The organism is Hyphomicrobium sp. GJ21 (assembly GCF_001006785.1).
Lineage (GTDB): Bacteria > Pseudomonadota > Alphaproteobacteria > Rhizobiales > Hyphomicrobiaceae > Hyphomicrobium_B.
Window position 1 is genome coordinate 1,695,143 of record NZ_CDHO01000003.1, and the last position, 111,627, is coordinate 1,806,769.

The window sequence follows — 111,627 nt, forward strand, 5'->3', positions numbered from 1 at the left end:
GCAAAACGGTCGGGCGAGAATTCGAGCGCATGGACCAATATAGCGTGCAGCCGACACGATCCAAAAGCGTGCTTATGTGCCGGAGCTAAAGCCCCATCAGCCCCATCAGCCGGTCGACCGCCAGCGTCGGCAGCAGCGTGCCCTCGCGCACCGATGCTTCGATTTTCGGAAGCTCGGACGCGACTTCCGGGTGCGCCTTGAGCGCGCCCATCAGGCGGTCTTCGAGCATGTCGCGCATCCACGACACCGCCTGCGCCTGCCGTCGCGCCTGGAACTGCCCGGTCGCCGACATCTTTTCGCGATGCTCGAGAATTTTCGCCCAGAGGTCTTTCAGTCCGCGATTTTCCTGCCCCGACACCGTCAGCACCGGCGGAAACCACGTCGCGTCGTGTGGCGTGAAAATCTGCAACGCATGCCGGTAATCCGCCGCTGCCCGTTCCGCGCGCCGGACATTGTCGCCGTCGGCCTTGTTGATGGCGATCATGTCGGCAAGCTCGATGATGCCTTTCTTGATGCCTTGCAGGTCGTCGCCGCCGCCCGCGAGCAGAAGCACGAGAAAGAAATCGACCATATCGGAAACGGCGACCTCGGATTGCCCGACGCCTACGGTCTCGACGATGATGACGTCGAAGCCCGCCGCCTCGACGAGCGCCATCGTCTCACGCGTTTTGCGCGTCACCCCGCCGAGCGTGCCGGAGGAGGGCGAAGGACGGATGAATGCATTCCGCTCCTGCGCCAGAGAACTCATGCGCGTCTTGTCGCCGAGGATCGACCCGCCCGACCGCTTCGACGTCGGATCGATCGCCAACACGGCGACGAGATGACCCTCCGCGATCAGATTCATGCCGAACTGGTCGATCGTCGTCGATTTGCCGACGCCGGGCACGCCGGTCACGCCGAGGCGCACGGCTTGTCCTGTTCTCGGCAGAAGCTCCTGCAACACTTGCTGCGCAAGCCGCCCATGCTCGGGATTGGTGCTCTCGACCAGCGTAATCGCGCGGGCAAGCAACGCCCGGTCGCCGGCGGTGATGCCGGCCACGTAATCTGCGACGGGTATGCGGTGGGCTGACAGGGTGGCAGTCGCCATGGCTCGCCTGGATATCCTTTATCTTTCAACGGCCGACCATGGTCAGGAACGGCGCGCGCCGCAAGTCCGGATTTCGTCGCTGAAATCCACGACAATCCTGCTGACACAATTTCACGGCATGCACATCGTGTTGCCCAATGAGCGGCAGGCTCGTAGGATTTCCTGGGGTCAAGGGATCAAAGACGGAAATGCGGGGAGGGAACGCGATGTATTCGCTTGCCAGGCGTTGGCTGCAGCCACGGCGGTCTGTAGCAGCTATTGCGGCGATCATGGCCTGCGGGTTGGTGGCTGCCTGTACCCAAGCGCCAAAACTCGCAAAAGCGCCTGCTGAAACGGATTCCACGAAGACCGCCAGCGTGCGTCCGGCACCCGCGCCGGCCACGGCTGGCTCCCCGGCGCCGACGACTTCGCCCGCTGAAGAAGAGACGCCTGTGGCGTCTGAGGCTCCCGAGGAACCGGCGGGCGGCGCAGCGCCCCCGCCTTATCCGCAGACATCCGATCCGGAAGGCGGGTCTGGCCGGTCATATGAGACGGCCGAACCGGCGCCCGCTCCGCCGCCGCCTGCACCGCGCGCGTCCGCCGCGAGGCCGAGCCCTCCGGCCGTCGCGCCAGAACCGCCCATGCCGACCGCCGCGCCTGGAGCCGCGGCCAACGCCAGCGCCGAAGCCGCCGCCAAGGCCGCAGCTGCCCGCCGCGCCGAAGAGGAGGCGCGAGCCGCCATGGCTCAGCGATACGACAACGCGAAAAAATCCGCGGCAGCCGCACCCGCCGAGGATCCGGCCAAAACCTACGACGTCGTGCCTGTGTTCTATGGCACCGATCGCGCCGTCGAGGCCGATCCGAAACGGCTGCAATTCGGCGCCGAGCGCGGCCACCAGCTGCAACTCGGCAGGGCATTGGTGACGGTGCCGCTGATCCACAAGGTGCCGCACATCGAGCGGCCGGTCGTGATCGAAATCCCGTACTTCAAGGTCAAGGTCTACGAGGAGAAGGAAGACCCGCAGAAGCACTTCACGGTGCAGGAAATCAAAGGCCTGACCGAAGCCCAGATGCTGGCGCTCGTCAAACAGCGGCTTGCGACGTCGTCGACCTTCAAGGACCACGCCTTCGTCTTCGTGCACGGCTTCAACACGTCGTTCGACAACGCACTCTACCGCACGGCGCAGATCGCCTACGATCTGCGCTTTGATGGCGTGCCCTTCCTCTATAGCTGGCCTTCGGGCGGCAAGGTCGCGAGCTACACGTACGATCACGGCAGCGTCGAGCAGGCCGAGCCGAGGCTCGCCGAATTCCTCGACATGGTGATCCAGAAAAGCGGCGCGAAATCCATCAGCCTCATCGCGCATTCGATGGGGAACGAGCTGCTGTTGCGCGTGCTCGAACGCATGAAGACCAAAGTTCCGCGCGGCGTCGTCATCAGCCAGGTCATTCTTGCAGCGCCGGACGTCGATCGCGACAAGTTCAACATTCTGGCGCGTGAGGTCATCAAGTTCGCGAAAGGCGTCACGCTCTATGCAGCCTCGAACGACCGCGCGCTGAGTTATTCGGCACGGTTCTGGGGCGGCGTGCCGCGTGCGGGCGACGTTCCCGCGTCGGGACCGCTGATCATTCCGGGCCTCGATACGATCGACGTCACCGCCGTCTCCACCGACGCGCTGGGACTCAACCATTCAGGCTACGCTGAAAATCCCGCTCTGCTCAACGATGTGAAAGCGCTCGTCGCATCCGGACTTCGTCCGCCCGACAAGCGCTTCAAGAGCATCCTGGCCGTTGACTCGGCCGCGGGCAAATATTGGCGGTTCCAGGCGGAAACGGCGGCAGTGCCCTAGCCGCCGGCAAGGAAGCCGGCAGCAAAATTCGCCGCAAATCCTCCGACGGTGGCGCGCATGGCGCCGCCGCGTCGCGGGTTTGAGCAAATCTCGTAAGACTTCCTTTACGCGCGTACGGCACACTTCTTTCGAGTTTGTTCAGTATTCGAAGGTCCGTCATGCGTTCCGCGTTTGCAAAGCCGCTTGCGTCGGCTGCTGCTGTTCTTTTTGCTTTGGCGTCGGCCAACTGTGCGCTCGCCGAGGACGTTCAATTCGACGACGAAGAAACCGACGGCACGCAGATCGTTGCCGCTGGCGCCGCGCCCGACCAGCTTCCGGCAAAAAATCTCAATTCAGTTCCGCTCGATGGATTCACCGTTCAAGCCGGAACGGGATCCAGCATGCTCGTCCGCCAACTGAGCGCGGCGCGGCCCAACGAAGATCTGGTGATCTGTGTCGCCGGCTGCTTCAGCGGTCGCGACCGCGTCGTCTACGCCCAACCGATCGATCGTAAGGCGCGCGCCAATATGGCTTCCGCGGCAGCCACCGGGGCGTCGGACGGAACCAGCGGTTCCAGCCCGCACGGATTGCGTGGCACCCGCTAAAAGCGGCCAAAAATAGGCATTCGAAGCGCTCGCGGCGAACGCGATTGCCGTTTCCGTCGTGAACAAAATTTCACGACGGATCAACGGCGCTGCGTCGTTCCTGATCCGACGGCCAGCGAAACTTGCTCCCCTTCGATCTTTCGAGCTGGCCGAAGGAGATGACCCCATGAATAAACTTTCGCGCGGTGCTTGGCTTGCGATTGCGGCCGTAGCCGCTGTTCCGGCGACCGTTGCCATTGCCAAGTCCGTCGATCGTCCAGGCGGCTGGCACAGCATGACACCGGAAACGCGGACCCGCCTTGAGGAAGGTCGCATCGCAATGGCGAAGGCGGCTCTGCAGCTCAATGCGGATCAGGAAAAACTTTGGGCGCCCGTTGAATCGTCCGTCCGCGATGCGTTCAAGGCCCGCGAGGCAAAGCGTGCCGAATGGGCGAAGAAGCGCGAGGAACGCCGGGCTGACAAATCGGAAGGCCCATCCAAACGCCCCGATCTTGCGGAACGTTACGAGCAGATGAGCAACAATCTCGCTGAACGCGCCGACCGCTTCAAGACGTTCTCAACCGCATTCAAGCCTTTCTACGCGTCCTTGAGTGACGAGCAGAAAGATGTGTTGCGTCCGCTGATGCGCCAGTTGTCGCCGGGCTTCGGTCACGGCGGCGGTCGCGGACCGCACTGGGCCTTCGGCGGCGGCTGGGGTCCGGGCGGTCCGGGACACCACGGGCATCACGGCTGGCACGGCGGTCCTGACGGTAAGGGCGGTCCCGGCATGCAGAACGACGCGCCCGACAACGACGGCGGTCCCGCGCCGGCTGAGCCCGACGACAAAGGCTGATCGTTCAACGTCGCTTGCGAATTTGAATAGCCGGGCTTCAAGGCCCGGCTATATTTTTACGGGACGCCAGCTTTTATAAGCGATGCGCTGCGCGCAAGTCGCCCGCCGGACGAACGTCAAAGCTTCCGCAGCTTGAAAATCGCGCTACCGGCTTCACCGGAGAGGCGCACGCTCTGCGTACGTCCTGAAACCGTGATGCGGATCGAACCGCCGGTATTGTACTGCTGATTGAAGAAGCTGCCCGTGTAGCTGTTGGCGCCGGATCTATAGAGCGTCGCCGACTGATCGACTTTCGCGGATGGCGTCGCGCACGTCGCCGACATCGCGTAGCTCGATGCCCCCGTCTTCGCAAAGTGGGCGCGGCACCGGGCCCTTTCCTTCGATCCCGATGAAAAGGAGATCGAGCCATTGCCGCTCCAAGAGCCGGTCAGCGACGCAGGTTCTGCGTTTGCGCTGCTGACGTTCACGCCCATTACGCCAACGGTTAGGGCAAATCCTCCGGCGGCGACGGCGCGTAGCATTTGCGAAACGGCAGTGCGAACCATGTCGAACTCCTATGAACAGAAACCGTCGTGTCCAATACGGCTATCTTAGCGAGTCTTGCGATGAGTGTGCAGGTGGGGTTCGAAAACTGTTTCGTCAATTCCGATTGAGTGAACCAAGAGTTTCCGGTCATGTGCGGATTTTTGCTAAAGCCTTCGCTTGTCAACGTTGACCTCCGGCGCCCGGTTGCCGTCGAACTCGACGCATGTCGTAAAGCCCGGTCTGTGACGCGGCCATGACGGCAGCAAGCGGCCTGGCTATGCGTCCCACGGTGCAGCCGCCTTGCCCGCCGCCGAATTCCGTGCTCAGCAGAACGGCCATGAAAACATTGCCCGAAGCCTTTCGCCCTTTCGACGCGCGCATGCTCCATGTCGGCGACGGTCACTGGATCTATGTCGAGGAAGTCGGCCTCAGAGGCGGCCGCCCTATTGCGTTTCTGCACGGAGGACCGGGAAGCGGCTCTCAGCATTTGCACCGCACGCTGTTCGACCCGGCGCGTGACCATATCTTCCTGATCGATCAACGCGGCGCCGGCCGCAGCCATCCCTATCTCTCGCGCGACGCCAACACGACCGCTCATCTCGTCAGCGATCTCGAAGCCATCCGCGAACATTTCGATATCGCCAAATGGCTGCTGGTCGGCGGCTCCTGGGGCTCGACGCTGGCGCTCGCCTACGCCGAAAAACACCCTGAACGCGTCGCGGGACTTGTTCTACGCGCCATTTTCCTGGGCACCGCGGAAGAAGTCGAATGGGCGTTTCTCGAAGGGCCGAAAATATTCCGGCCCGAGCTTTACGCCGACTTCCGCGATTGGCTTCCGCCCGCCGAGCGCTCCGATCCGCTTCAGGCCTACGTGAACCGTCTCTGCAATCCAGATCCCAACGTGCATACGGTTCCGGCGCTGCGTTGGTTCGCTTACGAACGCGCGTTATCCGAAATCGCAGCCAAGCCAGGAAAACTTCCGGCAGAAGTCGATGCCGCGTCGCGCCTGCCGCCGACGCCGTTCGTCGAAGCGCATTACATCCAGAATAATTTCTTCCTCGAGCCCGGTCAGCTTCTGCGCGAAGCACGAAATCTTGCAGGCATTCCGGGGCGCATCGTGCAGGGCCGCTACGACTTGCTTTGTCCGCCGCGAACGGCGCACGCATTGGCGTCTGCGTGGCCGGACGCGCGTCTCGAATTTATCGAAACGGCCGGCCACGCCATGAGCGACCCGGGCGTCATGGACGCCATGCGCCACGCGATTTCAGAGATCGCTTGAGGTGAGCTGCTACTCGACGATGAGTTCGCTGACCATCGTCGGCTGATGCTTGGAGCAGATGATCTGGAAAACGCCGGGCTTGTCGGCAACGAAGCTGACGTCGGTCACTTCCCCTCGTTTGAGCGTGAACGATTTGTCGTAGCCCTCGATCGTCGTCGGATGCTCGGAGCCATTGAGGCCGACAAACCGTAACGTCACCTCGTCTCCTGCTTTGACGTGATACTGCGGCGCGCTCCAGAGATAGGCCGAGATCTGCCAGCGGCCGTCGTCACCGGGCTTTTTGAGTTGCAGCCCGCCGCCCTCGGGGAGCGCAGCGGCCGGAAAAGGCTCCTTGGCGACGTCGGCGGTGCCCTTTGGTTCCACTGCCGCAATCGTGAAAACCCGCTTCGAGCCGGCGGCAGCGGCGGTCACGCCCGCATAGCCAACAACCGCCGCAGCCAGCGGCAAAAAGAGGTGTCGCATCATCATCGTAGTCTTCCCCTTTACCAATTCGATATTCCGCGTCTGACCGACACAGCACGCCTTAAATCGGCTCTTGAGCCTTGACTTCAAGGCCGAACATCGCCACTAGCAGGCCATTGCTCTTCGATGGCGCTCGGGTCCTCGTGCCACTCCAAGCGGCTCAACTGCCGCGCTCGACCCTGCATTGAGAACAATCTTTTATAGCAAAGGCCACACCCCGAAAGCGCCGGTGTGGGCCATGGGACGACCCGCACGCAAGGACGTAGCGGTCTCGAAGCCCTTGGGAAACACTTCACTTTGACAGTTGAAAATTTCGAGGCGTTCGGATTTGCCGAGCCTCTTTCGCGTGCCCTGACGCAGTGCGGGTACGTAACGCCGACGCCTATCCAGGTGCAGGCGTTGCCGCCGCAGCTCGAGGGTCGCGACCTTCTCGGCATGGCTGAAACAGGTTCAGGAAAGACCGCAACATTCGTCCTTCCGATCCTGAACAAGATCGCCTCACAAAACAGCGAACCGGCACCGAAGCAGGTGTTGGCGCTCGTGCTGGCGCCGACGCGCGAGCTTGCGATTCAGATCGACCAGGAAGTCGCGAGCCTGGCGCGCAACATGCGCATCCGCCGTGCCGTCGTGCTCGGCGGCGTCAGCAAGGGACCGCAGATCAACGCGCTGAAACGCGGCGTGCACGTGCTCGTCGCGACGCCCGGCCGTCTGCTCGATCTCATCAATATGCGGACCTGCGATCTGTCGCGCGTTGAAACGCTCGTGCTCGACGAAGCCGACCGCATGTTCGACATGGGCTTCATTCGCGACATCAAGAAGATCGTCGCGATGCTTCCTGAAGCCCGGCGCACGGCGCTCTTCTCCGCGACCATGCCGGTCGAGATCAAGAAGTTCGCTTATGACATTCTGAAGGAACCGTATCGCGTCGACCTCTCGTCGAAATCGATCGTCGTCGATCGCATCGATCAGAAGGTCATGATCGTGCGCACGCCGGAAAAGCAAAGCCGGCTGCATACGATCCTCGCTGACGAAGCCTGCAAGCGCGTCATCGTTTTCACGCGCACGAAGCGTGGCGCGGACCGTGTCGCCGACCGCCTTGGCATGGCCGGCATCAGTGCTTCGGCATTCCACGGCAATAAGGCGCAGAACGCACGCCAGCGTGCATTGAACGACTTCATGATGGGGCACATTCGCGTGCTCGTCGCGACCGATATCGCAGCGCGCGGCATCGACGTTTCGAACATCACGCATGTCGTCAATTTCGATATGCCGCTCGATCCGGAAACCTACGTGCATCGCGTCGGCCGCACGGCGCGCAAGGGCAACAGCGGCGTCGCGATCTCGCTCTGTGATCCGTCCGAGCGCCAGGAAATCACAGCCATCGAGCGCATGATGAAGCAGAAGCTCGAGGTCATCGCCGACGTCGGTGGCGAAGTGCTGCCGATGCCGGAGCGGCGTCAGCATCACCGCGCCCAGAACGGACCGCGGCGTGACGGTGAACGTCACCACGAGCACGGCGACCGCCGCCGCGAAGGACGCGAAGGCGGCCAGCGCGGCGAACGTCACGCCCGCCCGCATCGCAATGGCGACGAGCGTGCCAACGCATCGCCGGCACGCAACGGTGAGAACCGTCGTCCGTATGAGCCGCTCGGGATTACGGCCGAAGGCGACGCCATGTTCGGCGTCGGCGAACGTCGCGAAGCGCGAGGCGGTGAACATCGCCCCAATCGCGGTCCCAATCGCGGTCAGGGCGATCGCCCGCATCGCGGTGAGCGCGGTGAACATCGCGGCGACGGCCATCGCTCTCACGCCGGGCATCGCTCGCGCGACGGCGAGCCTGCGCGCCAGGCAGCGGCATCGCGGACGAACCACGAGCACGGCGATCGTCGCAGCGAACGTGGACACGCGCCGGAACGGCAAAACGAGAGGCACCCCGGCGAGCATCGTTCGGCCGAGCATCGCACGAGCGAACATCGCGCAGGCGAGCATCGCCACGGCGAGCGTGGTCAGAATGAGCGCGGTGACCGCCGCCCGTCCTGGGGCAAATCCGACGCACCGAAGTTCATGAAGCCGCGCCGCGACGACGGCGGTCGTGGCCGTCAGAGCCGCAACCCGGCTTCGTGATCGCTTCCTGAAACTTCGATAAAATAAAAATGGCCGGGTTCGCCCGGCCATTTTCGTATCTATTCCGCCGCTGCTTTGTCGGCGTAGCCGAGCTGAGCGTTGAGCTTTTCGACGAGATCCGCCGCAGCCTCTGGGATGTTCGTGCCGGGGCCGAACACCGCTTTCGCGCCAGCCGCGTAAAGCGCGTCGTAATCGGCGGGGGGAATGACGCCGCCGACGACGATCATGATGTCGCCGCGCCCTTCCTTGTCGAGCGCCGCCTTGAGTTCCGGCACCAGCGTCAGATGGCCTGCCGTCATCGTCGAAACGCCGACGACGTGCACGTCGTTTTCGACGGCCTGCCGTGCCGCTTCATCGGCGGTCGCAAACAGCGGCCCGATGTCGACGTCGAAGCCCAGGTCCGCGAACGCCGACGCGATGACCTTCTGCCCTCGGTCGTGGCCGTCCTGGCCGAGCTTGGCGATCAGAATGCGCGGACGGCGGCCATCGTTCTTGTCGAACGCCTCGACGAGGGTCTTCACCCGATCGACGCTCGGATTCATCGCCGCTTCCTTCTTATAGACGCCGCTGATGGCGCGAATTTCGGCTTTGTGCCGCGTGAAGACTTTTTCGAGCGCGTAGGAAATTTCGCCGACCGTCGCTTTCTGGCGCGCAGCCTTGACGGCAAGGTCGAGCAGGTTGGCGTTGCCCTTCGCGCCTTCGGTCAGGGCATTGAGAGCGGCCTGCACGTCGGACTCGTTGCGCTCTTCCCGAAGCCGTTTCAGCTTCGCGAGCTGCGCCTCGCGCACGGCCTGGTTGTCGACCTTGAGGAAGTTGATTTCCTTGTCGCCCTTGATCTGGAACTTATTGACGCCGGTGATCGTCTGCCGCCCGGAATCGATGCGGGCCTGCGTGCGTGCGGCGGCTTCCTCGATACGAAGCTTCGGAATTCCAGCCGCGATGGCCTTCGCCATGCCGCCTTGCTCCTCGACTTCCTCGATGTGCAACAGCGCCTTTTTTGCGAGATCGTAGGTCAGGCGCTCGACATAGTGGCTGCCGCCCCACGGATCGATCGTCCGCGTCGTGCCCGATTCCTGCTGCAGCAGAAGCTGCGTGTTGCGGGCGATACGCGCCGAGAAATCCGTCGGCAACGCGATCGCTTCGTCGAGACCGTTCGTGTGCAGCGACTGCGTATGACCCTGCGTCGCCGCCATGGCTTCGAGGCACGTGCGCGTCGCGTTGTTGAAAATGTCCTGTGCCGTCAGCGACCAGCCGGACGTCTGCGAATGCGTTCTGAGCGACAGGGACTTGTCGCTCTTCGGCTTGAACTCTTCCTTGATCAGCTTCGCCCAGAGCAGGCGCGCGGCGCGCATCTTGGCGATTTCCATGAAGTAGTTCATGCCGATCGCCCAGAAGAACGACAGGCGCGGCGCGAACGCGTCGATATCCAATCCGCCGGCAACGCCCGCGCGTGCATACTCGATGCCGTCCGCGATCGTATAGCCGAGTTCGAGGTCGGCCGTCGCACCGGCTTCCTGCATGTGGTAGCCGGAAATCGAGATCGAGTTGAACTTCGGCATCTTCGCGCTGGTGTAGGCGAAAATATCCGAGACGATCCGCATCGAAGGTGCGGGCGGATAGATGTAGGTGTTGCGCACCATGAACTCTTTCAGAATGTCGTTCTGAATGGTTCCAGCGAGCTTCTCCGGCGGCACGCCCTGTTCCTCGCCCGCCACGATGAACAGCGCGAGGATCGGCAGCACGGCGCCGTTCATCGTCATCGACACCGTCATGTCCTGCAGCGGAATGCCGTCGAACAGCACGCGCATGTCGAAGATGGAATCGATCGCGACGCCCGCCATGCCGACGTCGCCCTTGACGCGCGGATGATCGGAGTCATAGCCGCGGTGGGTCGCGAGATCGAAGGCGATCGACAGGCCCTTCTGGCCTGCCGCGATATTGCGCCGATAGAAGGCGTTTGAATCTTCCGCCGTCGAGAAGCCTGCATACTGGCGGATGGTCCACGGCTGCAGCGCGTACATCGCCGGGTAGGGTCCGCGCAGGAAGGGGACGATGCCCGGCAGCGTGTCGATGAAATCAAGCCCCGCCGTGTCGGCGCCGGTGAAAACCGGTTTGACCGGAATGCCCTCGGGCGTCTCCCAGACCGGCGCCTCGGGCGCGGCCGAACCCTGGCCAGCTTGGTTCGCGGCCGGCGCTTCGAAAGACACGTCTGCAAAATTCGGAATAACAGTCATCAGGCGCGATTAATCCGGTGAAATGATACGTCGCGGCAACGGTAATGGAACGCGGCCGCAACGACAATCGCCGTGCGACATCGAATTCGTATAGGGGACGGCGATTGCGCCAAAAAATGCCTGCGTTTTCAGGCATAGGCCCGAGCCCGCCACAAACGCCCGCATGATGGGCCGCCCAAGCCGAATGTCCCCAGGGGTAAGATATGCAACGCAAGGTCGCGAACGAGACCCGCAAGGACGGCGCGGCCGCCAGTGCGGCACGCCTCTGGGCGCCGCTGGCGCGCTTCATCACTTGGGAAAGCCATCTGGGCGAGCGTGCCGAGGCGAGAGGACCCGCCGCGCATTTCGCCTACGAGTTCGTCCGCTTCGGCGTTAAGCAAGCTTGGGCCTGCCTGTTCGGCGCGCTGATGCTGGCGCTCCTCGTCGCGACATTCCTTTTCTATCCCAAGGGCGCGGCGCTCGCGCGCTACGATTTCCTCGTCATTGCCGCCGTGACCATTCAAGTCCTGATGCTGACCTTCCGCCTCGAGACGATCGAGGAAGCCAAGGTCATCCTGATTTTCCACGTCGTCGGCACGATCATGGAGATCTTCAAGACCTCGGTCGGATCATGGATCTATCCGGAGCCAAGCCTGCTGCGGATCGGCGGCGTTCCGCTGTTTACAGGCTTCATGTATGCAGCGATCGGCTCATATATCGCGCGCTGCTGGCGACTGTTCGATTTCCGCTTCACGCGCCATCCGCCCGTGTGGGCGCTGGGACTGTTGAGCGCCGCGATCTACATTAACTTCTTCGCGCATCACTATACGTGGGACGTGCGCCCGGTTCTGTTCGCTGCCGCATTGCTCCTGATCGGACCCTGTACGATCTACTATAAAATCTGGAAGACGCACCGGCACATGCCGCTGTTGCTTGGACTCGTGCTGGTCGCGCTGTTCATCTGGTTCGCGGAGAACATCGGCACGTTTACCGCGGCATGGGCCTATCCGCATCAGAAGCACGGCTGGCAGATCGTCGGCATCGGCAAGCTCGGATCGTGGTTTCTGCTGATGCTGATTTCCTACACGCTGGTCGCCGCCATCAACCGGCCGCAGCCGATGCCGCCACGCGATGATCAGGATACGGAATTTTTACCTCGATAGCCGAGCGGCAGGGCGTTTTTCGCGCGATTGCGGTAGAGTGCACAGGTTGAGGCGCGGGCCCGGAGCGCGACTATCATGACGAACGCGGTTTATTTCGTTGTATTCGGATTTGCCGTGGCTGCGTTCAGCGGAGTGGCCATGTGTCTGCCCGGCGACGAACCGACGTCAGACCTACTCGCGTCGCAAGCTCGAGATCAGGGCTTTGCGTGCAGCCACGCGAAAAGCGCCGAGCGCGAAGTCAACGCTTCACGGCCGAACGAAGCCGTCTGGATTCTGAAATGCGAGAATGACACCTATCGCATGATCGTCATTCCCGACATGGCCGCCAAAATCGAAAAGCTCCAGAAGTAACGCTCTGAGGCAGGCTCTCCTCGGAACCTCCCATCGCTGCCTCAACAGGGCCGCGCTGGCGGCCGGCTCCCCGCAGGGGAGTCGCCAGCGCCAATCAAAGACACCCGCGCTGGCGGCCGGCTCCGCGCAGCGGAGTCGCCAGCGCCACCTCTATGAAATTTCACTCCCCTGCTTCCCCAAGGCCGCGCTGGCGGCCGGCTCCCCGCAGGGGAGTCGCCAGCGCCATCTAAAGAGTCACCCAAGGAACAGCGACCCCGCCTGACTTCGCGCATTCTCTCCTCAAGACGACGGCCAATAGAGAGGAGAGGTCACCATGTCGTGCATCATCGCAGCGTCCGCCACAGCCGCAGTGACGACGGCGGCTACCGTCGCCCTCGCGACGCTCCCCGACGCGCAGTCTCTCCTCGCACCGCTGCTCGACGGTAACGAATACGCGCTGTCGACCGTATCCATTCTCGCATCCGCTCCGATCCTCGCCGTCATGACGGTTCTGGCGGTGTCCGGCCGCGAATAGTTTCTTCACGCATCGTTTCCCTCCCCCGTGCCGGGGCCAGCTCTCCTCACCCCCCGAGAGCTGGTCAATTTTTTTGTGCCGCGATCACTGCGATGCGTGACGCTGATTGTCATCGCCGCGAGAAAAACTAAGCCTTTCTCTCGCCTTGTTGAGCGGCAATTTTTGTTTCGGGGAGCGGGAACCGAAAGCGAGTTTTCGCCAATCGTTGAGTTCAGATGATCGCGCGTGGTGGAGTTCGCGCAAGGACCTGTAGTCCGTTTGTATTGCGTCGGGGGATGCGTTTTGAGATTGAATGCTGTTGCGCTCGTTTTCGTCGGGCTTGCTTCTGTGACGTTTCCGATTCATGCGGAACAGAAGTACACGCCGCAAGCTCAGCCTGTGCTGACCGGTTCTGGTATGCACTCGGCGATCAGGCTTCCAGATTACGTACCGGTGCTGAATTACGATCAGTTCCTGCTCGCGTCTCGCGGCGACAACTTCGGCAATGACGATGAACTTTCGTCCGCGACGCGCTCAGCGGCAGAAGCCTTGAGCGCCAAGTTCGCGGCGCCTCTGGAAGGCTCGCACGTCGCCGCTGCGCCGGACCCGCAGAACGCCGACAGTCTTGACGTATCGTCAGACCCGAAACAGCTCATTAAAGTTGCGGAACTCGTGCCGTCGCCGGATTTGACAGACCCGGCTAAGGTCGCGCGCGCTGCGATCCGCGCGGAAACGCAACGCGTGGAAATTCCGCGATCGGTCGCGCGCAATTCCGAGCGTGCGAGCCGCCGCGAGCGTGCTTCTCATTCACGCGTTGCGAGACGTGGCAACGCGCGTCAGCAGCGCAATCGCGTCGCGACGACCGAACCTCAGCAGAAATCGACCGGGATCAGCGCTACGCTCGACCGGCTCGTCGGCTTCGGATCCTTCACGCCGGATCATCGCCTAACGCCCTGACGGCGATCCGGGTGAGACGTCAGGTGTTCCGTGAATGCGAAAAACCGAAGCGTAATACCCGCGCGCCAACGCATGGTAGATCGGCTCACGGCTGATAAGCCGCGAAATACCCGCTGCAAAAAGCGATGTCGCCATCAACGGAATGACCATGTTCTTGTCGCTCGTCATTTCCATCACGATGACGACGGCGGTTAGTGGAGATTGAACGACACCGGCAAAATATCCAACCGTCATCAGCAACATGATTACGCGCGGATCGGCGAACGTGAAGATCGGCGTGATCATCGAGCCAATCCCCGCACCCACGGCGAGCGACGGTGAAAAGAGCCCGCCGGGAATGCCGCTTGCAGAAGACAGCAGCGTCGAAACCAGCTTCGCCAATCCGAACCACCACGGGATGGCTTGCCCATCAACCAGCGATGCGCGCGTTTCAGCATAACCGTTCCCGGAAGCATATCCGGCCGTTGCGATACTCAAGATCGCGACGAGCAAGCCGCAAAGCGCTGCAAATATGATCGGTTGCCGTTTGATGACGGCGACGATGCCGAACGGCTTGCGCAGCAGGGACACCAACGCGACGCTGAAAAGCCCGCCGAGCACGCCGCCGAAGAGTGCGCAGATCGGAACCGCGCCCCAATCCTGCATGCGCACGATGTCCGCATCGACCCGGCCGAAATAATCGTAATTGCCGAGGATCGCCCAACTGACCGCACCGGCGATGACGACGGAACCGATGACGATGTCGTTGATGCGCCCGGCGAATGCTTTCGCCAGTTCTTCGATCGCGAAAAGAATTCCGGCGATGGGTGCGTTGAACGCTGCTGCAATTCCGGCTGCCGACCCGGCGAGAACGAAGCCGTTCCGGCGGCCGAGGCCCGCGACTGTCGCCACGGCAAACATGACGGATGCACCGACTTGAACGGTCGGACCCTCGCGGCCGACCGACGCGCCCGCAGCGAGCGCCAGCGCTGTCATCACGATTTTTGCGACAGTCGTCTGCCAGCCGAGCAATGCGCGAACATGAAGCTGGTCCGAACTCTTGCGCGCCGCGATCACTTGCGGAATGCCGCTGCCGGCCGCCGCCGGAAACCAGCGCATCGTCACGTACGCCAAGACCGCGAAGCAGGCCGGGGTCATGACGAGCGGCAGCATCGGGTAGGTCGTGAGGATGTAGCTGTAAAGATCCTGTGCGCGGTTCGCGATTCCGGCGAATCCGACGGCGGCCAGGCCGACGAGCAATGCACCCGAGATGAAGACGGCACGGCGCATCCAGACGCGGCGCGACAGGCTCACATACCGATACCGGCGCATGCTACCGCGCAAGCGGCGTGTGCGCGACAGTTTCCGCACGCCCATCTTCGGCTTGTCGTCTGGAGTTTCGTCCGCCATCGTCGCGTCACCGCATATTTGGTTGCCGCATTCGCGATGTGGCGGACCTCATTTATCGCAGGCGTTCTTGCAGCCCTTTGAGCGTCGCGACGGCGTCGGCGCCGGCGAACAGGAACTGATCCACGCCCGCAGCCTTGAGTGCGGCTTCCGCGTCGCCCGGCCGCCCAGCCATCAGAACGAGCTTCGCACCGGCCTTTTTCAAAGCTTCCGCAGTCGGCTGTGCGAGCGCCGCATTGACGGCATCGGATGAGCAGATGCACGCAGCCGTCGCACCCGATGCCTTGAAGGCGGCGGCAGCGTCTTCCGGCGTTTTATAGCCGTCGCTGATCAACGCCGTGATGCCGCCCGCGGCGAGATAGTTTTTGATCCACGTCGTGCGAATGTTGTGATCGGCGATCTCGCCGAGGCTCGCCGCAAAGATCTTAAATCCGCCATGCGCATCCGCCGCATCGCGCAAGGCTTCGAACGCTTCGCCGAGCCGATGTGGCTTCAGCGGCTTGACCTCGACAGCCGCCTTATCGGACTGCGCTGCCACTGTTGGCCAAGCCTCAGCGTGAACGCCGTCGTCGCCGAGAAGCGGGAACGCGCTGACGCCCGTCAATTCCTGCCGCAACGTCGCGATGTCTTTCGCGCGCGCATCCGCAGTCTTTGCGATGATCTCTTGAATGTACCCGGAGGTGAGCGCCGCGGCCATGCCACCACGGCCTTCGATGTCCTGGAAAATGGCCCAGGCTTTTTTCGCCATGTCCTCGGTCAAATTCTCGACGTACCACGAGCCGCCGGCCGGATCGGTGACACGGCCGAGATGGCTTTCCTCCTGGCAGACGATCTGGATGTTGCGCGCGACGCGACGCGCGAATGCATCTGGTTTGCCGAGCGCGAACGTGAACGGCAGAACAACGATCGCATCGGCGCCGCCGAGCGCCGCGCCCGTGCACGCAATCGTCGTGCGTAGAATGTTGGTCCACGGGTCGCGCTTCGCCATCATGCGATAGGACGTCGGACAATTGATCGTCACGCTTGCGGCCGCGTCGCCCGCACCGCAGGCGTCGGCAACACGCCAGATGAGACGGCGTGCGGCGCGGAGTTTCGCGATGGTCGAGAATTCGTCGATGTCGGCTGCAAGCGATACGTTGATCTTCGGCAGCGCCTCAGCCGGCGTCAGCCCGCCTTTCTCGGCCGCGCGAAGATACGCGACGAGCGTCGAGAGCATGACGGCCAGTTCCTGCGCTTCGCTCGCACCGGCGACGTGAGCGACAACGCCGTCCGCGGTCATCGCTTGCACGCGCGGGCTTGCCGCCGTGATCTTCATCAGCGCGACGGCGCGCGCGAGCGACGTGTCGAGCGATTCGGACAGGCGTCCGGTCATCGCCAGCGTGCCGATCGGATCGGCGCCGAACGAACCCTGCCGCTCGGCGGCTTTGACGCCACGCGCATCCCAGACGCCGGTCAGCGCCAGCGCCGCATCGAAGAACGCGTCGCCCGCGACGAGCACGATCGGGCAGACATCCAACAACACACCGTCGAGCGCTGCGCCGAGCGCTTCCTTCGTCGCCGCGAGCCCGTTGCCGAAGCCGAATTGCAGGCCGATCGACGTCACGCCGCCGTCCAGATCTTCAAGGATGGCCGTATTGGCGGCTTTGGGGTCGCTTTCGATGTGGAACGTCCGGATGTCCCAGCCGCCGCTAACCGCCTTCGTGCCGCGCGTGAACGGCGCCTGACCAGGCAGCGCTTCCTCGGCGCCCGCAAGCGCGTCGGCGCGCGTGTAGAGCGGATCGATCTTCAGCCCGTCGGCCGTCCGCCGGACGAGCCGCTTCTCGAAATCGGCACCTTTGAGCGCCTTATCGACGAGCGCGCGCCATTGTTCGACCTTGGCGGCGGGAAATCCTTCCGCAAGGTGCGTTTCGTTCGTCTCGGAGGGCGAGCGGCTCATTCGATCGGGCTCCTGGAGCGCGGTGGACTAGGGCGAAAATATTCGCCCCGGTATACCCGGTCGAGGGCCTCGCGCGAGCCCGAATTTCGGCCCCCGGCGTGGCCCAATTGCCGCGCGCGCAAGGATCGTTAAATTTAAGGGGCCGTTTCAGCTGCCTGCGGCGGCGCAGGTTTGCGTCGCCCCGGCCTCCATGCCATCAGGAGACGTTCGCCCAAGACCCGAGTCGGGCACGTGAAGCGCGAGGAGATCATATGACCAAAACGCCCGGCGCCTCAGGAGCCGAGAACGCCGTCGCCGATCCTCGGGATTACGTGCAGGATGGCCTGATTCTGATTGGCTGCAGCCATGCGGGGCGTGAACTGGTCCCCGAATGCATCGAACTCGCGCTCGCCAACCGCCACGGCCTCGTCACCGGCGCCACCGGCACCGGCAAGACGGTGACGCTGCAGGTGCTGGCCGAAGGATTTTCGGCGGCCGGCGTTCCGGTGTTTGCCGCCGACATCAAGGGCGATCTGTCCGGCATCGCGGCCAAAGGCAACCCGTCGCCGAAGCTCCTCGCGCGCGCCGAAGAAATCGGACTGAAGAACTACGGCAACACGTCATTTCCGGTGGCGTTCTGGGACATCTTCGGCGTCGACGGTCATCCCGTGCGCGCCACCGTCCAGGAGATGGGACCGCTGCTGCTGTCGCGTCTGATGGAGCTGACCGAGCCGCAGGAAGGCGTGCTGAACATCGCCTTCCGCTGGGCGGCCGACGAACGCGAAGCGGGCGATGATCGGATGTCGATCCTCGACCTCAAGGATCTCCGCTCCGTCATCGACGAAATGGGCAAGCGCGCCGCGACGCTGCGCAGCAAGTACGGCCACGTCGCGCCGGCGACCGTCGGCGTCATCCAGCGCCGCCTGCTGGTGCTCGAAGAACAGGCCGCCGACAAATTCTTCGGCGAGCCCGCGCTCGACATCATGGATTTCCTGAAGGTCGATGCCGACGGCCGCGGTATCGTCAACGTGCTCGCCGCCGAAAAACTGATGGATACGCCGCGCCTTTACGCGACGTTCCTGCTGTGGTTGCTCACGGAGCTGTTCGAAAAGCTGCCCGAGGTCGGCGACCTCGATAAGCCGAAGCTCGTCTTCCTGTTCGACGAAGCGCATCTGTTGTTCAACGATGCGCCGAAGGCGGTGCTCGAGCAGGTCGAGCGCGTCACGCGCCTCATTCGGTCGAAGGGCGTTGGCGTCTATTACGTGACGCAAAGCCCGGGCGACGTCCCGGATCGCGTGTCGGCGCAGCTCGGAAATCGCATCCAGCACGCGCTCCGCGCCTTTACCCCGAGAGAGCAGAAAGCCATTCGCGCCGCCGCGCAGACGTTCCGTCCCAACCCCGAGATCGACACCGAGCGCGCGATCCAGGAGCTGAAAGTCGGCGAAGCCCTCGTCTCGCTCCTGCATGACAAGGGTGAGCCCTCGATGGTGCAGCGGACGCTCATTCGTCCGCCGATGTCGCGCGTCGGCCCGCTCACGGCTGAGGAACGCAAAGACTTGATCGCCAAGGACAAGGAAAACTGGAAAAAATACGGCCAGGAACTGACACGCGAATCGGCCTACGAGCGGCTGCAGTCGCGCAATACGGTGAGCGGCCAGATCAAGGAACGGCTGTCGAAATTCTCGAATCTTTTCGGGCTGAAACGATAAACCTTTCGGTTGCGTTGAAAGTTACGCCCGGAGTCGCTAGCTTTTCGACAGATTCGCCGTCGCAACGCTTGCCGTGCCTGAAATTATAGCGACGAGGCGTGGGTTGACCGACGAGGAGAGCAGCACATGGGCTATTTCCGCTTCCGCAAGACATTCAGCATTCTGCCTGGCGTGCGCGTCAATCTCAGCAAGACCGGCGTCAGCTCCAGCATCGGCGGTCATGGTGCGACGGTAAACGTCGGCAAGAACGGGCCGATGGTGACGCTCGGCATTCCCGGCACCGGCCTCAGCTACCGCACGCCGGTCGGTCTCGCGCTGGTGCTCATTTTGCTGGCGGTCGCAGCCGTCGCGGGCCTTGCGTATCTCTTCGCTCCCGAAACGGTCCGCACGCTCCTGCACTGGTGGCAGCCGCGATGGTTCTGAGCGTTGCCGTCCTTACGGTGCTGACTGTACTGAGCTTTGCCAGCCGGAACTAGCAGCCACTTTATTCGCGCTCGCATTGCTCGCTTGGGGCTTAGCCAAGGACGGCACTGCGCCGAGTTCGGGAATTCGCGCCTTCGCAGGCGCGTTGGATTGATAACGGACTCCAACTGGCGCCTGTCCCGGCGGCGATTTCAGCCAGATGTTCCGGCGGCCTTCCCGGATGCCTTCCTCGTAAAGGGCCGCCTGATACTTCGGATCGTAAATCTGGGTCGTCTTGAAGTCGAACGATGCCGGAACCGACATGAAGTTGAAGTCCGCACCCGCGTCGAGCGCGATCCGATAGATATGATACAGCTCGCCCTGGTTCTGGCTCTTGATCAGCGTCGAAATCGCCCGTGACGCGATTTGTAGGGTCGTCGCCTTGACGACTTCCTGCTCAGGCGATGCCTTGCCATTCTTGATGATGAAAAATCTGCGGATCGGCGGCGTGGGATAAAGGGCATCGAACGCCTGCAGCGGCGCTTCCGCGGGCAGCACGAAAACCTCGCGTGTCGTGCCGCCGTCGACGTGCAGTTCGTCGTACATCTTGCCGTCCGCCTCGACCTCGATCTTGACGGGTGGAAATGCCGCCGGAATAGCAGCCGACGCCAGGATCACGCTGCGGAACAACTCGATCGCGCGCGGCGATCTGCTGAGCGCGATTTCGCCCATGTTCCAGACCACGGGCCGCTGCGCGTCGAGATTCGTCGTCAGAACCATCAGGATACGGCCGCGTCTGTACTGCGCGGCGATGCGGTCGAGAAATTCGCGATCGACGTAATGCGCGATCAGTTCCTGCAGCGGCGTCGTATCGGCGAGCGCCGGGCCGCCGAACAGCGCCGGCAGCAGTTGCGTGGTGATGACCTCGTTCTGTTTGTACTGTGTCCAGATCACCTTCAGCTTTTCGTCTTCCGACGGTCCGAGGTAGGCGAACGGCGCGATGATCGCGCCAGCGCTGACGCCGGTGACGATCTCAAATTCTGGACGGTCGCCGCGCTTGCTCCATCCCGCAAGAACGCCCGCGCCGAAAGCTCCGTCGGAACCGCCGCCCGAAAGTGCGAGCGTTTCGATCAAAGGACGTCCGTCGATGCGCTTGGCGCTGCGGGCAATCGGCGGCATGTGCGCCGTGCGGCGCTTGATTTCCGCAATCGGATTTTTGGGAACTTCATCCGCCCAGAAACGCACGCCGTGCATGTTGGGGATTTCGGCTTCCAGTGCGAGCCTGGCGTCGCTGATGCCGTTACGCGGAATGGTCGCCGCGCAGCCCGTCAGGCAAAGCGAGAACGCCAACACCACGCCGACACAGAGCCTCGCCCTGTACACTGAATACCCCCGGACCCGAAAAACCCTCTAATAGCGCAAATGTTTTAAGGCACCCTCAAGGCCGGGGCAACGCGCGAGTGCTGCAGCGATTACAACCTCTTGGCGCTGTGGCGTTCCGACGACTGTTGAAGGCCGCTTTAGCGTCAGGAAGACGAAAAGAGCGGCAAACCGCGCGTTTCGATCGCGTTTCGCGTGTACGTGTACGCTCCGCGCATGATCTCGGAGTGACGCCGCCAGTCGAGCGCGCCCATTCCCGGAGGGGTAGGGGGCACGAGAAGCCAGTCGTCGGACGTCAGATGCCGTTCGAAATGCCCGCGATTGGCCATCAGGCTCCGGACAAGGACGGTCGCGGCCGAAGGCGCGTGCGGCGTCCTGCCAGTGCTCCGTGGGTTCAGAAGCTGCCAGATCAGCTCTCTGCGCTTCGGAAGCGACGCGTAGTCGACCGGGAACTGCTGCCGGTCACCCGTGTCAAAACTCACGACGACGTTCGGCCCGCGCTTCAGGCGGTGCATCGTATCGATCGGCACGTTGGCAATCACCGACCCGTCGACGAGCATTCTCCCATCGTCGGTGTAAAAGGGCGGCAGCAGGCCGGGAATGGCTGCACTCGCGCGAATGGCCTGCCAGAGGCTGCCCCGGCGATGAACTTCCGGTTCGTAGGCCGTCAGATCGGCCGAGACGGCGAAATAGGGCTTCCATAAATCCTCGATGCGGACGGTGCCGTATTCCTTTTCGAGGTGATGATCGAAGTGCGCATGATCGAGCAGGCTGTAGCGAGGCACCGTATAGCGCGCCATCGCGCGGCCTTCGATGAACATGCGATGCACGCCTGCGTCGATGGCCAGGGGATCGGCATCTTGCGCGATCGCCGCCGCCATCGCCGCGCCGCCCGACGTTCCGCCGATGAGATCGAAACTGACGCCGGCTTCACGAAACGCTTGGTAGATACCAACGTGCGCCGCGCAGTACGCGCCGCCGCCGCAGGCAACAAAGCCTAAGGCTTCGCCAACGATGAACCGCCAGAGGCGCGCCATGTCTTCGCTGTCGTCGAGCGCAACATGGTGGTGCATGGCGGGCTCGCGCCCAACGAGCCAATGCCGCGTACCTTGCACGATCCCTTTGCGGCGATGAACGATAGCCATTCGCCGCGAGTGGGGAGCGTGCAGGGTCAGCGCGAGCGCTTCCAGCGCGCCGAGCGGCACGGCGCATCCGATCGGATCATCCGATGCCGCCGCGACGAGCAGCAATTCGTCGGCCTGGCGAATGCATTTCTCGCTCCACGGTGTCGGTTCGCGATCGGCGATGAAAACGACTGTAGAATAGCGGGTTTCGAGTTCGTTCAACGCCGCCGTCAGATCCTCATCGTCGCGTGGATCGCGTCCCAGCACATCGCGCAGCGTCTCGCGTGTTGCGATGAACGTGCCGGGTCGTGCACCTGCGATGCCCGTAAAATAGCGCAGGAATTGGGGAGCGATTGGCACATCCGCGCATCCGACGACAGCAAGCGTTCGAGGCCGCGGGCGCGGAGCATTAACGCCGATGTCGCGACGGAGATCGGCATGCAGTCGCGTTTGCACAGCGAGACGCTCTGCGAGCGTCGCGGTGAGCGCGGCCCAGATCGCAGGCGACGTCTCGGATATCGAATTGAAGTCATCGCGTGTCAGTCGCACGACGACGCCATCGCGGATCGCTCGAACGGTCGCCGTTCGCGCACCGCCGATAAAAAATGCGATCTCGCCGATCGTCGATCCGCGCGTGATTTCTGCGACCGGTTCGTCATGCCCGTCGATCTCGACGGCAAATCGGCCTGATACGACGACATGCAGTGCGTCGGCGATTTCGCCTTGCCGGACGACGCAGTCGCCATGCCTCACCGACACGGGCTGCAGCCGCTCCTCGAGCGAACGCAAAACGTTCGGAGGCAAATTCCGAAACGTGGTGACGTTCGAAAGGGAGAAGGGCTTAAACGACATCGGGGCGCCGCATGGCAGACCTTTTGAGCCTTATACCATACCGGCGCCCCGGAAATCGTGAGAAGCAAATGAGAACGCGAGGGAAGTTAACCCGCCAGCGCTTCGACGTGCTCCCAATTCACGAGATTGTCGAACCACGCTTCGAGGTATTTCGGACGCGCATTACGATAATCGATGTAATAGCTGTGCTCCCAGACATCGACGCCGAGGATCGGCTTCGCGCCGTGCATTAGCGGATTCTCGCCATTGGGAGTCTTCTGAACGTCGAGTTTTCCGTCTTTGATAACAAGCCAGGCCCAGCCCGATCCGAATTGGCCTTTGCCGGCCTCGATAAAATCGTTGCGAACCTTGTCGAAACCGCCATAGCCGTCGACCAGCTTTTCAATCTTGCCGGGAAGCTTTTTGCCGCCACCACCCTTCTTCATCCACTGCCAGAAGTGCAAGTGGTTCCAATGCTGGCCGACGTTGTTGATGATGCCTGCATTCTTATCGGCATACGCATTCTTGCAGATATCTTCGAGAGACTGGCCCTCATATTTGGAGCCGGCCAAAAGCTTGTTGCCGTTATCGACGTACGCGAGGTGGTGCTTGTCGTGGTGAAATTCGAGCGTTTCGGCGGACATGAACGGCGTCAGGGCGTCATAAGCATACGGAAGATCGGGAAGTTTCAGTGTCATGAAAGGCCACTCATCCATTGGGTTAAAGGTAGCGCGACGCAGGAAAGTAGCTTTTGAGCGGAGTCAACACAAGCTAGCGATAACGCCTGCAACCGCCCTCGGGTTCCACGGATCGAAATTTTTTCCGATCGCAGGTTCATATAGTCGCTGGTCGGTCGTTTTTCAGGATTCAGGCAATGGATTTGCGCGCATCGCCGAGCGCGGAACGAACGCAACGCTGTTTAATTCCGATTTTAGAAATTGGATCTTATGAAGCAATAAAGCTTGCCCGCATTATCAAATGCTGCGACCTAGTAATGCCGGTTCTGATGTTTAAATTGCTAAGCACCATCAATTGCCGATAATTCATTGCTGTCCCGGAAGTCCGTATAATATGTATATTGACTTTGCTGCGAGCGTATGAGTTTTCTGCGCGACTTTTCAGACTCCACCATTGGCGGTGGATTTACCAGAGGTTTTGTTTTGTGATGCGAAAGGTAAAAAAAATGGCCGCCGTCAATGTCGACAAGCTTTCACTGAAAGAGCTTATTGATCTTGATGGAAGAGTGAAAAAAGCTCTGGCGGCGGCGCGCGATCGCGAGCGGATGGAGATAAAGAAGCGGGTCGCAGATCTCGCAGAGACCCATGGTTTCTCTGTTGCGGAATTGTTCGGCGGAGCCCGCGGTCGCGGACCCGGAAAAACAAAGTCAGTAGGCGTCGCAAAATACGCCAACCCCGAAAACAAACTCGATACCTGGACCGGCCGCGGACGCAAACCCAATTGGGTCGTCGAACGGCTGAAAAAGGGTGCCAAGCTCGCCGACTTCGAGATCTGACCGAGCGTCGCATGAGCGGACCGCCGATCTTCAGAAGGTCGGCGGTCGCTGCCATCACTTCTATATTATCTCTATAGAACAAAGCCGTCAGCCGTCTGAATATTTGCGAGCTGCGGCGAAGTTTCCAAAAAATTATCATTTGCTGGCCACGTTGCGGCCAAGCTGAGGGCAGATGCGCTGAGCGCCTGCGCGAACAGCCCTTTGAGCGGACGCTAACCCTCCGCCACGTCGCCCGCCCGAATTTAGCACTCGATCCTTGACAGTGCTAGCAAGCGCTTCCATATAACCAGCGCGCAGTCACGGGGCGTCGCCAGACGGGTTCACACGCTGGATTCGTCCTGCATGCAACTCCTCGTCGCTGCAAGCATACATAGAATCATCAAGCAAAATCATGAGGTTAGACCCATGGCGTTCCGTCCTCTCCACGACCGCGTGGTCGTGAAACGTATTGAGGAAGAAGCAAAGACTGCAGGCGGGATCATCATCCCCGATACCGCCAAGGAAAAGCCCCAGCAGGGCGAGATCGTTGCCGTCGGTCCGGGTGCCCGTGACGAGTCTGGCAAGGTCAACGCCCTCGACGTCAAGGTTGGCGACCGCGTTCTGTTCGGCAAGTGGTCGGGCAGCGAAGTGAAGATCGACGGCGAGGACCTCCTCATCATGAAGGAGAGCGACATCCTCGGAATTCTCGAAGTGACGGCCAAGAAGAAAGCCGCCGCTTAATTTCCTTCCCCCTCCGAAGCATCAGTTAAATTCAGGAGTTGCTTAGATGGCAGCTAAAGACGTCAAATTTGCTCAGGACGCACGTGAGCGCATGCTCCGTGGCGTCGACATCCTCGCCAACGCGGTGAAGGTCACCCTCGGTCCTAAGGGCCGCAACGTCGTCATCGAAAAGTCGTTCGGCGCCCCGCGCATCACGAAGGACGGCGTGACGGTCGCGAAGGAAATCGAACTCGAAGACAAGTTCGAGAACATGGGCGCGCAGATGCTGCGCGAAGTCGCCTCCAAGACGGCTGACCTCGCTGGCGACGGCACCACGACGGCGACCGTTCTTGCTCAGGCGATCGTTCGCGAAGGCGCGAAGTCGGTTGCGGCCGGCTCGAACCCGATGGACCTGAAGCGCGGCATCGACCTCGCAGTCCAGAAGATCATCGACGATCTCAAGACGAACTCGAAGAAAGTCACGAAGGACCAGATCGCCCAGGTCGGCACGATCTCGGCCAACGGCGACGAAGTCGTCGGCAAGAAGATCGCCGAAGCGATGGACAAGGTCGGTTCGGAAGGCGTCATCACGGTCGAGGAATCGAAGACCCTCGATTTCGAACTCGATGTCGTCGAAGGCATGCAGTTCGATCGCGGCTATCTCTCGCCGTACTTCATCACCAACGCCGACAAGATGATCGCTGAACTCGAGAGCCCTTACATTCTCATTCACGAGAAGAAGCTTTCGGGCCTCCAGGCGATGCTTCCGGTTCTGGAAGCCGTCGTTCAGTCGGGCAAGCCGCTCCTCATCATCGCTGAAGACGTCGAAGGCGAAGCGCTCGCAACGCTCGTCGTCAACAAGCTGCGCGGCGGCCTCAAGGTTGCAGCCGTCAAGGCTCCGGGCTTCGGCGATCGCCGTAAGGCCATGCTCGAGGACATCGCTGTCCTGACGGGCGGCACGGTGATCTCGGAAGATCTCGGCATCAAGCTCGAGACCGTGACGCTCGACATGCTCGGCCGTTCCAAGAAGGTGACGATCGACAAGGAAAACACCACGATCGTCGACGGTTCGGGCAAGAAGGCCGACATCGAAGCACGCGTGAAGCAGATCAAGGCGCAGATCGAGGAAACGACCTCGGACTACGACCGTGAGAAGCTGCAGGAGCGTCTTGCGAAGCTCGCCGGCGGCGTCGCCGTTATCAAGGTTGGCGGCGCGACGGAAGTCGAAGTCAAAGAGCGCAAGGACCGCGTCGACGACGCGCTGCACGCAACCCGCGCAGCCGTTGAAGAAGGCATCGTTCCGGGCGGTGGCGTTGCCCTGCTCCGCGCTGCGAAGTCGCTCGACAGCCTGAAGCCCGAGAACGACGACCAGAAGGTCGGCATCAACATCGTCCGCAAGGCGCTGCAGGCTCCGGCCCGCCAGATCTCTGCGAACGCTGGTGAGGACGGTTCGGTCATCGTCGGCAAGATCCTCGAGAACTCGAAGTACGCGTTCGGCTACAATGCGCAGTCGCACGAGTACGGCGATCTCTACGCCCAGGGCGTCATCGACCCGACGAAGGTCGTGCGTTGCGCACTGCAGGACGCAGCCTCGGTCTCGGGCCTTCTGATCACGACGGAAGCCATGATCGCCGACGTGCCGAAGAAGGACGCTGGCCATTCGCACGGCGCGCCTGGCGGCGGCATGGGCGGCATGGGCGGAATGGACTTCTAATTTGATTGCGCCGGGCGACTCCCCTTCGGGGAGCCGGCCGCCCGGCGCGTCGATCCTCGCCTACGCAATATTTTCGCGCCTTCCGGCCGGCTCTTCGGAGAAGAGTCGGAAGGCGCAAAGCAAAAAAAGCCCCGCAGTCGCTGCGGGGCTTTTCTATTTTAAGATCTATTGGACGACGAATTCGTTCGTCGAGGGAAGAGGCCCTTTGCCCCAATAAGAGGTCGCGTTCGCACGATCGAACGTCGCGCCGTCGCCCTTGGCTTGATAGAGCGAGACCCAAAGCGGACTGCCTTGCTTCACGTCACCCGAAATCGGGATTTTCACGTCGCGATGGTCGCCCGCGGTGAGCGCTATCGATCCCAACACCTTATTGTCGGGTTTGCCGTGCTGATCGCTTCCGTACACGACGGCGAAGCCATTCTGCGGCGCGTAGGCGTAGGTGAGCTTTACGTTCGAACCGTCGAGCTTTTGGTTGAAGACAATGACGGATGCGGGAGCGATGGTCGCGTTGCTCCCCTGTTCCTGCATCGCGAAGGCGGGCGCGGCCAGACTCGCAAGTCCACAGGCAAGCGCAAACACGGAAACACTCAAACGTGTCGACATAACAGGCTCCTTGTCTCCTGAGGCATCTCCCATTGAGACTGCCGATACGTTCGACTTGGGCGTGCCTGAGGCGCGTTCAATCGACGCCGTTGCTGAACTTTCCTCACGATCGCGAGAGTTTTTGTGAGCGCTGCGGATCGACAGGCGGCCTCCGCTCGTCACGACCGCAATTTATAGCTGTGTACAGTTCGCCGCACCTGTTCGGTTTAGTAAATAATTCCTGTACATTTATTCTTGCGCATTACTGCAAAATTCGAAGACGAGCATCCGCATGAACAGTCATGCGCTGATGAAGGGGCGACTTTTTCTCTAAATCCAAGAAGAAAGGGAAGACTAGATGTCGGAAGATATTCTGTCCAAGCTCAAGGAGTTACATCAGGGCGTTCAAGCGCGCATTGAGGCCACCTCGGACTGGAAGGCGATGAAAGCCGTCGAACGTGCGATCGGCGATCTGTCAGCCGCTCTGGCACCCGCGGAAGCTGCAATAGTCGAAGAGCAAGCGCCCGAGCAGGCCATTGCTGCGGCGGAAGCAGAAGCTCCCGCAGTCGAGGAGGCTGCGCCGCCTGCAGAGGAAGCGACGGCGGAAGCTGCTCCCGAAACCACCGTTGAAGAACCCGAAGCGGCCGCCGCAGAAGCAAAAGCCGAAGAAGCACCTGCGGAAGCCACAGCGGAAGCGGCGGCAGAGGAGACAGCATCCGAACAAGCAGCAGCTGACGAACCAGCGGTGGACGCGACCGCAGCGGATTCGGCGCCTGCTGAAGTTGCTGCGGAGGCAGCTGACGCCGAAGCGGTTTCCGATGCGGCTGCTGCTGAAACCGAGGCCGATCTGGTGTCCGAACCTGCTGCGGACGACACGGCATCTGCCGACTCGGCTGAAGCTGCTCCGATAGAGGCAGCGTCAGAGGAGGCAACGTCAACCGACGATGCACCAGCAGAAGCTTCAGCCGAAGCCGAAGCGCCAGTATCGGCGGAGCCCGCATCGGAAGCTGCACCGGAATCCGAGGCTGCTCCCGCCGAAGAGGCAGCGGCGGAATCGGATCAGCCTGCGGCCGAGCATTCGGCAGATGCCGACGCACCAGCCGTGTCCGAAATTCCTGCCGAGGACAAGGCTCTCGTCGCTGAGATCGTCGCCAATGGCGCCGGCACTCTGAAACCGGACGCACCCGCAGCAAATCCTTGATGCGCCGCATCTCGTCCTGACGCATCCGCTAGGAGCACGCAGAAAGCCCCATCCCGCGGGGCTTTCTTTCATGTCCATCGCGATTCATCGATCACATTTTATTTTCGGGACTTTTCAATCGCGGCTCTAGGAGCCAACCTAAAAGCACTCCGGGACGTCAACCAGAGAGAGGCAAAGCGATGGATGCCGTCGAAATTCAAGCGCACGCGCGACAGCTCTATGAAGCTCATGGCGCAAAAGCATTGGCTGAAGCTGCCCACAGAGTTCGTGAATTCGAAGAGCGCGGCGATAAGCGTCTCGTCGATGACTGGCGGAGAATTCAGTCGGCGCTGCAATTGATGCGCGGTCCGCACGTCAGCTGACGGATGCCACGCGTCGAATTCTTCAGCGACTGATCTTTGCCATCGCCGCGTAGCCGAACCGGCCTTGATGGAACGAGGATACTAAGCCGTGCCTCTCGGCCACGGCGCGCACGACGTCCTGTAAGTTTCTACGCGGCGTCACGCTGAAGTGCGCGAGCCACGCAAGCATCGCCTTGCGCGCGACGTTCGGCATCTCGTCCATCGTTCCGAAGTCGACGACGTGCAACGCGCCGCCCGGCGCAAGCGTTGCGGCTGCCCGATCGAGCACAGCTTGCCACGCGGGAATCATCGACACCGCATACGAAATAAAAATTCGATCGAACGACGAAAGGCCGAACAGTGCCTGCGGATCGAACGCCGTCGCGTCGGCTTGTGCAACTTTGATCCGGTTGCTCTCGCCGCTTTTCGCGATCGAGGCGCGCGCGGTTTTCAGCATCTCCTCCGAGACGTCGAGCCCGAAGAAGCGCGCGTTCTGATAACGCCGCGCCGCGCAGATCAGATTGCGCGCCGTCCCGCAGCCGACTTCGAGCACGGTTCCGTTCGCGGGCGGCATTAGGTCGGCGATCATCTGATCGCGTCCCAGAAGATAATGCCGCCGCGTCAGATCATAAATGAAGCGCTGGTGCCGATAGATGACATCCATGGCGCCGGCAGCGGTGTCCGACATCGGCGCTCCGTCAGTCGCGTTTCAGATAAAGGTGGAAACCGCCGTAGATCGCCGAGCGATCCTTCGCGTGAATGTCAGCGGAGCGCGCCGCATCGTACGTCCAGCGCTCGAGCAGCGCACTCGAAACGCGTCCCGGAAGAATGCTCGGCTCGCCAGCGGTGCGGAAAATGACCCGCGCACCCGGACGCGACGTGCGCGTGATCTCGCGCCACAGCGCGTTGAGCGTCGCATCGTCCATCCAGTCTTGCGCGTCGAGCAGGATATAGCGATCGAGGCTTTCGGCGGGTTCGTTCGACAGAAAGCGGATCATGTTGTCATGGACGACGGTCACGCGGTTCGTGCGCGTCTTGACTGCCAGGAAGTTTGCCTTGTCGAGATAAGGCGGGCAGGGGCCTTGTCCTTGCGGAGCGTAACGCCGCCCAAACGCCTGCCAGGCGAAATAATTGTCCTTGAGATCGAAGCCCGTCGCGAGGCGCTGGGCACGTTCCTTCAGAACCTCCGACATCGGCCGCGCGCCGTTGTCCGACAGCGCATCGTACTGCACGGGCGGGATGCCGAGCCCGAACAGAGAAGCCCGGTTGGACGTGATCCAGCGCAGCAGCGGATGGTCGAACGCCGGCCCGATCTCGCGATCGAAAATCTCGCGCTGCTCGTCGATCGTTTGTGCGTCTAGAATGCGCTTCGGATTGGCTCCGAGCATGCGCGCCATGACGTGTCCGCTCGTGATGAAGCGGCCGAGCAGTCCATAGCGGTAGAAATTGCGCGCGAACCGCGAGATCCGCCGCCGTCCGCTGATGTCGCGGCCGTCCCAATAGGCGCGCGTCTCGGCATCGAGATGCTGCGCGATCAGATCGCGATAGAGATGCACGTTACGGCGATCGTCGGCGGAGCCGAAAAAGCGATAGAACGTTGCGTGGTTCGGAAGGTGCTGGGCGGCGGCGAGCTTCAGCTTCAAAAGCGCGATATGCGTCTCGTTGAGATCGATCGCGATGATGCGAGCCGGGTTTCCAGTCAGATAGCTCATCACGTTGCAGCCGCCGGACGCGATCGTCATCACGCGGCTTTGCGGCGTGAATTCCAGCGCTTCCATGTCCGCGCGTGGGTCTTCCCAGATCTGCGGATAGACCATCGAGCGAAAAGCGAATGTGAAGGTTCGTTCGAGAAAGCCTGCCGCGCTCAACGCGCGGTTATGGTGCACAGCCTCGCTGAGCAGGTCGACGCTGGTCGGTTCGAAGACTTTCGCGGATACGTTCACACACGATCTCCCTGATCGCCGCTTTCGCTACGGCGTTTGAATTCTTAAGCGGCTTCGATCAGCCAACGCCCTGACGCGGCCTGCGTCGCGCGCTGACCGATGTGCTCTTTCCATCGGATGATTTCGAATTGGCCGTCGAAGCGCTCGCCGATCGCGGTGCAGCTTTCGACCCAATCCCCGCAATTGAGATAATGAATGCCGTCGATCATGCGATTGTTGGCATGATGGATGTGGCCGCAGATGAGGCCATCGGCCTCTCGGCGCCGCGCTTCGGAAGCGAGCGCATCCTCGAATTCGCCGATGAAGTTGACGGCGCTTTTGACCTTGAGTTTCAGGAACGCCGACAGCGACCAATGCCCAAGGCCCAGCATGCGCCGCGCGTAATTCAACGGCACGTTCAAGGCCAGCGCCGCATCGTAGGAACGGTCGCCGAGGAACGCGAGCCAGCGTGCGTAACGCACCACGACATCGAATTCATCGCCGTGCAGAACGAGGTAGCGCTTGCCGTTGGCGCCTTCGTGAATGGCGTCGCGGCGAAGTTCGACGCCGCCGAAGTTCATGCCCGCGTAGTCGCGCAGCCCGTCGTCGTGATTACCGGGAATGAAGACGACGCGCGTTCCCTTGCGCGCCTTGCGCAGAAGCTTTTGCAGAACGTCGTTGTGACTTTGCGGCCAGTGCGGTCCGCGACGGACTTTCCAGAAGTCGACGATGTCGCCGACGAGGTAAAGCTGCTCGCTTTCGACGTAGCGTAGAAAATCGAGAAGGGCTGGCGCTTGCGAATTGCGCATTCCGAGATGGACATCGGAAAGGAATACGGCGCGGTAATTCAGTTCCCCGGATGCGGTCGCGGCGCTCAAGTTCGGCCCCCAATCGCCAAGCTTTTCATGCCAAGCGAAGGACGGGATTCATGTTACACGCGTATGACGGCAGCCTGCGACGCGTCGCGAGGGCAGCGGTTAATTTCGCTCAGATGTGGCGGCGCGACTTAAAATTCAATGCGCTGGAAAATGTGTTCCCAGACGAACAGGAGCGCCGTGTCGACTACGCCAACCATCAGAAATGCGAGAGAGATCGGGTAGGTCGACGATTCAGGCAGACCGAGTTCAGTTCCTCGGGTGGCGACGGCGAGAGCCGCAGTGAGACTGAAAAGTGCGAGAATTGCGAAAACGACTTGAACGAATTTTAGCGAGCGAGCACGTTCGTGACGAAAATTATCCATCCGGGCATTCCCCTCGACGCGATACAAACGAAACCCCGGGGTGGGACCATAAACACGGTGCTGAGCAGTTTGAAGTAAAATTTAATGCTTTGTTAATGAACTTCGTTTGTCGCGAAAGCTTCAAACTTTTCTAATTGCAAGGCGCGATCGGTCGGAAAAGCCGCCGCAATCCACCACGCCTCGAACGCCCTCAGTATTTCGCCGACGGCCGGGCCCGCTGGTATCCCGAGAGCGAGAACGTCGCTGCCGCTGAAGGGCAACTTTGGCGGGCTCCAGCGGTCCGCCAGAAGCGCGCGCTTGCGCCAGGCAGCCTCAGTGGCGGAAGCATTCGATCGCGCCCACGCGACGACCACGGCCCGTCTAAAGGCCTCCGTGCCGAGACGGTAGAGCGCGGCACAGGCAGCGGCTTCGGGCTGCGCGGGATCGAGACCCGGATCGACGCTTGCCGCGGACCGGAGTGCAGACGCTTCGTTATTGGAAAGGCGGAGCCTCCGCGCCAGCCCATCGACATCGCCCGGGCCTGAAACGGCGAGCGCCGCCAGTCCGCAGATCACGTCCGGCGGTTGACCGAGGCCGGCCTCGATTGCCTGCAGCCGCGCCAGCCGCTCGGGATGCAAGGTGCCGGGAAGCACGAGCGCCAGAATTCCGCTCTCGTGCATAGTCCGAACGACCTCAGCGGCGTAGGGCGCCGCGAGCAGCTTCAGGAACTCCGAGCGAACGCGTTCGGCGGCGAGCTTGCTCAGGCCTTGCTTGAGCTTGATCGCGGCCGCCAGACCGTCGGCGTCGAGGTGGCCTTTGCCGTATTCGGCGCTGAAGCGAAAGAACCGCAGGATGCGCAGGTAGTCTTCACGAATGCGTGCTTCGCCATCGCCGATGAAGCGCACGCGCCGCCTGCGAAGGTCGGCAATCCCGCCCATCGGATCGTAGATCGTCCCATCCGGCCCGCAATAAAGCGCGTTGATCGTAAAGTCCCGTCGCTGCGCATCCTCGTCCCACGACTGGGTGAATGCGACGGTCGCATGGCGTCCGTCGGTTTCGATATCGCGCCGAAGCGTCGTGACCTCAAATCCAACGCCCTCGGAAACGAGCGTCACCGTGCCGTGCTCGATGCCTGTCGGATGCGCGCCGAGACCCGCGCGACGCGCAAGCTCGATGACGGCCTCCGGAACAGCCGGCGTTGCAAGATCGACGTCGATGACTGGGCGATCGATCAGCGTATTGCGAATGGCGCCGCCGACAACGCGAACCTCCGCCTGCGCCGCATCAAATGCCGCGAAAACGTTGCGAAGAGGTTTGGCGTCGAGCCATCCTGCAATGAGGCGCGGACCGGTCGCGGTGAGCTGCGTCATGACTCAAGGTTTTTCGGGTTGCGGTTCCTGCGCGCGAATTGTTCGGTCGGGTTCGAGATTTTTATCGTGCATCGATTGCGGAACATAGACGTCATTCGGCGCATTGGAGGTCCGCGTTGAGAACGCCACGAGCGTCGTCAGCATGAGCGCAGCGCCCGCGATGAACAGCTTGAGCAGCGGCGCATTGCTTATGATTTCGCCGAGGCCTTTCCATTCATCGTCCCGGAATGCCACCCACGCGATGTAGAACAGCGTCGGCAGCAGAAAGAAAAAGATGTTCTCGAAAACGATGCGGATCATGCGCTGAACAGTCTCCGATAAAGCGCGCGGATGATTCCGGCGGTCGCGCCCCAGATATAGCGTTCGCCGTAGGGCATGGCATAGAACCTCCGCTCGTTGCCGCGCCAGGTTCGGCTGTCGATTTTATGGTTGGCTTCGTTCATCAGAAACTGAAACGGCACTTCGAAAATGTCGGCGACTTCCGCCGGATCTGGAACGAGATGAAATCCCGGTCGCACCAGCGCGACGGACGGCGTGATGATGAAACCCGTGCCCGTGCGATACGTCGGGAGATATCCGAGAGGCTCGATGAACGATCCGTCGAGCGCGATTTCTTCCCGCGCCTCTCTAACCGCGGCGGCCATCGGACTCGCATCGTCGGTCTCGACCTTTCCTCCTGGGAAAGCGATCTGCCCGGCATGAGAGGAAAGATGCCCCGTCCGCTCCGTCAGGATAACGCTCAGCGGCGCGTGCGCGACGATCGGAATGAGCACGGCCGCATGCCGGACGTCGGAGGAAAAAATTCCGGCATCCGGATTGAGATCGTCATCGCCAGACGCGTGCGTTCCATTAATCAACGGCGGCTCCGCCAGCAGACGCGCACGGGCGAGCTTTTCGAAAACTTCGGCGTTTAGGTCCGTTGACGTCACATTCGGGGCGGAAAGAGAGGACATTTTACGAATTGTAACCATATGTCTGGCGTGATCCGCGGCTGGCCGGTTACCGCTGAATCACGATACCTTCTCGAACGTACCGCAAACAGAAGCCCGTCTGTCAGGAAAATTGGAACCGCGTGGCAACGAATGGTGTGACAGGGGCGCTTCGGGCGCTGGCTTTCTCGGCAGCCCTCGCAGCCGTTTGGCTCGCTGCGAGCGTTGCGCCGGTCAACGCTGCCTCGACGATCGATTTCCTTGCGGCACTCTCCGATTCCGAAATGGACGAGTTTCGGGCGTGGAAGGACGCGCGCAACGTCTTTAACGATCGGACCGACGCTTATTGGGACGCCGTCGAAGCGAAGCGGCAGGGGCGGCGCAAGAAGCGCACCGCGAAGATCCCGTTCGAGCCAACCGACTACGTGATGAGCTTGCCGCCGAAGTATACCGGTCCAACGCTCTCGGCGGAGCTTGCGAAAAAATACTACAGCTTCGTCGAGCGTCAGAAGACGGCGGAGCCTGCGCAGCAGCGCGAGCTTGCAACTGTCGCCGATTATCTGGAAGCCGCCAAGCGGGTCTACAACTTTACGCCCGAGCGCGTCAGCGAACGCGAATTCAAGCAGCGCTACGCCGAGGAGGCGCACGCCCTAGGATTGTCCAAGGAACAGGTCGTGCGCGTCTATGCGCTGGAGACGGGCGGCAACGGCACCTACGACATGCAATCGGGCATTCACCCGATCAAGAAGACGGGACGCGCGATCTCGAGCGCGCTCGGCTATGCGCAGCTTCTCGACGCAAACTCGATCAACGAGCTTGCGCGCAGCGGCGAAACGTTCATCGCGCTGCTGAACCGGAAATTGCGCGATCCCGAAAATACGCCGGAGCGAACGGCCACGCTGAAACGCAAGCTCGCCGTTCTGAAGCGCATGTACGCCAACGTGAAGCGTCTGCCGTTTGAATGGAGCGTGCAGCAGCGCTACGCCAAGACGGACAACGGCATGGGCATTCACACCCTGAACATCGACGCCGATATCGGTCCGATGCTTCAGGCGATGAAGCTTAGGACACTGAAGGACACAGCCGCGAAGCAAGGCCGCCGATCTCTGACCGGCGCCGAACTCGAGCTGATGAACCTCGCAGGCCCGATGACGGGCCTCGAAATGATGGAAGAGCCGGGCGCCTCTGCGCCGACGACGAACTTCTTCGCCCGGCGCGCTTATTACGTGAACAAAATGGTCAATGGTTTGACCGGCGCCGAGCTGCAGGTCGAGCTTGACCGCCGCATGACGCAGTCGATCACGAGGCCGGGCGCGCAGGAATTCGCCGATGCGTTCGATCGCCTTTACGCGCGACGCAGCACGGCGGAGCGCTGAACTCCGCCGCGGGCTTTAGTGGCCTGACGTTACGCTTCGGTTTCCGCGCGCTCCAGATATGGATAGTCCGTGTAGCCTTTCGGGCCTTGTGCGTAGAATGTTGCGGGATCTGGAGCATTCAGCGGCGCGCTGAGCTTGAAGCGCCCCGGCAGGTCGGGATTGGCAATGAACAGCTGCCCGAATGCGACGGCATCCGCACGACCGGAAGTGATCGCGGCTTCCGCTGTTTCCTTCGTGAACTTTTCGTTCGCGATGAAAACGCCACCGAAAATCTTCTTGAGTTGCGGGCCGATCGAGTCCGCCCCTTCGTGTTCGCGCGCGCAGAGAAACGCAATTCCGCGTTGGCCGGTCTGCTCGGCGACGTAGCCGAAGGTCGCGAGCGGATTGCTGTCGCCCATCGTGTGCGCGTCGCCGCGCGGAGCGAGATGCAATCCGACGCGATCCGCGCCCCAAACGTCGATGCAGGCATCGACGACTTCGAGCAGCAGCCGTGCGCGATTTTCGATGGGGCCGCCGTAAGAATCGGTGCGCAGGTTGGTGCTGTCCTGCAAAAACTGGTCGAGCAGATAGCCGTTGGCGCCATGAACTTCGACGCCGTCGAAGCCTGCGCGCTTCGCGTTCTCCGCGCCGCGCCGGTATTCGGCAACGACGCCCGGAATTTCGCTAAGCTCCAGCGCGCGCGGAACGACATAATCGGTTTTGGGGCGGATCAGGCTGACGTGCCCCTGCGGCGCGATCGCGCTTGGCGCTACCGGCAGTGCGCCGTCGAGATAGCTCGGATGCGAAACGCGTCCGACATGCCAGAGCTGCAGAAGCATCGTGCCGCCTGCCGCGTGCACCGCGTCGGTGATGCGCTTCCAACCAGCGACCTGCTCATCCGACCAGATGCCGGGCGTATCGGGATAACCGACGCCCATCGGAGTGACCGACGTCGCCTCGGACAGGATCAGACCCGCCGCCGCGCGCTGAACGTAATAATCGCGCATCAAATCGTTCGGCACGCGCCCTTCGCTTGCGCGGCAGCGCGTCAGCGGCGCAAGAACGATACGATTTCTAAGCGTGAGGGCACCGGCGCGAAGCGGATCAAAGAGCGTTGTCATTTGGAAATCCCGGATTGGCTAGGAAGGATGGCGAATGCGAGCATTGAAATCTGGTGCCGAGTAAGATGTGGTCCCCCGACCAAGGCGGCAACTGTGGCGATGCAGCGCCCCATCATTATGAGATTGCTGCGTTTCGGCCAGCGCAATGCTCACGCGACGTTCGCGGAAGCATTTCTGTCCTTCGCATCGTCATCCGCTGAGAATGCCACGGCGGATAGGAGGCTCGGCGGCCGGTAGTATATTTCCTTTACGGTGCCGCCGCGAGATTCACGCACTGTTTGGCCGAAACGCGCCAGCGCGCTCTTATGGATCGTTTCATTGAGAGACACGAGTTCGGGAGCGAGCCTGCTCGTCCGCCATGTCCTGAGCCATCGCCGCCGCCCCTTGGCGATGGCGCGGAGATCCTGGCCGACGAGACGCATGTAAGGCACCAGCCGCGAAAATGCGTAGACCCAGCCCGATGCTGAATGGTGCTGCAGCCCGAGCGGATCGGGCGCCGTCGAGCGCTTCAACTGACGCATGTCGATCGCGAGGCCGGTCAAGGCGCTGACGCGCTCCGCCATCCAGAGCAGCGCGATGTCCGACAGCTCACTCTCTGGCCAGCCGCCGCCGATATCAGCGTGCGTTCCCGAGAACCAGGCTTGCTCGACGTGCTGATGCGCTGCGAGCGTCGCGCCTTCGGGCAGAGTGAAGAACGTCGGACGGAACGGCCCGCGCGTTTCGTCGATCGAGAGAGCATGAAGCGCGACGTCGATCGTGTCGTGTAAACGCATATCGTGAAACGAGAGACGCCTGCTGATGCGTGACGCGCCAGAGAACGGATTTCCGATGTTGCCGACGGTATCCCACACGCCGACGCATCGGATGCGAACGGGATAGTGGCAAACGGCACTCAAGCGCGCCAACGTATCGACGTCGCGTTTATGTTCGGATTGGCGATAGAGTTTCCACGCCTCGTCGAATGAAAAATCGCTTTGCGCCGGCGCGATGCCGAACAGCGTCACGAAACTCGCAAGGCTGCGCGCTTCGAAAGCACCGCGCGAAAATCCGAAGAGATAGATTTCGTCTCCCGGCTCGTAGACGTCGCGCAGGAATTGATACGCGAGCTTGATGCGCGCGCCGACTTCGACGCCGATGGCACCCCTGAGAAACGCGAAGTGCAGGTTTTCCGTCGTCGCGATGCCCGCGATATAACGCACGAGCTGGCGCACGCCTTTGCGGTCTCTCGGCAGAATGGCGTTATGAAGCTTCGCGACGTTCGTCTGCGGAGACGGGCCGCCACCTTCGTTCCAGGTGCCGTCGAGCGAGCAGACAAGACGTTTCATTCTGCCTCCCCGGCAAAGGCCGTTTCCGGCGCACGCAAGACACGACGGGGTATGCACACCCACGCGCCGCCACTTCACGTCCAGGCGACGAGCTATTCTAGGCAGCGTTATAAGGCTCTGGCGTTGGCGGTCCAGAATGGCCGGACCGGCGCTCGGGTTGTGGCACGCGCGGCTGGCCAAATGGCAACAGGAAGAGGGGTTGCCTGAGAGGAAACCCTGCGCCTACGGCCACTTCACGACGGGGGGCATGGACGAGAGAATGCTTTCGACATTGCCGCCGGTTTTCAGCCCGAACATCGTGCCGCGGTCATACAGAAGATTGTATTCGACGTAGCGTCCGCGCCGGATGAGCTGCTCTTCGCGCTGCTCCTCCGAATAGGGCATCGAATAGTTCCCGCGAACCAGCATCGGATAGACATTGGCGAACGCCTTGCCGACATCCTGCGTGAACGCGAAAGCGGCGTCCCAACCGCCGTCCGCCTCGGCAGGCGTGAGGTGATCGTAGAAAATGCCGCCGATGCCACGCGCCTCGTTACGGTGCGGCAGAAAGAAATACTCGTCGCACCACTCTTTGAGCTTTTGATAGTCGGCGACGGAATGCGGCGCGCAGGCGCCATACATCGCGGCGTGAAACGCCATCGTGTCGGCGTCCGACTGCGTGCGGCGTTTGTCGAGCACGGGCGTGAGGTCAGCGCCGCCGCCGAACCACCATTTCGACGTGACGATCATGCGCGTGTTCATGTGAACCGCAGGCACGTTCGGGTTTCTGGGATGCACGATGAGCGAAATGCCCGATGCCCAGAACGAGGGCGATTCCTCGGCACCCGGAATCTGCTTGCGGAACTCGGGCGAGAATTCGCCGTAGACTGTCGAGGTGTGAACGCCCGCCTTCTCGAACACGCGGCCGTGCAGCATGCTCATGACGCCGCCGCCGCCGTCGTTTCCGGCCGCATCCTTACGCGGCCACGGCGTCGCGACGAACCGGCCCGGAGCATCGCCGCCATGCGGAGCGGTTTCCGGCAACCCGGCTTCGAGTTTCTCGAATGCGGCGACGATATCGTCGCGAAGGCGTTCGAACCAGGCGCGAGCCTGCGCTTTGTGCTGTTCCAAGGCGGTATCGGATGCGTTCATCAGCTATTCTGCATAAGGTCTTGTTTTTGACTGAAAGGACCCTTAGCCCTAACGGGCATCCACGATCAACATCCGGTCGCCGCCGCCAGTCGGATTTCCGTACTTGCGACGACGCGCCGCTTTTGCGCTTGCGATAGACACCATGTTTCGCCGCCTCCTGCATTGGGGAGAAACCCGCATCAAGCCGTTCGACGAGCGCGAAGTCACGCGCCCGCCGGATACGCTGTGGGCGTTCTACTGGTTCTTCATCAAGCCGCTGTGGCCATTCTTCGTGCTCCTGCTGATCGCGGGCTGCTTGGGCTCGACGATCGAAGTAGCGCTGATGGGATTCGTCGGCGCCATCGTCGACAGAATGCGCACGCATTCCGATCCCGCGACCTTCGTCTCGACCTACGGCTGGATGCTGGCGCTGATGGCCTTCGTCGCGCTGATCCTGCGGCCGCTGGTCTCGACCGCGCACGACTTCATCAAGAACCAGATGATCTCGGCGGGAACGACGTCGCGCATCCGCTGGCAGACACACCGCTACGTGCTGCGTCAGAGCCTCGGCTTCTTCCAGAACGATTTCGCGGGCCGCGTCGCCAACAAGATCATGCAGACCGGCACGTCTCTGCGCGAAAGCGTCGTGCAGTTGATCGACGCGCTTTGGTACGCATCGGTGCAGTTCATCGGCTCGGCGCTGCTGTTCGCGGCCTCCGATTGGCGCTTGACGATCCCGCTCATCATCTGGCTTGCCGCTTATATCGTGGCGCTGCGTTACTTCGTGCCGCGCATCAAGGAGCGCTCGACGAAATCGTCCGAAGCGCGCTCGATGCTCGTCGGCCGCATCGTCGACAGCTACACGAACATCATGACTGTGAAGCTCTTCGCGCACGCCGAACGCGAGGATACCTACGCGCGCGAAGCTCTGACCGAGCAGATGCAGGCGTGGCAGGCTTCGCTGCGTCTGATCACCGGCATGGAGCTTGTGCTCTATACGCTGAACGGCATCCTGCTCGTCGCGACGACCGGCGCGGCCATCGTGCTCTGGACGATGGGCCATGTGACCGTCGGCGATATCGCCGTCGTCAGCGGCTTGGTCATCCGCATCGTCACGATGTCCGGTTGGGTCATGTGGACCATTGCCGACGTGTTCGAGAACATCGGCGTCGTGCATGAGGGCATGGAAACGATCTCGCTGCCGAACCTGTTGCAGGACACGCCGGATGCGAAGCCGCTCGCGGTTCCGCATGGCGAAATCCGCCTCGATCATATCCACTTCCACTACGGAGCTGGTCGCGCCGCGTCCGAGGATGCGCCCCCGCGCGTCATCGAGGATCTGTCGTTGACGGTGAAGCCCGGCGAAAAGGTCGGCCTCGTCGGCCGGTCCGGCGCGGGCAAGTCGACGCTCGTCAATCTGCTGCTGCGCTTCTACGACCTTGAAGGCGGCCGCATCCTGATCGACGGCCAGGATATCGCGCATGTCACGCAGGACAGCCTGCGCGCCGAAATCGGCATGGTGACGCAAGACACCTCGCTGCTGCATCGTTCGGTGCGCGACAACATCCTGTATGGCCGCCCGAATGCGTCAGACGCTGAAGTCATTGCGGCCGCACGGCAAGCCGAAGCGCACGACTTCATCGCCCATCTCGAGGACATGAAGGGCCGCAAGGGTTACGATGCGCACGTCGGCGAGCGCGGTGTGAAACTCTCCGGCGGTCAGCGCCAGCGCATCGCCATCGCGCGCGTGCTGCTGAAGGATGCGCCGATCCTTATTCTCGATGAAGCGACCAGCGCGCTCGACTCCGAGGTTGAATCGGAAATCCAGGCGAGCCTCGAAAAGCTGATGCGCGGCAAGACGGTCATCGCGATTGCGCATCGTCTATCGACGATTGCGGCGATGGACCGGCTGATCGTGATGGAGGAAGGCCGCATCATCGAGGAAGGCACGCACGCCGAGCTGTTGCTCCGCGACGGACTTTATTCTCAGCTGTGGCAGCGGCAGTCGGGCGGCTTCCTGGCGCGCGAGGCGGCCGAGTAAACGCAACGAAGGCTAGCGGCCGTTGCGCCGCTGGCCGGCGAGCGGCTGCGGCTTGCGGGCGGCGAGCGCCGCAAGTTCGACGACCGCATGACGGAAGTTGAAGAAGCGCGGCACCTCGGCCCTGTATTCGGCATAGGCGCGTCCGTAGCGCGCTTCGAGCCACGGTTCTTCCGCCACCGCCATCAGCGCATAGACGAGCACGAGCGTCGCCGCGAGCGCTGTCGTTTCGGGCGACCAGGCCGCAAGCCCGAGCGCACCGAACGCCACGATGGCCGTCGCGTACTGCGGATTGCGCGTCCAGCGATAGAAGCCCTCCGTGTTGAGCCCGCTGGCCTGGCAATAGGTGGCGTCCCAGCCAAGAACCCAAAGCGCATAAAGGTAAGCTGCGAACGCGACGATGGAGATTACCAGCAACGCCAATCGCAGGATCGCTGTCGGTGCAACCGCCGACAGCGCCAGCAGCCGCTCGATGCAGAGGACGAGCACGACGACATTCAACGTGCGGAAGAGGGCCCAGAACGCAAAGCTCTTGAGCGAGCCGGCCGGCGGCGCTGGCCAAATCCGCCAAGCACTTTGATCGTTCTGCGCGGCAATGCCGGCGACGAGTCCCGCAATCAGCAGGAATGCGGCAATGCCGCCGGCAACGGCGAGATAATTATTGAGAAGCATGCTGCGCGGAAACTTGGTTGGGAATGGCTTGCCCAAAAGTGCCGGACTCGCATGTCACGTCTGCGACAGGAATTTAATTCCGAGTCAGGGACTCGGGAATTGATTGGTCTGTCGCAACGCCTCGCCGAGAACGATAGCCGCGCTCACCGCCACGTTGAGCGATCTCAGGCCTGGCCGCATCGGGATCGTAATCCGCGCATCGGTTTGTGCATGAACGCTCTCCGGGCATCCCGCGCTTTCGCGGCCGAGCATCAGAATATCATTAGGTTCAAAGGCAAAATGGATGTGCGGCGTCTCGGCGTGCGCACTCAATAAAACAAGCCGGCCGGCATCGGCGCGCCGCTCCGATAATGCGCGTCGATCCATGAATTCGGAAAAACTTATATGCCGCTTCAGGTCGACATGATCCAGATAGTCGAGGGCGGAGCGCTTGAGCGCTCTGTCGCTCATGTCGAATCCGGTGGGGCCGATAACGTCCACCGGAACGCCGAGGCATGCGCAGAGACGAAGAATCGTGCCGGTATTCTGCGCGATGTCCGGTTGATAGAGCGCCAAGCGCATTTATAGAAATCCCGCGATAATTGTGAATTGAGCTACCGAGATTGAGAGTTTTATCACGATGCGCCAAATTGCCCCTTACACTGTTGCTCGGCCGAGCTTGAGAGCGGGACAAAACGCTGTCAGAACGACCGCAAGGGATGAAGTAGACTGGGGTTTGATGCGGACGGTTGTGAGCGGGGGACGCAAGTCTCGCCGCCTGCCCATGTATCTTGCCGCCAGTATCGCCCAATCGCTTCGAACTGGAGGCATCCGTGACCACTGACGCAGTAGAACCAAATCGCCGCGATTTTATGGTGGTTGCGGGCAATGCGTTCGCCGCTGTCGGCGCCGCTTCTCTGCTTTGGCCTTTCATCCAACAGATGAACCCCGACGCCAGCACCAAGGCCCTGTCGTCTGTCGACGTTGACCTGTCGCCCGTGAAAGAGGGACAGGCCATCACAGTGCTGTGGCGCGGCAAACCGATCTTCATCCGTAACCGGACGAAAACCGAAGTCGAAGCCGCCGTGAACGTCGACGTGAAGACGCTTCCCGACAGCCTCGCGCGCAACGAAGCTCTTCCTGCTGACGATCCTGCGACGGACGCCAACCGCACCGTGAAGGGCCATGAGAACTGGATCGTTCTCGTCGGCATCTGCACGCATCTCGGCTGTATTCCGAAGGGGCAGGCGATGGGAGACGAGCGTGGCGAATACGGCGGCTGGTTCTGCCCGTGCCACGGCTCCGTTTACGACACGTCCGGCCGTATCCGGAAAGGTCCCGCGCCCAGAAACCTCGAGGTGCCGCCCTACACTTTCTCGGCGGACACGAAAATTAAGATCGGCTAGGGAGCAGAATAATGAGCGGTCACAATTCGACCTATGAGCCGACCTCGCGCTGGGGCAAATGGTTCGACGAGCGCCTCCCAATCGGGCGCATGATGCACGGCCAGTTCGTGGACTTCCCGACGCCGCGCAATCTCAACTATCTCTGGACGTTCGGCGGCATCCTGACGTTCTGCCTCATTGCGCAGATCGTCACCGGCGTCATTCTCGCGATGCACTATCAGCCGAGCGCCACGGGCGCCTTCGACTCGATCGAGCACATCCGTCGCGACGTGAACTACGGCTGGATGATCCGGAACTTCCACGCCGTCGGCGCGTCGATGTTCTTCCTCGCGGTCTTCATTCACATTTTCCGCGGTCTCTACTACGGGTCCTACAAGGCGCCGCGCGAAGTGCTTTGGGTGCTGGGCGTCGTGATCATGCTTCTCATGATGGCGACGGGCTTCATGGGCTACACCCTGCCTTGGGGCCAGATGAGCTTCTGGGGCGTGACCGTCATCACCAACCTGTTCTCGGCTCTCGATACGATTATTCCGGGTCTCGGAACGGCCATTGTTGAATGGTTGTGGGGCGGCTTCTCGGTTTCGGGCGTGACGCTCAACCGCTTTTTCTCGCTTCATTATCTGCTGCCGTTCGTGCTGACGGGCGTCGTCGGCCTGCACCTTTGGGCGCTGCACGTCGTCGGTCAGAACAACCCGACCGGTATCGATCTGAAGCAGCCGAGCGATTCCGTTCCGATGCACCCCTACGCAACCTCGAAGGATGCGGTCGGCCTTTTCGCCTTCCTCATTATCTTCGCTTGGTTCGTGTTCTTCGTGCCGGACTACCTTGGCCACGCCGACAACTACGTCGAGGCCAACCCGCTGGTGACGCCGCCGCACATCGTGCCTGAATGGTACTTCCTGCCGTTCTATGCGATCCTGCGCGCCTTCACGAGCTCGTTCCTCGGAATTCCGCTCGGCCAGTTCGCCAAGCTGATGGGTGTCATCGCGATGTTCGCGGCCGTGCTGATCATCGCCTTCGCGCCGTGGCTCGACACGTCGCGCGTGCGCTCGGCGAAGTATCGGCCGATCTTCAAATGGTTCTTCTGGCTCTTCCTGTTCACCTGCGTGGCACTCGGCTACCTCGGCTCCAAACCGGCCGAAGGTGTGTACGTCACGTGGGCGCAGATCTTCACCGTCTATTACTTCCTGTTCTTCCTCGTCATCATGCCGGTCGTCGGCCTGATCGAGACGCCTAGGAAGTTGCCGCGTTCGATAACCGAATCCGTGCTCGGCGGCAGTTCGTCATTGCCTGAGGGCGCCGCAGCCGCCCCTGAAAAACGCTGAGAGGAGCGAGACAAATGAAAAGACGTTTCTCTCACGCTCTTGCCGGTGCCATCGCCGCACTCGTTGTGGTCCCGGCTGTCGCGCATAGCGCAGAAGGTGGTCACCCGGAGATCGCTCGCCAGTCGTGGGCATTCTCGGGCTTCACCGGCCAGTTTGACCGTGCCCAGCTGCAGCGCGGCTTCCAAGTCTACAAGGAAGTCTGCTCGGCCTGTCACGGTCTGAAGCGGGTCGCGTTCCGCAACCTCGTCCAGCCCGGCGGCCCGGAGTTCCCGGAAGCCTCCGTCAAGGCCTTGGCCGCTGCGTGGCCGAACCAGATTACGGACGGCCCGAACGACGAAGGCAAGATGTTCGAGCGTCCGCCGCTGCTGTCGGACACGATCCACGGGCCGTTCAAGAACGATCAGGAAGCCCGCGCCGCCCAGAACGGCGCGCTGCCGCCGGATCTTTCGCTCATCGCCCGCGCCCGTGGCATCGAGCGCAACCCTGCCTGGTACGTTCATCCGTTCCTGATGCTCGGCGATATCTTCAAGAGCTATCAGGAAGCCGGCGCCGACTACCTCGTCGCGCTGCTGACGGAATACACGGACGCGCCTGCGAGCTTCCAGCTTGCGGACGGCAAGTATTACAACAAGGCCTTCGCGGGTCATCAGATCAGCATGCCGCCGCCGCTGTCGGAAGGCGTCGTGACCTATCAGGACGGCACGCCCGGCACGGTTGAGAACTATGCCCATGACGTCGCGGCCTTCCTGTCGTGGACGGCGGACCCGCATTTCGATCAGCGCAAGCAGATCGGCTGGCAGGTCATCCTGTACCTGATCATCACGACGATCCTTCTCTACATCGGCAAGAAGCGCATCTGGGCGGCGATCAAGCACTGACCCGGCGGCCCGCCGATGGAACGTGATTACGAAAAGGCCTCGCTTGCGGGGCCTTTTTTATTGTAAGTGGCGCCCGGAGTATCGATGGGAGAGAGGACTATGACGCAATCCGTTCTCGGCATCGTCGGCGGCAGCGGCTTCTACAACTTGCCGGGTCTGGCGCACGCGGAATGGCGGCGCATCGAGAGCCCCTGGGGCGCGCCTTCCGATGACATCCTCTTCGCCGACATCGATGGGCTGCCCATCCGCTTCCTGCCGCGTCACGGCCGGGGGCATAAGCTGTCGCCGAGCGACATCGACTACCGCGCCAACGTCGACGCCTTGAAGCGCGCCGGCGTCACCGATCTGGTTTCGGTCTCCGCGTGCGGCTCGCTGAAGAAAAAATACAAGCCCGGCGATTTCGTGCTCCCCGACCAGTTCATCGATCGCACCTTCGCCCGCGAGAAATCGTTCTTCGGCAAGGGCTGCGTCGCACACGTCGCGATGGGCGACCCGACGAGCCCCCTCCTGCACAAGGCGCTCGAGAAAGCCGCCAAGTCGGAAAATATCAAAGTCCACCACGGTGGCACCTATCTCGCAATGGAAGGTCCGCAGTTCTCGACGCGCGCCGAAAGCAATCTCTACCGCTCATGGAATTGCGACGTCATCGGCATGACGAACATGCCGGAAGCCAAGCTCGCTCGCGAAGCCGAGATCTGTTACGCGAGCGTCGCGATGGTGACGGATTACGACTGCTGGCACGATGATCACGCCCACGTCGACGTCGCGGCGATCATCGAAGTGATGAAGGAAAACACCGGCAAGGCGCAGCGGCTGGTGGCCCGTCTCGCTCGCGACTTCCCGCGCGAGCATCCGGCATGCCCGATCGGCTCGGACCGCTCGCTCGAAGTCGCGATCATCACGCCTCCGGAAGCGCGCGACCCCGAGCTTCTGAAGAAGCTCGACGCCGTCGCCGGGCGTGTCCTCGCGAACGCCTAGAGCGCTTCTGGAAAAGTCGGAACCGGTTTTCCGATACGAAGCACGACACGACAAAGCCCCAGAGCCGATCCGCGATTCAACGGAAAGCAAAAAGCGGAAAGGCTCTAGTTGAAGCCGATCAGTATCTTCATCTTGATGAGCTGCGGGAACGCCAGTTCCAGGCCCGCGCCGACGAACCAAAGGATGACGCCGAGGAGCAGCACACCTGGCACGGCCGCGATCGCAGCTTTCAGGAAGAACGTGACGAGGCGTGCGAACGGCACGTCGAACGCACGGACGGTGGCAGCGACAGGGACGTTGCCGATACATGGCTCGGTTTCGGCGGCGCGATAGATCTGCGGCTGCGGGCGGGAATAGTCGTCGTCGATACCGGTCGAGAGTGTGGGCGCTGCCGCACGCTCGCGCGCGGCGCGTTCCCGAGCTTCGCGGGCGCGGGCTTCCTTTTCACGACGGAGCGTCCGGGGAAGATCGTCAGTGTCGTCCGAGAACGAGCCGAAGTCGGGGCCGGCCATCGCGGGCGAGCCTTGTGCTGCCATCTCGTTGTACCTCAGCAAACTATTATTTAGCCACGTCACGGAACAATCGTCCGCTCTGGGCTACGCTGCTTCTACCTAGACGCCAGCGATATTGCTATTTTGCGCCGTCAATTGGGCGGGAGTGCAGCACGTGCAAGACCTTGAAGATCTGATCCGGACCATCCCCGATTATCCGAAACCCGGAATTATGTTTCGGGATATCACCACGCTCCTCGCCGATCCCAAAGGCTTGAAGAAAGCCATCAAGCACATGGCGAAACCCTTCGAGAAGGAAAAGATCGAAGCTGTCGCGGGCATCGAAGCGCGCGGCTTTATTCTCGGAGGCGCGATTGCCGATCGCCTCGAATGCGGCTTCATTCCGATCCGCAAGAAGGGCAAGCTGCCGTGGAAGACCATCGGGCAGGAATATACGCTCGAATACGGCGTGGACGTCATCGAGGTGCATGAGGACGCGATTGCCGAAGGTACGCGTGTGCTCATCGTTGACGACCTGATCGCAACCGGCGGTACGGCGGAAGCCGCCGCGAAACTCGTGCAGCGCTCCGGCGGGAAAATCATCGGCGCGACCTTTATCGTCGATCTGCCGGATCTCGGCGGCATGAAACGATTGTCGGACCTCGGCGTCGAGAGTCATGCACTCGTCTCGTTCGGAGGTCATTAGTCACGGCTGTGTCCCTGTCCGGCGATCAACTGAAGACAGCGCTAGCCACCCTCGCCGCGTGGCGTTCGGAACCGGACGCTCCGTGCCGCTGCCCAGTGTGCGGAGTATCGGGTCTCGCAATCGCCGACCGCTCCGCGCGTCCCTATGCGGAATGGTACGTGCTGACGTGTGAAAGCTGCGGCCTCGACGAAACCGTGCACATCCCGATGGCGGGGGTTCCGGAGACGTGATCGCCAAGCCCGCAGATGAGATCGTTCTGCTGCCCGGTCTCGACGGCACCGGAGACCTGTTCGATCGTCTGGCGGCCAGCCTTGCGGACGAATTCACGGTAAATGTCATGCGCTATCCGAATGATCCAAGTCTCGGATATGCCGGATACGCAGAGCTGGCGCGCAAGCTGATCGGTAAACGCCGCGTCTTTCTTCTCGGCGAGTCCTTTTCCGGCCCCGTTGCCGTGCGCGTCGCGGCTCAGCTCGGACCGCAGATCAAGGGCGTAATCCTGGCGGCGACGTTCCTGCGAACACCCTTGCCTGCTTGGTTCATGCGCCGGGCATCGCACACCGAACCCGAGGCGACGCCAAAGAGGATCAGGGATGCGATATTGATGGGTTCCTATGGCGACGACGAACTGAGAAACAAGGTTGACGAAATTGTTCGCGGCCTGTCGCGTCCCGTTCGCGCGGCGCGCCTGCGTGCCATCGCGGAGGTCGACGTGAGAGAAGACTTCGCCAGGCTCCGCTGCCCGGTCCTCGTCCTGCACGGACGCAAGGATTGGTTGGTTTCGATCACGCCCATGCAGAAAGCCGCGTGCGATAAAGGCGGAGTACGCATCGTCGCGTTTTCCGCCGCGCATATGCTGCTGCAGACGCGTGCCGCCGAGGCTGCAATGGAAATATCCGCTTTCGCGAAATCGAAGACGTTATGGGAGGCGCAGAATGAAAATTGACGGCGTCGCATCGCGTACCATCTGGCTTAAGCCCGACGGCTGGTCGGTCGGCATTCTCGATCAAACGATGCTGCCGCATACCGTTGTTCGAAAAACTTTGCGAACGCCGGAAGACGCAGCCCTCGCGATCAAGACTATGCAGGTTCGCGGTGCGCCCCTGATAGGTGTCACGGCGGCGTACGGAGTGGCGCTCGCGATGCGTGCCGATCCGTCAGACGCGTCGCTCAAGCACGCGCTCGCGTTTCTTGCCGAGCAGCGGCCGACCGCGGTGAACCTGCGCTGGGCGTTGAACGATCTGCAAGCGACGCTCGTCTCGCTCCCGCCAAAGTCACGCGCAGCCGCTGCTTATGCGCGTGCCGCCGAGATCGCGGACGACGACGTCGAGACGTGCCGGCGCATCGGCGTCAACGGCCTGCGCCTGATCCAGGAACTCGCCAATGAGCGGCCGGGCGAACCCGTCAACATCCTCACGCATTGCAACGCCGGTTGGCTCGCGTGCGTCGATTGGGGAACGGCGACGTCTCCGATTTATCAGGCGCATGATGCCGGAATTCCCGTGCATGTCTGGGTCGATGAAACGCGGCCGCGCTGCCAGGGATCGGCATTGACCGCATTCGAACTGGCACAGCACGGCGTGCCCTACACGCTGATCGCGGACAACGCGGGCGGACATTTCATGCAGCGCGATTGCGTCGACATGGTCATCGTCGGCACCGACCGCGTCACCGCATGCGGCGATGTCGCCAACAAGATCGGCACCTATCTGAAGGCGCTCGCAGCCCACGACAACGGCGTACCGTTCTACGTCGCGTTGCCCTATTCGACGATCGACTGGAGCATCGAGCGCGGCGCCGACATCCCGATCGAGGAACGCGGCGCCGACGAAGTTCTGCGCGTGCAAGGCCGTCTTCCCGACGGCGCCGTCGCATCCGTCGCGATATCCGCCGATGGAACGCCCGCACGCAATCCGGCATTTGACGTAACGCCCGCCAAGCTCGTGACGGCGTTCATCACCGAGCGCGGCGTCTGCGAAGCCTCGCGCGATGGCCTGCTGTCGCTCTATCCGGAAAAGAAAAGTTGCGCCGCATGAGCAAAGGCAAGTCCAGGCGTCCGAGTGAAAAAAGCCTGAGGAAGGCAGTGCTCGACACGGCGCTCGCGATGAGTTCCTCTGGCCTTTCGCCGGGACGATCCGGAAACGTGTCCTGCCGCTTCGATGATGGCATGCTGATCACACCCTCCGGTGTGCGTTATGACGGCATAGATCCCGACGACATCGTTTTCGTTTCAGCCGACGGCAGCGTTCCCGACGATCGCCAGACCCCGTCGACCGAATGGCATTTTCATCTGGCGGCCTATCGCGCGCGTCCCGATCGCTTCGCCGTCGTCCACACGCACTCGATGCACGCGACAGTTCTCGCCTGCGCGCACCGCGCGATCCCGGCATTTCACTACATGGTCGGCGTTGCGGGCGGGAAAGACATTCCGTGCGTTCCTTACGCCACCTTCGGCACCGCGGAGCTGGCGCGTCACGTCGCGACCGGATTGCAAGACCGCGACGCGTGCCTGATGGCGAACCACGGACAGATCGCGATCGGCCCGACGCTCGGCCATGCGCTGGAGCTTGCCGCCGAAGTCGAGGCACTGTCCGAGCAATACTACAAGGTGCTGACCCTCGGCCCCGCGAACATCTTGAACGACGACGAGATGGCGCTGCTGCTCGACAAGTTCAAAACCTACGGCCGCAACGTCGCCGAAAAGTAATTCGCCGTAGGCGTCATGCTGATCAACTCGATCAGCTCCGCTTATCATAATAAGATTTTGTTATCAGAAACGCTGAGCAAACGGATTGGTCTTTAAAATCTTTCTGATGTTTGGTCGCCCTCGTTGGAAATTCGAGGATGACGTTACCAATGACAGACACGACCAAGCTCACGACGTCCGCTGGCGCGCCCGTCGCCGATAATCAGAACTCTCTGTCCGCCGGCGCACGCGGCCCGTTGCTGCTTCAGGATTATCAGCTGCTCGAAAAGCTCGCGCACCAGAACCGTGAGCGCATTCCCGAGCGCGTTGTTCATGCCAAAGGCTGGGGGGCGTTCGGCACGCTCACCGTGACGCAGGATATCTCGAAGTATACGCACGCCAAGCTGTTCGATGCGATCGGCAAGAAGACCGACCTCCTGATCCGCTTCTCGACCGTTGCCGGTGAACTCGGCGCCGCCGACGCGGAACGCGACGTGCGCGGTTTCTCGATCAAGTTTTACACCTCCGAAGGTAACTGGGATCTCGTCGGCAATAACACGCCGGTCTTCTTCGTGCGCGACCCGTTGAAGTTCCCGGACTTCATCCACACGCAGAAGCGACACCCGAAAACCAACCTTCGCTCGCCGACGGCGATGTGGGACTTCTGGTCATTGTCGCCGGAAAGCCTGCATCAGGTGACGATCCTGTTTTCCGATCGCGGCTGCCCGACCGGCGTCCGCCATATGAACGGCTATGGCTCGCACACGTACTCATTCCTGAACGCTGCCGGCGAGCGCTACTGGGTGAAGTTCCACTTCAAGACCCTGCAGGGCCATCAGCATCACACGAATGCCGAAGCCGCGGAGCTCATCGGCAAAACGCGCGAGAGCTATCAGGAAGATCTCTTCGGCTCGATCGAGAAGGGAGACTTCCCGAAGTGGCGCATGTTCGTGCAGATCATGCCGGAAGCGGACGCCGACAAAACGTCCTACAATCCGTTTGACCTGACGAAAGTCTGGCCGCACGCCGATTATCCGTTGATCGAAGTCGGCATCGTCGAACTGAACCGCAACGCGGACAACTATTTCGCCGAGATCGAGCAGGCCGCGTTCTCGCCGTCGAACATCATTCCCGGCATCGGCTTTTCGCCGGACAAGATGCTTCAGGCGCGCATTTTCTCGTATGCGGATGCGCACCGTCATCGCCTCGGTACGCATTACGAGGCATTGCCCGTCAACGCTCCGAAGTGCCCCGTGCATCATTATCATAAGGACGGCGCGATGCGGTTCTTCCGCAACGACACCGGCAATCCCGACGCCTACTACGAGCCGAATTCGTTTGGTGGGCCGAAGGAAACGCCTGCGTACAAGGAGCCGCCGCTCAAGATCTCGGGCGATGCCGACCGCTACAATCATCGTCTCGGCAACGACGACTACACGCAGCCTGGCAACCTGTTCCGCCTGTTGACGCCGGATGGCCGCGAACGCCTGATGGACAACATCGCAGCCGCGATGCAGGGCGTGCCGGCGTTCATCATCGAGCGCCAGGTCGCGCGCTTCGCGAAATGTGATCCGGCATACGGTGCGGGCGTCGCGAAGCGTATGGGCGTGTCAGTGCCGTCGGCGCGAGCCGAAGCGGCCGAGTAACGCGCCGCTGGTTTCGCGAGCAAAATAAGCCGAACTTGAGTTGTCGCCTCGGCCCCAAGCCGGGGCGACCGCTTTTTAGTGAGTGCGATGCTGCGAAACTTCCGATGCCGTTGCGCGTTGCTCCGACGAAGTTCGATGGAATCTTCAAGGAGACAAGCGATGCCCCGAGGCGATAAATCCTCATACACCGCAAAGCAAAAACGCAAAGCCGAACACATCGAGGAAGGCTACGAGAAGCGCGGCATCGGCCAGAGCGAAGCCGAACGCCGGGCCTGGGCGACCGTGAACAAGGAAAGCGGCGGCGGCAACAAGAGCGGTTCGGGTCGCGGAAAAAAGGACACGAACGTCTCGTCGAAACGCGGCGGTAAAATCGGCGGCAAGGCGGCAGCGTCTCGCCCGGCCGCAGCCCGCAGCGCCTCCGCACGTAAGGCCGCCGCGACGCGCAAACGCCGCGCCGCGCGGTAGATCCGCGAGTAGCTACTCGGCAGTTCTGAAATACGGCTCGACCTTGCCCTTGAGCTTCAAGGTCATGGGTCGGCCGGCGCGGTCCTTGGCGTTCCCAGCCGCGACACGAACCCACCCTTCGCTGACGCAGTATTCTTCGACGTTCGTCTTCTCGACGTCGTTGAAGCGGATGCCGATGTCGCGTTTCAAAAGCTCCTCATCGTAGAAGGGGCTTTTCGGGTCGTTGGACAGGCGATCGGGCAGCGTGTCGGTCATGGCCGATTATCCTAGGAAGTATCTTAGTTTGCGAACCTGAAGTGCATGACGTCGCCATCCTGGACGACATACTCTTTGCCTTCCAGCCGCATTTTTCCCGCTTCCTTGGCCCCCGCTTCGCCGTTACCGGAAACATAGTCGGCGTAGGCGATCGTTTCCGCGCGGATGAAGCCTTTTTCGAAATCGGTATGAATGACGCCTGCGGCCTGCGGACCTTTGGTTCCGCGTGTGATCGTCCAGGCGCGCGCTTCCTTCGGCCCGACGGTGAAATACGTCACGAGATCGAGCAGCGAATAGCCCGCGCGGATCAGTCGATTGAGGCCCGGTTCGTCGAGACCCATTTCCGCAAGGAACGCATCGCGATCTTCTGGAGCAAGCCCCGCGAACTCGCTTTCGATCTTCGCGGAGATGATGACGACGGCCGCGCCTTCGGCCTTCGCGCGCTCTTCAACTTGCTTCGAATAAGCGTTGCCGTGGGCCGCCGCGCTTTCCTCGACGTTGCAGACGTAAACGACCGGCTTCGAGGTCAGCAGCTGCAGCGCGCGAAAAGCTGGCATTTCTTCCGGCGTCATGGCGGCGAGGCGCGCAGGCCTGCCCTCGCGGAGCAGCAGCAGCGGCTTCTCCATGACGGCGAATTGCGCCTTCGCTTCCTTGTCGCCGGTCTTCGCCTTTTTCTCGATTTGCGAGACACGCTTTTCGAGGCTTTCGAGATCGGCGAGCATCAGCTCTGTTTCGACGACGTCGGCATCGGCCAGCGGATCGATGCGATTTTCAACGTGCGTGATGTCGTCGTCGACGAAGCAGCGCAGCACGTAGGCGACGGCGTCGACCTCGCGGATGTGCGAAAGGAATTTATTGCCGAGACCTTCGCCCTTCGATGCGCCGCGCACGAGGCCCGCGATATCGACGAAGGTCAAGCGCGTCGGAATGATCTCTTTGCTGCCCGCGATCTTGGCGAGCGTTTCCAACCGCGCGTCGGGAACGGCGACTTCGCCGACGTTCGGCTCGATCGTGCAAAACGGATAGTTCGCAGCTTCCGCCGCAGCCGTCTGCGTCAGCGCATTGAAGAGGGTCGACTTGCCGACGTTCGGCAGGCCGACGATACCGCATTTAAAGCCCATAGTTCGGAGAATTCCGCCCGAGTGAGTTGCGAGGTGATGGAAGGTGATGGCCGTGGGTTAAGCGAGACGCGCCGCCTTGTGAAGCGAAATCGGCCGCGCGTGCGGCCCTTTGGCTCACTTCTTGTACTTGGCGAACGCAAACGTCGAATAACGGTCGGGGCTCGGCAGGTTGATTGTGTCCGACATTGCGTCCGCGAGCGCCTCGGAAATGTGCGTGCCGTCGTCCGCCTTCCGCACCGCGATGACGATGAACGGCCGCTGCCAGCTCGTATCCGCGTCTTCGCACTCGAGGCAGGGCTCGATGTAGCGGCCGAGGTTCAGCGTCCACATCGGAACGTCTCCGCCGAGCGCTTCGCGCACCCATTGCGCGATCCGTTCGGCTCGCAACCCGCCACGCTGTTCCTCGCGCTCGACCGCGCCTTCCTGACTGGCAAGACCGACCGCGATCAGCCCGCGAGCCGAGCCGAGACCTTGCCGAAGCTGCGGCGCTAGCACTTCCGTTTGAATGTCGTCCGGCGACAGGCGGCGATCGAATTTCTCGAGTTCCGTCGTCGAGCCGCGAACCCAGCCATAGTCTTTGGTCAGCACGACGACGTCGAACAGCGCGCGCCGCCCGGCCCGGTCGGCGCCTTCGACCGGAAACACCAGCGTGCGTTCGTTCCACCGCTTCGCGATGATCCGCTTCACGCCGCTCTTGTCTTTGGTGTTCGAACGATACGCATCCCACGCGACGTTGCCGAAAACGCCAAGCGTGAACAGCAGCGCCAGTGCGCCGATCGCAAGATTGAGGCGGCTGCCGAGAGGCGACGCGAGCCAGCCCGGACGGGCTTCCGCTTGGTAATCGGTCATCGGCAAACCTCAACGCTCGAACTTGTGCCCCGGCGAAACGCGTTACGCGTCGCCATCTCCCGACTTTCGCGCACCGAGCCATTTTTTCAGGTTCTCGGCAAGCGCCGATTGCCGTTTGGAGGAGCGTTCTCCGGACGGGTGTGACGTGGACGCCGGTTTTTTGACGGGCGGCCGAGCCTCATCCTCGGATGCGTCCTTGGTTTTCTTGGGCGCAGGCTCGGCATAAAGCGATTTCGCGACGTCGCTCAGGAAGCGTGAGTCATCGCCTTTCGCGAGATAGGGCGCGGCGTCCGAAACGGCGTCGAGAAGATCCGACAGCCACCCGCGTTCCGATTTCGCGAAATCGTTGAGCACGTAATGGACGACGGCATCCTTGGCGCCCGGATGGCCGATGCCGAGACGCACGCGCTTGTAATCATTTTCGAGGTGCGCCGAGATCGAGCGCAGGCCGTTGTGACCCGCGTTGCCGCCGCCCGCTTTCACCTTCACCTTGCCCGGCGCAAGATCGAGTTCGTCGTGGAAGACGTAGACGTCGGATATGGGGATCCTGAGAAAGCGCTGCGCTTCGCCGACCGAGCGGCCGCTTTCGTTCATGTACGTTTCGGGCTTCAGCAGCAGAACGCGGTCCGTGCCGATCGTGCCTTCCGAAACAAGTCCTTGGAATTTCTTCCGCCAAGGCGCGAAGCCGTGACGCTCTGCGATGCGGTCGAGCGCCAGAAAGCCGATGTTGTGACGGTTGGCGCTGTACTTTTCACCGGGGTTACCGAGGCCGACGAAGAGCTTCATTTTTGCTTGCGCCTTCCGACTCGCCTCCGGCGACGGAGCTGGCGGCCGGCTCCCTGAAGGGGCGTCGCCAGATACAACTAAAAACAAGGCCCGGCGACCGCCCTCGAGAGGGAGTCGCCGAGCCCAAGTTTATCTTACTTCTTCGCGGCAGGTTTTGCGGCAGCAGGCTTAGCAGCGGCCGGAGCCGCGCCCTTCGCTGCAGGAGCAGCGGCCTTGCCGGCAGCGGCCGGAGCCGCACCCTTCGCATCGGCAGGAGCAGCAGCGTCAGACGCCGACGACGCGGAGTCGTCATCGCCCTTCAGCGCGCCTGCGATCGTTGCGATCGTGAAATCGCGGTTCTTGATCACCGGCGTCACGCCTTCCGGCATGTTGACGGTCGAAATGTGGATCGAGCGTCCGATCTCGAGGCCTTCGAGGTTGATCTCGAAGAAGCGCGGAATCTTGTCGTACGGTGCAAAGACTTCCACGTCGTGGCGCACGATGTTGAGCACACCGCCGCGCTTCAAGCCGGGCGAGAGCGTCTCGTTCACGAAGTGCATCGGAATCGAAACCCGAATGACGCCGTCTTTGCCGACGCGCTGGAAATCGACATGCAACGGCGTGTCGCGAACGGGATCGACCTGCACGTCGCGAGCAAGCACGATGTGCTTCGTGCCTTCGACATCGAGTTCGATCGCAGTCGAGGTGAAGTGGCCACGCAGGACCTGCTTCCACAGCTCGTTGTATTCGAGGTTGATCGTTTCCGGGGTTTCTTGGTTGCCGTAAATGACGGCAGGTACATTTCCATCGCGGCGAGCTTGGCGTGCGGCCCCCTTGCCTGCACGCGGGCGCGCCGTAGCCTTGAGCGTGATGAGCTCAGACATGGCATCGTCTCCGAGTGTTATGCTCTCTCCGCCTATCGGAAAGAGCCAAAAGCCGCGAACCGGCCTCCAAGGGTGCCGTGCGGCGTCTCAGGAATGTCTTCATGAGATGGCGGGTGTATAACCGGGCTTGGCGGCACGCGCAATGCTTGCCGGCCGGGTCCCTGCGTCAGCCTTTACTTCGAGCAGACTGGAAAGTTACCCCGGAAATCAGCATATTAGTCTGGCGCCGTAGAAAATGTGGACGATTCGTCCGGCAGGCCGAGGTCTGGAGATGCCGCAAAGTATGGTCCGAAAGCCTTCCAAGCGCCGGAGTGCGGCCGATCAGGACAAGATTATCGTCGAAGCCCTGCGCGACGTCGGCCGCCCGCTCAGCGCCTATGAGTTGATCGAAAAGGTCCGCGTCAAAGGCGTCAGCGCCCCGCCGACTGTTTATAGGGCTCTACAACGCTTGATCGACGACGGCCTCGCGCACCGGCTCGAAAGCCTGAACGCTTTCGTCGCTTGCGAGCACCCGCACCACCAGGGCAAGGCCGTGTTCGCCATCTGTGACGCCTGCGGGACGGTTAAGGAATTCGACAGCCCTGCCGCGGTCAAAAGCCTTCAGAGCTGGGCGGGCAAGAACGACTTCAAGGTTCGTTCGATGACGATGGAATTGCGCGGCCGTTGCGCGGCTTGCGCGTCAGGCGGCATCGACTGAGCGCCGCCCGTTCCGCGCGTTTCCACCTAGCCCTACATGTCGAGCACGATGCGATAGCGCGCCTTGCCGTCGAGCAGGTGCTGCATCGCGTCGTTCACCTTTGCCAGCGGGAAGTGTTCCGTCTGCGGCAAGATGTTGTGACGCGCAGCAAAGTTCAGCATCTGCGCGGTCGTCGTCGGCGCACCGTTAGGCGAACCTGAAACGCTCCGCTGCGTCATGATGATGTCGAATGCGTGCACCGGAATGGGTTCCAGAACCGCGCCGACGAAATGCAGCCGGCCTTTCGGCCTGAGCGTCGCCAGCATGGCGCGCCAGTCGAGCGGCACGTTGACGGTCACGATCAGCAGATCGAGCGTGCCCGCCGCTTTCTTGATCGCGTCTTCATTGCGCGAGTTGACGATGTTATGCGCTCCGAAACCGCGCGCTTCATCGGCTTTGGAATCGTTGGAGGTGAAAGCGGTCACTTCGCAGCCCCACGCCTTGGCAAACTGCAAAGCGAGGTGCCCGAGACCGCCGATGCCGACAACGCCGACACGATCCGTCGGACGCACGTCAAAGGCGCGGAAAGGCGTGAACACGGTGACGCCGCCGCACATCAGAGGTCCCGCATCTCGGGCGCTGAGCCCATCCGGAATGGGAGCCGCCCAAGGCCACTGCACGCGGACGCGATCGGCGAAGCCTCCGTGGCGGCCAACGATGGTCGCCTGACCTTGTGGACAAAGATTGCCGTCGCCTGAAACGCACTGCTCGCAGTGCATGCAGTTGCCGGATGCCCAGCCGATGCCGACGCGCTGGCCGACCGTCAGTCCTTTGGCGTTCGAGCCGAGAGCGACGACCTTGCCGATCACCTCGTGTCCCGGAACGATCGGATATGTCGTGATGCCCCACTCGTTGCTCATCATCGACGCATCGGAATGGCAGATGCCGCAATGCTCGACAGCAACCTCGACGTCGTCGGCGCCGAGAGGGCCCGGATCGTATTCGAACGGTTCGAGAGGACGGTTCGCCGCTGTCGCGGCCCAGCCTTTGATTGTCATATATCGATCCTCATTTCACGACTTGCGATTGGGATGATTGCGGCGCGCGAGGGTTATCAATTTAATCCGCTTGGCGCCGGTCTTTTTGCAAAATGGTCTGCGAGATTCAGTAATCGATCTCGATGCTCAGTTTCAATGTCGTGGCAGGCGTGTCTTTATTGAGACCGAAGAGCAGCCCCGTGCCGATCGTTGTCTCGACGTTGCGCTCCGCCGCTTCTTTTATATTGCTGGACGATGCGTCGTCATCGTCATCATCACCAAATGTCCAATAAAAAACGGGTCCAAGGCGATACTGATTGAATTTTCCGAAAATACGTTGCGCTTCGCCGATGTTGTCGCCGCTGATGCGTTCGATCCCGCCATACGATTCCAGCGCCAAGGCATGTTCTTTCGAAGACCGGTACATGACGCGCGCGGCGTAACCGAAATCGATCTTGTGCTTGTCCTCGGGTTCGCCTCCGAAATACTGAATGACGGTTGGATTGAGCGACGCGCTCCACGCGCCCTGCTGCCATTCGAAGATCGGCCCGATTGTCAGCGTCGATGCTTCATCCGAATGCGCCGACTGTTCCCACTGGACGAGAAAGCCCGCGCCGATCCCATCGCCTTTTCTGGGAATGACAGTCCAGATGGTTTCCGCGCCGTATCCGTCGAATTCCAGCGGCCCCATACGCTGCGCATCGCTGAACGATTTCGGATCGTCGATCCGACCCTGTTCGAATTCGACGCCGAGGCGCATTTTCAAGAACGACGTCAGCCCAACCTCGATCTCCAGCCCCTCGCGTTGCCGAGTAATCGTATTCGGGTCTGCGATGACACCGGAGCCATCCGGCAGGACGCGGCGTCTCGGATTGCCCGACGAAAAATCGTTCTGGCTCTGGATCTCGATGGCGCCCGGTACAGACTCGAGGTTCTTGATTTCAAATTGGTCGAGAGACGGACCGGCGACAGCAGCAGTCGCGCCCGCGCTCGCGGCGATCGAAACTGCGAGCGCGATAAGGCGTCCGATCAAACTGCGCGCCGAGTCCCGATGCACGCTTCCCCCGCGGGAATTGAATCCCCGTCATTTTTGCTGGGAAAGCTATGGCATAGGGAATTTTTCCCGACCATCACAAATGCAGGCGGGGCAGCGATTTCTGATCAGGCAGCGTGATTTGGGGATCAGTAGAAGAGGCTTGAGACGCTCTCTTCGCGGCTCGTGCGCAGAATCGCCTCGCCGATCAGTGGTGCGATCGAAATGACGCGAATGTTCTTGGCGGCTCTGACGGCTTCCGTCGGCAGGATCGAGTCCGTAATGACCAGCGATTTCAAGCGCGAGTTCTGAATTCGGCTGACCGCGCCGCCCGACAGCACGCCATGCGAGATGTAAGCCGATACTTCCGTTGCGCCGTTCTTCAGCAACGCTTCGGCGGCATTCACCAGCGTGCCGCCGGAATCGACGATGTCGTCGATCAGAATGCAGCGCTTACCATCGACGTCGCCGATGACGTTCATGACTTCGCTCTCGCCCGGACGTTCGCGGCGCTTGTCGCAAATCGCGATCGGAGCGCCGATGCGCTTGGCGAGCGCGCGCGCTCTGACGACGCCGCCGACGTCCGGCGATACGACGACGATGTCTTCCGTGCTTCCGAAATTCTCTTCAATGTCGCGCGTCATGACGGGCGCGGCGAAGAGGTTGTCGGTCGGGATGTCGAAGAAGCCCTGGATCTGGCCAGCGTGCAGATCGAGCGTCAGCACGCGCTGGGCGCCGGCGCGCTCAATGAGGTTGGCGACGAGCTTAGCTGAAATTGGCGTGCGCGGACCGGGTTTGCGATCCTGGCGCGCATAACCGAAGTAGGGAATGACCGCTGTGATGCGCCGCGCCGACGAACGCTTCAGCGCGTCCATCAGGATCAGCAGCTCCATCATGTTGTCGTTGGCGGGAAACGACGTCGATTGGATGACGAACACGTCCTGGCCGCGGACGTTCTCCTGAATTTCGACGAACACTTCCATGTCCGCGAAGCGCTTCACCTGCCCCTTGGCCATCGGCAGCTTCAGGTACGCGCAGATCGCATCTGCTAATGGCCGATTGCTGTTGCCCGCGACGATCTTCACGCCCAGCTTTCCTCGACCTGCCAAGCTCCGGGCGTCATCACCTTTAATGTCGAAAGGCATGTGCACTCCAGAGCCGTTGTTACGGGGCGGCTTGTAGCAATTGGGCCCGGACGATTCAACCGTCCGAGCCCTGATTTATGACGAGATGTTGTCACGCCACCCAGTTGCTTAATTTATGCTTTTATCCGGCAGCAACTTGATGATGCCCTGTGCGGCGGCGGCGGCAGCGGCATCTGCCGTTTTGCCCCAGGCGCCGTCGAGCGAGCCTTGCGGCACTTCGTTCTTCTGCGAAACCGTGCCGAGCTTCTTGCCCGATGGATCGAGCACGTTCCAGTCGATCTGGATCGGCTGCTTGCCGTCTTTGGTTGCCCCGAGCGCGACCTTGCCTTCGACCTTGTAGGAGCGGGCATCAGGCGTGTTGGCGAGGCTCAGCCCATGCTTCGAAAGCTCGCGCTGGATCGCCATGGTCAACGAGCTTCCGCCATCGCCAGGCGCACCCGTGACGGCCGGAACGATGGCCGTGACCGGACCCGACGTCGCGATGCTTCCCGTCGTCGGCGACGGCTGTTGCGTGGATGCCGTTTCGTACGCCGCTCTCGGCGCGGCCGGCACCGCGGCCTGCGGCGCGCCTGCGGCCGGCGTGTTCGACGCGACGATGGCGCCGGCACCCGGCAGCCAGCTTGCAATCTGCTTCGCGGTCTTGTCGGAGATGGCTTGGATGACAGGCGGCGTCACGGCAGCCCACGGATCTTTGCCCGCGCCCGCGACGACTTCCTCACCCGTGATGCGATGGACGCGTTTGCCCGTCTGATCGGTCACGTCCCAGATGTAGGAAATCTTCGCTTTCGTCTTTTCGCGCGCCGCAACGATGTAGCCGCGCAGCACATACTCGCCCGTGGCATCGGTCGACGCCGCGACCGTCAGGCCGTTACGTCCGATCGCGGAGGAGAGCTCTGTCTGCAGATCGCGCGCGACGTTGTCGGGCGAGCCGATGATCGGAGCGATCTGAATTTTCGCCGTTCGAGACGAGACGGGCGTCGCCGCGCTCGGCTGTGTCAGCGAAGCCTGTGGCGCTGAATCGCCGCCGCCAAGGATGCTCGGTGTCGACGAGCAGCCGCCGAGTCCGAGAGCGAGAACCGACGCGCAGAGCGCCGATTTAATCGAAACAAGATATCTTCCGCGCGCGCGCGTCCGAGCAGAGCATAAGGTCGCCACGTGACGTCCCCCCTTGACCAACCGCAACTTCCCGGCGGCCGGAATTACTATACCCCGCGGCCTGAACTCCCTCAGATACTACCGGACTGACATAACCCCTCTAGATCAGCCCGCCTCTGCCCGTCCAGACGTCAGCCCAGCGAAAGTGTGATCAGCCCGCGAAACACGGGCGTCAAGTCGGACTCCGCTGTGGATTATGCGATTAAGCCACGACGATGGCGGAGATTTGACGGCCGTAATCGGGCTCTTTGAGCTTCGTTTTGCGCCGATAGCTGAAGAAAAGCGATTCGTTCTCGGCAGTGCAGGTCGCGAGCGTCATGGCCTCCGCGATCCGCGCCTCATGAAGCCGTCGCAACACAAAGCCGGAGAGATCGAAGTGCGGGCGTCCCGTCGCGCTCGGCCGCGAAAAGAACCGCTGGTTTGCCGGATCGGCTTTCAGAAACTCGGCTTCGAACTCCGGCCCGACCTCGTAGGCGTCTTGTCCGATGCATGGTCCGACCGCGCCGCGGATGCGGTCGCGCCGGGCGCCCAGACGCTCCATCTCCTGGATCGCGCTTTCGACGATGCCACCGAGAGCGCCACGCCAGCCCGCATGCGCGGCGGCCACGACCCCCGCCTCGGCGTCTGCGAGCAGCACCGGCGCGCAGTCCGCCGTCAGTACGCCGATGACAAGTCCCGGCGTCGCGGAGACCACGGCGTCGGCGTGCGGAAGTGCATCGCGTGCGGGAAAGCTCGTGACCTCGCGCGCCGTCGTGCCGTGCTCCTGATAGAGCGTGACGACTGCGCCGCCCGAGCCTCCAAGATGATCCGCTATGCGGCGCCGGTTTTCGAGCACCAAGGCGGGCTCGTCATTCGATCCGAGGCCGCAGTTGAGGCTCGCGTAGATACCCTGCGATACGCCGCCCTGCCGCGTGAAAAATCCGTGCCGTATGCCCGGCAGCGCACTGAGGTTTTCCGCAACGAGAGGCGAAAGCATGAGGTGCGCGGCTCCTTCAGATTTGTTGTGGCGCGCCGCTGGCGACTTTCGACGCGCGGAATCCCGGGAGCGGCGGCAGATCCGGAGACCGCGCCGCGAGCACCTTGAAGCGCGATCCCATGCCGTTCGGCGCAAGAAGACGCGCGACGCCCGCCTCGATCTCGCCCGCCCGCTGCGGATTGGCCGACATCAGCCGAGACGCGCGTTCGACGATGCCGACCGCGCCGAGAAATTCGGCCTGCGTCACCGGCCCATCGAGTGCCAGTCCGGCGCGATGCAGCGTCGACGCAAGATCGTAGAAATTGACGTGCACTGTGAGATCGGCCTCGCCCGGCGACGCGAGCGGCGATTCATATTTGTGCTCGCGGACGGCTTGCAGCGTATCGCCCGCGGCGGCGGCGGTGTGCCCATAATCGATCAGCAGCATCACGACTGGCCCGCGCTGCATCAGGCTTTGCAGGGCGTCTGCCAGCCGGTCGAGCCGTTGCGTTTCGACGACGGCGCCGACCTGCGCATCGGGCAGCAAAGCATCGAAGGCCTCGTGGGGGCAGTCGCCGTCGATCGCGGTGAATTCGAGCTGCCCTGAAGCATTCAAACCCACGCCTCGAATGCGCCAGCCGTCGAGCGTCTTGACCCACTGCGCGACCGGCCAGGAATCGAGGAACTCGTTCGCAACGATGATCGCGGGCGGTGAAAACTCGTCGAGCTTGGCGCCCCACGTCGCGCGGCTGCGGAAATCCGCGAGCGTCGTCGCCTGAAGTTGCGAAAGCGTCTGGCTCGCTTCGATCAGATAGGGATGCACGGCCTCGGTAAATCCCGGCACGACACGGGCAGCGCGCAACGCGTCACGCATCATGGTCCCGCGCCCCGGTCCGTATTCGGCGAGCGTGATGGAGCCCGGTGCTCCGAACACAGTCTGCCAGACGACACCCGTCCACACCCCGATCAGCTCGCCGAAAACCTGGCTGATGTCGGCGGCCGTGATGAAGTCGCCCGATGCGCCGAAAACCCGCTGCCTGCGATAATAGCCGAACGGCTCGTCCCAAAGACATCGCGCCATATACGCCTGGACCGTCATCGGACCATCGCGCTGGATGCTTTCCTTGATCAGCCGCCCGAGCGGCGTATCGCGGTGCGTGCTCGGATCGTCGCTCAAGCGGACACCTTTGCTGGAGCCTCCGGTTGCCGCGCCGACCAGACCATGTAGAGGCCGAGCAGCAGCATCGGCAGACAATAGACCTGACCCGCCGTAAACGGACCGATATTCAGAATATGATCGGGCTCCGGTTCGCGGAAGAATTCGCACGTCGCACGCGCGATGGCGTACCAGATGAGCCAGATGCCGGTGACGAGCCCCGGCCGTTTCAGCGCCAGCAGGCGATGCGTCGCGAAGCGGATGATGATCCACATCACGAGGCCTTCGAGCGCTGCCTCATAAAGTTGGCTCGGATGGCGCGGATCGGGTCCGCCATTCGGAAACACCATGCCGACGGCCGCCGTCGTCGTGCGTCCCCAGTGCTCGGCATTGATGAAGTTCGCGATGCGGCCAAAGAACAGCCCGATTGGAACAGCTGCACAGCACAGGTCCATCACGGATCGTGCGGAAACCTTGAATACGCGCGAAAAGAGCAGAATGAAAAGTCCGGCCGCGATCAGCGCGCCGTGGAAGCTCATGCCGCCCTTCCAGACTTTCACGATCTCCGCCGGGTTCGCGAAATAGAAATCGGGATCGTAGAGCAGCACCTGTCCGAGGCGGCCGCCGATGATCACAGCACCGGTCATGTACAGAAGCAGATCGTCGACGCGCTCGAGCGTCATGGGCGGCTTGTCTGCAAACCAAAGCCTCGGCGTTGAAATCAGGCGGCGAATATACAGCCAGCCGAGCACAAGGCCCGCGAGATACGCGATGCCGTACCACTTGATCGAGATCGGCCCATACTCGATCGCGATCGGATCGATGTTCGGATACGTCAGAAGGGCGAGGGGTGTCATCGATGCTCCAAAATCAGGTCCGGCCCTTCATGAACAAGCCCGCCGAGGTTGTTTGGGAAGGCAGGGTTAATGTCAAGCACGGCCCAGGCCCTGCGGCCGCCACGGATATCCGCTCTCTTGCGGTCCGCACCCGCAATGGCCATAGTCGATGCGAGCCCTGAAGTCTTTGAGACCCGATATGACCCAGACGACCAACAAACTGTTCGACGACTTTGCCAAGCTGATGACGGAAGCCGCAGGCGCGGCAGAGGGCGTCCGGCGCGAGACGGAAACCGTGATCAGGGGGCAGGCCGAGAAGTTTCTTCGCGACATGAATGTCGTGACGCGTGAGGATTTCGAGGCCGTGCGCGAAATGGCGCAAAAGGCGCGTCAGGAGAACGAAGCGCTCGCCGCCCGCATCGCCGCGCTCGAAGCCGCGATCGCCAAGCCGAAGACGGTCTGACGCATCCCGCCGGGACGCACCCACCAGACGGCGCTCCGCTGCATCCACAGATTAGACGGCGTTTTCTACAGTTCGCTGCGCGACACGCATTGCAGACGCGCATATGCCCGCGCTTCGCCACTTTCACCGTGGACAAGGTTCGCGCGCCAAAGGCGTCAGCTTGCGACTCGTCGAGGCGTCTGGTTTTGTCCGGCGCAGCGAAAAACGGCGAATTTGCTGATTTGACAGGGCCGTTTCGCAAAAACCAATTCGTCTCGCGGCAGACTGGAGATCGATACACATGGCAGTTGCGGAACAGAAAACTGACCGCGTCCTGAATCCGATCGATCTCATCGAGCAGCTTGCGAACGGCCATGATTGGCCACACGACCGCGCCAGCGACGAAGAAATGACTCTCATCGTTGCCGGGACATGGGCCGACTATCACATCTCGATCAACTGGCGCGAAGACCTCGAGGCCTTGCATCTCGCCTGCGCCTTTGACTTCCGGGTTCCGGAAAATCGCCTGACGGAAATGTACCGGCTCGTCGCGCAGATCAACGAGCAGCTTTGGCTCGGCCACTTCGATCTCTGGACGCGGGAAGGCCTCGTCATGTTCCGCCACGCGCTGCTGCTCAACGGCGCGGTCGCGACGGTCGCCCAGTGCGAGGCCATGCTGAAAGCTGCGCTGGAAGGCTGCGAGCGCTATTACCAGGCCTTCCAGTTCGTCGTTTGGGCGGGTAAGGAGAGCCGTGAAGCCCTGGTTTCGACGATGTTCGAGACGCAGGGACAGGCTTAATCCGGGCGTTTCTCGCCCAAGGTATATCGCGTCATGTCCTTTAAACTGGATGGCCCGGTCGTGCTCGCCGGCGCCGGCAAGATGGGCGCCGCGCTGCTCGCGGGCTGGATCGCACGCGGGCTTCAGCCTCGCGACGTCATCGTTCAGGAACCCAACCTCGCAGGCGACGCGGCGAAGCTTCACCGCAAGCACTGCTTCGACGTTGTGATGTACCTCCAAGCCCTGCCGACGTCACCTTCGGTGATCGTCGTCGCGGTCAAGCCGCAGGCGATGGATTCGGTCTTTCCCGAGCTTGCTAAAAGCGCTGGGCCGGCGACGGTCGTGATGTCGATCGCGGCAGGCAAGTCGATCGCCAGCTTCGAGCGCCATCTGCCATCGGGAACGGCCGTCGTCCGCGCCATGCCGAACACGCCGGCAGCCATCGGTCGCGGTATCACGGGAGCCGTTGGCAACGCCCACGTCACCGAAGCGCAGAAGGATCTCTGCGCAAGCCTGCTGAGCGCGGCGGGCGAGGTGGTCTGGCTGAACGATGAAGCGTTGATCGATGCCGTGACCGCCGTCTCCGGATCAGGTCCGGCTTACGTCTTCCTGCTCGCCGAAACCTTGGCCCGCGCGGGCGAGGCGGCTGGTCTCGACGCCGCGACGTCGATGCAACTCGCACGCGCGACCGTTTCGGGCGCTGGCGAACTACTGCATCGCTCTCAATCCGATCCGGCTACGCTCCGGCAAAACGTGACCTCGCCCGGCGGCACGACGGCCGCGGCTTTGTCGGTCTTGATGCGGGAGAAGGGCGGTCTGCAGGACTTGCTGACCGAAGCCGTGCTGGCTGCAAAAAAACGAGGCCGCGAACTCGGAAGCTGACGGGGCTGGGTAGTCCGTCAAATTCCATGTTCGCGGCCGATTTCTCCCGAATGGGCTGGCGACCCACGGCGATCGGGATTTCGGATCCGGAGACTGAAGGCTTGGAGGACACCTTGCCGAAGTCGAAGAAACGCCAGAACCGATATGCTGATGGTGTAATATCATAACATAACGGTCAACTCACAAGGCTGTGTTCCAGCCAGTGAAGAAACTTAACGCTTTGAGTTATTTGGGTTATTACTGTGGAAGCGAGATGATCGCGCGCAGTCCGCCCATCGAGCTCTGTCCAAGTGCAATTTCACCGCCGTGGCTTTTCGCGATGTCACGCGCGATGGCGAGCCCAAGGCCGCTGTTGCCTTCATCCTGATTGCGCGCGTGGTCGAGCCGGTAGAACGGCCGGAACACGTTCTCGCGCTCCGACTCCGGAATGCCGGGACCATTGTCGTCGACCTCGATCCGCACCCACTGCCCCTCGGGCGCGACGCGGATGATGATGTGATCGCCGAACCGTGCGGCGTTGGTGACGAGGTTCGTGATCGCGCGCTTCAGGGCCTGTCGCTTCAGCGGCAGCACGATATCGCCCTTGCTCTTGCGCACCTTGAGATCGATCGTCGCCGCGTAGATCGAAGCTTCGTCGACGATCTCCTGCAGCAGCTCTGGCAGATCCGTCGGCTTCGCCTCCTCGCCGCCGTCGCCCTTCGAGAAGGCGAGGTAATCTTCGAGCATGTGCTGCATCTCGTTGACGTCGGTCGAGAGCGCCCGCGTTTCCGGCGTATCTTCGAGCAGCGCGAGTTCCAGCTTGAATCGCGTCAACACTGTCCTGAGGTCGTGACTGACGCCGGCCAGCATGGTCGTGCGCTGTTCGACGTGCTGCTTGATGCGGTCGCGCATCTGTAGAAACGCGACGGCGGCCTGCCGGACTTCGCGTGCGCCGCGCGGCTTGAAGTCTTCTGAGATCGCGCGGCCCTTGCCGAATGCGTCGGCCGCATCGGCGAGACGCAGAATCGGACGGATCTGGTTGCGAAGAAACAGGATCGCGACGGTCAGCAGAATGACCGACGATCCGACCATCCACAGCAGGAAGATATGCGAGTTCGAAGCATACGTCTGGCTGCGCGTCGCGACGAAGCGCAGGATGGCGTCGTCGCGCTTGACGCGGATTTCGACGTTCTGGGATTCCCCGACGGTATCGATCCAGAACGGCAGCTGCACATGCTTTCGAAGCTCATTTGAAAGCGCCTTATCGAGCAGACGGAAAAACGGTTTCGGTCCAGGCGGCGGCAGATCCCCCGGCGGCAGGACTTCCATTTTGAGGTTCAGCCTGTCGCGCGCGAGATCGACGATTTTCTGCGCGTTGTCGGCTTTCGGCAGGTCGCTGTAGACATCGATCAAGGCCGCGATATCGCGCGCCGTCGCCTCCGAAAGACGTCGCGTCACCGCCTGCCAATGGCGTTCCATGAACGCGAACGCGATGACGCCTTCGAGCACGACGATCGGCGTGATGATGATGAGCAGCGCTCGCGCATAAAGCCCTTTCGGCAGCATCTCACCGGCAAGGTTGGTGAGACGCAGGACATGCGGATGCTCGCGGATGCGCCGGTAGAGCGACAGGTCCTTTTGGGAGTCGGGCGTCGTTTCGTTGATAACCGCCATCGCCGTTTCGATTTGCCTATGCTTTGGAGACGACGAAGCTCATCACGCGTCAATCGGTATAAAGAATATAGCCCTTGCCGCGGACCGTTTGCAGATAGACCGGGTTCGATGGATCGGCCTCGATCTTCCGACGAAGACGGTTGATTTGCACGTCGATCGCGCGCTCGCTGCCCGTGCTGTCGTCGCTCGAAAGCTCGTGCCTCGGAACGGCGACGCCGATGCGCTGCGCAAACAGTCGCAACAGGTCCCGCTCGCGCTCGGTCAGCTTGATCGTATCGTCGTCGCGCCGGAGTTCGCCGCGCGTGGTATTGAAAACGCAGCCGCCCATGCGGATCTCGTCGCGCGTCGCGGTCGGCGTCTGGCCGCGCCGAAGAATATTCCGCAGTCGAAGCAGCAGCTCGCGCGGTTCGAACGGCTTCGAGACATAGTCGTCGACGCCGGCTTCGAGACCCGAGATGCGATCCTCGGCATCGGCGAGCGCCGTCAGCATGCAGATCGGGACGGGGCGGGTCGCCTTCAGATCGCGTGCGAGCGTCAATCCGCATTCGCCGGGCATCATCACGTCGAGCAGCACCAGGTCGAACGAAAGCCCGCGCATGAACGAACGCGCTGCGGCGGCATCCTGAGCTTCGGTGACGCGGAACCCGTTACTCTTCAGAAAACGTCCGAGCAAGGCTCTGATCTTCTGGTCGTCGTCGACGACGAGAATGTGGGGAGCATTATCAGCAAGCAGTTCGGCGCGATCCTGCACAACTGCACCTCTCATTCGTGGCTTTCGGTTTCCCCCGCGATGTCGGCGTGCGGGCCCTTGATCAAAACTTCAACGAGCGGGCGATCCTTTTCGGTAATCATAGCGAAAAGGAACTTGCGCGCGAGTTGATCCGCTCCGGGACCAAGCGTCGCGAGCGCTTCGGCAACGCGTTTGACCTGAATTTGTGTCAGTTTATCGGTCAAGCGCGTGCCTTTCGCCGATAGATAAAGCCGCCGCTCCCTCCGATCCTCGCTGCCGGCGCGCTGAATGACGAAGCCTTCATCGACAAGCTGCTTCAGAACGCGCGCCAGCGACTGCTTGGTGATCTTCAGAATATCCAGCAATTCCGCGACTTTCAGGCCCGGATTGCGATGAATGAAATGCAGCACCCGATGATGCGCCCGCCCGAAGCCATACTGTTCCAGCATCGTGTCCGGGTCGCGAGTGAAATCGCGGTAGGCGAAGTAGAACAATTCCACGCAGGAAATGATCTCGGGGTCGATGCCTTGCGCCCCGCCGTCAGGGGCGGCGCCGGCCGAGCCCTGGGCTTTTGCGCGACGAGCAGCTATGCCTTCAGAATTTATGTCAGTCATGTTGACTTATTGGTCCCAATCGTATTCTGTTTCAAGCCAAATCGCGGGATAGCAGCAGGTCTTGTGCCCTTGCGAGCGACGCGCCCAAGGACTAAGCGTCTTCCAAACGATCGGGCAGCCGCCGCACGCCACGAGGCCGCGGAACAGACGATAGCGCCGCGATTTCGCCAAACGATAATAACCAGCGAAGGACTCTGACGGGCATGGCCGACCTCGTTCCTTATCACGATCGCGATGGGCTGATCTGGATGGATGGGGCTCTGCTCCCCTGGCGCGACGTCAAGGTCCACGTCCTGACCCATGCCCTGCATTACGCCAGCGCGGTCTTCGAAGGCGAGCGTTGCTACGAGGGTGAAATCTTCAAGCTCACCGAGCATTCCGAGCGCCTCGTCGAAAGCGCCAAGATCCTGGATTTCGACATTCCCTATTCGGTCGCCGAAATCGATCAGGCCTGCCGCGATACCGTCGCAGCCAACAAGCTGTCCGATTGCTACGTCCGGCCGCTCGCTTGGCGCGGCAGCGAGCAGATGGGCGTTTCCGCCCGACAGACCAAGATTCATCTGATGGTCGCGGCCTGGAATTGGGGATCGTATTTCCCGATGGAGCAGCGCCTCAAAGGCATCCGCATTACGCATGCGCAATACCGTCGCCCCGACCCGGCTTGCGCGCCCGCGAAAGCCAAAGCCGCCGGTCTTTACATGATCTGCACGATCGAGAAGCACCGCGCCGAGCGTGCGGGATATTCCGACGCGCTGATGCTGGATTACCGCGGCCGCGTTGCCGAGTGCACCGGCGCCAACGTCTTCCTGATCAAGGACGGCGTCATCCACACGCCTGAGCCGGACTGCTTCCTCGACGGCATCACGCGCCGCACCGTCATCGACCTCGCGAAGGCGCGGGGCATCGAGGTCATCACGCGCGCCATCATGCCCGAGGAGCTTGGCAGCTTCACCGAATGCTTCATCACCGGCACGGCGGCCGAAATCACGCCGGTGTCCGAGATCGGCGAGCATCACTACAAGCCGGGCAAGATCACCGAAACGTTGCTCAACGATTACATGGAACTTGTGAAACCGAAGAAGCGCGTAGCAGCCGAGTAACCACGCGCCCGTTTTCACCCGTCGCCATCTTGCGCCGTCGCTCATATGGGCCGATGCTCGGTCCATGTGCGCAACGGGCGGTGCTCGGATGTCGAAAGTCCTGTCTGCTGTAGTGCTCGCCTTCGCGGCCGTCTCGTTCGGCGGTGGAGGCTTGCGCGCCCAGGAAGGCCCGGGCGGCGCCATCAATCCCAACCGCGACTGCCAGACAATTCTTGCATGCAACTTCCGCAAGGGCGGAAGCTGGCGCGGCTGCGTCTCATCCTATTCCTGTCGCAAGTGCGAATTCGTCCCCGCACCGTGTTCGATTGTCGGTGGAAAGAAACGCCGGCTCTGCCGTCAGCTCCAGTGTGATTGGAACGGCACGTAAGCTTCAGGAATAAAACGCTGGAAGCCTAGTTGCGATCTCGCAGGATCAACGGCGCACACACGATGGCGAGGAACGCCACAATCGTGACGCCGATAATAGCGGTCGTGAGAGCCGAGAGCGGACCGCTGATCCACATCGCGACGGCATTGATCAGTACGCACCATACCGCTGCAGGCACGATCGACGCGACGGCAAGCCCGATCAGTTGTGCACGGCTGACCTGCTGCCGTTTCTCCGGCGCAAATCTCGCAACAGCACTTGTCACGACGGCTCGCATTTTCGCGTGTGCTCCATTTGCAGCCAGTGCCCGATCCCCGATCAGCTTGAGTTTTTTTAACTAAGCTAGGAACGCGCAATAAACCGCCGGTTAAAACTCACGAACAAATTGTACGAGACGTTGTCTCTATTGAAAAAAATCCAACAAACTTGTCTCTACTTTGGGTTTAACGCTCTCCGATGGTGATTGTTTCCAATTCGGAGGCGAATCACCAAGCAAACCTAACGCAGATTCTGGAATTCATCAGCTTGGGTACAATTAATGATCCCCGACTTTTTTGACGTCGCGATAATCGGCGCGGGTCACAATGGTTTGACCAGCGCGGCCTATCTCGCTGGCGCGGGATTGCGAGTCGTCGTTCTTGAGAGCAATGGCGTCGTGGGCGGCGCCGCCGTGACCGAGGAATTTGCTCCGGGGTTTTCCAACTCCGTTGCCTCCTACACCGTCAGCCTTCTCAATCCAAAAGTCATCGCCGATCTCGATCTGCATCGGCATGGCCTCGAGATCATCGAACGGCCTGCCGCGAATTTCTGGCCTGTTGACGACAGACGGTCGCTGCTTGTGCCGTACGATCCAGTCGCGCGCCGCAATGCATTCGCGTCTTTCTCATCGAAGGATGCAGACCGGCTCGAGTCCTACGATAACGAACTCACACGCGCGGTCGACGTCTTGCGCGATCTCATCACACGCACGCCGCCGAACGCTGGCGGCGGCATTCTCGAATTGATCAAGGCCGGAACAATCGGCCGTCGTGTTCTCAATCTGTCGCTTGCCGATCAACGTCTCCTGCTCGAATTGTTTACGGCAAGCGCTGCCGATTTCCTCGATCGCCGCTTCGAGAATGAAACCGTTAAAGCCGCGTTCGCTTTCGACGGCATCGTCGGCGCCTATGCCGCGCCATCGACGCCGGGCACGGCCTACGTGCTGCTGCATCACTGCTTCGGTGAGGTGAACGGCAAGCCCGGACGTTGGGGTCACGCAAAGGGTGGCATGGGCGCCATCACGCAGGCGATGGCGCGGGCGGCGCAATCGCGCGGCGCAGTCATTCGCGTCAATGCGCCAGTCGAACGCGTGCTTGTCGAAAGAGGACGTGCGGCGGGACTCGTGCTGAAGTCAGGCGAGATCGTGAAAGCGCGCGCGGTCGCGGCCAATATCGGACCGAAACTTCTCTTCCGCGATCTCATCGCAGCCGGCGATGTCGATCCGGAAACGCGCGAAAAGTTTCTCGCAATCAAGACAGGATCTGGAACGTTCAGGATGAACGTCGCCCTTTCGGAACTTCCGGATTTCACGAGCAGGCCAGGGAAAGATTTGGGTCCGCATCATGGCTCCGGCATCGTCATCGGTCCGACGCTTTCCTATCTCGAACGTGCCTATCTCGACGCGCGCACGGATGGCTGGTCGCGCGAGCCGGTCGTCGAAATGCTGATATCGTCAACGTTCGATCCATCGCTCGCGCCGGCCGGACGCCACGTCGCAAGCCTCTTCGTGCAGCATGTCGCGCCGAAGCTGCCCGACGGCCGAAGCTGGTCGAATGCGCACGAGAGAGAAGCCTTCGCCGATCTCGTCATCGAGACAGTGACGCGCCACGCACCGAATTTCAGATCTTCCGTCGTGGCCCGCCAGGTGCTCTCACCTCTCGATCTCGAACAACGCTTCGGCCTCGTCGATGGCGATATCTTTCATGGACAGCTCGGCCTCGGGCAGCTCTTTTCCGCGCGCCCCGTTCTGGGCTATGGCAATTACCGGATGCCGCTGCCGGGCCTTTATCTGTGCGGCTCCGGCGCACATCCGGGAGGCGGCGTCACTGGCGTGCCCGGCATGAACGCCGCGCGGGAGATCGTCAAAGACATGAAGCGCTGGCGCTCGAAGAGGTGACGAGATGCACGTTGCGACGTGTGTGATTGCGAGTGTCGGCGGTTCCGATGCTGACGGCCTGACGGTCGCTGCGGCGGTCGAGGGGGCGTAGCGTGCGCATTACACCGGCGCTGGAGATCGACGAAGCCGAGATCGAGGAACGCTTCATCCGCGCCTCGGGACCCGGCGGACAGAACGTCAACAAGGTTTCGACCGCAGTCGAATTGCGCTTCAATTTCGCGGCCAACCGCTCGATACCGGATTTCGCGCGCGGCAAGCTGAAGCGTCTCGCCGGGCGTCGCCTGACGACCGAAGGCATCCTCGTCATCCAGGCCGATCGTTTTCGAAGCCAGGATCAGAACCGGTCCGATGCGCGTGCGCGTCTGCAGGAACTGATCGTCGAGGCGCTCGAACGTCCCAAGCCGCGCATTAAGACCAAGCCGTCACGCGGCGCGCGCGAGGAGCGCGTCAATTCGAAAACCGCGCGCGGCAAGGTCAAGAAAATGCGCAGCCGCAAAGTCGATTTCGACTGAGCGGGCAGATCACCTGCAGCGCCGCTTGATGCCTGTTGTTTTTGAGAAACCTGGTAGCGGGAGGCGGACTTGAACCGCCGACCTGCGGATTATGAGACCGCCGCTCTAACCACCTGAGCTATCCCGCCACACTGTCCGTCATGCGGACATCGAGCGCCCGTCTATAGGGAGCGTAATATCATCCTGTCAACCGGCGCTTCGCGCGCCGGCGACCGAAGTTGAAGTGATCAAACCATCTTTCCGGATTCGGAGCGATCCGCGCCGTTTACTCAGCCGCAACCGGCTGCTCGGCAGCCGACGTCAGCTTGCGGAAGCGCATCATCGTGAACAAGCCCAGCGGACGCAGGGACTTGCGATCCACCAGCTCGAGGTCGTCGCACACCATCACGCGCGACACGTCGAACACCGAATGCCAGCCGACGAGATCGGCGAACGGTGCCATTTGCCGCTCGACCCAGCCGCGGACGCCTTGCTCCTGGCTGAAGTGGTTGACGAGCATGACTTCGCCGCCCGGCTTCGTCACGCGTGCGAGTTCCAGCATGACCTGCCGGGGGTCGGGCACGACGGTGATGACATACATCGCGACGACGGAATCGAACGAATTGTCTGGGAAGCGAAGGCTGCCCGCGTCCATCTCGTACAGACCCGAGACGTTGACGAGCTGCTCGTTCTTGACGCGCTCACGCGCCTTTTCGAGCATCTCCGGCGCGAGGTCGATACCGACGATGTCGAGATGCTTCTTGTAGGAGGGAAGCGACAAGCCGGTTCCGACGCCGACTTCGAGCACCCGGCCCGAGCCGCTGTTGATGATCTCGACCGCATGGCGGCGACCGGCCGTCGACACGGCACCGAACGTGTAATCGTAAACCGGCGCCCAGCGGCGATAGGCATCGCGAACGGCGCCCTCATCGAGTTGAACGGCTTTTGGCTCGAACCGCCTTTTCGCAACTCCGGCTTGAGCGCCCGCTGCGCGCCGAAAATCCGATCCGTTATCGCCCACCGCCTTCTCCATCACTGTGTAACGCGCGTCCCGACTATCTCGGCGCCTCGGCCAGAGTATGGCTTTGTGCGCGATAGTCCCCTTGATTTGCAGCTTTCACCGTCTTTGCGATCCAACCGCCGCCGAGCACGCGGGCTCCAGGCTCCTGGCTGGCATAAAACACGCAGGCTTGCCCGGTCGCAATACCTTCTTCCCCGTCGTGCAGCTCGACTTTGCCGCCCGTCCCGCCATCGGCTGTCACCAGCGCGGCACGAAGCTTTTGCGAGGAGCGCATGCGCACGAAGAGTTCCAATCCGTTCCCGGCGCTTTCCGCGAACGAATTTTCTCCGAGCCAGTTGACGTCGCGCAAGATCAGTCCAGTTGTCGTCAGCGCCGAGCGCGGCCCGACCACGACTTCATTTTTCGCTGCATCCAGCCGCACGACGTACAGCGGCTCTGCCGCCGGGATCTTGATGCCGCGCCGCTGACCGACCGTGTAATGGACGATGCCTTCGTGCCGCCCGAGCACGCGCCCATCGAGATGAACGATGTTGCCGGCGTCGAGCGCATTCGGCTTCAGGCGTTCGATGACGTCCGTATAGCGGCCTGTCGGAACGAAGCAGATATCCTGGCTGTCGGACTTGTCGGCGACCGGCAGATTGAACGAGCGCGCGAGGTCGCGAACCTCGGACTTTTCCAGCGAGCCGACCGGAAACCACAGCGCCGCAAGCTGCGCCTTCGTGATGCCGAACAGGAAATAGCTCTGATCGCGATCCGTATCGACGGCGCGCGCAAGCTCTGGTCCGTGCTCGGTATCGCGTCGCTGCACATAGTGCCCCGTAACCAGCACCTCGGCGCCGAGATCCTTTGCAGTTTCCAGCAAGTCGCGGAATTTGATTTCGTTATTGCAGGTCACGCACGGGATCGGCGTCTCACCGTGCACGTAACTCTCGGCGAACGACTCGATCACCTTCTGAGCGAAGCGGGCCTCATAATCGAGGACGTAATGCGGGATGCCGAGAGCATCGGCAACACGACGGGCGTCGTGGATGTCCTGGCCCGCGCAGCAGCTGCCCTTGCGCCCGGTGGCGCTTCCATGATCGTAAAGCTGCAGCGTCACGCCGATGACATCATGCCCGGCTGCCTTCATGATCGCAGCCGCAACCGAACTGTCGACACCACCGGACATGGCGACGACGACGCGCTTCTTGGCACTCGGAACAGTGGCTGGCGTCTTAAAATCGGTCATCTGAGGCGGCAAAAACCCTAAACTGCTGACAAACGGCAATGCCAAGCTGCAGCCAGGATCATCCCCCGGCGCGGGCGGGCATTAAAAGACCAAATGTATTCAGCGAGTTATCTTGGTCTTGGCGGCAAAACTCGTCGGATTTTGCCACACGCTCTAATTCCTTAGTTCATTAAATGGGTGTCCCGCAAGTCGGCGGCAAGCATTTAACCAGACTGGCCCGGTATTCGCTGTGAGCCGTCGAGGTTAGCGGCGTGACTCGATCCGGAACGGTGAGGAACGCGCCGAAGTTTAACCACGTTGAATTGGCACGTCTATTTAAGCACTGTTCACTCAAGGGCTTAGTGCTAATTTAATGGCAACCCGCTATAAGTATCCCCTGTGGTCAGAGAGTGTGTATCGAGTATCATGACCGAACAACAGATGAGAGCGCGCGGGCGCTACGTGATCGGACCCGATGGGTCTCCGCTCACGGTCGCCGATCTTCCCCCGCGGGACACCAAGCGATGGGTGATCCGTCGCAAAGCCGAAGTCGTCGCCGCCGTGCGCGGTGGCCTTCTCAGCATTGAGGAGGCATGCGAGCGATATACGTTGACCGTCGACGAATTCCTGTCGTGGCAGCGTTCCATCGACAAGCATGGGCTTCCGGGTCTGCGCGCCACGCGCTTGCAGGACTATCGAGAGTAGTCGCGACGAGCGATCGATGATGCGAGGGGCCGATCCGTCGGCAGCTCCGCATACTCGCGCCGGCAGGTCCGCTGCTGTTTCAGCTATGGGCTTGCGGTCGCTTTGGCTTGCGCCGGAGCAGCGATCGCTTTTGATTTTGCGCTGTCTTTCGGCTTCGCCCCAGGCTTCTTGCTCGTTTTGGCTTTCGCCGCCGGCGCTGCGTCAGCGACCGGCTGCGGCGCCGATGGCGTCCAGCCCGCGACGGCCGACGACGGACTGCATCCGCTCTCGCCTTTGGTCCAGCGCGTAATGTCCCCGGTCATGGCGGACGCGAAGGCGTCCGTCATTTTCATGTTTTCAACCCTGACGGTTGCGGACGTGTCGCCGGTCGGATCGATGTCGACGCGGTAGGCTTTCGGGCCGCGTGGATTGGCCTGCGTCGGATCGCGACGATGGATGACGATCTCCGCCTTGCCACCGCGTGATGGCGGCGCTGCCGTCGCGTGATAGACGTAGTCCGGCTTTAACGGTCCGCCGACCGCAAACCAGCATTTCATCGCTCCCGTCGCGACGCGCGAATAGATGTCCGTCGCCGATCCGCCCTGGCCGCCGATCTGATCGACGACGGTACCCGTTTCCTGCGCAGCCCCCGGTGCCGACGCCGGTCGCGGTGGAGCTCCCTCAGCCGAGGCAGCTTCCACTGACGGTGCGCTCGGCAGGCCGAGCGTCGGCAATTGTGGTGCGCTTCCGGCGCATCCCGAAAGAAGCACGCCGGTGATGAGTGCAAGCAGCGCCTTGGATAAGCAACTGTCCGCCATTGTGCTCCGCTGGATGACGCGCACGAGAGGCCCTGTTGAGGGATCGACCAAGAACCCCTTTGCCCGGCAAGCGGCCATCCGGCAAGAGGGTTACCCACCGGCCAAACGGCGCGATCAGAAATGGACACAAGAAAAAGACGGCGCCTTTCGGGCGCCGCCTGCATTCGCTCGTGTCTGTGATTTGCCGGATACGGATGATTCGCTGGCCGTCTAGCGGAGCGCGCTCAATCCGAAAGGTCTTTCCCGGCGCCCGCGCGGATCGTGCTGACCCTCGATCTGCTGGCTGGCGCGGGAAAACTGTTCCAGCGTATCGTCGCGTTCGCGGACGGCAGCTGCAAGCTTCTCGCGCAGACCTTCCGTCGATTGCCGGAGGTTGTCGCGGCGAAGCGCTGCAGCCTTGGCGAATGTCGAATACGAAAAATGTCCCCGGTCGCGAACGCCGGTGCGGTCTTCCTCGAGTTGGATTTGCCGCTCCAGATCGGACGCCATCTGATCGAATTCGCGAATGATTCTTTCGAGATCCTCGACCTTCCTCGATTTCTCCTCGACCTCGCGACGCTTGAGGAGAATGGTCGTTTCACGTGATTTCATCGTTCGATACCCTGCACACATTCGAACTTACGTGGCCGATCAATCAAAAAACGTGCCAAAGGCGCGAAAAGATTTCGTGGCCGAAGCAACATGAACATCAGCGGTAATCGCGACACGTTAACCGCGTTGCATCGCCTCGTTGCTACTTCAATACTAGACATAACATGTTACGCTTAAGTTGCGGTAAAGCAACGCGTAACCTTTTCTGACGTACCGTCCCGTTCAGGGGCAGATTTTCGCCATAAGCAATCTAGGGGCTGGCTGCGAATTCTGTTAGCTCTTGATTCGAACCGAATGCGGGTCGCAAGGCGGTCGAGAAACAAGCTGGAAGGGTGGGCGCCCGGACGGCAGGTTTCCGCGGCGGGATCTGTTAGACGGTCGAGAGGGGCGCAGTTCTAATATTTTGACATTTTGACGGGCCGTCTTTGGCGCGAACGGGCACCTGTGTCCGTGAAGCAAGATCGATGTCCCGTCCGCGAAGGCCAAAAGCGGTCTGGCTATGCCGTTAATACGCGGCAGAGCCCATTCTGCAGAAATGGCTAACGCGGAATTAGGGTTTGTTAACCTCTCGTCGCTAACTTCCTAACGATCGCTTAGCTCGAACTGTAGTGCGTTTCTTTGGGCGAACAAGCAGACATGGCGCGGAGTCATTGGATAGGGCACCAGAGGAACGGTCATGAGGGTTCTACTCATAGAAGACGACAGCGCTACGGCGCAAAGCATCGAGCTGATGCTTCAATCTGAAGGTTTTAACGTTTACACGACCGACCTCGGAGAAGAGGGTGTCGATCTCGGTAAGCTTTACGACTACGATATTATTCTTCTCGATTTGAATTTGCCGGACATGAGCGGCTATGAGGTTCTGAAGACACTCCGTGTCTCGAAAGTCTCAACGCCGATCCTGATCCTGTCGGGCCTCGCCGGCATCGACGACAAGGTTCGCGGCCTCGGCTTCGGCGCCGATGACTACATGACGAAGCCGTTCCACAAGGACGAACTCGTCGCCCGCATCCAGGCGATTGTCCGCCGTTCGAAGGGCCATGCCCAGTCGATCATCGAAACGGGCGATCTGCGCGTCAACCTCGACACCAAGACGGTCGACGTCAACGGTCAGCGCGTGCATCTGACGGGCAAGGAATACCAGATGCTGGAGCTCCTCTCGCTCCGCAAGGGTACCACGCTCACGAAAGAGATGTTCCTCAACCATCTCTACGGCGGCATGGACGAGCCTGAACTGAAGATCATCGACGTGTTCATCTGCAAGCTGCGCAAGAAACTGCAGACGGCAACCGGCGGCAAGCACTACATCGAGACGGTCTGGGGACGTGGCTACGTGCTGCGCGATCCGGGGCACGAAGGTTCGGAAGCCGCATAAAACCGCGCGCTCGCCTTCTCCAAAACTCTATCCACGCGTACAGGGGCCATGATGGCCCCTGTGGTGTTTTTGGATGCCGCTAAATTCGGCGTCTCGCCTCCGCGAACGAATCCTATTTCAGGGGCGCCTCGGATTCTGACGGCGTTGCGCCAAATCGATAATTGATCGAGAGCCGCCCCGTCTGAATATTCGGATCGAACTTCGTCGACACGATCTCGTTGATCTCAGGCAGATCGTTTGGAAGCAGTTTCACCGTCTCGCTGCCGAGGTCGATGTAGCGATACTCAGCCTTGAGCGACAGTGAGTCGTTCAGGCGCGTTTCGATACCGCCACCGATGAACCCGCCGCTCAAGCGCCGCCCGGAAATGAGCGTCGTTCCGCCGCCTCCGACAGTCTCGCCGTCGACGCTGATGCCGAACGAGACGTTCGTGTCATCCGCTTCGACGTTGGCGTAACCACCGCTGAGGAACAGCAGCGTATCAGGACGCGCCAGATAGCCGATGCGGCCGCCCACCATCAGCATGTTCTTCAGCTGCGTTTTGGTGCCGCCGCGAAGTTCCGCATCTTCGTCGATCGCCAATGACAGACTGTTGGTCTGCTTCAGATGCGAATAGTCGGCGTCGCCGAACGCACCGATCACGAAGCGCGGGCTGATCTGGTAATCGTAACCGGCCGTGGCGAACAGAATGCCGCCGTCATGCCCGAACGGAATCCCCGCGCTGAAAATGGAGCCGGGATCGGACGAACGATCGCTGAGTTCCAGCGTGTTCTTGGCGACGCCATAACCGCCGCCGACGCCGAGGTAGGCGCCGGTCCAGCTGCTGGTGACCGGCGGAATCGAATTGTCCGGCGCATCCGACTTGCCGTCGCCGAAGCGGTAGTTCAGCGAAATTCTGCCTGTTTGGATCTGCGGCTTGATCGATCCGGTGATGAACTCGTCCGCGCCGGAACCCGGCAGAATGTCGAGACGCTCGGCCTGCAGCGACGTGTAGCGATACTCGGCCTTGATGCTGAAGCCGTTCGAGATCAGCGTTTCGACGCCGCCGCCGAGGAAGTAGCCGTCAAAGCTTCCCACTCCCGCAAGCGTGCCGCCGCCCGAGCCACCGCCGATATTGAGGTTGGCTTTGATGTCGCTTGATTCGGCGTGTGCGTATCCGAATGTCGAAAAGAACATCGTCGTCGGAGCGACGAGATAGCCGATGCGTCCGCCGATCGAGAGCTGATTCTCGATCTTGAATTTGATGTTTGCATCGATTTCGCCGAGCTCGCTGCCGGCGCCGATGTTCGTGCTGATGTCGGAGAAGTCGTAGTCGATGAAAGCGCCGACAACCAACGGTCCGAACAGGACATGATCATAGCCGGCGCTGAGCGTTGCAAAGCCGCCCGATCCGCCGAAGCCGTTGATGCCGATGTTCGCGTCGATGAATGACGAGATCGCGGGTCCGGTGCCCAGGTTGAGATCGTTCTTCGTCATGCCGTAGCCGCCGCCTACGCCGAGCGAAATACCTTCCCAGTCATTGGCGGAAGCCGGAGTGGCAATAGCCGAAGCCGACACCGCGGCGCTTGATGCAACAAGCAACCCTGCGAATATTTTTTTCATCGGAACCCCGCCATTAAGAATTTGGTTATGCTCAATCAGTGCTCTGATATTCTCGATTCGGCTCGGGTGCACGACCTCTCGAAAGAGATTCTCCTGTACGTGGTTTTCTATTCACATCAGCCGTTTGGCCGGGTCAGACGATCCGCTATGACAAGTTGGGTCATGTGAGCTTGCGGTGAAGCGGAGCAATGCTCTAAGACCGCAGCTTGCCCGCAGGAGCATTCAATGAGCGACGCGACGACCCCGCCTCAATCACCGCTTAAGGCCGCGATCGTGCGCGTGACGCCGTTCGAGCAGAACTGCACGCTGATCTGGAACGAGGCGTCGAAGCGCGGCGCCGTGGTCGATCCGGGCGGCGATCTCGACCGCATCTTCCGTGGCATCGATGAAGCCGAAATCGAGGTCGAAAAGATTCTGCTGACTCATGGACATATCGACCACGCGGGCGCCGCGGACGAGCTGCGCCGGGAGCTTGGCGTCAAGATCGAAGGGCCGCATAAGGCCGACGCGCTCCTGCTCGACAACCTCGAGAAGCAGGGCGAGATGTACGGCATTCCCGACGTGCGCAACGTCAAGCCCGACCGCTGGCTCGATGACGGCGACGTTGTCACCGTAGCCGGTCACACGTTCAATATTTTCCATTGCCCGGGTCACTCGCCGGGATCGGTCGTGTTCTTCGACGCGGCGCAACGGTTTGCGCTCGTTGGCGATGTCCTCTTTCGCGGCTCGATCGGCCGGACGGATTTTCCCTACGGCGACCACGATGCGCTGATTGCGGCAATCAAGACGAAGCTTTTGCCGCTCGGCGACGATATCGCCTTCATCTGCGGCCACGGGCCCCCAGGCCAATTCGGGCAGGAACGACTGACGAATCCGTTTCTGGTCTGAACTGCGGTAGACCGCAGAGGGCTACCGGGAACCAGTGTTCCCGGTAAGAAGCACTGCAAAACAAAGACCTAGAGCCGATCCGAGGTTCCGCGCTTCAACGGAAAGCGGAGAGCCTCTAGAACGACCATTCCCAGTGCAGGCATCCGAACACACCGCATTCGCGTGCCAGCGTGCCGTATCCGCCGTTCGACAGTGTGTTGGTACCGTCGCCGAAAATGTCGACGGTCTGCACGCGCAGGGTTTCTTCGCAGCTCCGGCGGCAATCGACCCAACCGCCGCGAGGCAGCTTAACCTGCCAGCCGTATCGGCCAGGCCGCACGACGCTTTGCACCGAACCGTTGCCATAGTGGCTGCGCGCCGTGATGACTTCGCCCGGCTCGTAGTTCGAGCGCAGCCGGCGCGCCAGCGCATCGGCCGGAGTCGGCATCGAGGCAACCGCGAGCAATGCACCGATCACCGGGAGGGCAGCCCAAAGTCTGGAGCGCATGTTCTCGTATCCTTTTTCGGCGAACCGCCGGGCTGCTTGTGATGAACTCAGCGCGACATGGAAATGTTGATGCCCTTGAGAGACGGGCCACTGGTCAGCACGGCGACCGAATGTGAGCCGCGGCCGACGGTCACCATCATGGAGCCGGCGATACCCCCACTGATCGCCAGGTTGAGCCGGTTCGCCGAGGCGCGCCCCGTCACCGATCCCGACTGATTATACGTCCGCTCTTCCCAGTTGCCGCTCACCGCGCCGCCGGCATCGACCAGATTGGCGCGCAGTTCCACCTTCGCCGAAGCGTTGGCGCAGCGGATCGAGATCCCGAGATTATGCGGGCCGCCCGTGTTCGTATAATAGCCCTTGCAGCGAAGGCTTTCCGTCTTGCCGCCATCGAACTTCGCGACCCCTGAGCCGCTCCACGTGCCGACGAGTTCAGGAAATGGACCGTCTGCAGCATAAACATTCGGCGTGAACGACAGAGCGCCGCCCATTGCCGCCGTCGCAGCAAGCGCGCCAAGATAACGGGAAAAACGCCCGAAATAGTGCTGATGGCGAGACACGAAGCCCTTCCTTCCTGCGTATCGCGAAACGGCGCGCATTATTGTCTGACGCCCCCGATTTGGCGAGCCATATGGACAAAGTTGAACGAGATGCGCCGGAGTGTTGCCCTCGAACGACAGTCCAATACTGCGCCGTACGCGCGAACGTTCTAAGGCCGCTTTCCGTTCCGGTGCTTATGAGGAGAACATACGCGTCGCGCAAGGCCCTTGCCTCGGCTCCACAGTACGGGAGTTCGTCTTGCTCCCGGCACATCTGAGCAGAATTGAACTCGCGATATCTCCGCAATACGGCCCACAAACTGTCGAGATCGGCGATCAGTTTTCTCTCGTCGCCACTGGATCGCTGAACGCATGAAGGCTCGGCTGAGAGGCGACGGGGTTCTCGAAAGATCGGGCAAGCGCGGGGGTGCTTGAAGCCGGAGAGGCTTGACGAGGGAGTCGAAAAATCAATGCGTCAATCGTATCGCGTCGCCGTGTATGTCACGGTTGCAGCTGTTTCCAGTTTGATCGCCAGCCAGAACCAAGCCGCGCCGCCCGCCGACCCGTTGGCAGGCCTCGCAGGGCGCTGGGTCGGTATGGCGACGATGACGTCGGCGTCCGGACCGGCCTCGAACTTCAAATGCATCGTCACCTATGTCGCCCGCAAAGGCGCGCCGGGGATGCGTCAGACCTTGCGTTGCGAGGACGGCGCGACGAATTTCAAGCTTCACGCCGCAACCGACTTGACGGTCGAGGGCGAAAAACTGACTGGCGCCTGGAAGGACAAGATCAACGACATCGGCGGCACGGTCGATGGCACGATCACGCCGACAGGATTCGACGTGCAACTTTCCGGACAGTTCTTCGCGGCGCATATGGCCGTTGCAGGGCAGGGCTGCGACCAGTCCGTCAGAGTGCTGCCGCAGAACTCCGACGTCTTCGTTGAGCTGGCCGCGAACCTGAAGAAGTGCTGATCCGCGCGCCGCGCGACATCCTTTAAAACGGCTCGGTGACGCGCGTCACGGTCGGCGCGCTGCCCGAGTTCGGATCGTACCGGAAATCCAGGATGAGATTATATGCATCCTCGGGCCAGGGATCGGGGTAGCTGCCTTGTGCCGCCCCGAGCAACGCCGCGATAGCGGGCAGCTTGCCGTGATGCCAGCAGATAACGACCGTCTTCCCCTTGTATTCGGGATTTGAGAAAATCTCGTCGACGAGATCCTCGAACTCATCATTCTCGTAGTCGTGCTGAACTTTGAGGCCGAGAGCATTCGCGAGCGGAGCAACCGTTTCCCGCGGACGGTTCGAGTGTTTCGAATGCGACGTCGCGATGATGTAGTCCGGCTTTCCCAGCGTCTCCGGGATGTAGGTTGCGAGACGCTCGGCGCGAGCCATCCCGGCCTCCGACAAGTCCTCGTTATTCGGATCGTCGGTCTTATCCGCATGACGCATCAGGATGATGCGGCTCGGGCCACCGTTCGCATGCTCGAGCGGGGCAAAATTGGCGCCCGACTCCCGTGTTCGCCAACACAACGTGCAACCGCCCTTCAATGCCGGCACACCCGCAGTCAGGGCAACGACCAAACTTGCGTCGGCGATCGCAGCATCGGGAGACGCCGCACACGCGAGGAATACCGCGATCAGTGAGAAGCAGCCGAGCATGATGCGACGTGACGTCAAAAGCGTTGTCATGAACGTCTCCTCCGATGGGAACGGATAACGCGCGGAACGCCACTTCCGCCGCACAACAGCCCTTGCTGAAAATATTAATAAGACCTTAACGCTCACGCGATAAAGAAGCACTCATGCCGGCGCGATTTGCGCGGCCTTATATATCGGAACGCGCGATCCTATTTTTCCGGCACGCGCCTGGGTAGCTTTTCCAGACGCGCATGTGTTTCGATCGGGAATGCGGCAGAGCGATGAAGCGCGCGGCGCCAGATGCTGAGCTGCTGAGACAGCTCGCGGATATACCCGAGGTCGGGCTAAGCGGCTTTGCCGTGCGCGAAGGCTTGGCCGGAACGGGTGTAACGGTCCTCAAAGGACGCGACTACTTCGGCAGTTGGCGGGCAACCCAGCACGGCGAACTGGTCTGGACTTTCGCCGACTTGTCCGAAGAAGGCAGGACCGTCGCAACGGTGGACGACGCGCTCCGCTACACGCTGCTTTTGATTTTGGCGAGCGTTGCGAAATCTCACAACAGCTCGCCAAGATTTACGCGGACGGGCTGAGCGCGTTGTTGCTCAGGCAGCAAGAACGGCGCGCTCGTGCTTGCCCTCTTCGACTTCTTCGATGATCTTCGCGACGAACGCTTCGAGATCTCCGGGATTTCGGCTCGTAACGATGCCCTGATCGGCGACCACTGGTTCATCGAGCCAATTCGCGCCGGCATTGATCATGTCGGTCTTGATCGAGTCATACGACGTCGCGCGCCGGCCGCGAACGGCATTCGCTTCGATTAACAGCCACGGCGCATGGCAGATCGCAGCCACGACTTTACCTTCCGCGAGGAAGGCTTTGATCAATGCCAACGCTTCTGGATTTTTCCGCAGCGTGTCGGGATTCATTTGTCCGCCGGGAAGCACGATCGCGTCATAAAGCGACGTCGATGCGTCGGACAATTCCACGTCGACCGGCACGGGATCTCCCCAATCGTGATCTCGCCAGCCCATGATGGATTGCTTTTCCTTTCGCTCCTTTGGCGCCGCGACGTGAACCAGTTGCGCGACCGCCTTGAGCCTTTCGCGCGGCACCTCCAGCTCCGATTGTTCGAAACCATCCGTCGCGAGAATGAGAATTTTGGCGTTCTTGATTTTTGGCACAGGATGCTCCTGTCGATTTGCCGATACCGACAAGCTAACGGGGCGGCGCGCGAACCGTTCCCTATCGCGGCAGAGTGTCCGCTTCACGCGATCCAGAGCCCGCGACTTCGGTGCCAATCTTCGATGGATTGGTCGGGATAGAGATCGAAAACGGCGTCGCCCTCGTCGATGTCGGCCTGCACCCAGCTTGGCTTATAGCGAAGCATCATGTGCACCGACGACGGCGGCGCAGGCAGCTCGCTATCGATCGCGGAGGCAAAGGGATGCACCAGATCCGGCCATTCGGGCGAAAACAGCCACAGCGCCGTGCCGCAGCGCGTGCAGAAGTTCCGTTCGGCTGTCGAACGTTCGCAGCTTCCGTCATCCTGACGGATGTCGGCGCGGAAAATCTGAATGACGTTATCCGGATCGTCGAACTTCAACGTCCGTGCATCGGCGGCCAGATTGATCGCATATCCGCCGCCGCCCGCCGTCTTGCGGCAGATCGAGCAGTAGCACCGCTGATAAGGCTGCGGCGTATGACTATCGCACGAGAACTTAACGGCGCCGCAGCGGCACGAGCCGGTCAATGTCACGGGCATGACGTCCTCCGCTCTGCTTCAGGCATTGAACGCGGAGTTCGACGATTGGCTCCAAGGATCGCGGCACGATTGGGCGCTACTGCCCCGGCCGTCCTGTTTTGCGCGGACGCCCCCGGCGGCCTTTCTTCTGTGATGGATCATCGAACTCGCGTGTTCGCGTCGGCATTTGAAGGCGCGACGGCTTCTCGCCCGATTTCACCGGCAGCGATGCGTGCGGTCCCATTTCGTCGAGCGTCGGCTTGTGCGGACCGGCAATCTTCTCGCCGAACGCACCAGCCTTGGTGCGGCTATCGACACTCGGCGCGCGCGCCGGCACCGGCCGATCCGTTCCCGGCCCCATGTCGTCGAGCGACGGCTTCTTGATCCTTGATCCTGCGCCTGGCGGCCGGCTCGCGGAACGCGAGTCGCCAGGCGCCGATGAAGAAGAGTCGCCGGGCGCAATCAAAGAACTCGATTGCGCATACGTCGGCTGCACGGGCTCATATTCGGTCTTGATGCGTGAGCCGCCGTTTTCCTGCTCCCCGTCCTTCTTGCGCGACGGAGGGACGTTCGCGCTCGGGCCATACTTGCGTTCGCCCTTGAAACTTCCGGCGCGATCTTCGACATCGCTTTGCCGCGCCAGAGGATCATCCGAAATCGCAAGCTCCGTTTCGCGCAGCCGCTTGATCTCGTCACGCAGGCGCGCCGCCGTTTCGAACTCGAGATCGGCGGCGGCTTCTTTCATGCGCCGCTCCATATCGGCGACGACGGCCTGCAAATTATGTCCGAGCGATTGCACGGCGTCGCCATCGGCGAGTCCGGCATCGACGGTCACGTGATCCTGCTCGTAGACCGACTGCAGCACGTCGTGAATGTTGCGCTTGATGCTCTCCGGTGTGATGCCGTTGGCTTCGTTCCACGCCATCTGCTTCTCGCGACGACGGTTCGTCTCCGCGATGGCGCGGTCCATAGAGCCGGTCATTTGATCCGCATACAGAATGACTTTGCCGTCGACGTTGCGCGCCGCGCGTCCGATGGTCTGCACCAGCGACGTTTCTGAGCGCAGAAAACCTTCCTTGTCGGCATCGAGGATGGCGACGAGCGCGCATTCCGGAATGTCGAGACCTTCGCGCAGCAGGTTGATGCCGATCAGCACGTCGAAGGCGCCGAGCCGCAGATCGCGGATGATTTCGATGCGTTCGAGCGTCTCGATATCGGAGTGCATGTAGCGGACGCGTATACCGCTTTCGTGCATGTATTCCGTAAGGTCTTCCGCCATGCGCTTGGTCAGCACCGTGACGAGCGTGCGGAAGCCTTTGCGCGCGACCTGCCGCACTTCGTCGAGCAGATCGTCAACCTGCGTTTTCGCGGATCGAATTTCGACGACCGGATCGATAAGGCCCGTCGGGCGGATGACCTGCTCCGCGAACGCGCCGCCGGTCTGCTCCATTTCCCAGCTCGCTGGCGTCGCCGAGACGAACACCGACTGCGGACGCATCGCGTCCCACTCTTCAAAGCGAAGCGGGCGATTGTCCATGCACGAGGGCAAGCGGAAACCGTATTCCGCAAGCGTCGCCTTGCGCCGGAAGTCGCCGCGGAACATGCCGCCGATCTGCGGAACGGTGACGTGGCTCTCGTCGGCGAAAACAAGCGCGTTGTCGGGCAGATATTCAAACAGCGTCGGCGGCGGATCGCCCGGGTTGCGTCCCGTGAGATAGCGCGAATAGTTCTCGATGCCGGCGCACGAACCTGTCGCCTCCATCATTTCCATGTCGAATGTGGTGCGCTGTTCGAGGCGCTGCGCTTCGAGCAGCTTGCCTGCGTCGTACAACTCGTCGAGCCGCTGCTTGAGTTCGATCTTGATCGATTTAATCGCCTGCTGCAGCGTCGGCTTCGGCGTGACGTAGTGCGAGTTCGCGTAGAGCTTGACCAGCGCCAGCTCGTCCGTTTTCGCGCCGGTCAGCGGATCGAACTCGACGATGCTTTCGACTTCATCGCCGAACAGCGAGAAGCGCCACGCGCGATCTTCCAAGTGAGCCGGAAAGACTTCGACCGTATCGCCGCGCGCGCGGAATGAGCCGCGCACGAAGTTCTGATCGTTGCGCCGGTAATGCAGCGCGACGAGATCGGCCAGTAATTGGTCGCGCGAGATCTGCTCGCCGGCGCGCACGGTGAACGTCATCGCCGTATAGGTTTCGACCGATCCGATACCGTAGATGCACGATACCGACGCGACGATGATGACGTCGTCTCGCTCGAGCAGAGCGCGCGTCGCGGCGTGACGCATGCGGTCGATCTGTTCGTTGATCGACGCTTCCTTCTCGATGTACGTGTCGGTGCGCGGGACGTAGGCTTCCGGCTGATAGTAGTCGTAATAGGAAACGAAATACTCGACGGCGTTGTCCGGAAAGAAACTCTTGAACTCGCCATAGAGCTGAGCCGCGAGCGTCTTGTTCGGCGCCAGGATCAGCGCCGGACGCTGTGTCGCCTGAATGACGTGCGCCATCGTGAACGTCTTGCCAGAGCCGGTGACGCCGAGCAGCACCTGATTGTGCTCGTGCTTCGCGACGCCATCGACGAGTTCGGAGATCGCTTGCGGCTGGTCGCCTCTCGGCTCGTAGTCGGATTCGATTTTGAACCGGATGCCGCCTTCGCTTTTTTCCGGACGCTCCGGACGATGCGGCATGAACATCGGCATGCCGCCGGAGACGATCGGATGCGACGCCATCAAGGGTTGGCGCGACAGAATTTCTTTCGCGCGTTCGGAGCGTTCGTCCGGCCGTGTCAGCAGCGCGGTCAGACTGTCGGTCAGGCTTTCCCCGCCCATCGGCGGACGCGGCCCCGATGCGCGTAACGCAGGCAAGCTCGGAAGTCCGCTGCTCGTCGTCTTTCCGGAGAAATCGGCAGGCGCGAAATAGGCGTTCGTTTCGGCAAAGCCCGGCGTCCCGGCCGACGTTTCGGCGGGAGGCTGGATCGGCTTACCCGACTTGCCGCGCGAGGACCGCGGTCGGGACGATTTGCCGGAGGGTGTTTTCGGTGAAGATGCCACGCTGCAAATATAGAGACGAGAAGCCGGAGCATAAATGCTGTTTCGGGGCCACAGTGTCACGCCGGGACGCGCATTAACGACGGCGGCGTAGACCTGAGCGTGCCTGAGCTATCGGCAAAAGCTCCTTACGGAAGAGTAAGTTCGTCGCCGCTCGGCGGAGTGATAGCCAATCGTTCGCCGATTCCGAAATTCGATGCACTCGATGCGGATCGGTCCAGCGGGGCCGGGGCAACCAAGTTGGCTAACAGACGTTGAACTACTGATAAACGGAGCACACACGATGACTTCTATGAAATTGGTTGCGGCAGCGGCGGCCGCCATGATGGCAATCGGCAGCGGCGTGGCCTTGGCGAAGGACGCGAAGAAGCCCGCCACCCCGGTCGTCCATTCGCCGGAATCGATCCAGTGCTCGAAGGATGCGGATGCGAAGGGCCTGCACGGCAAGGACCGCAAGAAATTCCGCGCCGAGTGCAAAAAGAATCTCGCGAAGCAGAACAAAGACGCCAAGAAATCCTGATCTGCTGAGCAAGCGAAATTTGGAAACCCCGCCGCTCTCGGCGGGGTTTTTTATTTTCCGTGCGTCCCGTCTTGGCGGTACGTTGGCCGAGGAATATCTCACCGGGAGATGCGCTCGTGCCTGGCCCTCAAATGAACAAGACTGCTCTTGTGACAGGCGCCAACCGCGGCATCGGCTTTGCGATCGCGCGCCAGCTTGCCGAGCTCGGGATCACCGTTCTTGCCGGAGTTCGCAACGGCGCCAGCGCCGCCTCGGCCACAGCCGCGTTTGGCAAAATCGCCGTCGATGTCCAACCTGTGATTTTGGACGTCGCGAACGTTGCGGCGTTGCCGTCCGCGTTGAAGGACATCGAGCAACGCCACGCTCCGATCGACATCCTCGTCAACAACGCAGCAATTCTGATCGACGGGCCGGGTGGCTTCGACGCCAGTCTGTTCGACATGACCGACGAAACCTTCCGCCTGACGTGGGAAACGAACGTGCTCGCCCCGGCGGCAATCATCCGAACGCTTCTGCCAGGCATGATCGCGCGGGAATATGGACGGGTGGTCAACGTATCGTCGCTCGCGGGTCAGCTTGCCGGCATGGGTTCCGGCTTTCCAGCCTATCGCATCTCGAAAACGGCATTGAATGCGTTGACGCGCATCGCGGCTGCCGAAGCCGGTCGCGGCGACGTCAAGGTCAATGCTTGTTCGCCGGGTTGGGTCAGAACGGGGATGGGTGGACCGGAAGCCTCGCGCTTGCCTGACAAAGGCGCCGAGACGCCGGTTTGGCTCGCAACGCTGCCATCGGACGGGCCGACGGGCGGGTTCTTCGAAGACAAAAAAGCCGTTCCGTGGTGAGCGGAACGGCGATTGGTCTGACTACAGCAGGCTTCGCGACTACAGCGTCCGGCCGCCGCGGCTGCCGATGATCGTCGCGCTCGCGCCGTCGATTTCCATAACGAAGCGGATCGGCCGCTCATTCGGGTTCTTCACGTCGCGAGCGGTTACCAGGACGAAGCGCTCCGGTCCGGAGGACGTGTCGATTTCCGTGATCTGCGGCGAGAAGTCGGACACCGAAGCCACCGCGAACGTGCGGTTATGGCCGCCGAGCGTCAGCGAGATCTTGTCGCCGACCGCGACTGCCTTGGTGATCGGCGTGCTGTCATCGCGGCGCATGGCGGTCAGCCAGTAATCTTCCGATCCGGAAATGGGTGTTATCGAAGCGACGTCCTTGGCGGGTGAGGCGGCTTGCGTGAGTGCGGTCGCGAAGCTTTTTCGCAGAACCGTCTCGCTGCTGGCGAAGAAGGACGTCGCGGCGACGACGGCCACGGTCGCGCCAACGGTGAGGCCAAGCCAGAACGGCCGGATCGGTTGCCTCGTCATGCTCCGCACCTCCAAGAGTCGCGACGGATATAATGCCGCTTTTCGACTGACGGAAACCTACAAACGCGCCAAAACCTACAAACGCGAATGCGGCAATTCAATAGCCTTGCCCGCCGCGCGTTGCGGATAACGCCGCTCGACGCGCCTTTGGCCGGACGTAAACGCGCCGCAAGTGCCTGATAATGCTGAGGTTCAACGCCGTTAAAAGCGACAGCGACAGCCCCAGCAGCACCCAGGCTGTAGTACTGCTGGTTCTGCGAAATACGGCATCAGGATTGTGCGGCGAACTCGTCGTCGCGATCTCGATGATCGGCGCCGGACGATCCTCCGCAATAGCTTTCATAGTGTGCGACGTCATCGGGCGCTCGATCCCGCCGGCAGCAACCGCAAATGGGTAAGCCTTGACCGGCGCGCTCGTTCCGACGGAGGTCAGCATGACAAAAAGCAAGGCCGTGCCGGCCGCATCCAGAAACGGGCGGCGGAGGCGATGGCGGCGCCTGGAGGCGCGTGCTTGCGAATGTCGCTTCTTGATCCCGCTGGCAGCCATTGTCCCAAATCCCTCCGCACGAAACCGATTTCGTAATGACGAGCCGTTAAGGCTGAGTTGACCGGTGGTTCTTGGCGGTCATGGGCCCGCAATGTGGCGCTGGCTGGCCGATTTGGTGCTGGTTGATTTCTGGCCGTTTGAGTTGCCGGCAGGCATCACTGGCCCAATAGATGATGTCGTGTGCTGGTCCTGCGGCGGCGGCGCAGCCGTATTGTCAAAACGTCGGCTTGCGGTCGCGAATCATTGGAATTAGGGTCCGCGCCGTTCGTTTCGCAGCCGCGAGATGAACGTCTGCACCTCCTCCGAATGACAGGCGCATCATGGGCTTCATTGCCGACAGTTTGAATCGCATCCAGCCGTCCGCCACTATCGCCGTTTCGACCAAAGCTCGTCAGCTTGCGGCGCAAGGCCGGGACATCATCTCGTTGTCGGCAGGGGAGCCGGATTTCGATACGCCTGACAACATCAAGGAAGCCGCGAAACGCGCGCTCGACGCGGGCAAAACCAAATACACCGACGTCGACGGCATTCCGGAACTGAAGGCCGCGATCGTCGCGAAGTTCAAGCGCGACAACAACCTCGATTACAAGCCGAGCCAAGTCTCCGTCGGAACCGGCGGCAAGCAGGTGCTCTACAACGCGCTTCTCGCGACGCTCAATCCGGGCGACGAAGTCGTCATTCCCGCGCCGTGCTGGGTCTCGTATGCGGACATCGTTCTGCTCGGCGGCGGCACGCCCGTTTTCGCACCGACGACGCTGGAAGACGGCTACCGGCTGAAGCCCGAAGCGCTCGAAAAGGCGATCACGCCGAAGACGAAGTGGTTCATCTTCAATTCGCCGTCGAACCCGACGGGCACGGCCTATTCGCACGACGACATCAAAGCCCTGACCGACGTTCTGCTCCGGCACGAGCAGGTCTGGGTTCTGACTGACGATATGTACGAGCATTTGCTCTACGACGGCCTGAAGTTTGCGACGCCCGCAGCGGTTGAGCCGCGCCTCTATGGGCGCACGCTGACGATGAACGGTCTTTCTAAGGCCTACTGCATGACGGGCTGGCGGCTCGGCTATGCGGCGGGTCCGGAACAGCTCATCAACGCGATGCGCAAACTGCAGTCGCAGTCGACGTCCAATCCGTCGTCAATCACTCAGTGGGCCGGTGTCGAAGCCTTGAACGGGCCGCAGGACTTCATCGCGCACAACAACAAGATATTCGTCGAGCGCCGCGATCTCGTCGTCAGCATGCTCAACCAGGCGAAGGGCATCAAATGCCCCAACCCGCAGGGCGCATTCTACGTCTATCCGAGCATCAAGGCTCTGATCGGCAAGACGAGCAAGAGCGGCGTCAAGATTGCCGATGACGAAGCGTTCGTGACGGCGCTTCTGGAGGAAGAGGGCGTCGCGGTCGTCCACGGCGCGGCGTTCGAAGGCTCACCGTCCTTCCGCGTGTCTTACGCGACCTCGACTGAAGCGTTGAAAGATGCCTGCACGAGAATCCAGCGCTTCTGCGGAAATCTCACCTGAAACGCGGCCTTGTGCTCGATCGGTTAGACAACCAGTGAATCAAAAAGCGCGCAAAAGCATTTGCGCGCTTCACACGTTCGCAACTGAGAGTTTCGCTTAGGCCGTCGCGCCGTTACCCGCGAAGCGACCGGTAAACCAGTCCCAGGCGTGCGCGATGTGTCCGGTCAGGGGACGACCGTCGATGTCCGGAACGACCGGACGCCAGATCGCGATTGCAGTCGTGGGCTGCGACTTGAACTCGAATACCGTCGGCTCGGCACCGAAGGCATCGGGAAGTTCATCCTCGACCGCCATAACATACCCGGCAGCGTTTGCTGCGGACATCAGTGTCTCGATACTCATAACCCAGCCTCGCATTCCTGAGCCAAATCCCTCTGGCCCTTCCGAATTGTGCGCTCGTACCCCTTAAAACGCGCCAAACGCGGATGAGTTCATGATGAGCCAAGTTTAAAGTTATTCAAGCGATATTTGCAATTTGAGCCTCCGCTTAGCCCTTTGAGCGGAAAGTAGTTTCGGCGGCGCAAAAAACAAATCAGCGGCTCTCTCGTACTACTGCATCGCAATATGAAAGTTTCACGAAACTGTGCGGCTGAGCCCCGTTAAGACGGTTGTGCGACGCCGCCTTTCGAGCGAGCATGATCTCCGCCGTATCCTTCCGAGGTGCGGGGTGCGGCCAAAGCGTTGGTCTGCGCCTCGCAATGTCGGAGGCAATCATGACGAGTTCAGATGGCCCGAAGGGCAGAAGTGGCGCTCAGGGAGGCAGGGGTGGGGTCCGAGGCGCACGTTGCGTCGCGTTGATCGGACCCTTCGCAAGCGGCAAGACCACTCTTCTCGAAGCAATTCTCGCACGTACCGGCGGCATCTCGCGAGCCGGCTCCATCGCCGCCAAATCAACGGTCGGCGACAACACCCCCGAAGCCCGTGAACACGCGATGAGCGTCGGCGTTAACGTCGCGGACGTATCGTTCCTCGAAGACAAATTTACCTTCATCGACTGCCCAGGATCGGTTGAATTCGCCCACGAAGGCGCCCTCGCGCTGCCCGCCTGCGATATGGCGGTCGTGGTGAGCGAAGCCGATCCGAAACGCGTCGCGGCGCTACAGGTGATCCTGAAGCAGCTGGAAGACGCCAAAATTCCGCATCTCATTTTCCTGAACAAGATCGATGCGTCGCAAACACCGCTGCGCGACATCATTCCGGGGTTGCAGCCCGCGAGTTCAAAACCGCTCGTCCTTCGCCAGATTCCGATCTGGGAAAACGGCATCGCGACCGGCTTCGTCGATCTGGCGTCCGAGCGCGCCTACGTCTATCGCGAGCACGCCGAGAGCAAGATCATCGAACTGCCGTCGGCTGTGGCGGCGCGCGAGAAGGAAGCCCGCTTCGAGATGCTCGAGAAACTCGCCGACTACGACGACGAGCTGATGGAGCAGCTGCTTGCTGACATTCCCCCGCCCAACGACCGCGTGTTTGACGATCTGGCGAAGGAATTCAAGGACGGCATGATCTGCCCGGTGCTGCTGGGTTCGGCGCAGGAAGGGCATGGCATCATGCGCCTGATGAAGGCGCTCCGGCACGAATGCCCGTTCGTCGAAGACACCGCACGGAGGCACAAGCTCGAAAACGTCAAGTCGGCGGCCTACGTCTTCAAAAGCCTACATACCAAGTCGGGCGGCAAGCTGTCGTTTGCCCGCGTTCTCGCCGGAGACATTCCGGATAACGCCACGGTGACAGGCGGCGATGGCCAGGAAGTTCGCGTCGCCGGCATATTCACGATCCGCGGCGAAGAAACGGTGAAGTGCAGCGGCGCCAAGGCTGGCGATACCGTCGCGCTGGGACGCCTCGACGCCATTCATTCCGGCGAGACGATCGGTGTCGGCAAATCGGCGGTGACGCAAATCCCGGTTCCGAAACCGGCGCAAGCCGTCCTCGCCATTGGCCTCGGTCTCAAGGATCGCAAGGATGAAGTTAAGCTGTCCTCCGCTGCCGCTAAGCTCGTCGACGAGGACCCCTCACTGACGCTCGAGCACAACGCCGACATGCATCAGATCCTGCTGCATGGGCAGGGCGAGATGCACCTGCGCGTCGCGCTGGAACGACTGCTGCGCAAGTACGGCATCGAAGTCGTGCGCGAAAAGCGGCGCGTCGGCTACAAGGAGACCATACGCTCGGCAACCGAAATTCGCGGCCGGCACAAAAAGCAATCCGGCGGTCATGGGCAGTTCGGCGACGTCAAGCTCGACATCAAGCCGCTGCCGCGCTCAGCCGGCGTCACGTTCTCGGAAACGATCACCGGCGGCGCAATTCCGCGCAACTTCATTCCGTCGGTCGAGATCGGCGTGCGCGATTATTTGACGGAAGGCCCGCTCGGCTTCCCCGTCGTCGACGTCGCCGTGACGCTGACCGATGGCTCGTACCATACGGTCGACTCGTCCGACATGGCGTTCCGGCAGGCCGGTCGCCTCGCGATGTCGGAAGGCATGCCGAAGTGCAATCCCGTTTTGCTCGAGCCTGTCATGGCGGTGTCGATTGCGGTGCCTTCTGAAGCGAACGCACGCATCAACGGCATCATCTCGCAACGGCGCGGGCAGATCCTTGGGTTCGACGCGCGTTCGGGATGGCCGGGTTGGGACGTGATCGAAGCGCATATTCCGGAAGCGGAGATGGATAATTTGATTATCGATCTACGATCCGCAACCGCTGGCGTCGGCTCGTTCACGTTCGGCTTCGATCACCTGGCGGAAGTGTCGGGCAGATTGAAAGACCAGGTGCTGAGCGCCAACCGTGCAGCAGCGGAATAGCGCCGGGAGGAAGCCGGAAGGAAAACGCGAGACCAGATGCGGAAAGGGTGGCATTCGCCACCCTTTTTTGTGAAGTCCGAACTTACGATGCCGGCGTGCCGGCTTTGGGCTTGGCCTGCGGAGTGGATGGAGCAGGCTTTGGGGGAGATTTCGGACCGTTGAAATAATCCTTCATCGTCTCGATGAAGAGCGGCGACAGTCCTTCAGCGCCATCGTCGATGATCGTCTTCATCTGGTCGCGCATGCGCGGATCCCAAAACGTATGGATGTGCCGCGCGATGCTCTCCGTTGCTTCGGTTTTCGGATAGGGGGACCAGAAATCCGTGATCTGGTTGGCCATCTGAATCAGAACTTCTTTATCCATCTTCCCTACCGAATTGAATTTGCGACCAGCACTGCGCTGCGTCAGGAGTTAAAGACAACAGGCTTCCCCTTGGCGAGCGCCGCCAGGAAAAGATTCGATTTGCGCGCAAGCTCGAGCGCCAGCGATGTCGGGGCGGAAACGGTCACGAGCGCGCCGATGCCCGCCGTTACGGTTTTCTGCACGAGTTCGAAGCTGCATCGGCTCGTCATCAAGACGAAGCCGTCGCGCACGTCGAGATCATTGCGCACCAGCGCTCCGATCAGCTTATCGAGCGCGTTGTGGCGTCCGACATCCTCACGCACGAGCCGGATTTCTCCGTCGCGCGAAACCCACGCCGCGCCATGCACCGAACGATTGTGCTGGTTCATCGGCTGATGCTGGAAGAGGTTCGCTGCCGCCCGCTCGATGGCGTCGGACGAAGGCGCCCAGGTCCGATCGAGAAAAGGCAACGGCCGAACGGCCGACGCGATATCTTCGATGCCGCATAGTCCGCAGCCGGTTCGGCCTTCAATCGAACGGCGCGCGAGACGCGACACTTCAAGAGCCGTTTCGGGAACCGCCACGTCGATGGTGATGCCTTCGTCGCCCGGCATCTCGAGCGCGCCGCGAATTTCTTTCGGGTCCTTGAGAATACCTTCGCCGATCAGAAATCCGAACGCGAAGTCGCGTAGATCCGAAGGCGTCGCCATCATGACGGTGTAGGGCTCGGAATTGATCTGCAAGGCGACCGGCGTCTCTTGCGGCAGTTGCCAAGTGACCGGCTGCGCCGCCCCGGCGACGACGGTCTCGCCCAAGGCGGGGTACGAGCAAAGAGACTCGTTCCCGCCCTGTCGAGAAATCACGTTCGCCATGACGCCCATTGCAGATGATTTCGAGGCAGAGCCGCGGAATTACTCCGCCGGCTCCAGCTTCTTCTCCGTGCTGATACGCTTGCTTTCCACGTTGCGGACGTTCCACTCGGACTGCCAATCGGATGGCTGGTTCGACGGCATCACCTGCACCGCAGTCACCTTGTATTCCGGGCAGTTGGTTGCCCAGTCGGACGCGCTGGTCGTGATCAGGTTCGCGCCCGTGCCCGGATGATGGAAGGTCGTGTAAACGACGCCTTGCGGCATGCGATCGGAGATCTTCACGCGGATGGTCGTCGCGCCCGCGCGGCTGGTCAGGGAGACGATCTGCTCGTCCTTGAGGCCGCGAATCTCCGCATCGTACGGGTGCATCTCGAGAACGTCCTCGGGATGCCATGCCATGTTGTCCGTGCGCCGCGTCTGCGCGCCGACGTTATAATGCGAGAGGATACGGCCCGTCGTGAGAATGAGCGGGAACGTGTTGCTCGCCTTTTCATCGGTCGCCATGTACGCGGTCAGCATGAAGCGGCCCTTGCCACGGACGAACTCTTCCGTGTGCATGATCGGTGTGCCGGTCGGATGCTGATCGTTGCACGGCCACTGGATCGAACCGAGTTCGTCCAGACGGTCGTACGAAATACCGGAGAACGTCGGCGTCGTCCGCGCGATCTCATCCATGACCTCCGAGGCGGTCGCGTAGTACATCGGGAAGCCCATCGCGGTCCCGAGCTGCGCGACGATGGCCCACTCCGGCATGCCCTGCTTCTCTTGGAACACCTTGCGCACGCGATTGACGCGCCGCTCGGCGTTGACGAACGTGCCGTCCTTTTCAAGGAACGACGTGCCCGGCAGGAAGACGTGCGCGAACGCGGCCGTCTCGTTCAGGAACAAGTCCTGCACGACGACGATGTCCATCGCTCTGAGAGCGGCCTCGACGTGATGCGTGTCGGGGTCGGACTGCGCGATGTCTTCGCCGTGGATGAACATGCCGCGATACGATCCATCGAGCGCCGCATCGAACATGTTCGGAATGCGGAGGCCCGGCTCCGGATCGAGGTCGCGGTTCCATTCCTTCTTATAGATATCGCGCACTTCCTGGTTGGAGACGTGGCGGTATCCGGGGAACTCGTGCGGCGCGGAGCCCATATCGGACGAGCCCTGCACGTTGTTCTGACCGCGCAGCGGGTTCACGCCCACGCCTTCGCGGCCGAGGTTGCCCGTCGCCATAGCGAGGTTCGCCAACGCCATGACCGTCGTCGAGCCCTGCGTGTGTTCCGTGACGCCGAGACCGTAGTAGATCGCGGCGTTGCCGCCGGTCGCGTAAAGGCGCGCAGCCTCGCGGATCAACTGTGCCGGAACGCGGGTGATGTGCTCGACCGCCTCAGGCGAATGCTGCGGCTGACGGATGAACTCTTCCCAGCGATGGAAATCGGTCTTCTCGCAACGACGATTGACGAACTTCCGGTCGATCAGGTTTTCGGTCGCGATCACGTGACCGATGGCGTTGGCCACCGCGACGTTGGTGCCGGGCATCAGCTGCAAATGATAGTCGGCCTTGACGTGCGGAGAGTCCACGAGCTCGACTTTGCGCGGATCGATGACGATCAGCTTGGCGCCCTCGCGGATGCGCTTCTTCATGCGCGAACCAAAGACGGGATGCGCGTCGGTCGGGTTGCAACCGATGACGAGCATGACGTCGGTCTTGTCGGTGCTCTTGAAGTCCTGCGTGCCGGCGGCTTCGCCGAACGCGACCTTCAAGCCGAAGCCGGTCGGCGAGTGGCAGACGCGCGCGCACGTGTCGACGTTGTTGTTGTTGAACGCGCCGCGAACGAGCTTCTGCACGGAGTAGATTTCTTCGAGCGTAGTCCGCGAAGACGTAACTGCGCCGATCGACTTGCGGCCGTACTTGGCCTGCGTTTCCATGAAACGCTTCGCGGCATAATTGATCGCTTCGTCGAACGTCACGACCTGCCACGGATCGGTGATCTTCTCGCGGATCATCGGCGTCAGCATGCGATCCTTGTGCGTCGCATAGCTGAACGCGAAGCGGCCCTTGACGCAGGAATGACCTTCGTTGGCGCCGCCATCCTTGTACGGCACCATGCGAACGAGTTCTTCGCCGCGCATCTCTGCCTTGAACGAACATCCGACGCCGCAATACGCGCACGTCGTGACGATCGAATGCTCGGGCTGGCCGATGTCGACCACCGACTTCTCGATGAGCGTCGCGGTCGGGCAAGCCTGTACGCAGGCGCCGCACGAAACGCATTCCGACGCCAGGAACTGCTCGTCCATGCCGGCCGAGACGTGCGAAGCAAAGCCGCGTCCGTCGATCGTCAGCGCGAACGTGCCCTGAACTTCTTCGCAAGCGCGGACGCAGCGTGAGCAGACGATGCACTTCGACGGCTGGAACTGGAAGTAAGGGTTCGAAACGTCCGTCTGTTTGAAGCGATCGTTCGCCGAGCCGTCGGCGCGCTTCGCGAACACGTGGTTCTCGCCGTCGTAACCGTAGCGCACTTCGCGCAGACCGACCGCTCCGGCCATGTCCTGCAATTCGCAGTCGCCGTTCGCGGCGCAGGTGAGGCAGTCGAGCGGGTGGTCGGAGATATAAAGCTCCATCACGCCGCGGCGCAGCTTCGCCAGACGTTGGTTCTGGGTCGCAACCTTGATGCCCGGCGCAACCGGGGTCGTGCACGATGCGGGCGTTCCGCGGCGGCCTTCAATCTCGCAAAGGCAGAGCCGGCACGAGCCGAACGGATCAAGACTATCGGTGGCGCACAGCTTCGGGATCTGAATGCCGAGCTGCATCGCGGCGTTCATGATCGACGTTCCTTCCGGAACGGTGACCTCAAGCCCGTCGATCTCGAGCGTGACCATCTTGGTCGTCTCATGAACTTCCGGGGTCTTGGTGCCGTAGTCCGTCTCTTTGATGAGCGTCATCGGCTTAACATGCTGGTTCATAATCCGTCCTCATGGAGGTCGTTGAAGCTGAGCGTTTATTCTGCTGCGTCGGCTAGAAATTTATTCGGCGCCGGCTTGTGAAAATCTTCCGGAAAACCGCGCAGAGCGCTTCTCACGGGATAAGGCGTGAGGCCGCCGAGCGCGCAGAGAGATCCGTCCGTCATCGTTTCGCAAAGGTCTTCGAGAAGCTCGATGTTCCGCTCGCGATCGACGTCCGCGATGATGCGATCCATCACCTCGACGCCGCGTGTCGAACCGATGCGGCATGGCGTGCACTTACCGCAGCTTTCGATAGCGCAGAATTCCATCGCGAAGCGGGCCATTTTTGCCATGTCGACGGTGTCGTCGAACACGACCAAACCGCCGTGGCCGACCATCGCGTCGACCTTCGCGAATTCCTCGTAATCCATCGGCACGTCGAACTTCGACTCCGGCAGATACGCGCCGAGCGGTCCGCCGATCTGCACCGCGCGCACGGGCCGGCCGCTGTAGGTGCCGCCGCCCCAGTCCTCGATCAGCTGTCGTGTCGTGACGCCAAACGCTTTCTCGACCAGACCGCCCTGCTTGATGTTGCCGGTGATCTGGAACGCCAGCGTTCCGCGCGAGCGGCCGATGCCGTAATTCTTGTAGAACTCGCCGCCCTTCGCGAGAATGATCGGGACGGCAGCGAAGCTCATGACGTTGTTGATGATCGTCGGCTTGCCGAACAGACCCTCGATCGCAGGGATTGGCGGCTTGTAGCGCACGAGACCGCGCTTGCCTTCGAGGCTTTCGAGCATCGACGTTTCTTCGCCGCAGACGTAAGCACCAGCGCCCATGCGCACGAAGAGGTCGAACGAATATCCCGAGCCCTGGATGTTATCGCCGAGCCAATTCGCTGCGCGCGCGATTTCGATCGCCTGCCGCAGGTTATGGACCGAATGCGGATATTCCGAGCGGACGTAGATATAGCCTTTGGTGGCGCCACCCGCGACGGCCGCGATCGTCATGCCTTCGATGAGGCAGAAAGGATCGCCTTCCATCAGCATGCGGTCGGCGAACGTGCCGCTATCGCCTTCGTCGGCGTTGCAAGCGACGTACTTTTGATCAGCCGCAAGGTCGTGGACGGTTTTCCACTTTATGCCTGTCGGGAAGCCTGCGCCGCCGCGACCGCGCAGACCCGAGGTCGTCACTTCGGTAACGATGTCGATCGGCTTCATCGCGAGGGCCTTGGTCAGGCCGTCGTAGCCGCCGTGCTTGCGATAATCTTCGATCGAGAAAGGATCGGTGATGCCGCAACGCGCGAACGTCAACCGTTCCTGATTCTTGAAGTAGGGAATCTCTTCCGTCAGCCCGTGGCCGAGCTTGTGGTCTTTGCCGTCGAGAAAACCGGAATCGAAAAGGCTCGGAACGTCCTTCACGCTCACAGGTCCATAGGCGACACGGCCTTTGGGCGTCTCGACTTCGACGAGCGGCTCAAGATAAAGCATGCCGCGCGATCCGTTGCGGACCACGCGAACGTCGAGCTTGCGCTTGCTGGCTTCGTTGATGATGGCGTCTGCGACTTCGTCAGCGCCCATCGAGAGGGCGGCGGCGTCCAGGGGAACGAATACCGTGGTCATTCCGCGGCCTCCTTCTCAAGGCCGGCGATGATTTCATCAAACCGTTTGGGATCGACCCTGCCGTATAGTTTCTCTCCCACCATAACGGCCGGCGAGAGAGCGCAGTTCCCAAGGCAGAAGACCTGCTCGATCGTAACCGCGCCGTCAGCCGTGGTGCCTCCGAGCGGCACGTTCAGCTTGGATTCGGCATGCTGGCAAAGCTCATCCGTTCCCATCGACTGACAGGCCTCGGCGCGGCAGATCTTGACGACATGCTTGCCGACCGGATGCCGATGAAATTCGTGGTAAAAGGTCAGGACGCCATAGATTTCGGCGCGCGAGCGATTGAGCGCCTTGGCGATGATCGGGAGCGTCTCTTCCGGGACATAGCCCAGGTCGTGCTGCATCTCGTGGAAGATCTCGAGAAGCTCGTCAGGCTTATTGCCATGACGCGCACAAATAGCCGCCGCCGCGATCTGCACGGGCGTCGTAGGTGTAATTTCGGGCTTGGTATCGCCCTTTGGTGAACGTCCAACTTTTTTCGCCATGTGGCGCGCTTCCTCGCACGGCCCCCGACGGCAATTCTAGGCCGAACTTGTTATTTAGATGCGCACTTGCCGCGATTTTTCTAGTCTTTTATTTTGCGGGCCCAATCAAATCGGTATCTCCGATCCGGTCATTGACGTCGTCAATGCTGCAATGCGAAAACTAATGGTAGGCTCACAGTTTAAGTATTTTTCTGGTTTGCCATCTGCACCGCAGAAATCCCATGCGTCGAAAAGGACGCGGCCGCTTCGCGGAAAGCGCGGATAAGCGGAGCAACCGGATCGCGGTCGGCGGTGATCATACCGACGCTTTGCGCGACATTGGGCGACGTCAGCGAAATGGCCTGCACGTCCGGATCCTCTCCGAAAATGCCGACGATATATTCCGGCATGATGCTCGCGAGACCCATCAATTTGACGCTCGAATAGAGGTTAACGACCGAATTCGTCTCTAACGCCGGGTTCGGACGACTCTCCGCGATCTTGAAAGCCCGGTCGATGATCCGCCTGTTCTGCATGTTCGAGGTCGGAAGGCCGAGCGGCAGCTCCGCCGCTTGGCGCCAGGTGACCGATTGCTCCTTCGCAAGAGCATGCCCGGCCGGAACGAAAAGGCTGTAGCGCTCGGTATAAAGCGGGGTCGCCATCAGGCCATTGATAGGCTCATTATCGAGATAAGTGATACCCGCATCGAGCGAATAGTCGTCGAGGCCCCGTAGGATTTCCTCGGAGCTCATCGACATCACGGTGAAGTCGATATGCGGGTGCAACTTTCTGACCGCCTGGGTCAGGTAGGGGATCATCGGCAGCGCCGAGGGAATGGCGCCTAACGCCAGCCTTCCGGTCAGCCCGAAATCGCTGGTCGCGAGATGCGCCAGCTCTTGGTGCATCGACGCCCAGTTGTTCAGGATGAGCTGCGCCCACTTCAGAACGCGGGCGCCTTCCTGCGTCAGCCCCTGATACCGCTGACCGCGCTCGACGATCGGAACGCCGAGTTCAAGCTCGAGCTGCCGGATGCGGCCCGAGAGCGTTGGCTGCGTGACGTGACAGGCATTCGCGGCGCGCGTGAAATGCTTTTCACGCGCCAGCGCGACGAGATACTGAAGCTGACGGATATCCATAAACGCTCTCTGCGGCGAGAGCGGTAATCTTCAATGTTTCCCTAGCGGAAAGCAATGGCGCGGTTTCAGCACGCCATTCCGTCGGCATCGAAGACATGCCCCGAGAGGCGACGTCCCCGATGTGATGCGAGATAGAGCGCAAGCGTCGCGACATCGGGCTCGTTCGTGAGGACCGCGCCGTCGTTGAAGCCGCTGTCGCCGACCACGCACGGCCCGACCGCGTTGATGCGGATGCCCTGGCCAGCCCAGCCCTGCGCTTCGTTCGCCGTCATCGCCGCCAGCGCCGTGCGCGCGTAGCCAGCAACGGCCGTATCGCGGGCGCTCGTCGGCCGCGGCATTTTCAGGACGTTAAGGATGAGGCCTTCGCTCAGAACCAGGTTCATGCGGTTCGCGACGATGCGCGTCAGCTGCGCGAGCGGCGAAAGCTTCTCGGTGATCAGCATTTCCAGGTCGCTGTCGCGCTTCACCGCAGCCAGTTCATCCGACGAAATGGAAGCCATGTTGACGGCGGCGTCGAGCCCGCCATAGGCCTGCGCCGATGTCTGCGCGAAAGCGGCGGCGCTGTCGGCGCTCGAAATATTCTGAGTATGCAGGCGAATATCGCCAGCCGTCTGCGTCAGGACAGCCGCAAGTTCGATCAGCTCAGGGGAAAGCTCGGCCGTGTGCACGATCAGACGCGCCTGCAAGTCGGCGAACGAACGCGCAATGTCGATGCCCGACGTCGCGGTAAGACCAGTTATGAGGATGCGCGCCTGCGCGAACTCACTCGTTACATACCCATCGGCACTCGTACTGACACGATCCATGTACATGGCGCTTGATCCCCTGCTCAACAGATAACGCAATACCGGCAAACGCGAGAGGCGCTGTCGGTCGTACGATACCACGGCGATTCGCCTAACGAGACCTAAACAGCACCCCGATTCGGGTGTGCCGGCGACAGGTCAAGGGCGGATTTGCGGCTTTGCACCGAGACTCGCAACGTGCACGCCGATCCTGATGTGTGACTGACGCGCGCCGCACGCGCTGGGAATCGAGCCGATCGCTGCTTAGGCTACGGAAACTTGGTGATAGGTCCCGCGCTCTGCATTGCATCTCGCTTCGCGAGCCTGCGAAGCTTGTCAGAGACACGAATCGATGGGCGGCCTGAAGACCATGAGAAGACAAGACGAAACGAAGCCTTCGGCAGCACCTGCAACGTCAGGTGCGGCGGGCGCGCCGGGTGCGCAAAGCGCCCCCCATACGCCCGGCCCGGACGTCGCGTCGAAACCCGATGCGGCCGCCGAACCGAAAAAAGAGTCAGGGCTGCGAGACGGCTTCGTGCTTCTGAGCATTGTGGTCGTTGCTGCCGCGATCGCGACGATGCTTTACGCGCAGTTCGGTTTGCCGCTGGGCGCGTCGATCGGCGCGGGCGTCGGCGCCTGGATGCTGTTCATGCTGATCCACAAGCAGGTCCAGAAATCGGCGCAGATCGCGGAACTGAAAGCCGAGTTGGCGCGCACGCGCTTTCAAAGCGCTAAACCGCAACGCCCTGCCGCGCTTCGCGGGATGAAACTTTCGCCCGCGAGCGGCGCAGTCAGTGAATCGCGCCAGCCGGAATTCCCGTCGGCCACGACCGCTTCCGACGCCGCGAAAGCCGCGGCCGCCGTCGTACGCTCGGCGCCGTTGGGTGCGGCACCGCAGCGCCCGGCCGCAAATGCGGATGTCGCGTCTACGCCGGTCTCCGCGCCCGTTCATGGCCGTTTGTCCGTGCCGCCACTTCGCGGCGCTATGCCGACGCCTGAACAAGAGGCCGCAGAAACATCGCTGAACGACACATCGAACGATCTGACGGCGATGCGCTTCCCGGCATCGGGGATCGAGCCTGCGCGCGACGAGCGCACGTCCACGGGCGGCGCAGAGTTGATCCGCGATCAGTGGTCGTTCCGCCCGCGCACCGAAGCCTCGGTACCGGGTGCGCCGGCCGCTGCTCGCAGCGCGACGACTGTCGAAGGCGATCTCGAACTCGTGCAGCGCAAGATTCGCGAGCTTGCCGATGAGGTGAACTTCGTCGAAGCCGCGCGCTCGCCCGCAAAACCAATGCGTCCTGAGATGCGTTCGACGCCGACGACCGACGCCATCGAGCATTCGATCGGTGCACTCAAGGCCGCCGCCACCACGATGCGCGAGCGTCCGGGCGGCCTCGGTGACTTCATCCCGAAATCCGTTATTCCCGAGCCTGCGCCTTCGTCGTCGCCGAAACCGGCGTCGCTGCCGGATCTCGGCGAGCTCGTCATTCCCGCAACGGCCGAACGTATCGCGGGCGCCGACCATAGTCCGAAAAAGGCCGAGCCCGAGCTTGAGGCATCGCAGCATGAGCCGCATCATGAATTGCCGCTCCCTGAACGGCCGCTGGTCGACTTCGGCATGAGCAACGCTCCGCCCGCTGCACCGGCGCCGCACAGTCGCGAGCTTGCCCAGGCGATCGATAACGCCGCGATCGACGTGTTCCTTGCGCCGATCGTGACGTTGTCCGAGCACGCCGTGAACCACTACGAGATGACGGTCGCGCTGCGCACGCCGGATGGCGCACGTCTCGACTCGCGCGAGGAAGAGTTCGCGCACGCCGGTCCCGATCTCGCCGCTAAGTTTGACAGCGAGCGGCTTCAGCGCGCCGCAGCTCTCTCGCTTCGCATGGAAGCGCGCGACAAGGATGGTTCGCTGCTTGTCGAAGTCATGGGCGGCTCGCTGTCGGAGCGCGCCTTCCTCGAAACCATCGCGCACGTGTACGGCACCCGCCCCAAGGTCGCGACGCAGCTGGTCGTGCTTCTGACGCAGCGCGCCATCGACGCGTTCACGCCTTCCGTCTGGCAGGCCATTCGCGACATGCACGCCTATGGTTTCCGCTTTGCGCTCGACGGCATCGAACATATGCGTACCGACTTCGCAGCGCTGGCTGTGGCGGGCTTCCGCTTCATCCGCCTGCCGTCACACGTCGTCTTCGATGGCTTCACCGCATCCGATCGCTTCGTTGCAGCCGACGAAATCTATCAGCGCGCGACGCTCGCGGGCCTGTCGATCATCGCCAGCGGCATCGCAGACGCGAAAACTCAGAAGCGTCTTCTGGAGATCGGCGTCGATCTCGGACAGGGCGCGCTGTTCGGCGTTCCCCGGCAGGTGATGCTGACCGGCCCGTCAAACCAGTCGGCCGCCGCCTGAGACGCGATTGAAGCGGACGACGCATCGCCGCGCCGTCCGCCGAGCCCGCTCAAGTCGATGACAGGATGATCTCCTGACGCTATAGGGCACTCCGCGTGCCGACGCCTGGCGCGCGGAGACACCTGGATCATCCATGACTGCAATTCCGGTTCTGCAATCGATCGCGCCCCTCGCTGCAACGGCGGATCTTTGGTTCGTCGATATCTGGGGCGTCATGCACAACGGCGTGCGCCCCTATGCGTCTTCCGTCGCCGCATGCGAAGCATTTCGGCGGCAAGGCGGCACGATCCTCCTCGTCACCAACTCGCCGCGCCCGCGCGAAAGCGTTGCCCGCCAACTCGACGGCATCGGTGTCGCGCGCTCGGCCTACGACGGTATCGTCAGCTCCGGCGATGTCTCGCGCAGCCTCATCGAAGATTGGGCGGGCGAGCCGATCCTCCACATCGGCCCCGAACGTGATTTGCCGGTCTTCGCCAACTTGCAGGCAAACCCCGGAGCCGGCGTCGCCGACGCTGTCGTCGCCGTCTGCACCGGCCTTTATGACGACGAGAAAGAAACGCCGGCCGACTACGCAGACATGCTCGCAAAACTCAAAGCCCGCGACATACCGATGATCTGCGCCAATCCGGATCAGAAGGTCGAGCGCGACGGACGCCTGATCTATTGCGCCGGTGCGATCGCGCGCGCCTACGAAGCGCTGGGCGGCATAGTGAGTTACGCGGGCAAGCCGTTTCAGCCGATCTACGATCTGGCGCTCGAGATCGGCAGCGACACGCGCGGCAAATCGATAGCGAAAGACCGTGTGCTCGCAATCGGCGACGGCGTTTCAACGGACATCGCGGGCGCAAGCAATTTCGGCATTCGTTCGGTTTTCATCGCGAGCGGCGTCGACGTGAACGCGAACGAGAATGTCGGCGCCGCCGCCGCACGCCTGTTCGCGAACTCGTCAGCTCAGCCCATCGCTGTCATGAACGGCTTCAACTGGTAATCGCATCGCGCGACACGAATCCGGCAAGCTGCGCCGCCCTTCCAACATGGCCGCGCAACAGTGCGCGGCACACCGAACGTAGATGGCCGCCTACGCGGCCATCCACGGCAATTAGATGGTCAGTACGATCTTGCCGATGTGTTCGCTCGACTCCATCCGCGCGTGAGCTTTCGCCGCGTCCGCTAACGGAAACGTGCTGTCGACCGGGATCTTGATTTTTCCCGACGCCACCAGCGGAATGACCTTTTCCTCCAAAGCGCGCGCGATGCCGCCCTTCACGTCGTTCGAACGGATGCGCAGCGTCGATCCGGTGATCGTCAACCGCTTCAGCATCACGCGGATGAAGTCGATCGTCGCTGTCGAACCTTTCTGATACGCGATATTGACCAGGCGTCCGTCATCCGCCAGCGCGCGGATGTTCTTGTCGATGTAGTCGCCGCCGACCATGTCGAGAATGACGTCGACGCCGCGCTTGCCCGTTTCGGCTTTGACGACTTCCGAAAAATCCTGGGTCCGGTAATTGATCGCGATGTCCGCGCCGAGCGCGCGCGCGGCCTCGCACTTCTCATCCGAGCCGACCGTGGTGATGACGCGCGCACCGAGCGCCTTCGCAAGCTGGATCGCCGTGACGCCGATGCCGCTCGTGCCGCCATGTACGAGAAACGTCTCGCCCGCTTTCAGCGCCCCGCGCTCGAATACATTGTGCCAGACCGTGAAGAACGTCTCCGGGATCGCGGCCGCGTCGGTGAACGAAAGGGCTTTGGGCTTGCGAATGCAGCAGACCGCAGGCGCGACCGCATATTCCGCATATCCGCCGCCGGGCGTCAGCGCGAGCACCGCATCGCCGACGGCAAGTCCATTGACGCCCTCACCGAGCGCCGCGACCACGCCCGCGACCTCGAGGCCCGGAAGCTCGGAATGGCCTTTCGGCGCCGGGTAATTTCCTTGCCGCTGCAGCACGTCCGGCCGGTTGACGCCTGCCGCTGCAACTTTGATCAGCACGTCGCCCGCGCCCGGCGTCGGCACGGGAATGTCGCGCACCTGCAGAACTTCGGGTCCGCCTTTTCCTTCGATGACAACGGCTTTCATGGAGGTCTGGGCGCTCATCTGCTGATCTTTCATTGTGGGAGTGCGCGAGCAATGCACGCTCCGATCCCGCCCCGCAAGCCGCGCCAACGCGTCACGAGGGCTCAGCGCCTCGACCGCGCGGGCCCGCTTGGCTACTGTCATACCGGAATGAAGCTCAGCATGGAGGTGCGCCAGTGGACCTTGATGACCTGATGCCGGCAAAGAAGCCGAGCGGTGTCGTGATCGGCGAAAGCCTGTCGACGTTGTCCGTCGCGGAACTCGAAAAGCGGATCACGGATCTCAATTCCGAAATCGAACGCGTGCGTATCGAACTCGACAAGAAACGTAGGCATGAAGCCGCAGCGCAGGCGCTTTTTAAATCATGAAGCGCGCGTTAATCGGATTCATCGAATGCCGAATATCGCGCTTAAGAAAAAGCGCGTGATCGCGAAAGCTCATGCGCGCGGCAATCCTGAATTTCGCGTCGTGCGCGAGCAACGTCCGCTTAACCCGAACTTAAGCATATGGCGGCAAAGTCACCACCGATCCGGGCCATCTGGATTGAAGCGGCCCCTCTGCCGCTTGTTTGACGCCTCCTGTTGACTTTCGAGCTGTCCATAAAAGTGGGCGGCTCTTTTTTTGCATTGTCCACAGGATCGAAAAAAGTGCCCCGTTTTGGGCGTTCTTATTAACTATGGTGCCCTACTGTCAGTTCGTGATAGCAACAGCGGACGGGTAAGCGTTTGTATCGTTGAGGGTCATGAGTAACGTATTCAGCGTCGACGGCGCGCAGCAAAGCGGCGCCATAACGGTCTCGTTCGGAGAACGCTTTCAGTCCTCCGAGCAGTTTGACCATATCTTCCGCGAAGGCATGGCGCTGGTCGAGCGCACGGCGAGCTATCTCGATGGCCCGGGCCGCAAGGAAGCAAAGAATCTGAACGGTTCGGCGGGTGTGCTCTATGCAACCGAGAGCATGCGCCTGACGACCCGTCTTCTGGATCTCGCGTCGTGGCTCCTGATCCGCCGCGCTTTGCGCGAGGGAGAGATCACCGACGAAGAGGCGCAGAAGAAACGCCGCCGCGTGAAGCTGCAGGCGTTCGGCCGTCCTTCGCACGTCAAAGGTTTTCCGGAGCTGCCGAACGGCCTCAAAGGCCTGATCGAGGAAAGCTTCGCGCTGCACGACCGCATCTCTCAGCTCGACCGCGCGATGTCGAAGCCGGACGATAGCGAGTCACTGACAGGCGCAGCAAACCCTGTCGCGCAGCAGGTGGGACTGCTCGAGCGCGCTTTCGCGAGCAAGCTCAGCTGAGCGCCGCCAAGATCGAAATCAAAAAAGGCCCGGTCATCGAACCGGGCCTTTTTATTTTGGAAATCTATAAGTCGCGATGCCGCGATCAGAACATGCCTTCGAACTTCTTCTTGAAGCGCGACAGACGGCCACCGCGGTCCATCAGCTTCTGATCGCCGCCCGTCCAGGCGGGATGCGTGTTCGGATCGATGTCGAGGGTCAGCGTGTCGCCCTCTTTGCCGTAGGTCGAATAGGTGGTGAATTCCGACCCATCGGTCATCACGACTTTGATCTGGTGATAATCGGGGTGGAGATCGGCGTCTTTCTTCATGGCGGTAGTCCGTCTTGAAAATGCGTTGCTGGCGGCGAAGCTTCAGAAAGCTCCGGCCCTTTAGATTGCAAAGGGACTGAATTGGCTGCTGTGTACCCGGAAAGAGGGCCCTGCACAAGGCCGGAAAGTCGCACGTAGAGCGCCCGCAGACGGCCCGGCAGCGGCCCATTGTCTCTTGAGCCGGGGCTTAGGCTCAGGCATGGTCCCGGGCGGCTTTAAGGGTTGAAACGGCTATGTTTCCCCGAGCGTTGGATCAGAAAGCCGATGAGCAGCGAAACGACTGATTTGGGCCGCCGGGAAACGTCGACGGGCGAAAACGCCTCGAAAGGGCGTGCCTCGCTGAAGCCGCTCCTCGCGTTGAAGCCATTGATACTGGCTCACAAAGGCGCGCTCTGGGGGGCCGTGATCGCGGTCGTCATGTCGGCGGTTGCGATGCTGGCGGTGCCGATGGCCGTCCGCCGCATGATCGACAACGGCTTCGGTGCGCACGACTCTCACCTGATCAACAGCTACTTCCTGACGCTGATCGGCATCGGCCTGCTGCTCGCAATCGCAAGTCCGGCCCGGTTCTATTTCGTCAACTGGATCGGCGAACGCGTGGTTGCCGACCTCCGCACGAAAGTCTTCGCGCAGCTTTCGACGCTCGGACCGGCCTATTTCGACGTCAACCACTCCGGCGAAATCATGAGCCGCCTGACGGCGGACACGACGCAGATCAAGGCCGTCGCCGGATCGTCGCTCAGTCAGGCGGCGCGCAACTTCATCATGCTCATCGGCGCGCTGGTGATGATGTTCGTCTCGAGCGCCAAGCTTTCGCTGCTCGTCTTCATCGCGATTCCGGTGATCGTTCTGCCGCTCGTCGGCTTCGGCCGCCTCGTTCGGCGCTTGTCGCGAACGGCGCAGGACACGCTTGGCGATGCGTCTGCCTACGCCGCGGAAAATCTCGCCGCGCATCGCACGATGCTCGCCTACGTCAACGAGAAGCAGGTGACGGCGCGCTTCGGCAGCGCTGTCGAGCGCGCCTTCGATGCGGCCCGTCAGCGGATGCAGGCGCGCGCCGCGCTGACAGGCGTCGCGATCTTCCTGACTGTCGCAAGCGTCACGGGCGTGCTCTGGTACGGCGCATCTGACGTCATCGCGGGCAACATGACGGCCGGACGCCTCGGCCAGTTCGTTCTCTACGCGTTGTTCGCAGCCGGAGCCCTCGCGGAACTTTCCGAGGTCTGGGGAGAGATCACGCAGGCGGCCGGCGCTGCCGAACGCCTATCGGAAATGATGGCGACGATTCCTGAAATCCGCTCGCCGGAGAAACCCGTCCCGCTACCGCAGCCGCCGCTCGGCACCGTCGCATTCGAGAACGTGACGTTCTCCTATCCGACGCGCCGCGATGAAAAAGCGCTCGACGGCGTTTCGTTCAACGTCAAGCCTGGAGAAACGATCGCGCTGGTCGGGCCGTCGGGCTCCGGCAAGAGCACGATCTTCAATCTGCTTCTGCGTTTCTATGATCCAAGCGCGGGACGCGTCGACGTCGACGGCGTTAACGTCGCCG

113 protein-coding genes, 1 tRNA gene and 1 pseudogene (2 of these 115 only partly in view) are annotated in these 111,627 nt (G+C 61.6%); 51 read left to right on the forward strand and 64 right to left on the reverse strand.

From position 1 onward, the window contains the following. Together HYPGJ_RS16400 and meaB are read right to left on the reverse strand one after the other, a co-directional pair. A protein-coding gene (locus HYPGJ_RS16400; RefSeq protein WP_046848055.1) for a pyroglutamyl-peptidase I crosses the window boundary here: on the reverse strand, positions 1-31 show its start. The gene continues 608 nt to the left of window position 1, outside the view; the window shows 31 of its 639 coding nt (coding positions 1-31); its start codon is at positions 29-31; the stop codon falls past the left edge of the window. A 54-nt stretch (positions 32-85) separates the two neighbouring features. Continuing rightward, positions 86-1,087 (reverse strand): methylmalonyl Co-A mutase-associated GTPase MeaB, encoded by a 1,002-nt coding sequence (meaB, locus tag HYPGJ_RS16405; RefSeq protein WP_046848056.1) that lies wholly within the window; start codon positions 1,085-1,087, stop codon positions 86-88. On the opposite strand from meaB, the gene HYPGJ_RS19515 reads away from it, so the two are divergent. The 4 genes from HYPGJ_RS19515 (at position 1,086) to HYPGJ_RS16420 (ending at position 4,332) form a co-directional block, all read left to right on the forward strand. Further along, positions 1,086-1,418, forward strand: a complete 333-nt coding sequence (locus HYPGJ_RS19515) for a hypothetical protein (RefSeq protein ID WP_244466204.1) — start codon at positions 1,086-1,088, stop codon at positions 1,416-1,418. The two genes, meaB and HYPGJ_RS19515, sit on opposite strands and share 2 nt — an antisense overlap. 100 nt (positions 1,419-1,518) lie before the next feature. Continuing rightward, positions 1,519-2,916 (forward strand): alpha/beta hydrolase, encoded by a 1,398-nt coding sequence (locus HYPGJ_RS16410; protein WP_244466206.1) that lies wholly within the window; start codon positions 1,519-1,521, stop codon positions 2,914-2,916. A gap of 158 nt (positions 2,917-3,074) precedes the next feature. Next, positions 3,075-3,500, forward strand: a complete 426-nt coding sequence (locus tag HYPGJ_RS16415; RefSeq protein ID WP_046848058.1) for a hypothetical protein — start codon at positions 3,075-3,077, stop codon at positions 3,498-3,500. Positions 3,501-3,666: 166 nt separating this feature from the next. Then, entirely contained in the window at positions 3,667-4,332 is a 666-nt protein-coding gene (locus tag HYPGJ_RS16420) for a Spy/CpxP family protein refolding chaperone (RefSeq protein WP_046848498.1), read from the forward strand. 116 nt (positions 4,333-4,448) lie between these two features. Here HYPGJ_RS16420 and HYPGJ_RS16425 read toward each other — a convergent pair whose 3' ends face one another. Continuing rightward, complete coding sequence (locus HYPGJ_RS16425) at positions 4,449-4,877, reverse strand: hypothetical protein (RefSeq protein ID WP_046848059.1); 429 nt, start codon at positions 4,875-4,877, stop codon at positions 4,449-4,451. 317 nt (positions 4,878-5,194) lie between these two features. Here HYPGJ_RS16425 and pip point away from each other — a divergent pair, with 317 nt between their 5' ends. Next, a complete protein-coding gene (gene pip, locus HYPGJ_RS16430; protein ID WP_046848060.1) occupies positions 5,195-6,136 on the forward strand; it encodes a prolyl aminopeptidase in 942 nt (313 codons plus the stop codon). A gap of 9 nt (positions 6,137-6,145) precedes the next feature. Here pip and HYPGJ_RS16435 read toward each other — a convergent pair whose 3' ends face one another. After that, on the reverse strand, positions 6,146-6,604 hold the full coding sequence (locus tag HYPGJ_RS16435) for a hypothetical protein (RefSeq protein ID WP_046848061.1): 459 nt from the start codon (positions 6,602-6,604) through the stop codon (positions 6,146-6,148). 291 nt (positions 6,605-6,895) lie between these two features. On the opposite strand from HYPGJ_RS16435, the gene HYPGJ_RS16440 reads away from it, so the two are divergent. Then, on the forward strand, positions 6,896-8,722 hold the full coding sequence (locus HYPGJ_RS16440; RefSeq protein ID WP_046848062.1) for a DEAD/DEAH box helicase: 1,827 nt from the start codon (positions 6,896-6,898) through the stop codon (positions 8,720-8,722). A 59-nt stretch (positions 8,723-8,781) separates the two neighbouring features. Here the strand turns inward: HYPGJ_RS16440 and scpA are convergent, their stop codons facing one another. Next, positions 8,782-10,956, reverse strand: coding sequence for a methylmalonyl-CoA mutase (gene scpA / locus HYPGJ_RS16445; RefSeq protein ID WP_070104073.1), 2,175 nt, complete (start codon positions 10,954-10,956; stop codon positions 8,782-8,784). Positions 10,957-11,159: 203 nt separating this feature from the next. On the opposite strand from scpA, the gene HYPGJ_RS16450 reads away from it, so the two are divergent. From HYPGJ_RS16450 to HYPGJ_RS16465, 4 genes are all read left to right on the forward strand, one after another. Further along, the gene (locus HYPGJ_RS16450; protein ID WP_046848064.1) at positions 11,160-12,098 is read left to right on the forward strand and encodes a DUF817 domain-containing protein; all 939 of its coding nucleotides are present in this window, start codon (positions 11,160-11,162) and stop codon (positions 12,096-12,098) included. A 75-nt stretch (positions 12,099-12,173) separates the two neighbouring features. After that, the gene (locus HYPGJ_RS16455; protein WP_046848065.1) at positions 12,174-12,449 is read left to right on the forward strand and encodes a hypothetical protein; all 276 of its coding nucleotides are present in this window, start codon (positions 12,174-12,176) and stop codon (positions 12,447-12,449) included. A gap of 313 nt (positions 12,450-12,762) precedes the next feature. Next, on the forward strand, positions 12,763-12,963 hold the full coding sequence (locus HYPGJ_RS16460) for a hypothetical protein (protein ID WP_046848066.1): 201 nt from the start codon (positions 12,763-12,765) through the stop codon (positions 12,961-12,963). 282 nt (positions 12,964-13,245) lie between these two features. Further along, positions 13,246-13,899 carry a hypothetical protein gene (locus HYPGJ_RS16465; RefSeq protein ID WP_046848067.1) on the forward strand — a complete coding sequence of 218 codons (654 nt, stop codon included), beginning with the start codon at positions 13,246-13,248 and terminating at the stop codon, positions 13,897-13,899. Here HYPGJ_RS16465 and HYPGJ_RS16470 read toward each other — a convergent pair. Beyond that, positions 13,888-15,288 (reverse strand): chloride channel protein, encoded by a 1,401-nt coding sequence (locus HYPGJ_RS16470; protein ID WP_052750942.1) that lies wholly within the window; start codon positions 15,286-15,288, stop codon positions 13,888-13,890. The genes HYPGJ_RS16465 and HYPGJ_RS16470 overlap by 12 nt on opposite strands. Before the next feature lie 52 nt (positions 15,289-15,340). Then, positions 15,341-17,221, reverse strand: coding sequence for a methylmalonyl-CoA mutase family protein (locus tag HYPGJ_RS16475; protein WP_046848068.1), 1,881 nt, complete (start codon positions 17,219-17,221; stop codon positions 15,341-15,343). A 251-nt stretch (positions 17,222-17,472) separates the two neighbouring features. On the opposite strand from HYPGJ_RS16475, the gene HYPGJ_RS16480 reads away from it, so the two are divergent. Beyond that, positions 17,473-18,909 (forward strand): helicase HerA-like domain-containing protein, encoded by a 1,437-nt coding sequence (locus HYPGJ_RS16480; protein ID WP_046848069.1) that lies wholly within the window; start codon positions 17,473-17,475, stop codon positions 18,907-18,909. Between the two features lie 126 nt (positions 18,910-19,035). Next, complete coding sequence (locus HYPGJ_RS16485; RefSeq protein WP_046848070.1) at positions 19,036-19,332, forward strand: DUF4236 domain-containing protein; 297 nt, start codon at positions 19,036-19,038, stop codon at positions 19,330-19,332. Between the two features lie 12 nt (positions 19,333-19,344). On the opposite strand, the gene HYPGJ_RS16490 is transcribed toward HYPGJ_RS16485, so the two are convergent. From HYPGJ_RS16490 to HYPGJ_RS16500, 3 genes are all read right to left on the reverse strand, one after another. Continuing rightward, positions 19,345-20,694, reverse strand: a complete 1,350-nt coding sequence (locus HYPGJ_RS16490; protein ID WP_046848071.1) for a patatin-like phospholipase family protein — start codon at positions 20,692-20,694, stop codon at positions 19,345-19,347. Between the two features lie 143 nt (positions 20,695-20,837). Further along, entirely contained in the window at positions 20,838-22,667 is a 1,830-nt protein-coding gene (locus HYPGJ_RS16495; protein WP_046848072.1) for a cyclic nucleotide-binding and patatin-like phospholipase domain-containing protein, read from the reverse strand. Positions 22,668-22,753: 86 nt separating this feature from the next. Then, a complete protein-coding gene (locus HYPGJ_RS16500; RefSeq protein WP_046848500.1) occupies positions 22,754-23,344 on the reverse strand; it encodes a superoxide dismutase in 591 nt (196 codons plus the stop codon). 380 nt (positions 23,345-23,724) lie between these two features. Here HYPGJ_RS16500 and HYPGJ_RS16505 point away from each other — a divergent pair, with 380 nt between their 5' ends. The 3 genes from HYPGJ_RS16505 (at position 23,725) to groL (ending at position 26,572) form a co-directional block, all read left to right on the forward strand. Then, a complete protein-coding gene (locus HYPGJ_RS16505) occupies positions 23,725-24,159 on the forward strand; it encodes an H-NS histone family protein (RefSeq protein WP_244466208.1) in 435 nt (144 codons plus the stop codon). A 405-nt stretch (positions 24,160-24,564) separates the two neighbouring features. Further along, the gene (gene groES / locus HYPGJ_RS16510; protein ID WP_046848073.1) at positions 24,565-24,879 is read left to right on the forward strand and encodes a co-chaperone GroES; all 315 of its coding nucleotides are present in this window, start codon (positions 24,565-24,567) and stop codon (positions 24,877-24,879) included. 46 nt (positions 24,880-24,925) lie between these two features. Beyond that, positions 24,926-26,572, forward strand: a complete 1,647-nt coding sequence (gene groL / locus HYPGJ_RS16515; protein WP_046848074.1) for a chaperonin GroEL — start codon at positions 24,926-24,928, stop codon at positions 26,570-26,572. Between the two features lie 165 nt (positions 26,573-26,737). On the opposite strand, the gene HYPGJ_RS16520 is transcribed toward groL, so the two are convergent. Further along, the gene (locus HYPGJ_RS16520; protein WP_143440549.1) at positions 26,738-27,175 is read right to left on the reverse strand and encodes a hypothetical protein; all 438 of its coding nucleotides are present in this window, start codon (positions 27,173-27,175) and stop codon (positions 26,738-26,740) included. Between the two features lie 337 nt (positions 27,176-27,512). Here HYPGJ_RS16520 and HYPGJ_RS16525 point away from each other — a divergent pair, with 337 nt between their 5' ends. Together HYPGJ_RS16525 and HYPGJ_RS16530 are read left to right on the forward strand one after the other, a co-directional pair. Beyond that, positions 27,513-28,355 (forward strand): hypothetical protein, encoded by an 843-nt coding sequence (locus HYPGJ_RS16525; RefSeq protein WP_046848076.1) that lies wholly within the window; start codon positions 27,513-27,515, stop codon positions 28,353-28,355. A gap of 179 nt (positions 28,356-28,534) precedes the next feature. Then, a complete protein-coding gene (locus HYPGJ_RS16530; protein WP_013216498.1) occupies positions 28,535-28,717 on the forward strand; it encodes a hypothetical protein in 183 nt (60 codons plus the stop codon). Positions 28,718-28,739: 22 nt separating this feature from the next. On the opposite strand, the gene HYPGJ_RS16535 is transcribed toward HYPGJ_RS16530, so the two are convergent. The 7 genes from HYPGJ_RS16535 to HYPGJ_RS16565 all read right to left on the reverse strand — a co-directional run bounded on the left by HYPGJ_RS16535 (position 28,740) and on the right by HYPGJ_RS16565 (position 34,160). Beyond that, a complete protein-coding gene (locus HYPGJ_RS16535; RefSeq protein ID WP_046848077.1) occupies positions 28,740-29,384 on the reverse strand; it encodes a class I SAM-dependent methyltransferase in 645 nt (214 codons plus the stop codon). Between the two features lie 10 nt (positions 29,385-29,394). Further along, positions 29,395-30,639, reverse strand: a complete 1,245-nt coding sequence (locus tag HYPGJ_RS16540) for a DUF3419 family protein (RefSeq protein WP_046848078.1) — start codon at positions 30,637-30,639, stop codon at positions 29,395-29,397. A 44-nt stretch (positions 30,640-30,683) separates the two neighbouring features. Further along, positions 30,684-31,496: a UDP-2,3-diacylglucosamine diphosphatase gene (locus tag HYPGJ_RS16545; RefSeq protein ID WP_013216495.1), complete on the reverse strand. Its 813-nt coding sequence runs from the start codon at positions 31,494-31,496 to the stop codon at positions 30,684-30,686. A gap of 128 nt (positions 31,497-31,624) precedes the next feature. Next, a complete protein-coding gene (locus HYPGJ_RS16550; RefSeq protein WP_046848079.1) occupies positions 31,625-31,858 on the reverse strand; it encodes a hypothetical protein in 234 nt (77 codons plus the stop codon). A gap of 92 nt (positions 31,859-31,950) precedes the next feature. After that, complete coding sequence (locus HYPGJ_RS16555) at positions 31,951-33,207, reverse strand: CCA tRNA nucleotidyltransferase (protein WP_046848080.1); 1,257 nt, start codon at positions 33,205-33,207, stop codon at positions 31,951-31,953. 3 nt (positions 33,208-33,210) lie between these two features. Then, positions 33,211-33,507 carry a hypothetical protein gene (locus HYPGJ_RS16560; protein ID WP_046848081.1) on the reverse strand — a complete coding sequence of 99 codons (297 nt, stop codon included), beginning with the start codon at positions 33,505-33,507 and terminating at the stop codon, positions 33,211-33,213. After that, positions 33,504-34,160 (reverse strand): CoA pyrophosphatase, encoded by a 657-nt coding sequence (locus HYPGJ_RS16565; protein WP_046848082.1) that lies wholly within the window; start codon positions 34,158-34,160, stop codon positions 33,504-33,506. The genes HYPGJ_RS16560 and HYPGJ_RS16565 overlap by 4 nt, the downstream gene beginning before the upstream one ends. Positions 34,161-34,279: 119 nt before the next feature. Between HYPGJ_RS16565 and HYPGJ_RS16570 the strand changes: the two genes are divergently transcribed. After that, entirely contained in the window at positions 34,280-35,512 is a 1,233-nt protein-coding gene (locus tag HYPGJ_RS16570; protein WP_046848083.1) for a hypothetical protein, read from the forward strand. 29 nt (positions 35,513-35,541) lie between these two features. Here the strand turns inward: HYPGJ_RS16570 and HYPGJ_RS16575 are convergent, their stop codons facing one another. From HYPGJ_RS16575 to hemF, 3 genes are all read right to left on the reverse strand, one after another. Beyond that, a complete protein-coding gene (locus tag HYPGJ_RS16575; protein ID WP_046848084.1) occupies positions 35,542-36,612 on the reverse strand; it encodes an alkene reductase in 1,071 nt (356 codons plus the stop codon). Positions 36,613-36,761: 149 nt separating this feature from the next. Beyond that, on the reverse strand, positions 36,762-37,937 hold the full coding sequence (locus HYPGJ_RS16580) for a DUF2235 domain-containing protein (RefSeq protein ID WP_046848085.1): 1,176 nt from the start codon (positions 37,935-37,937) through the stop codon (positions 36,762-36,764). A 222-nt stretch (positions 37,938-38,159) separates the two neighbouring features. After that, positions 38,160-39,068, reverse strand: coding sequence for an oxygen-dependent coproporphyrinogen oxidase (hemF, locus tag HYPGJ_RS16585; protein WP_046848086.1), 909 nt, complete (start codon positions 39,066-39,068; stop codon positions 38,160-38,162). 142 nt (positions 39,069-39,210) lie between these two features. Between hemF and HYPGJ_RS16590 the strand changes: the two genes are divergently transcribed. Beyond that, positions 39,211-41,088: an ABC transporter ATP-binding protein gene (locus HYPGJ_RS16590; RefSeq protein ID WP_046848087.1), complete on the forward strand. Its 1,878-nt coding sequence runs from the start codon at positions 39,211-39,213 to the stop codon at positions 41,086-41,088. 12 nt (positions 41,089-41,100) lie between these two features. Here HYPGJ_RS16590 and HYPGJ_RS16595 read toward each other — a convergent pair whose 3' ends face one another. Both HYPGJ_RS16595 and HYPGJ_RS16600 read right to left on the reverse strand, forming a co-directional pair. Continuing rightward, the gene (locus HYPGJ_RS16595; RefSeq protein ID WP_046848502.1) at positions 41,101-41,757 is read right to left on the reverse strand and encodes an isoprenylcysteine carboxylmethyltransferase family protein; all 657 of its coding nucleotides are present in this window, start codon (positions 41,755-41,757) and stop codon (positions 41,101-41,103) included. A gap of 84 nt (positions 41,758-41,841) precedes the next feature. Further along, positions 41,842-42,318, reverse strand: coding sequence for a tRNA (cytidine(34)-2'-O)-methyltransferase (locus HYPGJ_RS16600; protein ID WP_046848088.1), 477 nt, complete (start codon positions 42,316-42,318; stop codon positions 41,842-41,844). Between the two features lie 251 nt (positions 42,319-42,569). On the opposite strand from HYPGJ_RS16600, the gene petA reads away from it, so the two are divergent. The 4 genes from petA to HYPGJ_RS16620 all read left to right on the forward strand — a co-directional run bounded on the left by petA (position 42,570) and on the right by HYPGJ_RS16620 (position 46,323). Then, positions 42,570-43,142: a ubiquinol-cytochrome c reductase iron-sulfur subunit gene (gene petA / locus HYPGJ_RS16605; protein ID WP_083984163.1), complete on the forward strand. Its 573-nt coding sequence runs from the start codon at positions 42,570-42,572 to the stop codon at positions 43,140-43,142. An 11-nt stretch (positions 43,143-43,153) separates the two neighbouring features. After that, complete coding sequence (locus HYPGJ_RS16610; RefSeq protein WP_046848090.1) at positions 43,154-44,467, forward strand: cytochrome b N-terminal domain-containing protein; 1,314 nt, start codon at positions 43,154-43,156, stop codon at positions 44,465-44,467. Positions 44,468-44,481: 14 nt separating this feature from the next. Continuing rightward, positions 44,482-45,345, forward strand: coding sequence for a cytochrome c1 (locus HYPGJ_RS16615; protein ID WP_046848091.1), 864 nt, complete (start codon positions 44,482-44,484; stop codon positions 45,343-45,345). A 99-nt stretch (positions 45,346-45,444) separates the two neighbouring features. Beyond that, positions 45,445-46,323: an S-methyl-5'-thioadenosine phosphorylase gene (locus HYPGJ_RS16620; protein ID WP_046848092.1), complete on the forward strand. Its 879-nt coding sequence runs from the start codon at positions 45,445-45,447 to the stop codon at positions 46,321-46,323. A gap of 104 nt (positions 46,324-46,427) precedes the next feature. Here the strand turns inward: HYPGJ_RS16620 and HYPGJ_RS16625 are convergent, their stop codons facing one another. Further along, the gene (locus HYPGJ_RS16625; protein ID WP_046848093.1) at positions 46,428-46,859 is read right to left on the reverse strand and encodes a hypothetical protein; all 432 of its coding nucleotides are present in this window, start codon (positions 46,857-46,859) and stop codon (positions 46,428-46,430) included. Between the two features lie 121 nt (positions 46,860-46,980). On the opposite strand from HYPGJ_RS16625, the gene HYPGJ_RS16630 reads away from it, so the two are divergent. The 6 genes from HYPGJ_RS16630 to HYPGJ_RS16655 all read left to right on the forward strand — a co-directional run bounded on the left by HYPGJ_RS16630 (position 46,981) and on the right by HYPGJ_RS16655 (position 52,317). After that, positions 46,981-47,520, forward strand: a complete 540-nt coding sequence (locus HYPGJ_RS16630; RefSeq protein ID WP_101536145.1) for an adenine phosphoribosyltransferase — start codon at positions 46,981-46,983, stop codon at positions 47,518-47,520. Positions 47,521-47,746: 226 nt separating this feature from the next. Further along, the gene (locus tag HYPGJ_RS16635; RefSeq protein WP_046848094.1) at positions 47,747-48,466 is read left to right on the forward strand and encodes an alpha/beta hydrolase; all 720 of its coding nucleotides are present in this window, start codon (positions 47,747-47,749) and stop codon (positions 48,464-48,466) included. Next, on the forward strand, positions 48,456-49,556 hold the full coding sequence (gene mtnA, locus HYPGJ_RS16640; RefSeq protein ID WP_046848095.1) for an S-methyl-5-thioribose-1-phosphate isomerase: 1,101 nt from the start codon (positions 48,456-48,458) through the stop codon (positions 49,554-49,556). Before HYPGJ_RS16635 ends, mtnA begins: the two co-directional genes overlap by 11 nt. Then, positions 49,553-50,227, forward strand: coding sequence for a class II aldolase/adducin family protein (locus HYPGJ_RS16645; RefSeq protein WP_046848096.1), 675 nt, complete (start codon positions 49,553-49,555; stop codon positions 50,225-50,227). Before mtnA ends, HYPGJ_RS16645 begins: the two co-directional genes overlap by 4 nt. A gap of 149 nt (positions 50,228-50,376) precedes the next feature. Beyond that, positions 50,377-51,852, forward strand: a complete 1,476-nt coding sequence (locus tag HYPGJ_RS16650) for a catalase (protein WP_046848097.1) — start codon at positions 50,377-50,379, stop codon at positions 51,850-51,852. A gap of 159 nt (positions 51,853-52,011) precedes the next feature. Beyond that, positions 52,012-52,317 (forward strand): hypothetical protein, encoded by a 306-nt coding sequence (locus HYPGJ_RS16655; protein ID WP_046848098.1) that lies wholly within the window; start codon positions 52,012-52,014, stop codon positions 52,315-52,317. A gap of 12 nt (positions 52,318-52,329) precedes the next feature. Here the strand turns inward: HYPGJ_RS16655 and HYPGJ_RS16660 are convergent, their stop codons facing one another. From HYPGJ_RS16660 to HYPGJ_RS16680, 5 genes and pseudogenes are all read right to left on the reverse strand, one after another. Beyond that, the gene (locus HYPGJ_RS16660; RefSeq protein ID WP_046848099.1) at positions 52,330-52,572 is read right to left on the reverse strand and encodes a DUF3297 family protein; all 243 of its coding nucleotides are present in this window, start codon (positions 52,570-52,572) and stop codon (positions 52,330-52,332) included. Between the two features lie 23 nt (positions 52,573-52,595). Next, a complete protein-coding gene (ychF, locus tag HYPGJ_RS16665; protein WP_046848100.1) occupies positions 52,596-53,693 on the reverse strand; it encodes a redox-regulated ATPase YchF in 1,098 nt (365 codons plus the stop codon). Positions 53,694-53,807: 114 nt separating this feature from the next. Continuing rightward, positions 53,808-54,542, reverse strand: coding sequence for a hypothetical protein (locus HYPGJ_RS16670; RefSeq protein ID WP_046848101.1), 735 nt, complete (start codon positions 54,540-54,542; stop codon positions 53,808-53,810). 225 nt (positions 54,543-54,767) lie between these two features. Beyond that, positions 54,768-55,328 (reverse strand): annotated as a pseudogene (gene pth, locus HYPGJ_RS16675) (aminoacyl-tRNA hydrolase); the annotation flags it as partial. Positions 55,329-55,462: 134 nt separating this feature from the next. After that, complete coding sequence (locus tag HYPGJ_RS16680; RefSeq protein WP_046848103.1) at positions 55,463-56,191, reverse strand: 50S ribosomal protein L25/general stress protein Ctc; 729 nt, start codon at positions 56,189-56,191, stop codon at positions 55,463-55,465. A gap of 283 nt (positions 56,192-56,474) precedes the next feature. On the opposite strand from HYPGJ_RS16680, the gene HYPGJ_RS16685 reads away from it, so the two are divergent. Then, the gene (locus tag HYPGJ_RS16685; protein WP_046848104.1) at positions 56,475-56,888 is read left to right on the forward strand and encodes a Fur family transcriptional regulator; all 414 of its coding nucleotides are present in this window, start codon (positions 56,475-56,477) and stop codon (positions 56,886-56,888) included. A 32-nt stretch (positions 56,889-56,920) separates the two neighbouring features. On the opposite strand, the gene HYPGJ_RS16690 is transcribed toward HYPGJ_RS16685, so the two are convergent. From HYPGJ_RS16690 to lgt, 7 genes are all read right to left on the reverse strand, one after another. After that, entirely contained in the window at positions 56,921-57,925 is a 1,005-nt protein-coding gene (locus tag HYPGJ_RS16690; protein WP_046848105.1) for an NAD(P)-dependent alcohol dehydrogenase, read from the reverse strand. Positions 57,926-58,031: 106 nt separating this feature from the next. Further along, a complete protein-coding gene (locus HYPGJ_RS16695; RefSeq protein WP_244466210.1) occupies positions 58,032-58,937 on the reverse strand; it encodes a hypothetical protein in 906 nt (301 codons plus the stop codon). A 149-nt stretch (positions 58,938-59,086) separates the two neighbouring features. Then, positions 59,087-60,082 (reverse strand): ribose-phosphate pyrophosphokinase, encoded by a 996-nt coding sequence (locus tag HYPGJ_RS16700; protein ID WP_244466213.1) that lies wholly within the window; start codon positions 60,080-60,082, stop codon positions 59,087-59,089. 108 nt (positions 60,083-60,190) lie between these two features. Beyond that, on the reverse strand, positions 60,191-61,237 hold the full coding sequence (locus HYPGJ_RS16705; RefSeq protein WP_046848107.1) for a hypothetical protein: 1,047 nt from the start codon (positions 61,235-61,237) through the stop codon (positions 60,191-60,193). A 202-nt stretch (positions 61,238-61,439) separates the two neighbouring features. Beyond that, positions 61,440-62,213: a peptidoglycan editing factor PgeF gene (gene pgeF, locus HYPGJ_RS16710; protein ID WP_046848108.1), complete on the reverse strand. Its 774-nt coding sequence runs from the start codon at positions 62,211-62,213 to the stop codon at positions 61,440-61,442. 16 nt (positions 62,214-62,229) lie between these two features. Next, entirely contained in the window at positions 62,230-63,369 is a 1,140-nt protein-coding gene (locus HYPGJ_RS16715; RefSeq protein WP_052750944.1) for an SAM-dependent methyltransferase, read from the reverse strand. Beyond that, positions 63,366-64,205: a prolipoprotein diacylglyceryl transferase gene (gene lgt / locus HYPGJ_RS16720; protein ID WP_046848109.1), complete on the reverse strand. Its 840-nt coding sequence runs from the start codon at positions 64,203-64,205 to the stop codon at positions 63,366-63,368. Before lgt ends, HYPGJ_RS16715 begins: the two co-directional genes overlap by 4 nt. Before the next feature lie 178 nt (positions 64,206-64,383). Between lgt and HYPGJ_RS16725 the strand changes: the two genes are divergently transcribed. The 3 genes from HYPGJ_RS16725 (at position 64,384) to proC (ending at position 66,286) form a co-directional block, all read left to right on the forward strand. Continuing rightward, positions 64,384-64,647, forward strand: a complete 264-nt coding sequence (locus HYPGJ_RS16725; RefSeq protein ID WP_046848110.1) for an accessory factor UbiK family protein — start codon at positions 64,384-64,386, stop codon at positions 64,645-64,647. A 280-nt stretch (positions 64,648-64,927) separates the two neighbouring features. Then, positions 64,928-65,425: a YbjN domain-containing protein gene (locus HYPGJ_RS16730; RefSeq protein ID WP_013216456.1), complete on the forward strand. Its 498-nt coding sequence runs from the start codon at positions 64,928-64,930 to the stop codon at positions 65,423-65,425. Positions 65,426-65,458: 33 nt separating this feature from the next. Then, entirely contained in the window at positions 65,459-66,286 is an 828-nt protein-coding gene (proC, locus tag HYPGJ_RS16735; RefSeq protein ID WP_046848111.1) for a pyrroline-5-carboxylate reductase, read from the forward strand. Between the two features lie 237 nt (positions 66,287-66,523). Here the strand turns inward: proC and HYPGJ_RS16740 are convergent, their stop codons facing one another. From HYPGJ_RS16740 to HYPGJ_RS16750, 3 genes are read right to left on the reverse strand one after another with little or no spacing between them, the layout of a single operon-like run. Then, positions 66,524-67,939 (reverse strand): ATP-binding protein, encoded by a 1,416-nt coding sequence (locus HYPGJ_RS16740; protein WP_046848112.1) that lies wholly within the window; start codon positions 67,937-67,939, stop codon positions 66,524-66,526. Positions 67,940-67,988: 49 nt separating this feature from the next. After that, a complete protein-coding gene (locus HYPGJ_RS16745) occupies positions 67,989-68,705 on the reverse strand; it encodes a response regulator transcription factor (RefSeq protein ID WP_046848113.1) in 717 nt (238 codons plus the stop codon). Next, the gene (locus tag HYPGJ_RS16750; protein WP_083984165.1) at positions 68,702-69,283 is read right to left on the reverse strand and encodes a MarR family transcriptional regulator; all 582 of its coding nucleotides are present in this window, start codon (positions 69,281-69,283) and stop codon (positions 68,702-68,704) included. Before HYPGJ_RS16750 ends, HYPGJ_RS16745 begins: the two co-directional genes overlap by 4 nt. 203 nt (positions 69,284-69,486) lie before the next feature. On the opposite strand from HYPGJ_RS16750, the gene HYPGJ_RS16755 reads away from it, so the two are divergent. After that, a complete protein-coding gene (locus HYPGJ_RS16755) occupies positions 69,487-70,383 on the forward strand; it encodes a branched-chain amino acid aminotransferase (RefSeq protein WP_046848114.1) in 897 nt (298 codons plus the stop codon). Between the two features lie 88 nt (positions 70,384-70,471). After that, entirely contained in the window at positions 70,472-70,750 is a 279-nt protein-coding gene (locus HYPGJ_RS16760; protein WP_046848115.1) for a hypothetical protein, read from the forward strand. 25 nt (positions 70,751-70,775) lie between these two features. Here the strand turns inward: HYPGJ_RS16760 and HYPGJ_RS16765 are convergent, their stop codons facing one another. Next, positions 70,776-71,027, reverse strand: coding sequence for a hypothetical protein (locus tag HYPGJ_RS16765; protein ID WP_046848116.1), 252 nt, complete (start codon positions 71,025-71,027; stop codon positions 70,776-70,778). Positions 71,028-71,288: 261 nt separating this feature from the next. Here HYPGJ_RS16765 and HYPGJ_RS16770 point away from each other — a divergent pair, with 261 nt between their 5' ends. After that, positions 71,289-72,905, forward strand: a complete 1,617-nt coding sequence (locus tag HYPGJ_RS16770; protein ID WP_046848117.1) for an NAD(P)/FAD-dependent oxidoreductase — start codon at positions 71,289-71,291, stop codon at positions 72,903-72,905. Between the two features lie 92 nt (positions 72,906-72,997). Then, entirely contained in the window at positions 72,998-73,417 is a 420-nt protein-coding gene (gene arfB, locus HYPGJ_RS16775) for an alternative ribosome rescue aminoacyl-tRNA hydrolase ArfB (protein ID WP_046848118.1), read from the forward strand. A 51-nt stretch (positions 73,418-73,468) separates the two neighbouring features. Here arfB and HYPGJ_RS16780 read toward each other — a convergent pair. The 3 genes from HYPGJ_RS16780 to mnmA form a co-directional block, all read right to left on the reverse strand. Then, positions 73,469-73,545 (reverse strand) — tRNA-Met (locus HYPGJ_RS16780). A gap of 137 nt (positions 73,546-73,682) precedes the next feature. After that, positions 73,683-74,417: a methyltransferase domain-containing protein gene (locus tag HYPGJ_RS16785; protein ID WP_013216446.1), complete on the reverse strand. Its 735-nt coding sequence runs from the start codon at positions 74,415-74,417 to the stop codon at positions 73,683-73,685. Between the two features lie 34 nt (positions 74,418-74,451). Next, positions 74,452-75,645, reverse strand: coding sequence for a tRNA 2-thiouridine(34) synthase MnmA (gene mnmA, locus HYPGJ_RS16790; RefSeq protein WP_046848120.1), 1,194 nt, complete (start codon positions 75,643-75,645; stop codon positions 74,452-74,454). A 405-nt stretch (positions 75,646-76,050) separates the two neighbouring features. Here mnmA and HYPGJ_RS16795 point away from each other — a divergent pair, with 405 nt between their 5' ends. Next, positions 76,051-76,329 carry a DUF1153 domain-containing protein gene (locus HYPGJ_RS16795; RefSeq protein WP_013216444.1) on the forward strand — a complete coding sequence of 93 codons (279 nt, stop codon included), beginning with the start codon at positions 76,051-76,053 and terminating at the stop codon, positions 76,327-76,329. Between the two features lie 83 nt (positions 76,330-76,412). On the opposite strand, the gene HYPGJ_RS16800 is transcribed toward HYPGJ_RS16795, so the two are convergent. Both HYPGJ_RS16800 and HYPGJ_RS16805 read right to left on the reverse strand, forming a co-directional pair. Beyond that, positions 76,413-77,126, reverse strand: a complete 714-nt coding sequence (locus HYPGJ_RS16800) for a hypothetical protein (protein WP_046848121.1) — start codon at positions 77,124-77,126, stop codon at positions 76,413-76,415. Positions 77,127-77,336: 210 nt separating this feature from the next. After that, on the reverse strand, positions 77,337-77,717 hold the full coding sequence (locus HYPGJ_RS16805; RefSeq protein WP_046848122.1) for a hypothetical protein: 381 nt from the start codon (positions 77,715-77,717) through the stop codon (positions 77,337-77,339). Between the two features lie 676 nt (positions 77,718-78,393). Here HYPGJ_RS16805 and HYPGJ_RS16810 point away from each other — a divergent pair. Further along, positions 78,394-79,092, forward strand: a complete 699-nt coding sequence (locus tag HYPGJ_RS16810) for a response regulator transcription factor CtrA (RefSeq protein WP_013216441.1) — start codon at positions 78,394-78,396, stop codon at positions 79,090-79,092. A gap of 112 nt (positions 79,093-79,204) precedes the next feature. On the opposite strand, the gene HYPGJ_RS16815 is transcribed toward HYPGJ_RS16810, so the two are convergent. Next, a complete protein-coding gene (locus HYPGJ_RS16815) occupies positions 79,205-80,692 on the reverse strand; it encodes an outer membrane beta-barrel protein (RefSeq protein WP_046848123.1) in 1,488 nt (495 codons plus the stop codon). 225 nt (positions 80,693-80,917) lie between these two features. On the opposite strand from HYPGJ_RS16815, the gene HYPGJ_RS16820 reads away from it, so the two are divergent. Further along, positions 80,918-81,580 carry an MBL fold metallo-hydrolase gene (locus HYPGJ_RS16820; RefSeq protein ID WP_046848124.1) on the forward strand — a complete coding sequence of 221 codons (663 nt, stop codon included), beginning with the start codon at positions 80,918-80,920 and terminating at the stop codon, positions 81,578-81,580. Positions 81,581-81,695: 115 nt separating this feature from the next. Here the strand turns inward: HYPGJ_RS16820 and HYPGJ_RS16825 are convergent, their stop codons facing one another. Beyond that, positions 81,696-82,067, reverse strand: a complete 372-nt coding sequence (locus HYPGJ_RS16825; protein WP_046848125.1) for a hypothetical protein — start codon at positions 82,065-82,067, stop codon at positions 81,696-81,698. A 47-nt stretch (positions 82,068-82,114) separates the two neighbouring features. After that, positions 82,115-82,627, reverse strand: coding sequence for a hypothetical protein (locus tag HYPGJ_RS16830; RefSeq protein WP_244466214.1), 513 nt, complete (start codon positions 82,625-82,627; stop codon positions 82,115-82,117). 449 nt (positions 82,628-83,076) lie between these two features. Between HYPGJ_RS16830 and HYPGJ_RS16835 the strand changes: the two genes are divergently transcribed. Next, positions 83,077-83,580 carry a hypothetical protein gene (locus tag HYPGJ_RS16835; RefSeq protein WP_046848506.1) on the forward strand — a complete coding sequence of 168 codons (504 nt, stop codon included), beginning with the start codon at positions 83,077-83,079 and terminating at the stop codon, positions 83,578-83,580. Between the two features lie 22 nt (positions 83,581-83,602). Here the strand turns inward: HYPGJ_RS16835 and HYPGJ_RS16840 are convergent, their stop codons facing one another. Next, complete coding sequence (locus tag HYPGJ_RS16840) at positions 83,603-84,298, reverse strand: histidine phosphatase family protein (RefSeq protein ID WP_046848507.1); 696 nt, start codon at positions 84,296-84,298, stop codon at positions 83,603-83,605. Between the two features lie 230 nt (positions 84,299-84,528). Between HYPGJ_RS16840 and HYPGJ_RS16845 the strand changes: the two genes are divergently transcribed. Continuing rightward, the gene (locus HYPGJ_RS16845; protein ID WP_046848127.1) at positions 84,529-84,837 is read left to right on the forward strand and encodes a hypothetical protein; all 309 of its coding nucleotides are present in this window, start codon (positions 84,529-84,531) and stop codon (positions 84,835-84,837) included. A 12-nt stretch (positions 84,838-84,849) separates the two neighbouring features. On the opposite strand, the gene HYPGJ_RS16850 is transcribed toward HYPGJ_RS16845, so the two are convergent. The 3 genes from HYPGJ_RS16850 to uvrB form a co-directional block, all read right to left on the reverse strand. Beyond that, positions 84,850-85,428 (reverse strand): type 1 glutamine amidotransferase domain-containing protein, encoded by a 579-nt coding sequence (locus HYPGJ_RS16850; RefSeq protein ID WP_046848128.1) that lies wholly within the window; start codon positions 85,426-85,428, stop codon positions 84,850-84,852. Between the two features lie 83 nt (positions 85,429-85,511). After that, positions 85,512-86,009, reverse strand: coding sequence for a GFA family protein (locus HYPGJ_RS16855; RefSeq protein ID WP_046848129.1), 498 nt, complete (start codon positions 86,007-86,009; stop codon positions 85,512-85,514). A gap of 76 nt (positions 86,010-86,085) precedes the next feature. Continuing rightward, positions 86,086-89,037 carry an excinuclease ABC subunit UvrB gene (uvrB, locus tag HYPGJ_RS16860; RefSeq protein ID WP_083984166.1) on the reverse strand — a complete coding sequence of 984 codons (2,952 nt, stop codon included), beginning with the start codon at positions 89,035-89,037 and terminating at the stop codon, positions 86,086-86,088. A 280-nt stretch (positions 89,038-89,317) separates the two neighbouring features. Between uvrB and HYPGJ_RS16865 the strand changes: the two genes are divergently transcribed. Both HYPGJ_RS16865 and HYPGJ_RS16870 read left to right on the forward strand, forming a co-directional pair. Continuing rightward, the gene (locus HYPGJ_RS16865) at positions 89,318-89,554 is read left to right on the forward strand and encodes a PsiF family protein (protein ID WP_046848130.1); all 237 of its coding nucleotides are present in this window, start codon (positions 89,318-89,320) and stop codon (positions 89,552-89,554) included. A 116-nt stretch (positions 89,555-89,670) separates the two neighbouring features. After that, positions 89,671-90,396 (forward strand): SDR family NAD(P)-dependent oxidoreductase, encoded by a 726-nt coding sequence (locus HYPGJ_RS16870; protein WP_244466216.1) that lies wholly within the window; start codon positions 89,671-89,673, stop codon positions 90,394-90,396. 39 nt (positions 90,397-90,435) lie between these two features. Here HYPGJ_RS16870 and HYPGJ_RS16875 read toward each other — a convergent pair whose 3' ends face one another. Further along, positions 90,436-90,921: a hypothetical protein gene (locus HYPGJ_RS16875; protein ID WP_046848132.1), complete on the reverse strand. Its 486-nt coding sequence runs from the start codon at positions 90,919-90,921 to the stop codon at positions 90,436-90,438. 97 nt (positions 90,922-91,018) lie between these two features. Next, entirely contained in the window at positions 91,019-91,468 is a 450-nt protein-coding gene (locus HYPGJ_RS16880; protein WP_046848133.1) for a hypothetical protein, read from the reverse strand. A gap of 320 nt (positions 91,469-91,788) precedes the next feature. Here HYPGJ_RS16880 and HYPGJ_RS16885 point away from each other — a divergent pair, with 320 nt between their 5' ends. After that, positions 91,789-92,991 (forward strand): pyridoxal phosphate-dependent aminotransferase, encoded by a 1,203-nt coding sequence (locus HYPGJ_RS16885; protein WP_046848134.1) that lies wholly within the window; start codon positions 91,789-91,791, stop codon positions 92,989-92,991. A 96-nt stretch (positions 92,992-93,087) separates the two neighbouring features. Here the strand turns inward: HYPGJ_RS16885 and HYPGJ_RS16890 are convergent, their stop codons facing one another. Next, positions 93,088-93,333 carry a hypothetical protein gene (locus HYPGJ_RS16890; RefSeq protein WP_041921654.1) on the reverse strand — a complete coding sequence of 82 codons (246 nt, stop codon included), beginning with the start codon at positions 93,331-93,333 and terminating at the stop codon, positions 93,088-93,090. A 371-nt stretch (positions 93,334-93,704) separates the two neighbouring features. Here HYPGJ_RS16890 and HYPGJ_RS16895 point away from each other — a divergent pair, with 371 nt between their 5' ends. Next, the gene (locus HYPGJ_RS16895; protein ID WP_046848509.1) at positions 93,705-95,789 is read left to right on the forward strand and encodes an elongation factor G; all 2,085 of its coding nucleotides are present in this window, start codon (positions 93,705-93,707) and stop codon (positions 95,787-95,789) included. Between the two features lie 82 nt (positions 95,790-95,871). Here the strand turns inward: HYPGJ_RS16895 and HYPGJ_RS16900 are convergent, their stop codons facing one another. The 7 genes from HYPGJ_RS16900 to HYPGJ_RS16930 all read right to left on the reverse strand — a co-directional run bounded on the left by HYPGJ_RS16900 (position 95,872) and on the right by HYPGJ_RS16930 (position 104,011). Further along, positions 95,872-96,153, reverse strand: a complete 282-nt coding sequence (locus HYPGJ_RS16900; protein ID WP_046848135.1) for a formate dehydrogenase subunit delta — start codon at positions 96,151-96,153, stop codon at positions 95,872-95,874. Positions 96,154-96,194: 41 nt separating this feature from the next. Beyond that, on the reverse strand, positions 96,195-97,004 hold the full coding sequence (fdhD, locus tag HYPGJ_RS16905) for a formate dehydrogenase accessory sulfurtransferase FdhD (RefSeq protein WP_244466218.1): 810 nt from the start codon (positions 97,002-97,004) through the stop codon (positions 96,195-96,197). 39 nt (positions 97,005-97,043) lie between these two features. Beyond that, positions 97,044-99,941, reverse strand: a complete 2,898-nt coding sequence (gene fdhF / locus HYPGJ_RS16910) for a formate dehydrogenase subunit alpha (RefSeq protein WP_046848510.1) — start codon at positions 99,939-99,941, stop codon at positions 97,044-97,046. Between the two features lie 56 nt (positions 99,942-99,997). After that, complete coding sequence (locus HYPGJ_RS16915; protein ID WP_046848137.1) at positions 99,998-101,563, reverse strand: NADH-quinone oxidoreductase subunit NuoF; 1,566 nt, start codon at positions 101,561-101,563, stop codon at positions 99,998-100,000. Then, positions 101,560-102,090 carry a formate dehydrogenase subunit gamma gene (locus HYPGJ_RS16920; RefSeq protein WP_013216420.1) on the reverse strand — a complete coding sequence of 177 codons (531 nt, stop codon included), beginning with the start codon at positions 102,088-102,090 and terminating at the stop codon, positions 101,560-101,562. The genes HYPGJ_RS16915 and HYPGJ_RS16920 overlap by 4 nt, the downstream gene beginning before the upstream one ends. A gap of 179 nt (positions 102,091-102,269) precedes the next feature. Further along, positions 102,270-103,205 (reverse strand): LysR family transcriptional regulator, encoded by a 936-nt coding sequence (locus HYPGJ_RS16925; protein WP_013216419.1) that lies wholly within the window; start codon positions 103,203-103,205, stop codon positions 102,270-102,272. A 65-nt stretch (positions 103,206-103,270) separates the two neighbouring features. Beyond that, on the reverse strand, positions 103,271-104,011 hold the full coding sequence (locus HYPGJ_RS16930) for an SDR family oxidoreductase (protein ID WP_101536159.1): 741 nt from the start codon (positions 104,009-104,011) through the stop codon (positions 103,271-103,273). Between the two features lie 349 nt (positions 104,012-104,360). Here HYPGJ_RS16930 and HYPGJ_RS16935 point away from each other — a divergent pair, with 349 nt between their 5' ends. Together HYPGJ_RS16935 and HYPGJ_RS16940 are read left to right on the forward strand one after the other, a co-directional pair. Beyond that, positions 104,361-106,403, forward strand: a complete 2,043-nt coding sequence (locus HYPGJ_RS16935; RefSeq protein WP_244466220.1) for an EAL domain-containing protein — start codon at positions 104,361-104,363, stop codon at positions 106,401-106,403. Positions 106,404-106,536: 133 nt separating this feature from the next. Then, entirely contained in the window at positions 106,537-107,391 is an 855-nt protein-coding gene (locus HYPGJ_RS16940) for a TIGR01459 family HAD-type hydrolase (protein WP_046848139.1), read from the forward strand. Between the two features lie 111 nt (positions 107,392-107,502). Here the strand turns inward: HYPGJ_RS16940 and HYPGJ_RS16945 are convergent, their stop codons facing one another. Next, positions 107,503-108,498: an NAD(P)H-quinone oxidoreductase gene (locus tag HYPGJ_RS16945; protein WP_046848511.1), complete on the reverse strand. Its 996-nt coding sequence runs from the start codon at positions 108,496-108,498 to the stop codon at positions 107,503-107,505. A gap of 155 nt (positions 108,499-108,653) precedes the next feature. Here HYPGJ_RS16945 and HYPGJ_RS16950 point away from each other — a divergent pair, with 155 nt between their 5' ends. Both HYPGJ_RS16950 and HYPGJ_RS16955 read left to right on the forward strand, forming a co-directional pair. Further along, entirely contained in the window at positions 108,654-108,845 is a 192-nt protein-coding gene (locus HYPGJ_RS16950) for a DUF1192 domain-containing protein (RefSeq protein WP_046848140.1), read from the forward strand. 374 nt (positions 108,846-109,219) lie between these two features. Continuing rightward, on the forward strand, positions 109,220-109,768 hold the full coding sequence (locus HYPGJ_RS16955) for a DUF1465 family protein (RefSeq protein WP_046848141.1): 549 nt from the start codon (positions 109,220-109,222) through the stop codon (positions 109,766-109,768). Between the two features lie 85 nt (positions 109,769-109,853). Here the strand turns inward: HYPGJ_RS16955 and rpmE are convergent, their stop codons facing one another. After that, positions 109,854-110,078, reverse strand: a complete 225-nt coding sequence (gene rpmE / locus HYPGJ_RS16960) for a 50S ribosomal protein L31 (RefSeq protein ID WP_013216411.1) — start codon at positions 110,076-110,078, stop codon at positions 109,854-109,856. Between the two features lie 264 nt (positions 110,079-110,342). Here rpmE and HYPGJ_RS16965 point away from each other — a divergent pair, with 264 nt between their 5' ends. After that, positions 110,343-111,627, forward strand: partial view of an ABC transporter transmembrane domain-containing protein gene (locus HYPGJ_RS16965; protein ID WP_083984167.1) — the 5' portion only. It continues 533 nt past the right edge of the window; the window shows 1,285 of its 1,818 coding nt (coding positions 1-1,285); the start codon lies at positions 110,343-110,345; the stop codon falls past the right edge of the window.

Bases quoted from the DNA above. Each gene is read 5' to 3' on its own strand.
- HYPGJ_RS19515 (WP_244466204.1), top strand. From the start codon at position 1,086: ATGGCTCGCCTGGATATCCTTTATCTTTCAACGGCCGACCATGGTCAG.
- meaB (WP_046848056.1), bottom strand. From the start codon at position 1,087: ATGGCGACTGCCACCCTGTCAGCCCACCGCATACCCGTCGCAGATTAC.
- HYPGJ_RS16415 (WP_046848058.1), top strand. From the start codon at position 3,075: ATGCGTTCCGCGTTTGCAAAGCCGCTTGCGTCGGCTGCTGCTGTTCTT.
- HYPGJ_RS16420 (WP_046848498.1), top strand. From the start codon at position 3,667: ATGAATAAACTTTCGCGCGGTGCTTGGCTTGCGATTGCGGCCGTAGCC.
- HYPGJ_RS16425 (WP_046848059.1), bottom strand. From the start codon at position 4,877: ATGGTTCGCACTGCCGTTTCGCAAATGCTACGCGCCGTCGCCGCCGGA.
- pip (WP_046848060.1), top strand. From the start codon at position 5,195: ATGAAAACATTGCCCGAAGCCTTTCGCCCTTTCGACGCGCGCATGCTC.
- HYPGJ_RS16435 (WP_046848061.1), bottom strand. From the start codon at position 6,604: ATGATGATGCGACACCTCTTTTTGCCGCTGGCTGCGGCGGTTGTTGGC.
- scpA (WP_070104073.1), bottom strand. From the start codon at position 10,956: ATGACTGTTATTCCGAATTTTGCAGACGTGTCTTTCGAAGCGCCGGCC.
- HYPGJ_RS16450 (WP_046848064.1), top strand. From the start codon at position 11,160: ATGCAACGCAAGGTCGCGAACGAGACCCGCAAGGACGGCGCGGCCGCC.
- HYPGJ_RS16455 (WP_046848065.1), top strand. From the start codon at position 12,174: ATGACGAACGCGGTTTATTTCGTTGTATTCGGATTTGCCGTGGCTGCG.
- HYPGJ_RS16460 (WP_046848066.1), top strand. From the start codon at position 12,763: ATGTCGTGCATCATCGCAGCGTCCGCCACAGCCGCAGTGACGACGGCG.
- HYPGJ_RS16470 (WP_052750942.1), bottom strand. From the start codon at position 15,288: ATGGCGGACGAAACTCCAGACGACAAGCCGAAGATGGGCGTGCGGAAA.
- HYPGJ_RS16475 (WP_046848068.1), bottom strand. From the start codon at position 17,221: ATGAGCCGCTCGCCCTCCGAGACGAACGAAACGCACCTTGCGGAAGGA.
- HYPGJ_RS16480 (WP_046848069.1), top strand. From the start codon at position 17,473: ATGACCAAAACGCCCGGCGCCTCAGGAGCCGAGAACGCCGTCGCCGAT.
- HYPGJ_RS16485 (WP_046848070.1), top strand. From the start codon at position 19,036: ATGGGCTATTTCCGCTTCCGCAAGACATTCAGCATTCTGCCTGGCGTG.
- HYPGJ_RS16495 (WP_046848072.1), bottom strand. From the start codon at position 22,667: ATGTCGTTTAAGCCCTTCTCCCTTTCGAACGTCACCACGTTTCGGAAT.
- HYPGJ_RS16500 (WP_046848500.1), bottom strand. From the start codon at position 23,344: ATGACACTGAAACTTCCCGATCTTCCGTATGCTTATGACGCCCTGACG.
- groES (WP_046848073.1), top strand. From the start codon at position 24,565: ATGGCGTTCCGTCCTCTCCACGACCGCGTGGTCGTGAAACGTATTGAG.
- groL (WP_046848074.1), top strand. From the start codon at position 24,926: ATGGCAGCTAAAGACGTCAAATTTGCTCAGGACGCACGTGAGCGCATG.
- HYPGJ_RS16520 (WP_143440549.1), bottom strand. From the start codon at position 27,175: ATGTCGACACGTTTGAGTGTTTCCGTGTTTGCGCTTGCCTGTGGACTT.
- HYPGJ_RS16525 (WP_046848076.1), top strand. From the start codon at position 27,513: ATGTCGGAAGATATTCTGTCCAAGCTCAAGGAGTTACATCAGGGCGTT.
- HYPGJ_RS16530 (WP_013216498.1), top strand. From the start codon at position 28,535: ATGGATGCCGTCGAAATTCAAGCGCACGCGCGACAGCTCTATGAAGCT.
- HYPGJ_RS16535 (WP_046848077.1), bottom strand. From the start codon at position 29,384: ATGTCGGACACCGCTGCCGGCGCCATGGATGTCATCTATCGGCACCAG.
- HYPGJ_RS16550 (WP_046848079.1), bottom strand. From the start codon at position 31,858: ATGGATAATTTTCGTCACGAACGTGCTCGCTCGCTAAAATTCGTTCAA.
- HYPGJ_RS16555 (WP_046848080.1), bottom strand. From the start codon at position 33,207: ATGACGCAGCTCACCGCGACCGGTCCGCGCCTCATTGCAGGATGGCTC.
- HYPGJ_RS16560 (WP_046848081.1), bottom strand. From the start codon at position 33,507: ATGATCCGCATCGTTTTCGAGAACATCTTTTTCTTTCTGCTGCCGACG.
- HYPGJ_RS16565 (WP_046848082.1), bottom strand. From the start codon at position 34,160: ATGTCCTCTCTTTCCGCCCCGAATGTGACGTCAACGGACCTAAACGCC.
- HYPGJ_RS16575 (WP_046848084.1), bottom strand. From the start codon at position 36,612: ATGACAACGCTCTTTGATCCGCTTCGCGCCGGTGCCCTCACGCTTAGA.
- HYPGJ_RS16580 (WP_046848085.1), bottom strand. From the start codon at position 37,937: ATGAAACGTCTTGTCTGCTCGCTCGACGGCACCTGGAACGAAGGTGGC.
- hemF (WP_046848086.1), bottom strand. From the start codon at position 39,068: ATGAACGCATCCGATACCGCCTTGGAACAGCACAAAGCGCAGGCTCGC.
- HYPGJ_RS16590 (WP_046848087.1), top strand. From the start codon at position 39,211: ATGTTTCGCCGCCTCCTGCATTGGGGAGAAACCCGCATCAAGCCGTTC.
- HYPGJ_RS16595 (WP_046848502.1), bottom strand. From the start codon at position 41,757: ATGCTTCTCAATAATTATCTCGCCGTTGCCGGCGGCATTGCCGCATTC.
- HYPGJ_RS16600 (WP_046848088.1), bottom strand. From the start codon at position 42,318: ATGCGCTTGGCGCTCTATCAACCGGACATCGCGCAGAATACCGGCACG.
- HYPGJ_RS16610 (WP_046848090.1), top strand. From the start codon at position 43,154: ATGAGCGGTCACAATTCGACCTATGAGCCGACCTCGCGCTGGGGCAAA.
- HYPGJ_RS16615 (WP_046848091.1), top strand. From the start codon at position 44,482: ATGAAAAGACGTTTCTCTCACGCTCTTGCCGGTGCCATCGCCGCACTC.
- HYPGJ_RS16620 (WP_046848092.1), top strand. From the start codon at position 45,445: ATGACGCAATCCGTTCTCGGCATCGTCGGCGGCAGCGGCTTCTACAAC.
- HYPGJ_RS16625 (WP_046848093.1), bottom strand. From the start codon at position 46,859: ATGGCAGCACAAGGCTCGCCCGCGATGGCCGGCCCCGACTTCGGCTCG.
- mtnA (WP_046848095.1), top strand. From the start codon at position 48,456: ATGAAAATTGACGGCGTCGCATCGCGTACCATCTGGCTTAAGCCCGAC.
- HYPGJ_RS16645 (WP_046848096.1), top strand. From the start codon at position 49,553: ATGAGCAAAGGCAAGTCCAGGCGTCCGAGTGAAAAAAGCCTGAGGAAG.
- HYPGJ_RS16650 (WP_046848097.1), top strand. From the start codon at position 50,377: ATGACAGACACGACCAAGCTCACGACGTCCGCTGGCGCGCCCGTCGCC.
- HYPGJ_RS16655 (WP_046848098.1), top strand. From the start codon at position 52,012: ATGCCCCGAGGCGATAAATCCTCATACACCGCAAAGCAAAAACGCAAA.
- HYPGJ_RS16660 (WP_046848099.1), bottom strand. From the start codon at position 52,572: ATGACCGACACGCTGCCCGATCGCCTGTCCAACGACCCGAAAAGCCCC.
- ychF (WP_046848100.1), bottom strand. From the start codon at position 53,693: ATGGGCTTTAAATGCGGTATCGTCGGCCTGCCGAACGTCGGCAAGTCG.
- HYPGJ_RS16670 (WP_046848101.1), bottom strand. From the start codon at position 54,542: ATGACCGATTACCAAGCGGAAGCCCGTCCGGGCTGGCTCGCGTCGCCT.
- HYPGJ_RS16680 (WP_046848103.1), bottom strand. From the start codon at position 56,191: ATGTCTGAGCTCATCACGCTCAAGGCTACGGCGCGCCCGCGTGCAGGC.
- HYPGJ_RS16685 (WP_046848104.1), top strand. From the start codon at position 56,475: ATGGTCCGAAAGCCTTCCAAGCGCCGGAGTGCGGCCGATCAGGACAAG.
- HYPGJ_RS16690 (WP_046848105.1), bottom strand. From the start codon at position 57,925: ATGACAATCAAAGGCTGGGCCGCGACAGCGGCGAACCGTCCTCTCGAA.
- HYPGJ_RS16700 (WP_244466213.1), bottom strand. From the start codon at position 60,082: ATGCCTTTCGACATTAAAGGTGATGACGCCCGGAGCTTGGCAGGTCGA.
- pgeF (WP_046848108.1), bottom strand. From the start codon at position 62,213: ATGCTTTCGCCTCTCGTTGCGGAAAACCTCAGTGCGCTGCCGGGCATA.
- lgt (WP_046848109.1), bottom strand. From the start codon at position 64,205: ATGACACCCCTCGCCCTTCTGACGTATCCGAACATCGATCCGATCGCG.
- HYPGJ_RS16725 (WP_046848110.1), top strand. From the start codon at position 64,384: ATGACCCAGACGACCAACAAACTGTTCGACGACTTTGCCAAGCTGATG.
- HYPGJ_RS16730 (WP_013216456.1), top strand. From the start codon at position 64,928: ATGGCAGTTGCGGAACAGAAAACTGACCGCGTCCTGAATCCGATCGAT.
- proC (WP_046848111.1), top strand. From the start codon at position 65,459: ATGTCCTTTAAACTGGATGGCCCGGTCGTGCTCGCCGGCGCCGGCAAG.
- HYPGJ_RS16740 (WP_046848112.1), bottom strand. From the start codon at position 67,939: ATGGCGGTTATCAACGAAACGACGCCCGACTCCCAAAAGGACCTGTCG.
- HYPGJ_RS16745 (WP_046848113.1), bottom strand. From the start codon at position 68,705: ATGAGAGGTGCAGTTGTGCAGGATCGCGCCGAACTGCTTGCTGATAAT.
- HYPGJ_RS16750 (WP_083984165.1), bottom strand. From the start codon at position 69,283: ATGACTGACATAAATTCTGAAGGCATAGCTGCTCGTCGCGCAAAAGCC.
- HYPGJ_RS16755 (WP_046848114.1), top strand. From the start codon at position 69,487: ATGGCCGACCTCGTTCCTTATCACGATCGCGATGGGCTGATCTGGATG.
- HYPGJ_RS16760 (WP_046848115.1), top strand. From the start codon at position 70,472: ATGTCGAAAGTCCTGTCTGCTGTAGTGCTCGCCTTCGCGGCCGTCTCG.
- HYPGJ_RS16765 (WP_046848116.1), bottom strand. From the start codon at position 71,027: ATGCGAGCCGTCGTGACAAGTGCTGTTGCGAGATTTGCGCCGGAGAAA.
- HYPGJ_RS16770 (WP_046848117.1), top strand. From the start codon at position 71,289: ATGATCCCCGACTTTTTTGACGTCGCGATAATCGGCGCGGGTCACAAT.
- mnmA (WP_046848120.1), bottom strand. From the start codon at position 75,645: ATGACCGATTTTAAGACGCCAGCCACTGTTCCGAGTGCCAAGAAGCGC.
- HYPGJ_RS16795 (WP_013216444.1), top strand. From the start codon at position 76,051: ATGACCGAACAACAGATGAGAGCGCGCGGGCGCTACGTGATCGGACCC.
- HYPGJ_RS16800 (WP_046848121.1), bottom strand. From the start codon at position 77,126: ATGGCGGACAGTTGCTTATCCAAGGCGCTGCTTGCACTCATCACCGGC.
- HYPGJ_RS16805 (WP_046848122.1), bottom strand. From the start codon at position 77,717: ATGAAATCACGTGAAACGACCATTCTCCTCAAGCGTCGCGAGGTCGAG.
- HYPGJ_RS16810 (WP_013216441.1), top strand. From the start codon at position 78,394: ATGAGGGTTCTACTCATAGAAGACGACAGCGCTACGGCGCAAAGCATC.
- HYPGJ_RS16815 (WP_046848123.1), bottom strand. From the start codon at position 80,692: ATGAAAAAAATATTCGCAGGGTTGCTTGTTGCATCAAGCGCCGCGGTG.
- HYPGJ_RS16820 (WP_046848124.1), top strand. From the start codon at position 80,918: ATGAGCGACGCGACGACCCCGCCTCAATCACCGCTTAAGGCCGCGATC.
- HYPGJ_RS16825 (WP_046848125.1), bottom strand. From the start codon at position 82,067: ATGCGCTCCAGACTTTGGGCTGCCCTCCCGGTGATCGGTGCATTGCTC.
- HYPGJ_RS16835 (WP_046848506.1), top strand. From the start codon at position 83,077: ATGCGTCAATCGTATCGCGTCGCCGTGTATGTCACGGTTGCAGCTGTT.
- HYPGJ_RS16840 (WP_046848507.1), bottom strand. From the start codon at position 84,298: ATGACAACGCTTTTGACGTCACGTCGCATCATGCTCGGCTGCTTCTCA.
- HYPGJ_RS16845 (WP_046848127.1), top strand. From the start codon at position 84,529: ATGAAGCGCGCGGCGCCAGATGCTGAGCTGCTGAGACAGCTCGCGGAT.
- HYPGJ_RS16855 (WP_046848129.1), bottom strand. From the start codon at position 86,009: ATGCCCGTGACATTGACCGGCTCGTGCCGCTGCGGCGCCGTTAAGTTC.
- HYPGJ_RS16865 (WP_046848130.1), top strand. From the start codon at position 89,318: ATGACTTCTATGAAATTGGTTGCGGCAGCGGCGGCCGCCATGATGGCA.
- HYPGJ_RS16875 (WP_046848132.1), bottom strand. From the start codon at position 90,921: ATGACGAGGCAACCGATCCGGCCGTTCTGGCTTGGCCTCACCGTTGGC.
- HYPGJ_RS16880 (WP_046848133.1), bottom strand. From the start codon at position 91,468: ATGGCTGCCAGCGGGATCAAGAAGCGACATTCGCAAGCACGCGCCTCC.
- HYPGJ_RS16885 (WP_046848134.1), top strand. From the start codon at position 91,789: ATGGGCTTCATTGCCGACAGTTTGAATCGCATCCAGCCGTCCGCCACT.
- HYPGJ_RS16890 (WP_041921654.1), bottom strand. From the start codon at position 93,333: ATGAGTATCGAGACACTGATGTCCGCAGCAAACGCTGCCGGGTATGTT.
- HYPGJ_RS16895 (WP_046848509.1), top strand. From the start codon at position 93,705: ATGACGAGTTCAGATGGCCCGAAGGGCAGAAGTGGCGCTCAGGGAGGC.
- HYPGJ_RS16900 (WP_046848135.1), bottom strand. From the start codon at position 96,153: ATGGATAAAGAAGTTCTGATTCAGATGGCCAACCAGATCACGGATTTC.
- fdhD (WP_244466218.1), bottom strand. From the start codon at position 97,004: ATGGCGAACGTGATTTCTCGACAGGGCGGGAACGAGTCTCTTTGCTCG.
- fdhF (WP_046848510.1), bottom strand. From the start codon at position 99,941: ATGACGCTCATCAAAGAGACGGACTACGGCACCAAGACCCCGGAAGTT.
- HYPGJ_RS16915 (WP_046848137.1), bottom strand. From the start codon at position 101,563: ATGACCACGGTATTCGTTCCCCTGGACGCCGCCGCCCTCTCGATGGGC.
- HYPGJ_RS16920 (WP_013216420.1), bottom strand. From the start codon at position 102,090: ATGGCGAAAAAAGTTGGACGTTCACCAAAGGGCGATACCAAGCCCGAA.
- HYPGJ_RS16925 (WP_013216419.1), bottom strand. From the start codon at position 103,205: ATGGATATCCGTCAGCTTCAGTATCTCGTCGCGCTGGCGCGTGAAAAG.
- HYPGJ_RS16930 (WP_101536159.1), bottom strand. From the start codon at position 104,011: ATGGATCGTGTCAGTACGAGTGCCGATGGGTATGTAACGAGTGAGTTC.
- HYPGJ_RS16935 (WP_244466220.1), top strand. From the start codon at position 104,361: ATGAGAAGACAAGACGAAACGAAGCCTTCGGCAGCACCTGCAACGTCA.
- HYPGJ_RS16940 (WP_046848139.1), top strand. From the start codon at position 106,537: ATGACTGCAATTCCGGTTCTGCAATCGATCGCGCCCCTCGCTGCAACG.
- HYPGJ_RS16945 (WP_046848511.1), bottom strand. From the start codon at position 108,498: ATGAGCGCCCAGACCTCCATGAAAGCCGTTGTCATCGAAGGAAAAGGC.
- HYPGJ_RS16955 (WP_046848141.1), top strand. From the start codon at position 109,220: ATGAGTAACGTATTCAGCGTCGACGGCGCGCAGCAAAGCGGCGCCATA.
- rpmE (WP_013216411.1), bottom strand. From the start codon at position 110,078: ATGAAGAAAGACGCCGATCTCCACCCCGATTATCACCAGATCAAAGTC.